This window comes from Rubrivirga marina (genome assembly GCF_002283365.1).
Lineage (GTDB): Bacteria > Bacteroidota > Rhodothermia > Rhodothermales > Rubricoccaceae > Rubrivirga > Rubrivirga marina.
Genome location: NZ_MQWD01000001.1, coordinates 2,445,612 through 2,543,838 on the forward strand (window position 1 = coordinate 2,445,612; position 98,227 = coordinate 2,543,838).

Genomic DNA, 98,227 nt, shown 5'->3' on the forward strand with positions numbered 1-98,227 from the left:
AGCCTGAGCTCGCCCGAGACGATCCTCGAGCGGTCGTTCGGCGAGGTGCTCAAGCCGGAGACGATCAACTACCGGAGCTTTAAGCCGGAGAAGGACGGCCTCTTCTGCGAGAAGATCTTCGGCCCGGTCAAGGACTGGGAGTGCCATTGCGGCAAGTACAAGCGGATCCGGTACAAGGGCATCATCTGCGACCGCTGCGGCGTCGAGGTGACCCAGAAGTCGGTCCGTCGTGAGCGGTTCGGGCACATCACGCTGTCCGTCCCGGTCGTCCACATCTGGTACTTCAAGAGCCTGCCGAACAAGATCGGCGCGCTCCTCGGGATGAAGTCGAAGGACCTCGACAAGGTCATCTACTACGAGGCCTACGTCGTCGTGAACCCGGGCGGGGCCCAGAACCTCGGCATCGACCGCGGGACGCTCCTGACGGAGAACGAGTACTTCGACGTCCTCTACCAGATCCGCGAGGACAACAACCGCCTCGCCGACGACGACCCGGAGAAGTTCGTGGCGATGATCGGCGGCGAGGCCGTCGAGGAGCTCCTCAAGCGGCTCGACCTCGACTCGCTCGCCGTCGAGCTCCGGTTCCAGGCCCGCACCGAGACGAGCCAGGCCCGCAAGGCCGAGGCCCTCAAGCGGCTCGGCATCGTCGAGGCGTTCCGCCAGGCGAACGCCCGGATGGAGAACAAGCCGGAGTGGATGGTCATGAAGGTGGTCCCGGTGATCCCGCCGGAGCTCCGCCCGCTCGTCCCGCTCGAGGGCGGCCGGTTCGCCACGTCGGACCTCAACGACCTCTACCGGCGCGTCATCATCCGGAACAACCGGCTCAAGCGCCTGATCGACATCAAGGCGCCGGAGGTCATCCTCCGCAACGAGAAGCGGATGCTCCAGGAGGCCGTCGACAGCCTCTTCGACAACTCGCGGAAGGCCAACGCCGTCCGCTCCGACTCGAACCGCGCGCTGAAGTCGCTGAGCGACATGCTCAAGGGCAAGCAGGGCCGGTTCCGCCAGAACCTCCTCGGCAAGCGCGTCGACTACTCGGGCCGGTCGGTCATCGTGGTCGGCCCGGAGCTGAGGCTCCACCAGTGCGGCCTGCCCAAGGAGATGGCCGTCGAGCTGTTCAAGCCGTTCATCATTCGGAAGCTCATCGAGCGCGGCATCGTCAAGACGGTCAAGAGCGCCAAGAAGGTGGTCGACCGCCGGACGGCCGACGTGTTCGACATCCTCGAGAAGGTGATCGACGGGCACCCGGTGCTCCTCAACCGCGCCCCGACGCTCCACCGGCTCGGCATCCAGGCGTTCCAGCCGGTCCTCATCGAGGGCAAGGCGATCCGCCTGCACCCGCTAGTGACGACGGCGTTCAACGCCGACTTCGACGGCGACCAGATGGCCGTCCACGTGCCGCTGTCGCATGACGCGGTGCTCGAGGCGAGCATCCTCATGCTGTCGTCGCACAACATCATGAGCCCGGCGCACGGCGGCCCGATCGCGGTCCCGTCGCAGGACATGGTCCTCGGCATGTACTACATGACGAAGGACCGGGCCGACGAGAAGGGCGAGGGCATGATGTTCGGCTCGACGCGCGAGGTTCGCCAGGCGTTCGACCAGGGCAAGGTCTCGCTCCACGCCCGGATCAAGCTCAAGCTCAACGAGCCGACGTTCGACGGGCAGCACCAGCCCGGCGAGACGATCGACACGGCCGTCGGCCGCGCGCTCTTCAACGACATCGTGCCGGCCGGCGTCGGGTACATCGACCAGGTCCTGACCAAGAAGAACCTCCGCAACATCATCGCGGGCGTCTTCAAGGCGACCGATTTCCCGCGGACGGCCAAGTTCCTCGACGAGATCAAGGACCTCGGCTTCGGTCAGGCCATGCTCGGCGGGCTGAGCTTCTCGCTGGCCGACATCGTCGTGCCGGACGCGAAGCAGACGCTCCTGAAGGAGGCCGAGGACCGCGTCGACGAGATCCGCTCGAACTACGAGATGGGCTTCATCACCGAGGCCGAGCGGTACAACCAGGTCATCGACGTCTGGACGTCGACGAACAACGACATCTCGGACGTCCTCTACACGTCGCTCCAGAACGACCAGGAGGGCTTCAACGCCATCTACATGATGGCGGACTCGGGCGCTCGTGGCTCGCGCGAGCAGATCCGCCAGCTCGGCGGGATGCGTGGCCTCATGGCCAAGCCGCAGAAGAGCCAGGCCGGCTCGGCGGGCGCGATCATCGAGAACCCGATCAAGTCCAACTTCAAGGAGGGCCTCTCGGTCGCCGAGTACTTCATCTCGACGCACGGCGCCCGAAAGGGCCTGGCCGACACGGCCCTCAAGACGGCCGACGCCGGCTACCTCACGCGCCGTCTCGTCGACGTGAGCCAGGACGTCTCGATCACGCAGCACGACTGCGGCACGCTCCGCGGCGTGCGGATGGAGGCGCTCAAGGACAACGAGGACATCGTCGAGTCGCTCCGCGACCGGATCGTGGGCCGCGTGTCGGTCCACGACGTCCGCGACCCCGAGTCGGGCGAGGTGATCCTCCGCCGGGACGACCAGATCACGGACGAGATCGCCGACCAGATCGAGGCGACCTCGATCGAGACGGTCGAGATCCGCTCCGTGCTCGCCTGCGAGTCCGACCGGGGCGTGTGCGCGCTCTGCTACGGGCGCGACCTCGCCAACGGCCGCCTCGTGCAGACCGGCGAGGCCGTCGGTGTCATCGCGGCGCAGTCGATCGGCGAGCCCGGCACGCAGCTCACGCTCCGGACCTTCCACATCGGTGGTACGGCCAGCCGCATCGCGGCCGAGTCGACCATCCAGACGAAGTTCGGCGGCAAGGTGGTCTTCGAGAACCTCCGGACGGTCACCGACGAGTCGGGCGAGACGGCCCGCACGATCGCCCTCGGGCGGTCGGGCGAGGTCCGCGTGCTCGACGAGGACGGCCGCCAGCGCATCGCCTACACGATCCCCTACGGCGCCGACGTCGCGGTCGTCGAGGGCCAGTCGGTCGAGAAGGGCGACGTCATTGCGAGCTGGGACCCGTACAACTCGGTCATCATCGCGGAGACGGCCGGCACGGTCCGCTTCCAGGATGTCATCGAAGGGACGACGTTCCGCGAGGAGTCGGACGAGCAGACCGGCTTCCGCGAGAAGGTCATCACCGAGACGCGCGAGCGCTCGCTCACGCCGGCGCTCGTCGTCGAGGGCGAGGGCGGCCGCGAGTACACGATGCCGGTCCGGGCCCGCCTCCAGGTGGACCAGGGCGACGAGATCACGGCGGGCACCATCCTCGCCAAGCTCCCGCGCCAGTCGGCCGGTACCCGCGACATCACGGGCGGTCTCCCGCGCGTCATCGAGCTGTTCGAAGCCCGCTCGCCGAGCGACCCGGCCGTGGTGTCGGAGATCGACGGCGTCGTGAGCTTCGGCGGCCGGAAGCGCGGCTCGCAGGAGGTCATCGTGACGTCCCGCGACGGCCTGACGGAGAAGACGTACCTCGTCTCGCTCTCGAAGCACCTCCTCGTCCACGAGAACGACTTCGTGCGCGCCGGTGAGGCGCTGTCCGACGGGCAGATCTCGCCGCAGGACATCCTCGCCATCCTCGGGCCCACGGCCGTCCAGGAGTACCTCGTCAACGAGGTCCAGGAGGTCTACCGGCTCCAGGGCGTGGGGATCAACGACAAGCACATCGAGGTCGTCGTCCGGCAGATGATGCAGAAGGTCCGGATCACGGACCCGGGCGACACGCCGTTCCTCGAGGACGACCTCGTCGACCGGCTCCAGCTCGAGAAGGTCAACGACGCGCTCTACGACAACTTCGTCGTCGTCGACGCGGGCGAGTCCGACCTCCAGATCGGGCAGACCATCACGCGCCGGCAGCTCCGCGACGCCAACTCGGCGATGAAGCGGGAGGACAAGCGCGAGGTCGAGGTCCGCGACGCCGAGCTCGCCGTCGCCGAGCCGGTCCTGCTGGGCATCACCCAGGCCGCGCTCAAGACCGACTCGTACCTCTCGGCCGCGTCCTTCCAGGAGACGACGAAGGTGCTCACCGAGGCCGCCATCGCGGCGAAGGTCGACAGCCTCCTCGGGCTCAAGGAGAACGTGCTCGTCGGGCACCTCGTCCCGGCCGGCACCGGGCTCCGCGACTACGCCGACATCGTCGTTGGGAGCCGCCAGGAGCTCGAGGCGCTGCAGGCCACGCAGGACGCGCTCGACCGCGGCCTCGCGACGGGCGACGGCGACATCCTCGGTGCCCCGGCCTCCCCGGCCGCGGACGACGAGACGCTCGCCGAGATCAACCGCCGCCTCGGGTAGCCCCACCTCAGGCGCCCCGTGCGCACGCTGAACCGGACGCCCCGGCTGCCCTCGCGGTGGCCGGGGCGTCGTGCGTTCGTCCGCCTCGCCGGCGGGTCGTATCGTCTGGGGCGCTCCCACCACGCTCATGCTCACCCGGTCCGTCCTCGTCCTTCTCCTGCTCGGACTCGGCGTGGCGGGGTGCGACGGCGCCAGGCCCGAGCCGCCCGACGAGACGGACGCGCTGCCCGCCGTCGTCTCACGGTTCGAGGTCGAGGTCGATCCGGCGGGGACGTCGCCGCTGACGGCCGAGGTGACGCTCGAGGCCGACGTGCCGGTGTCGATCGACGTGGTGGTCGAAGGGAAGGAGGGGGCGGCCACCGAGATCCGCCACCGGTTCGACGACCTCGGGACCGTCCACCGCATCCCCGTCCTCGGGCTCTACGCCAACACTACCACGGCCGTCACGCTCGTCCTCCGGGACGAGAGCGGCGCCGAGGTGGGCCGGGTCGAGCGGGACGTCGAGACGGGACGGGTCCCCGGCGGCCTCCCTGCGGTGACGGTGAACACGGCGGCCCCGGGCGCGGTCCGGCCGGGCCTCACGTTCGTCAGCTCGTTCGCGGGGGAGGGCGCGACGCCGCAGGCTCCGTTTGCCTACGACGCCGCCGGGACGATCCGCTGGGTGCTCGACTATTCGGGCCGTCCGCCGCTCACGACCCTGTTCTACGACAACGGGATCGACCGGCTGGCGAACGGGAATCTGTACTTCGGCGACGGCGCCACGGACCGGATCTACGAGGTCGATCTGTTCGGCCGGATCGTGCGCCAATGGGACCTCCCAGGCTTCGGGTTCCACCACCACGTGCTGGAGAAGCCCGACGGCAACTTCCTCGTCACGGTCAACCGCGACGGCGCGGCGACGGTCGAGGACGCCGTCGTCGAGGTCGACCGCGAGACCGGCCAGATCGTCCGCGACTGGGACCTCCGCCAGTCGCTGAATCAATACCGCCGGGCGTGGCCCACGGACCTCGCCGACCTCAACGTCGACTGGTTCCATGCCAACGCGCTCGTGTATGACGAGCGGGACGACACGATCCTCGTCTCGGGGCGCACGCAGGGCCTCGTCAAGCTCACCGCCGGCAACGAGGTCGTGTGGATCCTCGCGCCGCACCGGGACTGGGGGACAGCAGGCGACGGGACGGACCTCGCGACGAAGCTTCTCCAGCCGCTCGACGCGGCGGGCCAGCCGATCACCGACCCCGCCGTGCTCGACGGCGCGCAGCGGCACGTCGACTTCGACTGGGCGTGGTACCAGCACGCCCCGGAGATCCTCCCCGACGGGTCGATCCTCCTGTTCGACAACGGCGACAGCCGCGGGTACACGGGCCGAGGCCTTTATAGCCGCGCCGTCGTCTACCGCGTCCATGAGGCCGCGATGACAGTGCGCCAAGTCTGGGACTACGGTGAGGAGCGCGGGCCGCAGACGTACTCCCGCATCGTCTCCGACGTGGACTACCACGCGGACGAGGGGATCGTCGTGTTCGCGCCGGGCGCCATCGCACGCGGGGAGGCCAATCCCCATGGGCGCGTCGTCGAGGTGGACCGGGCGACGGGCGCGGTGCGGTCCGAGGCCGTCATTCGGGCGCCGACGACCCGGTTCGGAATCACGTTCCACCGCGTCGAGCGGATGCCCCTCTACCCGCCGGGTCTCCGGACGACCCGGCCCAACGCCTGAGGCAGGCGGACAGGCGTGCCCGCCTCGACCCGTTGCTGGGCCGAGGCGGACGGCCCGGACTCACTCGCCACGGCCGGTCTTAGCCTGGAGCGCGTCGATGGTCTCGGACGCCTCGGCCTTTGTGAGACCGTCGTACTGGTCGGGGTCCTCGCCGGCCTCCTGAGCGAGCGTGTGGAGGTAGGAGCGCTGCGCGCCGGTCATCGGCTCGTCGCCGGTGGTCCAGTCTTCGGGGTCCTTCTGGGCGTTGCCGGCGTCGGTCTGGTCTTGAGGGGTCGACATGGGATCGGTCGGAAGTGGACTCCCAACGTCGGATCGCGCGGTGCCGACGGTGCGTCGTCGGGACGTCCCCGGGGGCGGGGTCGGGCGAGGCCCTACCGCCGGCCGGCTACCTTCGCGGGCCCTGTCGGCCGGGACGCCGAGCCTGGCGCCTCCCTCCAGGAGTTCGGTCCAAACGCCGGTCTCCGCACTCATCCAGACTCGTGTCGACGCCCCCCCGGTTGGCCCGTGGTGCGGGCGGACTACCCGCCCGTGCCGTAGACGGCGGCCGCCTGGCGGTACATCGTCGCGTGGAGATCCGCGGTCCGGTGGGCCATCGTCTCGGGCGCCTGGCCGGGCTCGCGGCGCGCGGCGTAGCCGCCCGATAGGAGCAGACAGAGCGGGACGCCGGCGTCGCGGACGGTTTCGCACACGAGCCGGTCGCGGGCCGCCAGGCCGTCGCGCGTGAGCGTCAGCCGCCCGAACCGGTCGTCGGCCACGACGTCAACGCCTCCGAGATAGACGACGAGGTCTGGCGTAGCGTCCGCCAGCACCTCCGGGAGAAGGGTGGCGAGCACGTCGAGGTACTCGCCGTCGCCCGTCCCGTCCGGCAGCCCCACGTCGCGGGTCGAGGGCGGTTTTCGGAACGGGAAGTTGTTGGCCCCGTGGACGGAGACCGTGTAGACGCCGCCGGCCGGCCACGCGCGGTCGCCGCCGAACACGTGGGCCGTCCCGTTCCCCTGGTGGACGTCGAGGTCGAGCACGAGCGCCCGCCGGATCCACCCGGACCGCTGGAGGACGCGGAGCGCGACGGCGACGTCGTTGAGCACGCAGAACCCCTCCCCGTGGTCGGGCATCGCGTGGTGCGTCCCGCCGGCGAGGTTGCCCGCGACGCCGTCGAGCAGCGCCATCGACATCGCGTTGATCGTGCCCTGGACGGCCCGCCGGCTCCGCATCACGAGCGCCTCGCTCCACGGGAGCCCCATCCGCCGTTCTTCCTTCCGCGACAGCGTGCCCGTCGCGAGCGCGTCGAGGTAGCGCGTGGTGTGGACGAGCAGGAGGTCGCCCCAGTCGGCCTCGCGCGGGGCGACGACGTCTTCCGCCCGGATCACGCCCTCGGCGATCAGGAGGTCGTGGAGGGCCGAGAACTTGGCCATCGGGAACGCGTGCCGCGGCGGGAGCGGCACGACGTAGCCCGGGTGGTACGAGACGCGCATCGAGGCGGGGGGAGACCCGTCGCGGACGCGCGTCGCCCGCCCGGCGATCCGTCCCGACCTACTGCGCCTCGGGCTCCTCGCGCGGCGGCGCCATCAGGGTCTCGACGGCCTGCTCGAGCGAGAGCCCCGTCCGGCGGGCGACGATGAACTGGTCGAACGGCGTCGTCTCGTACGCCTCCTCGCGGACGTACTGGAGCGCGAACAAGAAGGTCTCGGGGTCGGTGTAGCCCGGGAGCTTCGTGATGAGCGCGCCGTCGGTATCGACGAACACGTTGGTCGGCGTGCCCGAGATGCCCATGGCGCCGCCGAGGTCGCGGCCGGTCACGCGCGCGTCGAAAAACTGGAGCGAGTCGGCGCCCTCGATGTCGAGGCGGACCGGGGCGAAGTTGCCGGTGAGGTACTCCTGGACGGCGTCGTCGGTGAAGACGTCGGCGTCGAACCGGGCGCAGAAGCCGCACCACGAGGCGTAGCCATAGACGAGGACGATCTTGTCGTCGGCCTGGGCCGTCGCGATGGCCTCCTCCATCGAGAGCCAGTCCGGCGCGTCCTCGGGGACGATGGACGCGTCGACCTGGGCCTGCCCGGCGAGCGGGAGCGCGAGGGCGAGCGCGAGGAGGATGGAGCGGATCATGTGGCGGGGAGGAGGCGGTCGAGGAGAGCGCGGAACGTCCGTCGGCCCTCGTTCCATGTGTAAGGGGCGAGCGCGGCGGGCGCGGCGGCGGCCCAGCGGGCGCGGCGGTCGGGGTCGAGGGCCTTGCGGAGCGCGTCGGCGACGGCCCCCGGATCGGAGGGGGCGGCGAGGACGCCGACGCCGCGGTCCACGACGGCCCGGATCTCGGGGAGCGGGCTGGCGAGGACCGGGACGCCGGCCGCAAGGTACTCGAACAGCTTGTTCGGCAAGCTCAGGCGGAGGCTCTCCGTGAGAGGTTCGATGAGGCACGCGCCGAGGTCGGCGCCCGGCGTGAGCGCCGCCAGCCGGTCGGGTGGGACGAACGGGTGGACCACGAGCCGGTCTCCAAGGGCTGCGCTCCACGTGCGGATCTCGGCCTCCAGCGCCCCCTCCCCGATGAGCACGAGGCGGATGCCCTCGACGGCCGCGGCCGCCTCGGTGAGCGCACGGAGACCCCGGCCGTCGCGGAAGAGGCCCTGGTAGAGCACGATCGTCCGGCCGTCGTCGGGGAGGTCCAGGTCGCGACGGAGAGCGTCGCGGTCGGCGCTGCCGGCCTCGGCGACATAGGGCGCGTTGTAGAGGACGGTCGGCCGAGCGATGCGATAGCGGTCGCGGAGCCGGTCGGCGATGGCGTCTCCCACCGTCAGGACCGCGTCGGCGCGGCCGATGGAACGGCGCTCTACGGCGCCCCACACCGCGCCGACGTAGGGGCGCCCGTGCGTCGAGTCGAGCGCCGTGTAGAGCTCGCGGCTGTCGTAGACGAGCCGTGCGCCGTGACGTCGGGACGCGGCCACGAGGGCAGGGAGGGTGTAGAGGTCGCTCGCGAGGTACAGCCCGGCCGGTCGCGCGAGCGCGGCCTCTCGAACGGCCCGGTGCGCGCGCCAGAACGCGAGCGGTCCACCGCCGGGCCGCACGCCGAGGACGGTGAGCGTGGCGCCGTCCGGGAGCGCCCGGGGAGCGCGCGGACCGGCCGTCTGCAGGACGGACACGGGCACCCCCGCCTCGGCGAGCACGCGGAGCTGGCGGAGCGCGCGCGACGAGCCCGTGACGTCGCCCACGAGGGCGAACACGGCGGTTCGAGGCGGCGGGGGCGGGGTCAGGGGATCGATGAAGTTGTGTGCCGGGGGGGCGCCGGGGGACGATTCCGGACGCCCAAACGTATGTTCAGTGCCCGACGCGGGGCCCGAAGTTTCGTCCTCGAGCCCAGGGTCGGCTCACCCACCCCGAACGTGACTCTGCGTCGTCTCCTGTTCGCGCTGGCCGCGGTGTCGGTCGGCGTGCTCCTCGGTCTCCCGGTCGTCCGGCTGCTCCAGCCGGACCCCGAGCCCGTGCCGCAGCAGGCGCCCGCGCCGTCGGCGCCGGCCCGGGTCGAGACGGTCCAGATCGGGGCCGACGGGCCGCCGCCGGCCGCGGAGATCGGCACGCCCGACCTCGCCGACATCAGCCAGCAGACGCAGGCGGTCGCCCGCGCCGTCGACCGGGCCGTCGTCTACATCGAGGTCGAGCTCGGGCCCGGCTACGCCCGCGGGCAGACCGAGGCCGGCAGCGGGATCATCATCTCGGACGCCGGCTACGTCCTCACCAACGCCCACGTCGTGGCCCGGGCCACCGAGGCCCTCGTCATCCTCCCCTCCGACAAGCGCGAGTACCGGGCCGAAGTCGTCGGGCGCGACCCGACGACGGACATCGCCGTGCTCCGGTTGTTCGAGGTCGGCGTGGACGACGAGGAGCCGCTCCCGGTCGCCTCGCTCGGCGACTCCGACGCCCTCGAGGTGGGGGAGTGGGTGCTCGCCGTCGGCAGCCCGTACCGGCTGATGAACACGGTCACCTCGGGCATCGTGTCGGCGCTGGGCCGCGGCGGGCTCAACGCGATCCCCAACGAGTTCGCCATCGAGGACTTTATCCAGACCGACGCGGCTATCAACCCGGGCAACTCGGGTGGGGCGCTCGTCAACCTCCAGGGCCAGGTCGTGGGCGTCGTGACGGCGAACGCTTCCGACAACGGCTACGCGGCCGGCTACGGGTTCGCGGTCCCGATCAACCTCGCGCGTGTCGTGGCCGAGAGCCTCATCCGGTACGGCGAGGTCCGACGGGGCTACCTCGGCGTCGAGGTGTTCCCTGTCGACCGGGCCGATGCACGCGAGGCCGGGATGCCGGACGTTCGCGGCGTGCTCGTCACGCGCGTGGTGTCGGGCGGCCCCGCGGCGCAGGCCGGCGTCCGCCCCGGCGACGTGCTCCTCGAGGTCGGCGGCCGGTCGGTCGACGCGCCGAACCAGTTCCAGAGCCGGCTGGCGATGTTCCAGCCGGGCGAGGGCGTCGAGCTCTCCGTCTGGCGCGGCGGCGAGGCCCGGGCTCTCGAGGCGACGCTCTCGGACCCGACCGACCCGTCGCTCGAAGATTGGTTCGCCGGGCCGTCGACGCCCGCGTCGCCCCAGACCGGCCCGCAGGAAGAAGAGGTCGCGCGGTCCGAGGCGCCCGACTGGGGCGTCCGCTTCCGCGACCTCACGCGTCCCGAGCGCCGCGCGTTCGAGAGCGGCGCCTTCGTCGAGTCGATCGAGCCCGGCAGCGCGGCCGAGCTCGACGGGCTCCCGCGGGGGACCGTCGTCGTGGCCGTCGAGAACCGCCCGGTGGCGACGGCCGAGGAGGCGCGCGTCGCGCTCGCCCGCCTCGCCCGCCAGGACCGCCCCGCGCTCTTGCGCGTCCGCCGCCCCGACGGCCGGACCGCGTTCTACGACCTGGCGTCGCCATTCGTCGATTGATGATTGGGTGATCGGGTGAGTGGGGAAGACGATGAGACGGAGCACGGGCGGCGAGCGGAGGCGCTCCGGGATCGGACGAAGGCGTACGCGTTGAGAGTCATCCGATTCTGCCGGTCGCTTCCTGACTCCGACGAGGGGCGTGTCATCCGTCGTCAGATGCTCCGGTCGGCGACCTCGGTGGCCGCGAACTACCGCGCCGCGTGCCGCGCCCGGAGCCATCGGGAGTTCGTCGCCAAGATCAGCGTCGTGCTCGAGGAGGCCGACGAGACCGAGTTCTGGATCGAACTAACGGTGGATGCCGGGCTGGCGGATGCGGAGCGCACACGGGACCTTCTCCGCGAGGCGAGCGAGTTGGTGGCGATCTTCGCAGCCTCCCGCCGGACGGCCAAGCGGCGATCCTGAGGGCGGCTCAATCTCCACTCACCCGCTCACCAATCCCCCAATGCGTTACCTCACCGCAGGAGAGTCCCACGGCGAGGCCCTCGTCGGCATCGTCGAGGGGATGCCGGCCGGCGTGCCCGTCACGCCCGCCGACATCGACGAGCACCTGAGCCGCCGCTGGCTCGGCTACGGCCGCGGCGGGCGCGCCAAGGTCGAACGCGACCAGGTCCGGGTGCTCGGCGGGATCCGGTTCTCGCACACGATGGGGAGCCCCGTCGCGCTGCTCCTCCCGAACGCGGCCTACGAGAAGGACCGGGCCGGCTGGCCCGAGACGATGGCCGTCATGGGCGACGGCGACGGCGTCGAGCGCGTGACGCTCCCGAGGCCCGGCCACGCCGACCTCGTCGGCGCGCAGAAGTACGGGTTCGACCGGCCGCCGCACGGGCCCGACGTCCGCCCGGTGATCGACCGGTCATCGGCGCGGGAGACGGCGATGCGGGTGGCGTGCTGCTCCGTCGCCCGGCAGATGCTCCGCGCGCTCGGGATCGAGGTCGGGAGCCACGTCGTCCGCCTCGGGGAGGTCGGCCTCGACGACCCGGCGGGCTGGGCCGAGGATCGGGACGCGCTGCTCGCCGAAGGCGGCGCGCGGGCGCTCTACGAGAAGGCCGACCAGTCGGAGGTCCGAATGCTGGGCGACGCGCTTTCCGAGCGGGCCATCGAGCACATCAAGGCCGCGAAAAAGGCGGGCGACACGCTGGGGGGCGTCTATGAGGTCGTCGCGACCGGCGTCCCCGTCGGCCTCGGGAGCTACGCACAGGGCGACCGGCGGCTCGACGGGCGGCTCGCGCAGGCGATCCTGTCCATCCAGGCGCAGAAAGCGGTGGAGGTCGGCGACGGGTGGCTGGCAGGGCGCCGACCCGGGTCCGAGGTCCACGACCCCATCACGCGCGACGGCGACCGCTGGGGCCGCGAGAGCAACCACGCCGGCGGCGTCGAGGGCGGCATCTCGAACGGCCAGCCGCTCGTCGTCCGCGGCACGATGAAGCCGATCCCGACCCTCATCAAGCCGCTCGGGACGGCCGACCTCGCGACGGGCGAGGCCCAGCCGACGCGCTACGAGCGGAGCGACGTGACGAGCGTGCCCGCCGCGAGCACGGTCGCCGAGGCGACGGTCGCGTGGGAGATCGCCGTGGCCCTCCTCGAGCGCTACGGCGGCGACACGTTCGGGGCCCTCCGCGAGCGCGTCGAGGCGGACCGGGAGCGCGGCTTCTGACCCTCCGGGCCGTCGGTTTGCGCAGGGACGGGGGACCGCTCCCGGCTCGCCCATGCTGACCGTCACGCCCAAAGGCGCGTTCTCCACGTCGTACGCCGTCGCCCTCGACGGCGAGCCCGTGGGCCAGTTGCGCCTGCGCCGTTTCCGCGAAAAGGCGACGGCCGTGCTCGACGGCGACCGGTTCACGATGGCCAACCAGCTCGTCGGGCGCCACTTCCTCCTCAAGGCGGGACGGCTGCGCGTCGCCCGTGCCGACAAGCGCGCGTTCCAGTACGCCGTCGATGTCCGCCTCGGGGACCGGGGCGCGCCGCTGGCGTTCGTCTCCGCCGGGGTGCTCGCGACGGGGCGGTTCGTCCTCACCGACGGGGGCGAGGTCGTCGGCGAGGTCGTTCGGGAGGGGCGCGGCGCGCGCGGCGCGTTCGACGTGGACCTGCCACCGCCGGTCGAGCTGTTCTTGGCGTGGATCGCGCTCGCGATGTGGCGCCGGGACCGGCGGCGACGGTCGGGGTAGGCGGTCGCCGTCCGGCACGGTCGGGCTCAGCCGACGTCCGGCGGGGTGGGAGGGGGGCTGGAGGCGCCGTCACCGCGGCGCTCGGCGTCGGCGAGACGGGCCGGGCGCGGCGGGTTCGAGCCGGCCGGCCACCCCTCGCGCTGGCGCGTCCGGTCGCCGTCGGTCTCCTCCGTCTGGTCGTGGAACAGCACCACCTGCGTCGGGAACGGGAGGTCGATGGCGCCCTCGGCCATGGCCTCCGTGATCCGGCCCAGCACGCGGTCGCGGACGGCGACGACGTTCGAGCGCTTGGGGTGGGTCCACCAGCGGATCCGGAGGTTGACCGACGAGCCGGCGAGGTCCCACGTGAGCACGTCCGGCGCGGGGTCCTCCAGGACGCCCTCGGCGCCGCGGAGCACGTCGAGCGCGATCTGCTTCGCCTTCCCGATGTCGTCGCCGTAGCCGATCCCGACGTCGTACTCGCTCCGGAGCAGGTTGTAGGCCGTGATGACCTGGACGGGCTCCGAGTAGATCTGGCTGTTCGGGATGATGACCCGGCGGCCGTCGTAGGTCCGGATGAACGTGGCCCGCGTCTCGATCGACTCGACGGTCCCGACGTAGTCCCCCGACACGATCTCGTCGCCGGCCTGGAACGGCTGGCGGAGGAGCAGGAGCACGCCCGCCAGGAGGTTCTGGAAGATGTCCTGGAACGCGAACCCGAGGACGAGCCCGCTCACGCCGAGCGCGCCGACGAGCCCGGCGATCGTGAAGCCGGGGAAGACCAGGACGAGCCCGATCAGGAGGCCGAGGAACAGGAGCCCGGCCGTCGCCAGCCGCCCGAGCACGATCCCGATGGGCGAGTCGACGGGCCCCGGCGTCACGCGGTGGATGATCCCGCGGACGCCTCGCGCCACCAGCCACAGCACGAGGAAGACGACGACGGCCACCGCCAGCGCCGGCAGGGCGGCCACGACGGCGTTCGCGTAGCCCTGGACCGTCCCGACGGCCTGCCCCGTCGCCTCGGCGAAGCCGGGCGCCACCGTGTCCGCCTCGGCGATCGCCTCGGCCGTGGTGACGACGGTGTCGCGCACGACGGAGCCGGAGAAGAGCGTGTCGGCCTGCATGGGCGAGCGGGAGGGGGAGAGGGGGACGCGGGACGGCCGCGGCGGGTTCGCCGGTTGCCACTGCCCTCACCCCGTGTCATCCTGAGGAGCAGGGCGACGAAGAATCTCGTGTCCGATCGCGTTTCGCTCACGACGAGGGATCCGGCCGAGTCGGACGAGATCCTTCGGTCTGCTTAGGGTGACAAGCGTTGAGGGAAGACTCCGCCCGCCTCGGGAGTGCGACCGAGGCGGGCGGGGGGACCGGATTGCGCGGAAAGCCCATCGGCACGGCGGATCGGCGGTCGGGCGGGCTCGGTAGCTTCTGAACCCTCCGTGTCTTCCGTGCCCATGCCCCACCGCCCCCAGACCGCGAACGAGACCCGCCAGGCCTTCCTCGACTTTTTCCGCGAGAAGGGCCACGAGATCGTCCCGAGCGCGCCGATCGTTCCCCAGAACGACCCGACGCTCCTGTTCATCAACGCGGGGATGAACCCGTTCAAGGACGTGTTCCTGGGCACGGGCTCGCGCCCGTACGACCGCGCGGCCGACACGCAGAAGTGCCTCCGGGTGAGTGGCAAGCACAACGACCTCGACGAGGTCGGGCTCGACACGTACCACCACACGTTCTTCGAGATGCTCGGCAACTGGAGCTTCGGGGACTACTTCAAGAAGGAGGCGATCGCGTGGGCCTGGGAGCTGCTGGTGGACCGCTGGGGCCTCGACCCGGAGCGGCTCTACGTCACGGTCCACGAGGGCGACGAGGTGCTCGGCCTCGGTCCCGACGAGGAGGCCGCCGCGCTGTGGGCCAGCGAGACGGGCATCGCGCCGGCCCACGTCCTCTACCAGCCGTCGAAGGACAACTTCTGGATGATGGGCGAGACCGGGCCATGTGGCCCGTGCTCCGAGATCCACGTCGACCTCCGCGACGACCACGCCCGTGCTATCACGCCGGGCCACACGCTCGTCAACGGCGACGACCCGCGGGTCATGGAGATCTGGAACCTCGTGTTCATCCAGTTCGACGCCGCCAAGGCCGTCGACGCGGAGGGCGAGGACGAGGGCCTCATCACGCTCACGCCGCTCGACGCGAAGCACATCGACACGGGGATGGGCTTCGAGCGGATGTGCGCCGTGCTCCAGGGCAAGCGCTCGAACTACGACACGGACCTGTTCGCGCCGCTCCTGGCGGCGATCTCGGAGCGCGCCGACCTCAAGCCGTACGACCGCTACGACGAGGCGGACGAGGAGGGCAAGCGGGTCCGCGTGGCGATGCGCGTCGTGGCCGACCACGTCCGGACGCTGGCCGTCGCGATCGCCGACGGGGCGCTGCCGGGCAACACGGGCCGCGGCTACGTCCTCCGGCGGATCCTCCGTCGGGCCGTCCGCTACGGCTACCAGGCCCTCGGCCTCCGCGAGCCGTTCCTGGCGTCGCTCCTCCCCGCGCTGGCGGACGAGATGGGCGAGGCGTTCCCGGAGCTCGTCGAGAGCCAGTCGACGGCGGCGAAGATCATCACGGCGGAGGAGACAGCGTTCTTTAAGACCTTGGTGGAGGGAATAGAGATGTTCGACCGCGCCGCCAAGGTCGCCGAGTACTATCACGAGAATCCAGAGAACGCTGAGTCGGAGAGCATGAGGCGGCCCGCTGAGGGGCAAGGGTTCAGCTGGGATCTTGTCCCAGATATCCCGGCGGTTTCAGCCATTGAGGTTGAGTTGAGACGCACCGGTGAGGCTCTGGAGGAAGCAGAAGAGCACTTCATTCGAAGCGCAGTCGATGGGGTATTCTCCGGTGATATAGCTTTCCTCCTCCACGACACGTACGGCTTCCCCATCGACCTCACGGCGGTGATGGCGCGCGAGCGCGGGCTGACGGTCGACGAGAAGCGGTTCACCGAACTGATGACGGAGCAGCGCGAGCGAGCCCGTGCCGCCGCCGGCTTCGCGATGGGCGAGACGGAAGAAGTCGACCTGTGGGACGCCACGGCCGACACGCCGAAGGAGGTCGCGTTCGTCGGCTACGACCGGCTCACGGTCGAGGGCGCCCGCGTCCTCAAGACGCGGACGGTGGGGGAGGGCGAGGACGCCCGCCACGAGCTCGTCCTCGACCAGACCCCGTTCTACGCCGAGTCCGGCGGCCAGATCGGCGACACCGGCACGCTCACCGTCGGCGACGACGAGATCGCGGTCCTCGACACGGTCAAGGGCGCCGACGGCGAGATCGTCCACCTCGTCGAGCGGCTGCCCGAGGCGGTCGACCTCGACGTGATGGCGGCCGTCGACGCCGACCGGCGCCAGCGGATCATGCGCCACCACACGGCGACGCACCTCCTCCACGCCGCGCTCCGCGAGACGCTCGGGACGCACGTCCAGCAGAAGGGCTCGCTCGTCGCGCCCGACCGGCTCCGGTTCGACTTTTCCCACTTCGAGCGGCTCACCGACGAGGAGCGGCGGACGGTCGAGGACCGCGTCAACGCGCTCGTCCTCCGCAACATCCCGAAGGACGAGGCCCGCGACGTCCCGCTCGACGAAGCCCGCGCGCGTGGCGCGATGGCCCTGTTCGGCGAGAAGTACGGCGAGCGCGTCCGCGTCATCACGTTCGGCCCCGACGTCTCGGTCGAGCTCTGCGGCGGCACGCACGTCGCGTCGACCGGCGAGATCGGCCTGTTCAAGCTGACGTCGGAGGGCTCGGTCGCCTCGGGCGTCCGGCGCGTCGAGGCCGTGGCCGGCGAGGCGGCGCTCGCGTGGCTCGACGCCGAGCTGGGCGAGCTGGAGGCCACGCGCGGCGCGTTCAACCAGCTCCCGGACGGGCTGCCCGCCGCCGTCGGCGGGCTGCAGGACGAGGTCAAGGCGCTCCAGGGCGAGCTCGCCGACCTCCGCCGCCAGCAGGCCGCCGCCGGGCTCGACCAGTTCCTCGCCGACGCCGAGCAGGTCGGCGACGCGCGCGTGGCGACGGGCGTCATCCCGGGCGCCGACATGGACACGCTCCGCGACCTCGCCGAGACGGCCCGGAACCGGATGACGGCCTCGGGCGGCGGCGGCGTCGCCGTGTTCGGCGCGGCCGAGGCCGGCAAGGCGACCCTCGCCGCGTCCGTCACCGACGACCTCGTGGCGCAGGGCGTCCAGGCCGGCACGCTCGTCGGCGCCCTCGCCAAGCGCGTCGGCGGCGGCGGCGGCGGCCGGCCCACGCTCGCGACCGCCGGCGGCAAGAACCCCGCCGGCCTCGCCGACGCCCTCGCGGCCGCGGCCGACGAGGTCCGCCAGCTCCTCGGCTGACTCCCCCCGCCTCGGCGTCGAGGCGGACGCACCCACGCGACACCCGACGTCCCCCCTCCTCGGATGGGGTGGGGGGACTCCTCGACCCCCGTCGTGCTCACTCATCTCGGGTCGGCTCGCCCCGGCCCCGAGGCCGAGGGAGTCAGGCCGTGGCGGCGGTCGCGTCGAGTTCGACCGGGTAGCCGGCTACGGGCGCGTCGATCCCCTTGAGCCGGAGCTCGCGCGGGGGGGCGAACGTGACGTCACTCACCGTGAGGGCGTGGACGGCCTCCGACACGAGGACGCCGCCGGGGGCGCACGCGCTCTCCAGCCGGGCCGCGAGGTTAACGCCCCGCCCGATGGCCGTGAACTCGACCAGTTCGTCCGACCCGAAGTTGCCGACCGTGACCTCCGACTGGTGGATCCCGATGCGGAGGTCGACGCGGTGGCCCAGCCCGCCGGCCTCCCACGAGCGGCGCAGCCGCGCCATCGCCCGCTGCATCTCGACGGCCATCGCGACGGCGCGGCGGGCCTGCTCGTCGGGCGGCATCGGGTCGGCCGCACCGAAGAGGACCATGATCCCGTCGCCCATGAACTTGTCGAGCGTGCCCCCGTGCGTGTCGATGAGGGCGACCATCTCGTTGAGGTACTCGTTGAGGAGGGCCGTCACGCGTCCGGGCGGCGTGGCCTCCGAGAGCCGGGTAAACCCGGCGAGGTCGGTGAACACGACGGTCACCGGCCGCCGCTCGGCCTCGACGCGGACGTCGCTCTCCTGGCGCAGAATCCGCTCGGCGACCTTCTTGGGGAAGTACTTCTGGAGCCGCGTGTTGAAGGTCGAGAGCTGCCCGTTGAGGCTCTCCACGCGGGCCTTCTCGTCGGCCAGCTCGCGCGTTCGCTCGGCGACGACGCCCTCGAGGTGCTCGGCGCGGGCGCGGAGTTGGGCCGTCCGCGCCTTGTAGCCGGCGAACGCGAGGCCGACGCCCGCGAGGAGGCAGAGCGCGGCGAACCAGCCGGTCTGCCACACGTGCGGCCGGAGCGTGAACGCGACCGTGGCGTCGGTGTCGCTCCACACGCCGTCGGCGTTGGCCGCTCGGACGCGGAAGACGTAGTCGCCGGGCGGGAGGTCGTTGTAGAAGGCCTGGCGGCGAGCGCCCGCCTCGGTCCACTCCTCGTCGTGCCCGTCGAGCCGGTACCGGTGTCGGACGCGCGTCGGGGTGACGAAGCTGAGCCCGGCGTAGGCGATCTCGAACTGAGAGACCCCGGGCCCGACCGTGACCGCGCCGCCCCCGAGGCGGACCGGGTCGCCGTCCACGCGCAGCCGCTCCACGACGACGGGGGGCGCGACCTCGTTCGTCCGGATCCGGCTCGGGTCGATGACGGCCACGCCGCCGTTCGTCGGCACGTAGAGGGCCCCGTCGGCGGCGCGGGCACCGGCCGGCTGGCTCCCGCCGTTGGCTTCGGCGCTCGGGAGCCCGTCGGCCCGCCCGTAGAGCGTCATGCGGACCGGCGCGCCCGTCCGGGCCGCCTCGGCGAGCGCGTCGGCCGGGGCGACGGACACGCCGCGGTTCGACGTCAGCCAGATCCGGCCCTGGCCGTCGTCGAGGACCTGCGGGATGATCTGCGAGGGGACGCCCTCCGCCGTCGTGAGCCGGTGGACCGCACCGTCGGCGACGTGGAGGAGCCCCGACCCATCGGTGCCGACCCACACGCCGTCGGGGCGTGGGAGGATGGAGAGCGCGTTGTCGGATTCGGTCCCCGCGACGGCCTCGACCGCGCGCCCGTCGTACCGGTGGAGGCCGGCGCCGTAGGTCCCGATCCAGAGCACGCCGTCCGCGGCGCCGAGCGCCGTCACGGGCGCCTCCGGCGCGCCGGGCGCGTCGAGGGGCACGACGGCCCCGTCGGCCCACCGCCCGGCTCCGGTGGCGGTCCCGACCCAGAGCGTCCCGGCGTCGTCCTCCTCGAGCGCGATGACGTAGGGGTCGGGGAGGCCCGCGCCCTCGGTCACACACCCGGCCACGCGCCCGCCGACGACGCGGCACAGCCCGGCGCCCTCCACGCCCGCCCAAACTGTCCCGTCGCGGGTGGCGTAGACCGCCGAGACGTCGTCGCCGGGCAACCCGTCCGCCGAGGTGACCGTCTGCACGACGCGCCCGCCGACGACGTGCGCGAGCCCGCCCGTCGTCCCGACCCAGACGCCGCGGTCGGGGTCGGCCGCGACGGCGTAGGCGCGGTCGGCGGGGAGGCCTTCGCGAGAGGTCACGGGCGTGAACTTGGCCGTCCGGAGGCGCGCGAGGCCGCCGCCGCCGGTCCCGATCCAGAGGCTGCCCTCCGGGTCCTGGAGCAGGGCGAGGACCGTGCCGAGGTCGGCCCCGGCGGCCTCGGCGATCGTCTCGACCTGGTCGCCGCGGGCGCGAAGGAGGCCGCCGCCGTCCGTCCCGATCCACAGGCTGCCGGCGTCGTCGAGCAGGAGCGCCTCGGTGGGCACGCCGGCCGCCGCTTCCGCCTCGGGCCGCGCGCGGAGCGTCCCGCTGTGGAGGTAGCCGAGCGGGTGGTCGCTGAGGGGTCCGATCCAGAGACCGCCCCGTGCGTCTTCTGCGAGCGCGCCGACGGGTTCCGCCGCCGCCCCCCCGAGGCCGTCGAACGCCTCGACGCGTCCGTTCGCAACGCGCGCCAGGCCGCCTCGCGTCCCGACCCAGAGGCCGCCTCGCCCGAGGAGGAGGGTGCGGACGTAGGCCGTCGGCAGGCCGTCGTCCTCGCCCAGGCACTGGAACCGGTCGGCGCCGGGCGCCAACTGGCAGAGCCCATCGAACGTGCCGGCCCAGACGGCACCGTCGGGGGCCACGGCGAGGGCGGCTACGGCCGGGCTCGGGAGGCCGGCGTCCGTGTCGAACGTCCGCACGCGGAGGTCGCGGTCGACGTGGGCGAGCCCGCCGCGACGCGTGCCGACCCAGAGCCCTCCATCGGCTGAGGGGGCGAGGGCTCGGACGTCGCCGTCGGGGAGCCCGCCTCGCCCGCGGCCGACGACCGTGAACGTCACGCCGTCGAAGCGGGCGAGGCCCTCCTGGGTCCCGAACCAGAGGTGCCCGTCGGCCGTCCGCGCGATGGCTTCGACGCGGCTCTGAGGCAGACCCTCCTCGGCGCCCCACGCTTCGGCGTGAAGCTGGGTGAGCGCGAGCCGCGGGTCGAGCGCCGCCTGCTCGGGACGACCGGTAGGGAGCCCAGCCGCCGTGGACTGGGCCACGGTCAGACCGGGCCAGACGACGCTCGCTACGAGCGCCCCGATCGCGCAGAGTAAACTGAGACGGGCCATCGACACGAGGCAAACGTACCCCGAGATCGGGGAGAGAGGCGCGTAGGACAAACGCGGACGACGGTACCGAGCCGGATCCTACGCGGATTGCGGATCGGGGAAAATGGGCGTTCCAAAGGGGATCGTCAGGTAAAACGACCCGTGGGACGGTCGATCATAGGGGGGTGCCGAGACCCGTCACGTCGCATGGCTTCACGGCGCGGCCGCTGGGTTTTAGTTTCCCTGATCGTCCCCTGGCACCTGATGACGACTCGTTCTCGCACCCTCGTCGCTCTCGCGATCGCCCTCGTCGCCGTCGCCGGCTGCGACAGCCTGACCGATACCGGCTCCGCCGGGCTGGCGGCGTCCTCAGCCCACGACTGGCAGTCCGAGGTGCTCGCTGCGGCGGAGGGCCTGGACCCGCTCGGGTCGATCGACCTCTTCGTGAGCTTCGCCCCGGGCACCGATCCCGAGGCCGAGTCCGACGCGATGTTCGACGGCCACGACGTCCGCCGACGGGGCTACGTCCAGGAGACGAACCCCGGCGTCGCGATCCAACTGTCGCTGGTCGACCTCAACACGATCCTCGGCATCCTCGGGCTCAACCCGCTCGTGATCGACGTCGAGGTCGACCTCCGCATTCCGCTGGAGGCCTTCCCGGGTACGTACGTCCCCCTCAGCGACCGGTACACCGGACGCGAGAGCGACGTCCTGATCGCGCAGACGACCATGCCGGGAGAGTTCGAGGGCCAGATGCTGCCGTGGAGCGTCCGCCAGGTCCGCGGCCACCTTTCCTCGACCGCCTCGGGCGACGGCGCCGGGACGGTCGACGTCGACGTGTACGTGATCGACTCGGGCGTCGACCATCCGGACGTGAACGTCGTCGAGAGCGTGTCCTTCCTCGACGAGGGCGCCGAGGCGGGCCCGACGACGCACGGCAACCACGTGGCCGGCATCATTGGCGGGACCGACGACGAGGGCGGGATGGTCGGCGTGGCGCCCGGCGTCCGGATCCACTCGCTGGACGTGTTCGACGCGTCGGGGACGACCTCGATGAGTCAGGTCATGCGGGCGGTGGACCACGTCACGGCGGCGAAGCGGGCCAACCCCGCGGCTCCGATTGTCGTCAACCTGAGCCTCGGGGCAGCGACCAGCACGACGGAGCTCAACGCGCTCGACCGGGCCATCCAGACATCGATCCGGGCGGGCGTCGTGTACGTCGTCTCGGCCGGCAACGACGGCGTGAACGCGGCCTACGTGTCTCCGGCGCGAGTGCCCGAGGTGATTACCGTCGGGGCCTACGACTCGCGGTGGCAGTTCGCGTCGGAGTTCTCGAACCACGGCCCGGTCGTGGACCTCCTGGCGCCGGGCGTCCGCGTCGTCTCCGGCGCTGACGGCGGGCGGTACGCCCGGCTGGACGGGACGTCGATGGCCGCGCCCCACGTGACGGGCGCCGCCGCGCTCAACCTCGCGCGGCGGCCGTCGGCCAAGCCGGGGCACGTCGAGACCCAGCTCTGGCGCCGCGGCCGGTCGCTGGGCCAGGGCGTGCCGCCGAACACGACGACGCGTTCCGTCTGGGTCGGCACGATGTAGCCGCGGCGTTTTCCCGTCCCTTTCGCCAGTCGTTCGACCGGAGCGGGGCGGGAGTAGTGAGGTTGACGGTCGATCCCACCGCCGTCCCATGACCCGCCTTCTCGCGCTCGCCGCCCTCTTCGCTGTCCTCCCGGCCGCCTCGCAGGACGCCCTCCTCATCGAGGACGTCCCCACCGTCTCCGCCGGCATGGGCACCGCCGACGGCCCGTTCACGCTCCTCTCGCTTCGCGACGGCTCCGTCGTCGTCCCCTACGACGCCGCGACGCGCGCCGACTCGGCGTCGGCGGCCTGGGACCTCGGTCTCCGCGGCACGGAGGTCATTCTCAACGGCGGGGCCAGCGGCCCAGGCGGGATCGAGGGCGCGCTCGTCGCCGAGCCCTTCGAGTCGGTCCTCGGCGTTCCCAGCGACGTGGTGGCCGACGGCGCAGGCGAGTGCCCGCGTGGCGCCGCGCGCGTCGTGTGCCACGGCTCGGGCAACGGCTGGTACCTCTACGCCGACAACGGCGTCGAGCCGCTCGCCGACCGCACGCTCGTGATCCGCCGCGCCGACGGGACGGCCGCGAAGGTCCGGTTCGTGAGCTACGAGCTCGGCGACGCCGTCGGCGACGTCCGGCCGCGCTACGTGACGCTGGAGGTCGCCCCGCTCGTGGCCGAGTAGGCCCGCCTCGGCGCCGAGGCGGGCGGCCTCGCGTTCCGGGACTCTTCACTCGACGCGCCGGACGCCGCTTGGGGCGGTGTGTAGATTGGCCGCCCCCACGGAGGGGTGCCAGAGTGGTCGAATGGGGCGGTCTCGAAAACCGTTGTGCCCTCACGGGTACCGTGGGTTCGAATCCCACCCCCTCCGCTTCGCGCTCCGCTGGCCAGTTCGGCCGGCGGGGCGCGTTCCGTTTGGGGAGGCCTGCCGGGGCGATCGATGAATTTCGCGGGGCGCGGGGGCGACGGGTCCGGACGGCGTACATAGCGCGCGGATGGTCCCACGTTTGCGAGAGGAGAGGTGGGCCTGTCGCGAGCGGCCGTCCGTCAGCCACCGCCCACCCTGCCCCCACACCCTTGGCAACTCTCGTCGGCAGCACGCCCGCCGTCCACCCCACGACCCCGTCGCCGCGCCGCGGCGACATGATGGGGCTCGTCTTCTTTGTCGTCCTCGTTGTCCTCGGCCTGGTGGCCGTCGCGATCTCGTTCATGAGGCTCTGACCGACCAGGGGCTGGTCTCCGACGTTCGACTGGCCGGGCTCGCGCCCCGTCGGCTTCTCCGGTCGGCGGGGCGCTCGCACGTGGGGAGGTCATCTAAAGGGGCGTTCGGGACGAGAAGCGGCGGTGGACGTCTCGCGTTGCCGGTACTTTTTCCCGCCCCGTCTCGTTCGCCGTCGCATGTACCGAGTCCTGATCCTACTTCTCAGCGTCGCCGCACTCCCGGCCGTCGCCCAACCGCGGGCGAGCGACCTGGTCGAGTGGCGCGTCCGCGCCGACCGGACGGCGCCGGGTGCCGAGGCCCGCGTCGTGCTGGACGCCACGATCGCGCCCGGGTGGCGGCTCTACGCGCTCGACTCGCCCGTCGGCATCCCCCTGACGATCGCGTTCGACGCGCTGCCGTCGGGGGTTCGGGCCGGGCGGGTGGCCCAGGCCGAGGCGCGTGAGGGCTACGATGCGGTATTCGAATCGAAGTACCCGTACTTCGCCGGGACGGGCCGCGTGGTCCAGCGGCTCCACGTGGGCGAGGGCGTCGCGGCCGGGACGCACGAGGTGGCCGGGGCCGTCCGCTTCGCCGTCTGCGACGACCAGATCTGCCTGCCGCCGACGCGGAGGGCGTTCCGCGTGCCGCTCGTGGTCGAGTGAGCGGGTCCCGGCTCGTCCTCGGTCTCGCGGTCCTCCTCGTCGGGTGCCAGACGAACGCCCCGTGGCCCGTCGTCGAGACGCCCGCGGCTCCAGCCGCGCCGCTCCTCGTCGACGCTGGCCAGTTGATGGCCGACGTGACGGCACTGGCGGATGACGCGTACGAGGGACGCCGTGCCGGGACCGAGGGCGGCTACCGCGCGGCCGACTACGTCGAGCGACGGTTCCGAGAGGTCGGGCTCGAGGGCGCGTTCGAAGGACAGTTCCGCCAGCCCGTCGTGCTCCCCCAGGGAGGCGAGGGCGTCAACGTCGTCGGGCAGATTTCGGGGACCGTCTTCCCTCAGCAGGCCCTCCTCGTGACGGCCCACTTCGACCACCTCGGCGTCCGCGCCGGCCAGGTCTACAACGGGGCCGACGACAACGCCTCGGGCGTGGCAACGCTGCTGGCGGTCGCCGAGGCGTTCCGAGCCGATCCGCCCGAGCACACAGTCGTGGTCGCCGCGCTCGACGCCGAAGAGATGGGCCTCGTCGGCGCGCAGGCCCTCGCCGAGGCACCGCCGGTCCCACTCGGCGCCGTCCTCGCCGTCGTCAACCTCGACATGGTCTCGCGCGGGCCGCTGTGGGTCGCTGGGGTCGCCCACTACCCGCACCTCGGCGCGCTCCTCCGCGACGCCGGGCTCGACCTCCGTTTCGGTCACGACACTGGGCAGGGGACGGACAACTGGACCGGCGCCTCCGACCACGCCGTGTTCCACCGCCTCGGCGTCCCGTTCGTCTACTTCGGCGTCGAGGACCACGCCGACTACCACGAGCCGACGGACGACGCAGCCCGGATCGACCCCGCGACGTTCGGGAGGGCCGCCGACGCGATCCTCCGCGCGGCCCGCGTGCTCGACGGGAGTCACGCCGAACTCGTCGCCGGGCGCTAGACCGCAGCGGCCCGTGGCCGACTCGGTCCGCCGCGGCGTCGAGGCGGAGGGCGGATCAGGGCGCCGTGGTGGAGGGAAGCCGTTCCGACGGGCGTGGCTGATTGAGGCGGTGCGGCACTGGACGAGGAGTCTTCAAACGCCTCGGTCCCCATGCGCCCGCTCTGCCTGTTCCTCGCCGCGTTCGTCGCCCTCGCGGGCTGTGACTCCGTGGGGCCCGGCATCCCAGTGACGCCCGAGGCGGACGCCGACGCTTGGGACGAGATGCTGGTCGCCGTCAACGACCTCCGAGCCGAAGGCGCGACCTGTGGCGGCGAGTGGATGGCGCCGGTCCCGCCGCTCGTGTGGGACGCCCGGTTGGAGGCCGCGGCCCATCGGCACTCCGACGACATGGCGGCTCACGACCGGTTCTCGCACCGCGGCAGCGACGGGCTCAGCACCGGCGAGCGCGTCCGGCGGGCCGGATACGACTGGCGCGTCGTCGGCGAGAACATCGCGCGCTACCAGCGGTCGGTCCCCGAGGTCCTGGAGGACTGGGTCGAGAGCCCGGACCACTGCCGCCAGCTGCTCAGCCCGCGGTTCTTCGAGATTGGCGCGGCCGAGGTCGAGGGGTACTGGACGCAGGTCTTCGGCGTGCCCCGGTGAGGAGCGGGCCGGGGCTGCAATCCGCCCCCACCGCTAGAGCCCGTGCCGTTGGCGGACGGCGGCCGTCAACGGGGAGAGGTCGATCGGGGGGCGAGACGTCGGCCCGAACGGGTCGTCGATGACGGAGGTGGGGTCGACGAGGCGCCGGAGCACGGCGGTGACGCTCGCGGCGAGGACGTCGGGCAGGTAGCCCCCTTCGAGCGTCACGACGAGCCGGCCGTCGGCCTCGGCGTCGGCGACCTCTTGGATCACGCCGACCGTGTCGACGAGCCCGGCGACGCTCATGTTGAGCCCCGCCAACGGGTCGAGGCGGTGCGGGTCGGCGCCGAAGGAGAGGACGACGAGGTTGGGTCGGAACCGAGCCGCGAGCGGGGGGAGGAGGTCGCGGTAGAGCCCCGCGACCTCGTCGCCGGCCCCCGCTGGCAGGGGGAGGTTCACGGTGGCGCCCTCGCCCGCCTCGGCGCCGGTCTCCTCGAGGCGGCCGGTGCCGGGGTAGATCTCGGCCTGGTGCGACGACACGAAGAGCACGGACGGGTCGTCGTAGAAGCACTCCTGCGTTCCGTTCCCGTGGTGGACGTCGAGGTCGATCACGAGCACGCGGTCGGCCCCGTGCTCCATCTGGGCGTGGCGCGCGGCGATCGCCGCGTTGGCGAGCAGGCAGAACCCCATCGCCTGCGCCGGCCGCGCGTGGTGGCCCGGCGGCCGGGCGAGGGCGAACGCGTTGTCGGCGCCGCCGGCCATCACGGCGTCGACCAGCGCGAGCAGGTTGCCCACCGACTGGCGGACGACCTCGAACGAGTCCGGCGTCGCGTACGTGTCGATGTCGAGGTCGCCGCCGCCGCTCTCGCAGAAGGCCTCCACGAGGTCGAGGTACTCGGGGAAGTGAATCCGCTCGAGCGCCTTGCGTGGGGCCGGCGCGGCGTCGAGGCGCGGCAGGGCCGCCAGGGCCGGGTCCGCCTCGATGGCGTCGCGGACGGCCTCCAGCCGAGCCGGGCGCTCGGGGTGGCCGGGCTGGGCGTGCCGCGCGTGCTCGTCGAGGAACGTGGTCGCCGTCACGGGGCGACCGGCTTGGGGAGGCACACGTAGGCCCGCTCGCGGCGCGCTTCGAGAGCGCCGGCCGTCGGCGCGTCCGCGGCCTGACTCAATTCGCGGACCGTCCCGTCGCGCTGCAAGATGCAGATGCTCTCGCTCGCCGCGTCGTACGCCGCCAGGCGAGCGGTGCCAGTGGCCACGTAGAGGTCGGCGTCGCGGGGGGCGTCGTCGCGGGACGAGAGGCCTTCGGCGACGAGCCAGGCGGCCGTCCGTGCTCGCCAGTCTTCGACCTGGGCGTCCGTCGGGGGCGCGTCGAGCGGTGTGGTGCGAAAGAGGTCGCGATCCAAAAACCGCCGCGCGAGATCGGCCAGGACGTGGTCGTGGGACTCGGTCCAGCGCTTGATGCTGTACAGGACGTCGGGGTCGTCGAGGGCCGTGTAGGCGTCGAGGAGCGCGTCGTGGTGGTCGGCGTCGGGGTCGATGTCGTCGGCCGTGGCCTCCTCGGCGAGGAAGAAGGCGAGGCTGGGGGCTGTGTGTTCCAGGGCCGGGTCGGTGCCCCACCGTTCGCGGGCCCGCGCGAACGTCGCGCGGAGGACGTGGTCGGCGGCGAGGACCGTCTTGTGGAGGTATACCTGCCAGTACATCAGCCGTCGGCTCAGGAGCACGTTCTCGACAGCGTAGGCGCCCTTGGCCTCGATCACGATCCGCCCCTTGTGCACCCGCATCGTCTTGATGATCCGGTCGACGCCGACGACGCCCTCGGCTACGCCCGTGTAGAACGAGTCCCGCCGGAGGTAGTCGAGCCGGTCCATGTCGAGTTGGCTCGCGACGAGGCTGTGGAAAAACGGCCGCGCGTACGTCCCGTCGAAGATGGCGAGCGCCATCGCGAGGCGCCCGCCGAGGCGGCGGTCGAGCCGGGCCATGAGCGCCCGGCTCATCCGCTCGTGGTGGAACCGGCGCCCGCTCGGCCCCGGCCGCAGGAGCTGGTGCTCGAGCGTGTGCGAGAACGGCCCGTGCCCGATGTCGTGCAACAACGCCGCAGCGCGGGCCCCGTCGATCTCGTCGACGTCCATCAGCGTCCCCTTCTCGCGGATCGTGTCGAGCGCCTCGCCCATGAGCGCCATCGCCCCGATCCCGTGCTCGAACCGCGTGTGGACGGCACCCGGGAAGACGAGAAACCCGAGCCCCAACTGCCGAATCCGCCGGAGCCGCTGGACCTCCGGCGTCTCGACGAGCTCCAGCACGAGCCCCTTCGGGACGGAGACGAACCCGTGGACGGGGTCATTGAACAGAGTGAACCGACTCGACACGGAGGGCTTGCAGGGGAGAGGGGAGGCGGTCTACCCTCCCGGCCCGCCGAGGTGCCCATGTCGCGTTTGCTCCCCTGTTGTGTCGACGTGCCGTCCGCGGAGGGCCTGGTGCGGTACGGGCTCGACGAGCTCCTCCGCGGTCTCGGCCTCGCGCCCGAGTGGACGCACAGGGACTCGGCCCGCCTCGGCGTGTCGACGGAGGAGGGGAGGGGGGACGGGCTCTGGCTACGGATCACCCCGCAGGCGCTCGCGGATCTGGCGACACCTCGGCTCCGCACATCCGCCGAGGCGGGCCGGGTCAAGATCGACGGGGAGGCGTGGCCGGTGCCGGTCGGGCCGAGCGGGCCCACCGACGCGCTCGGCGACCTCGTCGCCGGCGCGGCGTGGTGGCTGGCGGGGCTCCAGGAGCGAGCCGTGTCGGAGCGCGACCGGCATGGGCGGTTCCCGTACGCCCGATCCCTCCAGGCCGCGCTCGGCGCCGCGCCCGGCGGCCCGCTCCGCCCGGCCGTCGACGTGTACCGCCGGCGGCTTGCGGCAGCGCTCCGCGAGGCCGGCATCGACGTGCCCGGGCGGACGTGGGACGGGGCCCCGTGGGCTGTCGCGCTCACCCACGACCTCGACGCACTCCGCACGCGGCGGCTTCGGGCGTTGGTCGGCGGGCTCCTGCGCGGCGACGTCCGCGGCGCCCTCCGCCAGGCGCTCGGCCCCGACCGTCGGTGGACGACGACCGAGGCGCTGGCGGACCTGGGGCAGCGGCATGAGGCCCCGGCGACGTGGTTCGTCAAGCCGGGCCAGTGGACACCGGAGGACCTCCCGGTTGATCTCACGGCGCGGGCCGACCGCCTCCGCACGCTCGTCGCAGACGGAGAGATCGGCTGGCACCCCGGCTACGGCGTCCACGACCACCCCGCCCGCTGGAACGCCGAGGCGGAGCGGTTCGAGTCCGCGATCGGCACGCCGCCGCGTCTCGCGCGGACGCACTTTCTCCGCTGGTCGGAGCCCGAAACGCCGCGCGCCCTCGCCGGCCGCGGCGTCCGGATCGACAGCACGCTCGGGTTCGCCGAGCACGAGGGGTTCCGCCGCGGCACGTGTCACCCGTTCCGCCTCTACGACCTCGACGCCGACCGCCCGTCGGACCTGTGGGAGGTCCCGCTCGCGGTCATGGACACGACGCTCACCGACTACCGCGGGCTCGACCCTGAGGCGGGCGCCGAGGCGATCCGGTCCATCTTCGAGGCGGCCCGCCGGCGCGGCGGTATCGCCGTCGTGCTGTGGCACAACCAGATCGGGGGGGACGACGCGGCGTGGGACAGGTGGGTGGACACCCTCGACCGCGAACTCGGACGGGCCCGCGACGAGGGCGCCCGCCTCGGTCCGCTCGCAGGCCTCCTGAGCGCCTGGCAGGGCGATGCGAATCAAAAACGCGTGTAGAGGCCACGCGGCTGGCGCTTGGCACAGCGTTCTCATGAGAGACGGGCACGGACCCCCGTGACGAGCTTGCGTCCGCGCAGCCAGCGGGGATCTCACCTCTCTGCCGCCTGTTCTCGGTCGCCCCCCTCCCGCCCATGAGCTCATTGCGTCCGCTCGCTTCCGACACGCTGGACCGCCGCCTGCTCGACGTGCTCCCCGTCGGCGTCGCCATCTACGAGCTCGACGACCCGGGCGACCCGGCGACGCTCCGCATCCGGTATGCGAACCCGGCCAGTGCGACGGTGGCGGGTGTCGACTTGCGCGCCCGCACCGGCGAGCGGCTCGCGGAGGTGGCCCCGGTCGCGACCGAGGCCGGCTTGCTCCGGCTCTACGCCGACGTTCTCCGGTCGGGCCAACCGCGCGATCTGGGGGCAGAGGGCGACCCGACCGGGAGCGGCGCCGCGGTCCGCGCGATCCCGCTCGACGACGGGGCTCTCGCCGTCGTGTCGGAGAGCGCCAGCGAGGGCGCGCAGGCGCTCCAGGACGCGCAGGCCGACCTCGCGCGGGAGGAGAACCGCTCGCGGACCCTCCTCGACGCCATCGGTGACGTGGTCCTCGTGTACCCGATCGGGCCGGAGGGGCCAGGGACGTTCCTCGTCTTCAACGACGCCGCCGTCAACCGCTACGGCTACTCGCCCGACGAGCTCCGCGCGATGACGGTCCACGACCTCATCGACTCGGACCGCTTCGACGCCGAGGGGGCGCTCACGGAACTCCGCCGGACGCGGCGGGCCACGTTCGACTCGGTCCACCGCACGAAGTCCGGCGACCGGCTCTACATGTCCACGCACGCGCGGCTGGTCGAGCTCGCCGGGAAGCTGTGCGTCGTCGCCCTCTGCCGCGACGACGCCGACCGCCGCCAGTTCCGCCGCTCGATCGCGCGGTCGAACCGCCAGCTCGAGGCGTCCGTCGCCCAGCGCACCCGCCAGCTCGAGGCGTTCTCCGAGGACCTCAAGATCCTCCACGCCATCACGACGGCCGAGCACGACTCGCCGGCCGACCGGTTCGACGCCTACCTCCGCGCCGGCTGTGAGATGTTCGACCTGCCCGTCGGCATCCTCTCCGCGACGCCGGTCGACGAGGTCACGGGCGAGAGGATGTACCGCCTGGAGGCCGTCGTCTCGCCTGACCCCGGATTCCACCCCGGGCTGACCGTCCCCCTCAGCGAGGCATTCTGCGACGCCGTCGTCGACCTGGGCCACACCGTCACCTACGGCGACGCGCAGGAGCAGGCGCCGGACCACCCGGCCTGCGTGGCCCGCGGCCTCCGCGCGTTCATCGGCACGCCGGTGACCGTCGACGGCGCGCTGTTCGGGACGCTCAACTTCGTGTCGCCGGAGCCGCGACCGGAGGGGTTCTCCGACGTCGAGCGCGACCTCATCGAGGTCATGGCCCAGGCCGTCGGTCGCCGGATCGAGGCCGACCGGGCCGAGGCGGCGGAGGCCGCGAGCCGCGAGCGCTACCGCGCCATCGTGGAGACCGTCGACGCCGGCGTGATCGTCGTCGACACGAACTTCGAGGTGGTCATGTCGAACCCGTCGGCCCGCGAGTTCCTCGGCCTCGACGTGGCCCACGACGCGGAGACCGACGACCTGCCCGACCGCTGGCCCGTCCTCGACGCCGACGGGACCCCCCTCACGCCGGCCGACCTCCCCGAACGGGAGGTGCTCCGGACCGGCGAGCCCGTGCGCGGCCTGGTCCAGGGCATCGTGCCGCCCGGCAAGCCGGTCCGCTGGTACCGCGTCAACGCGACGCCGCTCGACCACGACGGGGACGGGACGCCCGAGGCGGTCGTCGTCTCGTTCCACGACGTCACGGACCTCCGGGCGACGGCCCTCGCCGCCGAGCGGTCCGAGGACCTCCTCCGCGCCGTGCTCTCGGCATCGGCCGAGGGCGTCATGGCCTACCGCGCCGTCCGCGACGGCGACGGGGCCGTCGAGGACTTCGAGTGGCTCCTCGTCACCGACCGGGCCGCCGAGATCGTGGGGCGCGACGCCGACGACCTCGTCGGCCGCCAGCTCCTCGAGGAGTTCCCCGAGGTGGCCGAGACCGACGTGTTCGAGGCGTATATCCGCGTCGTGGACGAGGGCGAGCGCTTCGAGGGCCCGACGCCCGACGTCGAGGTGCTCGACCGGCCGTGGTGGATCCGGGCCGTCCCGCTCCGCGCCGTCGACGGGCTGGCCATGCGGTTCGTGCCCCTGGACGAGGCCGGCTCGTGAGCCGTCCCGCGCTGATCGTGTTCGCGAAGGTGCCGGAGCCCGGGCGCGTCAAGACGCGGCTGTGCCCGCCCCTCACGCCCGAGGAGGCCGCCGGCCTCTACGAGGCGTTCCTCCGCGACGCGCTCGACCGCTACGCCCGCCTCGGCGCCGAGGCGGCCGGGCCCGCCGTCCGGCTGTACCTGGCTGGGCCCGACGACCTGGACGGCGTGCCGTCTGGCGTCGGCACGTTCCGCCAGCGAGGCGACGGGCTCGGCGAGCGGATGCTCCGCGCCTTCGTCGAGACGTTCGCCGCTGGCCACGACCGCGCCGTTGTCGTCGGGACCGACCACCCGACGCTCCCGGTCGACTTGTTCGGCATCGCCTTCGAGTGCCTCGACGACCCGCTCACGGCCGTCCTCGGCCCGAGCGACGACGGCGGCTACTACCTGCTCGGGCTCAACGACATCGTCCCGGACCTGTTCGACATGGACTACAGCCACCCCGACGTGTTCGAGGACACGCTGGAGCGCGTGATGGAGTCCGATCTCACGCCGGTCGTCCTCCCAGCCCACTACGACGTGGACGACGGGCCGGCGCTGGCGCGGCTGGTGGAGGAGTGGCGCGATGGGGCGGAGGTCGGGGAGCGCACCGACGGGGTGCTCCGATCCCTGACCGAGGGGGGACGGCTCGGGGCGTAGCTTCCGGCGACCCGTTCCCCCGGAAGCGACTTCCCCTTATGCAGACTCAGACGACGGCCCGGCCGAACGGCGCCAACGGTGCTGGCAACACGCTCGCCACGGGCGGCGGCGCCTTCAAGACGCTCGAGCAGTTCATCATCGAGCGGGAGCAGGACGCGCCGGGCTCGAAGGGCCAGTTCTCGCGCCTCCTCCGCGACATCGCCGTGGCCGCCAAGATCGTCGACCGCGACGTTCGGAAGGCCGGGCTCGTGGACCTCTTCGGCGAGACGGGGGAGATCAACGTGCAGGACGAGGAGCAGAAAAAGCTCGACCTGCTCGCCCACGAGGAGTTCGTCCGTGCGCTCCGCCGCGGCGGCGAGGTCTGCCTGATCGGCTCCGAGGAGCACGCCGAGGCGATCCCGCTCCTCTTCGACGACTGCCAGGGCAAGTACGTCGTCCTGTTCGACCCGCTCGACGGCTCGTCGAACATCGACGTCAACGTGTCGATCGGCACCATCTTCTCGATCTACCGCGTGCCGGACGACCACGTCGGGCGCGTGACGATGGAGAGCGCGCTCCAGTGCGGGCGGAAGCAGGTGGCCGCGGGCTACGTCGTCTACGGCTCGTCCACGATCCTCGTCTACACGACCGGCAACGGCGTCAACGGATTCACGCTCGACCCGTCGATCGGGGAGTTCTTGCTGTCGCATGCCAACATCCGGACGCCCAACCGCGGTCGGATCTACTCGATCAACGAGGGCAACTACAACTCGTGGGACGACGGCCTCAAGCGCTACATCAAGTGGATGCAGCAGGAGGACCCCGACGACCCGGACCGGCCCTACACGACGCGCTACATCGGCTCGTTCGTGGCCGACTTCCACCGCAACCTGATGAAGGGCGGTGTCTACATCTACCCGTCGAACACGCGGGACCCCAACGGGAAGCTGCGGCTGATGTACGAGGCCAACCCGATGGCCTTCATCGTGGAGCAGGCCGGCGGCCGGGCCGAGACGGGCTCGGGCCCGATCCTCGACGTCGAACCCCAGGCGCTCCACGACCGGACGCCGGTCTACATCGGGAGCCCGTCGATGGTCGAGGACGCCATCGCGTTCCTCTCCGGCGAGCGGACCGCGTGAGTGCGTCGAGGGAGGCGCCCTCAGGAAAGCCTCAACAGGCGGTGGGATCGTCGCGCCAGTGTGACCGTTGGCGGCGTCCATTCTCCCTACCGCCCATGCGCTTCTCGCTCCTCGCTCTCGCCGCTCTCCTTTTCGCCGCCGCGCCGCGCGCCCAAGTCTACCAGGGCCTCGTCGAGCTCGGCGGCTCGGCCTCGTTCCAGTCCACCGAGGGCAACACGGTCTTCCGGCTCGCGCCGGCCCTCGGGTACTTCTTTACTGACGCGCTCGAAGCCGGCGTCCGGCTCAATTACGTCAAGTTCGAGAACGTCGACGGGAACGGGACGCTCTTCGTGTTCGGGGCCTACCACTTCGGCCGGCCCGGCGCGACGACGGTCCCGTTCCTGGAGGCCAACCTCGGGACGAGCATCACTGACGACTCGGACCTTGTGTTCGGCGGGCGCGGCGGGGCCAAGTTCTTCTTCCTCCCCGGCGGCGCCCTCACGGCCGACGGGTTCGTCTACACGACGGGCGACGTGACGACGGTCGGCGCCGAGGCTGGCGTCTCGATCTTCCTGTAGCCCCGCCCGCGGGCGCCTGGCCACGGGCGCCCGAAATGACACCGCCCGCCTCGGCACGTTGACCGAGGCGGGCGGTGTGGTGGAACGCGAGGTGAGCTAGAAGCCGAGGGCGACGCCGCCCATGATGGTCAGGGCATCTGGACCATCGCCGATCGTGTATCGGGCCTGGGCAAACGGCTGACCAAACCCTGTCGGGTTGAAGAGGACGCCTCCAAGGACGTTGAGGCCGAGGTCTGTATCGCTCGTCCCTCCCGCATCGACATATCCGACAGCGAGGCCAGCCCCTGCGTAGGGCGCGACCATCGCGCCGTTGAACTGGGCCACAGCGTTGAGGTCGAGTTGGAGAACCGTAACGTCGTCCACGTCAACAAACTGATACTCGATCGCAGGCTGGGCGGTGAGTGAGATCGGAACGTTGAGCGGGAATCCGAAGCGGGCTCCGACGCCGAGCACGACGTTTTCTGAATCGAGGTTGTACCCGAGGTAGGGCATGAAGGCGCCCTGGGCCTGAGCAGGAGCGAACGCGGCGGTGAGGCCGAGAAGGGCGAGGGCGAGAGCGAACGTGCGCATGGAGGGGGGAGGTGGGGGGCTGAGAGGAGAACCGGAAACGGGTCAGGAAACCGTCACCGGCGGCGGGGAGGCCGGAGCGCTTCCGCGGCCGCTTCAACGACCGGCGCCCCGGTCCGTTCGGGCCGGGGCGCCGGGAAATCAAACCTTGTCTGGGACCTAGGCCTCCACGAGCTCGGCCTCCTCGGGCTGGCGCTCGCCGTCGGCCTGGGCGCGGCTGCCGACCGGGATCCGGCGCGGCTGCTTCGCCTCGCTCTTGCCGATGCGGACGGCCAGCACGCCGTCGTCGTACGTCGCCTCGATGGCCTCGGGGTCGACGTCGGTGCCGAGGCTGACCGAGCGGAAGAACCGGCCGTGCGCGCGCTCGACGCGGTGGACGCGGCCCTCGGAGCGCTCGGCCGTCCGGTGCCGCTCGCCGCTGATCTTGAGCGTGCCGTCGTCGAACGTCACGTCGAGCGAGTCGCGGTCGATGCCCGGGAGGTCGAGCAGGAGCCGGTACGCGTCGTCGGTCTCGACGACGTCGGCGCGGGGGCTCCAGACGGTCCGCTGGTCGGCCTCGCGACCGCCGGTGAACACGTCGTCGAAGAGGCGGTCCATCTCCCGGCGCAGGACGGCGAAGTCGCGACCGGGACGGATCGGGAGAGTCGTCATGGGAGTGGGGGAGAGTGGGACAAAAGGACACCCGCTCGGGTGCGAGGATCGACCCTGCAGACCTCGTGCCACCTCCGTTATTGGAAAAAATGTCAGTCGGCCGCTTGTCACTGTGACAGTCGGACCCCCGCTGCCGCCGCCGGGTACCGACCGCGCGCCCTCCGCCCGACCGTGACGCCCGACCTCCCGCCCGTCCCCGACGCCGCCCCACCGTTCGGTCGCCCTCAGCCGCTCGACCTTACGTTTGAGGGCTTTCCTGTTGAGGGCTACGAGGCGCTGGCGGCCCTCCGGGACGACCCCCACATCGGCACGTACCGCGACCTCAAGGACGTCCTCGACCGCGCCGTCACGGCGCCGTTCAAGCGCTACCGCGACGACCTCGCCGTCAACTGGGTGATCCCGAACGCGCTCCCGTTCGAAACCGAGCGGAACGTGTTCTCGCGGATCCTGAAGAACGACTTTGGCAGGGGCGGCTCGCACAGCCACCTCTGGATGAGCTTCTACCGCCCGCCCCGGAAGCGGCTCAGCGACGTGCAGCTCAGCCACGCCGTCCACCCCGACGCCTTCCGGTGGGGGATCTACGTCGGCGACTACGCCAAGGGCATCTTCCCGGCCGCTCGCCAGCGGCTGGTCGAGGACGAGGGCCGGTCGCTCCCGCTCCTCAACGCCCTCATCGACCGCGGCTACCGCCTCGCGTTCGCACCCCACGTGACGAAGCCGGAGGGCCACCCCGAGTTCACCGAGCCACTCGACGCGATCCCCGAGGACCTCGGCCGGGCGAAGGGCATCTGGCTGATGCGGCGGATTTCGCGTGAGGAGGCCGAGGCGCTCGGCCCCGACCTCGTCGGCGCGGCCATCGACGCGCAGGAGGAGCTCTGGCCGCTGTACCGGTTTCTCGTCGAGGCGCCCGCGCTCGCCGAGGAGACGGCACTCCGACGGGGGAGGCCGTAGGGGAGAGGTGAGGTCGCTCCCTCCACCTCGGTGCTGAGGCGGGGCCGGTCAGTCCGCTCCTGCGATCTTCCATCTCCTCTCCCCGCGTTCCCCCATGCTCCAGGTCTCTCGCGCTGGCTCCATCCTCACGCTCACGCTCGACCGGCCGGAGGTCCGCAACGCCCTCTCGGCTGAGCTGGTCGGGCGGCTGACCGACGCCCTCGTCGAGGCGGGGGGAGACGACAGCGTGCGCGTCGTGGTGTTGACCGGGACCGGCCGGGCGTTCTCGGCCGGCGCCGACCTCGCCGCTCTCCAGGCCCTGAGCACCGCCAGTGCCGAGGCCAACCTCACCGACTCGGAGACGCTGGCTCGGCTTTTCGAGACGATCTACACCCTCCCGAAGCCGGTCGTCGCGAAGGTCCAGGGCCACGCGATCGCGGGCGGGTGCGGGCTGGCGGCCGTCTGCGACATCTCGATCGCGGCTGACGGCGTCAAGCTCGGGTTCACGGAGACGCGGATCGGGTTCGTCCCGGCCATCGTGTCGGTCTTTCTGGTTCGCAAGCTGGGTGAGGCCGATGCTCGCAACCTGTTGCTGCGGGGGCACTTGATCGACGCCGATGAGGCCGAGCGGATCGGGCTCGTCACCCGCGCCGTCGCCCCCGACGACCTCGACGAAGCGACCGATGCGCTCTGCCTCGAACTCGCGACCGAGACGAGCGCGAGCGCCATCGCTCTCACCAAACGCCTCCTCGCCGACGTGCCGTCGCTCGGCATCGCCGAAGGCCTGAGCTACGCGGCCCGCCTCAACGCGCTCGCCCGCGCCACCGACGACTGCAGGGCGGGCGTCGCCGCGTTCCTCGACAAGGAGGACCCTCCGTGGAAGCGGGGGCAGAGCGCGTAGCGCCTCGCGTCGCTCCCTCCGCCTCGGCGTCGAGGCGGGCACGCTCGTTCCGATCCGTCACCCCTCCTCCGCGCCTCTTCTCCTCCGCACCTCCCGTCTCGCCCTAGCTTTCCCGCCGCACCACGCTCCCCCCGATGGCAACGTACAAGGAGGCCGGCGTCGACATCGACGCGGGCGAAGAGGCGGTCCGCCGGATCAAGGGCCACGTCCGCGGCACGTTCACGCCCGGCGTGCTGACCGACATCGGCGCGTTCGGCGGGTTCTTCGCCCTCGACCAGAGCCAGTACCGCGACCCCGTCCTCGTCTCGTCGATGGACGGCGTGGGGACGAAGCTGAAAGTGGCCCAGCGCGTCGACAAGCACGACACGGTCGGCGAGGACCTCGTCAACCACTGCGTCAACGACATCGCCGTCTGCGGCGCGCGGCCCCTCTTCTTTCTCGACTACTTCGCCGCGGGCCAGCTCCGGCCCGACGTCGTGGAGGCCGTCGTGAAGGGGTTCGCGAAGGCGTGCACCGAGAACGGCTGCGCGCTCATCGGCGGCGAGACGGCCGAGATGCCCGACCTCTACGCCCGCGGCGAGTACGACCTCGCGGGGACCATCGTCGGGGTCGTCGAGCGCGACGGGATCGTGGACGGCTCCGCGATCGAGGAGGGCGACCTGCTCCTCGGCCTTCCGTCGACTGGCCTCCACACGAACGGCTACACGCTCGCGCGGAAGGTCCTGTTCGACCGGTTCGTGGCCGGCGACACGCCCGACGTCCTCAAGGGCGAGACGATCGGCGACGCCCTCCTCCGCGTCCACAAGAGCTACCTCGACGCGATCCAGGCACTCATCGCTGAGGGCCTCGCGCACGGGTTCGCGCACGTGACCGGCGGCGGCCTCGTCGGCAACACGTCGCGGATCCTCCCCGACGGCCTCGGGCTCGACGTGGTGTGGGACGCCTGGGCCCGCCCGCCGCTCTTCCGGCTGATCCAGGAGGTCGGCGACGTGCCGGAGGACGACATGCGGCGGACGTTCAACCTGGGCGTCGGGCTCGTGGTCGTCGTCCCGGAGGCCGCGCGCGAGCGCGCGCTGACGGTCCTCGGCGCGCTCGGCGAGCCGGCGTTCGAGGTCGGCCGCGTGGTCCGAGAGGGGTAGGGGAGACCCCGCTGCCTCCGAACCCCGCCCGCCGAACCACGTCCCACCGACATGACACCGACACGCATCGCGGTCCTCGGCGCCGGGAGCTGGGGCACGGCCCTCGCCGTGAGCCTCGCCCGTGGGGGCCACGCCGTCACGCTCTGGGCGCGGCGGGAGGACGCCGCCGCGGCCATCCGGGACACCCGCAGGAACGCGCCCTACCTCCCCGAGGCCGAGGTCCCCGCGTCCGTCGCCGTCACCTCCGACCTCGGCGCTGCCGTCAACGGGGCCGACGTGTGGCTCGTCGCCGTGCCCAGCCAGTCGGTCCGCGACGTGATGGCGCCGCTCGCGGACTGCGTGGCCGACCGACTCGTCGTCGTGTCCGTGGCCAAGGGAATCGAGACGGACACGCTGCTGACGACGAGCGGCGTGCTGCGGGAGGTTCTGCCCACGGCGGATCCGGACCGCGTCGGGGTGCTGTACGGACCGAGCCACGCCGAGGAAGTCGCCCTCGAAAAACCGACCAGCGTCGTCGCCGCATTCTCGGATGGCCGGATCGCATCCCTTGTCCAGCAAGTGTTTATGCGTCCGGCGCTTCGGGTCTACACGAACACCGACCTGGTCGGCGTCGAGGTAGGCGGGTCGGTCAAGAACGTGATGGCCGTGGCGGCGGGGATGGCCGACGGGCTCGGGTTGGGCGACAACGCGAAGGCCGCGCTCGTCACGCGCGGGCTGGCCGAAATCACCCGCCTCGGGCTCGCCCTCGGCGCGGACGCCCACACGTTCGCCGGCCTCGCCGGGCTGGGCGACCTCGTGGTCACGTGCTTCAGTCGGCACAGCCGCAACCGCGCCTTTGGGGAGCGCGTCGGGCGCGGCGAGACGCGTGCGGAGGCGCTCGGGCACTCGACGATGGTCGTCGAAGGCGTCCGGACGACGGAGTCCGTCCGCCAGCTGGCCGATCGGACCGGCGTCGAGATGCCGATCACCGAGGCCGTCCACGCCATCCTGTTCGACGGGCTCGACCCGGCCGCGGCCGTCGGCCAGCTCATGGAGCGCGACCCGAAGCTCGAGGCAGCCCACTTCGACACGCCCGCCTTCGACGGCACCGAGGCGTGAGGCGGGTGGCGCGAGGCGGAAGGTCTCGCGTCGCACCCTCGCGCCTCGATCCTCACGCCTCCACCCTCATGACACACGACGACGTCAAACGGCTCGCGGCGCTCGGGGAGGGGCAGCACATCGAGTTCAAGAACCGCGTCCCGCGTCCGGAGCGGATCGCCCGCGAAGTCATCGCGCTGGCCAACACGGACGGCGGGAAGGTGCTGGTGGGCGTCGACGACGACGGGACAGTGTTGGGCGTGAAGGACGCCCAGGAGGAGTTTTACGCGCTCCGGACCGCGCTCGACGACCGAATCCTGCCGCCCGTCGATCTCCGGTTCGAGCCTGTCCGCGTCAGCCGGACGCGCGAGGTCCTCGTCGTTCACGTGCCCGCCTCGGCGGACCGACCGCACGTGCTGAAGCCCGACCGGCGGCCGGACGGGACGCTCCCCAAGCAGCGCGCGTTCGTGCGCGTGGCCGACCAGTCGGTCGAGGCGAGCCGCGAGGCCGTCGCCCTCATGAAGGCTGAGGGCCGGGGGGACACCGTGACGTTCACGTTCGGGGACGCCGAGCGGAAGCTGCTCCAGTACCTCGAGCGCCACGAGCGGATCACGGTCCGCGAATACGCCCGGATGAACCGGCTGCCCCCGTGGAAGGCGTCCAAAGCCCTCGTCACGCTGGCGCGGGCGGGCATCGTGGCGCTCCACCCGCGTGAGGGCGGCGACGACTACTTCACGGCCGCGCTGACCGGCGAGTGAGTCCGGTGGGTGTCATGGGCTCTGTCTTGTGATCCGGAACGGGGCCGAACGCGAGGGCCGGGGCTGGCTCGCGAGGAGCGCGACGCGGCGAGAGGGATTCGGAACCGCGTGCAGGCCGATCTGGATTCGCGAGACTCGGCCTAGTACTCATGGACTAGGTGAGCCGTCCCGGTGCTTCATCGAAAGGAAGAAAGTGGCCCGTCTCGTTTCGATACGACCCCATTTGGTTGATGCCGTGTTGGATTCTGTCCGGCAGCGGGTTGGGACTCCAAACAGGGGTGTGTGGTATGGGTTAGGAGGTCCTGCAGGCCCTAAGTGATGTTTTTTTATGGGAGTCTGAGGTCCTGTGGAAGCGTTTGCGCACCTGGCGGCACGCGCTTGGCAAAGGGGTCAGCACCCACGGGCCCTTGCCCGACACCCCACACCCCCAGCCTCATGCTCCACCGAATCCTGGCCATCACCGCGATGGCGCTCGTCGCCCTTCCGGCCACTGCCCAGACTGCGACGCAAGACGTCACCGTCGTCGTTCCCGAAGTCGAGTCGATCGCGGTCGGCGCCGGCGCCGTCACGCTCACGTTCACGACGCCGACCGCCGGTAGCGCCTTCTCCGACGCCACGCAGACGAGCTCGTACAACATCACCGTCAACACGGAGGACAACAAGATCACGGGTCTGCTCGACAGCGACTTCGCGACGGGCATCACGCTCTCCGTCAAGCTCGCCGCCCCGTCGGGCGCCTCGAGCGAGGACTACGTCGACCTCTCGACCACGGCCGCCGACCTCGTCACGGACGTCGCGACCGTCAACGCGACGGGCCTCAGCATTGACTACACGGCCTCGGCCACGTCGGAGGCGCTCCCGAACGGCCCTGGCGAGACCAACACGGTGACGTTCACGATCACCGACCAGTAGCCGCTCCCCGCGTCGCTCGCCGGCCTGGCCCGGTCCATGCGTACGCTCGCGCTCTTGCTCCTCGTCGGCCTCGGGCTCGCCCCCGAGGCCGGCGCGCAGGCCCTGGCCGTCTCGCCCTCCGGCGTTGACATCCAGGTCCCGTTCACGGGCGTCGGGTTCGGGACCGGCGTCGACACCGGCTCGCTCCTCCGCTGGCGAGGCCTGCTGTTCAGCCAGACCAAGGTCACGGTCGAGACCGTCACCCCCGCGCAGGCCTACGGGCTGAGCGTCCAGGCGACGAGCCCGTACCTCGGCCGGTCGGCCGGGCGGGTCGTGCTCCAAGACGGCGCGCCGGCCCGAGACCTCGTCACGGACATTCCCGGGACCATCCTCTTCCTGTTCCTCGAGGGGCGGGCGACCCTCCGCTACGAGGCGACGGTCACGGGGATGCCCGCCAGTGGGAGCGACGACCACACCGTCGTCTACACCATCACGCAGCAATGACGCTCCGACTCGCCGTCGTCGCCGCGCTGGCGGCGCTCCTCGCCGCCCCCGCCGCCGCCCAGATCGTCGTCTACGGCGCGCTCTCGCGCGACCGCGACGTGACGCCGGGCCAGGCCTACGAGGAGGTCGTCCGACTCCACAACCCGACCGACCAGCCGCAGCAGGCCCGGCTGTTCCTCACCGACTACCGGTTCGCGGCCGACGGCTCGAACGTGTACCCCGACCCCGGCACCTCAGAGCGCTCGAACGCGCGCTGGATCACGTTCGCCCCGCCCGTGCTCACGCTGCCGGCCGGCGAGACCGTCCCCGTCACCCTCACCGTCGCCGTCCCGGCCGACCTGCCCGCCTCGGGCTCGTACTGGTCCATGCTGATGGTCGAGCCGATCGCCCGCGGGTCCGCCGAGTCGACGCTCGAGCCGGAGGAGGGCGAGCAGGTCCGGTACGGCGTGTTCGAGCGGGTCCGCTACGGCGTCCAGATCGCCAGCCACGTCGGGGAGGCCGAGGCCGTCGCCGAGGTGGTCGACGTCGCGCTCCTCGACCGGGCCGAGGGCGGGCGGATCCTCGCCGCGGCCGTCACGAACCCGGGCGAGCGGATGATCGACGGCCCGGTCTACGTCGACGTGTTCGATGCCGACGGCGTCGCGGTCGGCCGGATCGAGGGCTCGTCGGCCCGGATCTACCCGGGCACGTCGTTCCGTCACCGCGTCGACCTCAGCGCCCTCGACCCCGGCGTCTACGAGGCGCTGTTGGTGATCGACGGCGGGGAAGCCGGCGTGTTCGGGGCGCAGTACACGCTCGAGCTCTAAGGCGTGGCCCGCGCGCTCCTGGCAGTCCTGTTGGCGCTCGCGACCGGGTCCCCTCGGGCGCAGGCCCCGTCGCGGCCCGCCGACCTGGTAGCCCTGGCCGCCTCGGCGAGCCCGGCCGTGACGCCCGCGACCGACGCCCCGCTCCGCGTCCGGACGCCGGGACCCGACACGCTCCTCGTCGCTCCGGGCGGGACAGTCGGTTTCGGGATCCGCATCGACGAGACCTCCGGCCGCTCGCGGGCCGTCCACCTCGACGCGACGCCCCTCGGTGGGTGGCGGACCCTCATCACGCGTCCCACGCTCGACCTCACGGCCCGGGGCTCGACGCTCCAACTCGTCAGCCTCCGCGCCCCGATGGACGCCGAGGCGGGGTTCTACCCGATCGACGTGTGGGTCCGGGCCGACGGCCACACCCCGACGCGCGTGCGGAAGGTCGTGGAGGTGTCCGTGCGGGAGGCGATCGCCGTGATGGTGACCGGCGGCCCCCGCTACGTCCCGGCCGGCGAGCCGTACTCGGCGACGGTACTCGTGTCGAACGGCGGCAACGCGCCCGCGCTCGTCGCGCTCGCGCTCCGGTCCACCGAGCGCCACGCGGTCGACCCCGCTGAGACGGCCGTCGAGGTCCCCCCGGCCACGACCGTGGAGGTCCCCGTCGTCGTGCAGACGGCCGTGCGGCCCACCGCGACGACCGACCGGCTCCTCGTGGAGGCGCGGCTTTCGGGCCGCCCCGGGCTCGCGGCGCGTGGGCAGACCACCGTGGAAGTCATCCCGCGAACGGGGTCGGCGGCCCCGGACCACACGTGGCCGCTCGTCGGCGCGATCTCGGCCGTCGGGCGTGATGGGGCGTCGGTCCCACTCGTGGGGCTGGCGGGGCGTGTCCCGCTCGACCCGGCCGGCCGCCACCAGGCCTCGCTCGTGCTCGCGGGCATCGGCCAGCGGTCCGAGTCGGTGTACGCCGGGACGCCGGAGTGGTGGGCGGAGTACCGCGGGCCGGGCGTCGAGGCACGGGCCGGGACCGGGTCGTACATGCTTTCGCCCGCGACGGCGTCGTCGACGTACGGCGCGGGCGCGCGCGTCCAGCTCGAGCACCGGGGCGTGATCGCCGCCGCCCACGTGCGCCAACCCTTGACCCGCACCGCCCAGGTGCCGAACACGGACGTCGGTGCGACGGTAGGCGCGCGCGGCCGGCTAGGCGAGGCGACCCTCAACGCGCTCATGGGCGTCGGCGAGCTCGGCGGTCGCGTCGTGACCGCCCGGGTCCAGTCGGAGGCGCTGCCGCGGCTCGACCTGGACACCGAGGCCGGGCTCGCGCTCGACCGGATGCGCCCCGTCTACTCTCTCCGCGCCTCCGCCGACGTCGGGCGCCTCGCGCTTGGGGCTACGGCTCGCCGGCGCGACCAGAGCCAGCCCGGCCGCTTTACCTCGCACACGGCGCACACGCTCCAGGGGCGGATGGCCCTCGCTCCGCGTTCCTTCATCCGCGTGAGCTGGCGGGCTGCGTCGCAGGACGCCGGGCGGGGCGACATCCTCCGGCCGTCGTCGGAGGATCTCCTCGACGCGATGGTGGAGGGCACGACGGACCTCGGCGGTGTGACGCTGACCGGCGGCCTCGGCGCTGCCCGTGAGCACCGCGTCCGCCTCGGCCTGTTCGACCGGACGCAGACCGCCGCGCGCGGCCAGTTGGGCCTGGCGTGGCGGGGCGCGCGCCTCCGCCTCGACGGCGACCTCGGACGAGTCACGTTCGCCGACGCGGACGGGGCGACCCCGGGGTGGACGGCCCGACTGTCCACCGGCTACAACGGGTCCTGGGGCCACGTCAGCGGGCACGTCGAGGGCGCGGAAGGCGGCTCGATGTGGGACACGTACGCGTCGCGCCGGTGGCTCGGCGGCGTGTCGGGCGCCGTCCGCCTCGGCGAGTGGCTGCGGCTGCAGGCCGGGCTCGACGTCGGGGAGTACCGCGTCGACACGCCCGAGCAGGCGCTCCGCGACGCGACGGCCTCCGGCCGGCTCGACGCGACGGTCCAACTCCCGGCCGACCGCGAGCTGTCGCTCGGCGCCAGCGTCTACCGCGCCGGCGACTACCGGGCCGACCACGCGCACCTGACGCTCCGCGTCCCGGTCCGCGTGCCGCTTCCGTATCGGGCCGAGGTCGCCCGGGTCCGCGGTCGGTTCGTCGACGCGGGGACAGGGCGCGGCGTGTCCGGGCTCGTCGTGTTCTTCGGCTCGGACCGCGTCGTGACGGACCGCGACGGCGCGTTCAGCTTCGACGCGACGCCGGCCGGCGGCTACCTCTTTGTCGACCGGTCGACGCTCGGGGCCGATCAGGTGCCCCTGACGGCGCTCCCTTTGCAACTCCGGCCCGGCGAGCCGGTCGAGATCGAGATCGGCCGTCGCGTCTCGATCCGCGGCGCGCTCCGGCGGGTCCGGGTCCTCGGCACCGGCGCGCGCACCGACACGACGGACGCCGCCGGGGTGCCCCACGTCGTCGTCGAGGCGGAGGGGACCGGCCAGCGGCATCGCGTCGTCACCGACGCCGAGGGGCGCTTCGACTTCCTCGACCTCCCAGCCGGGGTGTACACGCTCCGCGTCGTCCACGGCCGAATGCCGGAGGGGCACCGTCTGGAGCGCGAGACGTGGCCGCTTCACGTCACGGAGCCGGTCGATCTGTTGTGGCGCGTCGTCCCCGAGCGCCGCGAAATCCGCATCCTGCGCGGCGGAACGATCCGGGCGGAGGCCGCCCCCGCGTCCCGGCCGCTCTTGACCGTCCGGCCTCAACCCGCCGACCCGGTCGCAGCCGCCTCGGCGCCGTCGTCGAGCGAGCCGGGCGCGCGCTCTGACGCCGGGGCCAGCCCGGTGGCCGCTCGCCTCTCTGTGCGGGAGCAACCGGAAGGCCCCACGCCCCAGCCGATCGCGCCCCCGCCGGCGCACTCTGTCGACGCCGACTCCGCGCAGGGCGCCCGTCCCCAGGTCCTTACCGAGCGGGCGAGCGTCGTGACGGCGGAGGCCGGGCTCCCCGTCCCCGCCGAGGGCGCGACCCGGCGGTCCCGTGACGGAGCCTTCCGTACGGTCGGTGCGAGCGCACCGCCGAGCGCGCGTCGCCGAAAGGCGGCCGGCCTCCCTGGGCGTTCGTCGTCGGTCTCGAAGGGCTCGCCGGTCCGCGTCCTCGCGCCGGCGATCGTCGGGCGCGGGCTCCATTGTCTCGCTGGCGGGCCGGAGTGGCCAGGGGCGCCTGCGAGCGCGCGCGACGCTCGTCTCGCGAAGGCCCGGTCGCCGGTGCCGGCTGCGGATGGGACGGACTGCGCCCGGATGTCCCGCTCGCCGTTTCGGATGCCGGCGCCGGTTCAGCAGCCCGTCGTCTCGTGTCGCGCGACGCGGCGGAGGACCACCCCGGGGGAGGCCTCGCTCGAGACGTAGAGCGTGGTCACGGTGACGTTGTAGTGCCACGACTCGTCGAGGACGAGGTCGAGGCGCCCGTCGCTGTCGAGGTCGCCGGCCCAGAGGAGGCGGGGGTGGCCGCCGTCCCGATTCGGCACGCGGGTGACCGGCTGGGTGCTTCCGTTGGGGGTCGTGAGCGAGATCTGCCACTGGCGAATGAAGCCACCCTCACTCGAGTCGGCGACGACGGTGAGCGTGTAGGTCGCGCCGTCGAGTGAGAGCGGATAGGCGCCCGACTCCCGGAGGTACGTCGTCTCGCTGTCCGCGACCACCGAGACCGGACCGTTCGGAAGCGGCCCGGCCTCACGACGGACGAACAGGGTCGAGGGGTCCTCGACTCCCCCGAACTCGTCGACGACCGATGCCGGCGTCGTTACGCGGCGGCCCGTGAAGGGTCCGGTGTCGGGGTCGATGACCTCGTCTCGGGCGGCCTCGACGCGGAGTTGGACGGACCGGAGCTCGGCGCCCGGCCCCGTCGTGTCGACGGCCTGCCACGTCTCGCCGTCGCGGGCGGGGGCCTCGGCGCCGTGGTAGACACCGAGGACCGTGAACACCTCGTAGCCTCCGAGGACCGTGGTGTCGAACCCCGTGTCGAACGCGGTCCGCGTGTCTGGCCGGAGCGGATCGGAGGTCGGGGGCGGTGCGGGAGGGACGGCGTACGGGTCCGGATCGGTCGCCGTGTCGGGGGCGAGGCGGCAACCGGCTAGGACCACCAGCGCACCGAGGCCGAGGAGGAGACGGAGCATCGGCGGAGGTGTGACGCGGGGTGTCAGGGGGCGACGCTACTTTAGCGGCCGTCCCCCTGAGTTCCAAAAGATGCCCGTCGTCGACACGATCCCGCTCCACGAGACGGCCCGCGAGCGGTACCTCACCTACGCCCTCTCCGTCATCACCAGCCGGGCGCTGCCGGACGTCCGCGACGGCCTCAAGCCGGTCCAGCGGCGGATCCTGTACGCCATGTACACGAACCTCCGGCTCGGGCCGGAGTCGCGCCATCGGAAGTCCGCCACGATCGTCGGTGAGACGATGGGCAAGTACCACCCCCACGGCGACACGGCCATCTACGACGCGATGGTCCGGATGGCGCAGGACTGGTCGCTGCGGGCGCCCCTCGTCGACGGCCAGGGCAACTTCGGCTCGCTCGACGGCGACTCGCCCGCGGCCATGCGCTACACCGAGGCCCGGCTCCGGGCGCTCGGGGCCGAGCTCCTCCGCGAGATCAAGCAGGACACGGTCGCCTTCCGGCCGACCTACGACGGCCAGCTGTTCGAGCCCGTCGTCCTCCCGTCGCCCGTCCCCAACTTCCTCATCAACGGGGCCACCGGCATCGCGGTCGGGATGGCGACGAACGTGCCGCCGCACAACCTCGGCGAGGTCGTCGACGCGTGCCTCTCGCTCATCAAGAGCCCGAACGCCCGCCTCGACACGCTCCTGAGGGACGTCCAGGGCCCCGACTTCCCGACGGGCGGGCGGATCCTCAACACGCCCGAGGAGATCGCCGCGATCTACGAGACCGGCGAGGGCCCGATCGACCTCCGCGGCGAGTACGAGACGGAGGGGAAGACGACGGTCATCGTCACGTCGATCCCCTACGCGGTCACGAAGGCCGACCTGATCGAGAAGATCGCTGACCACATCCGGGCCGGGAAGGTGCCCCAGATCGTCGACGTCCGCGACGAGTCGACGGAGGACGTCCGGATCGTGCTGGAGATCAAGCGCGGGGCCTCGGCCGAGGCGGCCATGGCGTACCTCTTCAAGCACACGCCGCTCCAGAGCCGGTTCCACGTCAACCTCACGGCGCTCGTCCCGACCGACAACCCGGAGGTCGCGGCGCCGCAGAAGGTCGATCTGAAAACGGCGCTCCGGCACTTCCTCGACTTCCGGCTCGAGGTCGTGACGCGACGGCTGGAGCACGAGCTCCGCGCCCTCGAGAAGCGGATCCACATCCTCAAGGGCTTCGCCATCATCTTCGACGCGCTCGACGAGGCCATCAAGCTCATCCGGTCGTCGAAGAACAAGGCCGACGCGAACGGCCGCCTCCGCCACCGCTTCCGCCTCGACGAGGAGCAGGCCGACGCCGTCCTCGAGATCAAGCTGTACCGGCTAGCGCAGATGGAGATCGACGCCATCCTGAAGGAGCTCCGCGAGAAGGAGAAGCGGGCCAAGGCGATCCGCGCGCTCCTCAAGGACGAGGACGGCCGCTGGAAGATCGTCCGCGCCGAGCTCCGCGAGATCAAGAAGCAGTACGCCGACGACCGGCGGACCGCGATCTCCGGGCCGGACGCCGTGGTCGAGTACGCCGCCGAGGACTACATCATCAAGGAGGACGTCTACGTCATCGTGACGAAGGACGGCTGGGTCAAGCGCCAGCGGTCCTACACCGACCTCGACGCGATCCGCGTGCGCGAGGGCGACCGCGTGCTCTACGCCCTCGCGGCCTCGACGCGCGCCACGATCGGGTTCTTCTCGTCGGCCGGCCGCTGCTACACGATCCGCGTGGACGACCTCCCGCAGACGACGGGCTACGGCGACCCGGTCCAGAAGTACTTCGACTTCGCCGACCGCGAGACGGTCGTGGGCGTGGCGAGCTTCGACGCGCGCGTGATGCCGGTCGGGGTGCCCGAGGTGAACGGGGTCCCGCAGCCGGAGCTGTTCCAGGGCGACGGCGCGCCGCCGTCCGAGGACGTGACGGTCGGGCCGTACCTCGTGGCCGTGTCGACCGACGGGCTGGCGGTCCGGCTCGAGACCGAGTCGTTCGTCGAGCCGTCGAACAAGAACGGCCGGGTCGTGATGCGCCTCGCGAATGGCCAGCGGGTCGTCAACGCCGAGGTCTGCTCGGGGTCGGAGAACGTGTGCCTCGCCTCGAAGCAGGGCCGCGCGCTGATCTTCCCGGTCCCGCAGGTGCCCGTGTTCAAGAGCGCGGCGAAGGGCGTCATCGCGATGCGCCTGGAGGCCCGGGATGACCGCGTCCTCGGCATGGCCGTCTCGGACGCCGCCCGCCGCGGGCTGGAGGTCGAGACGAGCCGCGGGCGAGAGGAGACCGTCCGGACGACGAAGTTCGACGTGACGAACCGGGGCAACAAGGGCGCGACGATCATCAGTCGGGGCACGCTCAAGGCGGCCACGCCGGACCCCGTCGAGCTCCACCTGCCGGGCCGCGAGTCGTAGGCACCCCGCCCGCCTCGGTGACGACGCCGAGGCGGGCAAAGAGCCGGCGAAGCGGGGCGCGGCGTGGACGATCGGGCCGAGCCGGATCCGAGGTGGGCCTATTTTCGTCGTCACGACAGACAGTTCCACCGCCCCCTTCTGATGGCCTACCCGACGACCCCCTCCGACAGCCCCTCGACGTCCACCCACGGCGCGCCCCCGACCGACGCGCCCTCGACCGGGAAATGCCCGTTCGGTTACACGCCCGGCTCGGGCCGTTCGAACCGCGACTGGTGGCCGAACCGGCTCGACCTCTCGGTCCTCCACCAGAACAGCCCGCTCGGCAACCCGCTCAGCGAGGACTTCGACTACACGTCGGCCTTCCTGAGCCTCGACTACGACGCCCTCAAGCAGGACCTCCGGGACCTGATGACGGACTCGCAGGAGTGGTGGCCCGCCGACTACGGCCACTACGGGCCGTTCTTTATCCGGATGGCGTGGCACGCCGCCGGGACGTACCGCGTCGGCGACGGTCGCGGCGGCTCGTCGAGCGGGACCCAGCGGTTCGCCCCGCTCAACTCGTGGCCCGACAACGCCAACCTCGACAAGGCCCGCCGCCTGCTCTGGCCGATCAAGCAGAAGTATGGCAACGCCATCTCCTGGGCCGACCTCCTCGTCCTGACGGGCAACGTCGCGCTGGAGTCGATGGGCTTCGAGACGGCCGGCTTCGGTGGCGGCCGGGAGGACGTGTTCGAGCCCGAGGCCGACGTCTACTGGGGCACCGAGGAGGAGTGGCTCGCCACCTCCGACAAGCCCAACAGCCGGTACAAGGAGGGCCGCGCGCTCGACAACCCGCTGGCGGCGGTCCAGATGGGCCTCATCTACGTCAACCCCGAGGGCCCCGACGGCGAGCCCGACCCCGCGCGGTCGGCCCACGACATCCGCGAGACGTTCGGGCGGATGGCCATGAACGACGAGGAGACCGTCGCGCTCGTGGCCGGCGGTCACACGTTCGGCAAGAGCCACGGCGCCGGCGACGCGTCGCTCATCGGGGCCGAGCCCGAGGGCGCCGAGATCCACGAGCAGGGGCTCGGCTGGACGAGCGGGTTCGAGAGCGGGAAGGCCGGCCACACCATCACGAGCGGCATCGAGGGCCCGTGGACGCCCACGCCCATCACGTGGGACATGACCTACTGGGACATGCTCCTCGACAACGAGTACGAGCTCGTCAAGAGCCCGGCCGGCGCGTGGCAGTGGGAGCCCACCGACCTCGACGAGAGCAACACGGCGCCCGACGCCCACGACGCCTCGAAGCGCGTCCCGACCATGATGACGACGGCCGACATCGCCCTCAAGGTGGACCCGGCCTACCAGGAGATCTCCGAGCGCTTCCGCGCCAACCCCGACGCCTTCGCCGACGCCTTCGCCCGCGCCTGGTTCAAGCTGACGCACCGCGACATGGGACCGAAGGCGCGGTACCTCGGCCCGGAGGTCCCCGAGGAGGACTTCATCTGGCAGGACCCGCTCCCGGCCGTCGACCACCCGCTCGTCGACGCCGACGACGTGGACGACCTCAAGACGGCGATCCTCGCGACCGACCTCTCGGTCTCGGACCTCGTGTTCGTGGCGTGGGCCTCGGCCGCCTCGTTCCGCAACTCCGACAAGCGCGGCGGCGCGAACGGCGCGCGGATTCGCTTGGAGCCGCAGCGGAGTTGGGAGGCCAACGACCCCGAGCGCCTCGGGCGCGTGCTCGACGCCCTCGAAGAGATCCAGGGCAACTTCAACGACGCCCAGAGCGACGGCAAGCGGATCTCGCTGGCGGACCTCATCGTGCTCGGCGGGGCCGCCGCCGTCGAGAAGGCCGCGCGCGACGCCGGCCACGACCTCTCGGTCCCGTTCACGCCGGGCCGCGCCGACGCGACGCCCGAGCAGACCGACGCCGAGTCGTTCGAGCCGCTCGAGCCCAAGGCCGACGGGTTCCGCAACTACCTCCACGGGGACGTCGCCGTCCCGACCGAGGCGCTCCTCGTGGACCGGGCCCAACTCCTCGCGCTCTCGGCGCCCGAGATGACCGTCCTCGTCGGCGGCCTCCGCGCGCTCGACGCGAACTACCAGGGCACCAAGCACGGGGTCCTCACGGACCGCCCGGGCCAGCTCACGAACGACGTCTTCCGCAACCTGCTCGACATGAGCACGGAGTGGGTCCCGACGTCCGACGACGCCCTCGAGTTCGAGGGCCGCGACCGGAGCACGGGCGAGACCAGGTGGACCGCCACGCGCGTCGACCTCGTGTTCGGGTCGAACTCGCAGCTCCGCGCGCTCGCCGAGGTCTACGCCCAGGACGACATGGCGGGGACGTTCGCCCGCGACTTCGTGACGGCGTGGACGAAGGTGATGAACGCCGACCGGTTCGACCGGGCCTAGCCCGGCGCCTCCGCGGCAGGATGCGCGTGCCCGCCTCCGGCTCCGCTCAGGAGAGCCGCCGAGGCGGGCACGCGTACGTCTTGGACAGACTCGGAACGGAGCGCAGCGTGGCGCTCCCGCCCGCCTCGACGTCGAGGCGGGCGGAGTCGGTCAGGCGTCGGCCTCGACCTCGTCGCGGTCGAGCTCGGCGCCGACCTCGTTCGAGAAGTGGCGCGTGCAGGCGTCGCCGTCGAGCACGAACGCGTTGACGATACGAAACGTCCCGCGCTCGCCGGTCACCGCGTACATCGCGAACGCGCTGTCGCCGGTCGTCTGCTGGTACACGACCTCGACGCCCTCGATCTCGCCGTGGAAGTCGAAAAAGTCCGTGAACCGCTGGCGGACGGCTTCGGCCCCCTCGGCGGCCCACTCGAACGAGACGAGGGCCGCGTCGTCAGCGTAGAGGGCGAGGACGGCGTCGAGGTCGGCCGCGGCGACGGCGGCGACGTGCTGCTGGAGAAAGTCGGAGGCGGACATGGCAGGGGAGGAGAGGGGCTCGGCTCGAACCCGGCCGGTCCCGCGTCGGTCCCGAGGCGGGCCGACTCGGGGATCTCCCCGCCTCGGGCTAGCCGTCGCGGTAGTCGGCCGGGCGGAGGGCGCCGCTCGCGTCGCGGACGTGCGTCTCGGTGCCCGGCACGACGTCCGTGTTGTGGGCCGCCGCGCACCGCCAGCCGTCGGCGTGGCGGCGCATGACGAACGAGAACACGGTGTGCCGCGCGCCCGGCCGGTCGACGCCGCCGCCCGGGCTCTGCCCGTCGAGCCGGACGCGCGCCTGGACGAGGGCGACCGTCTCGGCGAGTCGCTTCTCTTCGGTCCGGCCGACGGAGAGCGTCGAGTCGGGGAAGATCTCGGCGAGGCCGTAGGCGTGGGCCCGGCGGATGGCCTCGCGGTCGTGCCACCAGAGCCCGACGACGTTGACGAACGCGGCGTCGGGCTCGAACAGGTCGGCGAGGGCGTCGGCGTCACGGGCGGTCCAGGCGTTGGCGAAGGCGGCCGGCATGGCGCCGGGCTCGGGGAGGGCAGGCATGGCAGAAAGGCGTCTCTGGAGGCGCGAACGCGCTAGGTTCGGGCCGGTCTCCTCCGTCCCATGCCCTCGCTCCTCCGCCGGCTCCGCTCGGCGTTCGCCGTCCACCCCAACGGCCCGACGCCCGTCACCGACGCGGTCGCGGGCGACCTCGCAGCGCTGTCGCGGCGGCGGGCCCGCGTCGTGGCCTGGGTCGGGGTCGTCTCCGCGTTCCCGGCCCTCTACATCGACCACTGGGTGCCGTACGAGGCGGGGCTCTGGGCCGAGGATCCGACCTACCACGTCGGGATCCTCGTCTGGCGTTTCGCCACGATCGTGACGCTCGGGGCGTTCCTCTGGATCGACCGCCGGACGCCGGCGGGGCGAGCGCCGGACACGAGGCTCGCCAGCGGGTTCGGCGTGCTCGGCATCGCGCTGACGGCTTGGTTCGGCGTGTGGTTCGTGCAGAATGGGCCGTCCTACCCGATGTTCTCGTTCCTGCTCCTGATGCTGGCGTTCTTGCTCCACCCGCCGTCGCGGTGGATGGTCGGAGCCTACGCGCTCGCGGCTCCCGCTGCGCTGGCCGGGGCGTTGGTCCACGGGACCCCGCCACCCGTCGTCGTCGAGTGGGTCGCGCCCTACGTCCTGACGGTGGTCCTCGTGATCATGGTGGACCGCGTCCTCTATCGGCGGGTGTACCAGGGGTTCGAGTCGGAGCGGCGGCTCGGGCGCGCGAACGCGGAGCTCCAGGCCACGCTCCAGACGCTCCACGAGACGCAGGCCCGCCTCGTCGAGGCCGAGCGCCAAGCCGAGCGGACGAGGATCAGCCGCGACCTCCACGACTCGGTCGGCGCGCAGCTGTCGTCGCTGCTGGCCGGCGTCGAGCTGGCCAAGCTGGCCCGCCGATCCTCCGATGACGACGCCCCACCCGTCACGCTCGAGGAGGTCGAGGCCGACGCCCGCGAGGCGCTCCAGCAGCTCCGCGAGACCGTCTGGGCGCTCCACACGGCCGAGATCACGGTCGAGGGGCTGGCGGCCCAGCTCCGGCGGTTCGCCGAGGCGCGGGCGCGGCGGGCCGGGATGCACGCGGCCGTCCACGCCGAGGGCGACCGGTACGCGGCGCTCCCGGCGGCCCACGCGCTCCAGCTCTACCGGATCGGGCAGGAGGCCGTTCAGAACGCGGTCAAGCACAGCGGCGGGACGGCCGTGTCGGTCCGCGTGGTCGTCTGCGGGGGGCGGGTCGATCTCGTGGTCACCGACGACGGGACATTCCGGACGCCCGTGCCCGTCGCCGGCGACGGCGCACCGTCCGGCTTCGGGATGTCGACGATGCGCGACCGGGCCGCCGGCCTCGGCGGGTCCCTCGACCTGGACACCGAGGCGGGCACGACCGTCACGGCGTCGGTGCCGCTGGACCCGGAGCCGGTGGGCTAGCCCGCCAGTCGGGAGAGCGCGTCCCACACGGCGGCGCCGACCGTGGGGGCGCGCGCGGCGGCGGGTGGGTCGGCCTCGTGGGGGCGGCGGACGTGGCTGCGGGTGAGCCAGCGGCCCGTCCGCTCGCCGTACTCGGGCGCGGTCGCGAGCACGAACGGGCACCGCGCGCCGACCGACGGCGGGAGGTAGAGGAGAGAGAAGAGCTGCGCGAACAGGCCGCTCAGGCCGCCTAGCCCCATGAAGATGCCCGTCCTCACGACGCCCGGATGGCAGGCGTTGGCCGTGACGCCGGTGCCGTCGAGGCGCCGCGCGAGCTCCAGCGTCCAGACGGTCGCGGCCAGCTTCGAGCGGCCGTACGCCTTGATGGGGGAGTAGCGCCCGTCCGCGTAGCGGAACGTCTCGGCGAGGGCGTCGGGGGTGGCGGACGAGAACCGGCGGCTCTGGGCCTCGCTCGACACCGTGACGACGCGCGCGCCGCCGTACGTCTCCGCCGTCCGGAGGAGGAGCGGGTGGAGCGCCTCGGTGAGGACGAACGGGGCGAGCGCGTTCAGCGCCATCGTCAACTCGACGCCTCCCTCCGTCATCCGGCGTTCGGGCTGGAGCGTCCCGGCGTTGTGGATGAGGACGTCGAGCCGGCCGGCCGCCTCGGCGACGCGCCGGGCCAGGTCGCGCGCGCCGTCGGGCGTCGAGAGGTCGCCCCGAAACGCGGCGTGCGGACCGTCGACGGCGAGGGTGGCACGGGCTCGGGCGAGCTTGTCGGGGTCGCGGCCGTGGAGGAGCACGCGCCAGCCGTCGGCGGCGAGCTGTTTCGCGAGGGCCAGGCCCAGGCCGCCGTTCGATCCCGTAACGAGGGCGGTCGGTCGGCCGTCCGGACCGGACGGGGAGTGGGTGGGGGCGGACTCCATGGCGGCGAGGGTGGGGCCGGGGCTACGCCTCCGGGGTGGTCGAATCTCCCATCGAGGCGGGAAGGGTGGCCCTCGATCCACTGTCGGTGCGGTGTCACCGGGCCCCGCGTACCTTCGGCCAAAGACGTCCCCCCAACGTTGATATGGCAGAGGTCAAGACTTACACCGGCGCCGACATCCAGGTCCTCGAAGGCCTGGAGCCCGTCCGGAAGCGCCCCGGCATGTACATCGGCGGCACCGGCAAGTCCGGGCTCCACCACCTCGTGTGGGAGATCGTCGACAACGCGGTCGACGAGGCCACGAACGGGTACGCCACGCAGATCGAGGTCACGCTCCACAAGGACGGCTCGACGGTGACCGTCAGTGACAACGGCCGCGGGATCCCGGTCGACAAGCACCCGACCAAGAAGGTGCCGGCGCTCCAGGTGATCCTCACCACGCTCCACGCGGGCGGCAAGTTCGACGGGTCGAGCTACGTGACCTCGGGCGGGCTCCACGGCGTCGGCTCGTCGGTCGTCAACGCGCTCTCGTCCGAGCTCGTGGCGCAGGTCAAGCGGGACGGGGCGCTCTACGAGCAGCGCTACGCCCGCGGCGTCCCGACGACGAAGCTCAAGAAGCTCCGCTCGAACGTCCGCGGGACGGGCACAACGATCACGTTCACGCCGGACGAGGAGATCTTCGACAAGACGGACCTCGATGCGGACACGATCAAGGAGAACCTCGAGGTCAAGACGTACCTCAACGGCGCCCTCCGGATCGTGTTCAAGAACGAGGCGACCGGTGAGCGCGTCGAGTTCCACCACGAGGGCGGCATCGTCGAGTACCTCGACCACCTCGTGGCGGAGGCGGAGACCCGGCGGATCCATCCGGACCCGTTCGTGGTCCGCCAGGACGAGTTGGAGGACGGGCTCCGGACCGAGCTCTGCATGGTCTGGACCGAGGCCCCGCGCGAGTCGATCACCAGCTTCGTCAACGGCATCCCGACGCGCGACGGCGGGACGCACGAGCAGGGGCTCAAGGACGGCGTCACGAAGGCGATCCGGAACTACATCGACACGCACGACCTCGGCCAGAAGAAGCTCGAGATCACGGCCGACGACATCCGCGAGGGCCTCGTCGCCGTCGTCAACCTGTACCACGTCGACCCGCAGTTCCAGGGGCAGACAAAGGAGAAGCTGAACAACCCGGAGGCCCGCTCGGCCGTGTCGGGCGCGTTCCGGACCGAGTTCGAGCAGTACCTCAACGCGCACCCGTCGACGGCCGAGGCCATCGTCGCACGGATCATCCAGGCGGCGAAGGCGCGGCAGGCGAGCCGCGCGGCCGCCAAGAACGTCCGCCGCAAGAGCGCCGTCAGCCACCGGCTCAACCTGCCCGGCAAGCTGGCCGACTGCTCGAGCACGGACCCCGAGGAGTCCGAGCTGTTCATCGTCGAGGGCGACTCGGCCGGCGGCTCGGCGAAGCAGGGCCGGAACCGGAAGACACAGGCGATCCTCCCGCTGCGAGGCAAGGTCCTCAACGCCGAGCAGGCGACGAAGTCGAAGGTGTTGGGCAACAAGGAGCTCTCGAACATCGTGGACGCCCTCGGCTGCGGGCTCGGCGAGGACCTCGACCTCTCGAACCTCCGCTACGGCAAGGTCATCCTCCTGATGGACGCCGACGCCGACGGCCTCCACATCGCGACCCTCCTCCTCACGTTCCTCTACCGCTACATGAAGCCGCTCATCGACGGCGGCTACGTGTACGTCGCCCAGCCGCCGCTCTTCCGCGTCGACGCGGCGAAGGAGACGTACTGGGCGCTCGACGAGGCGGACCGGGAAAAGATCATCCGGCGGATCAAGAAGAAGAGCCCGCGCGCCAACGTCGAGGTCCAGCGGTTCAAGGGGCTCGGCGAGATGATGCCCCAGACGCTCAACGAGACGACGCTCGACCCGGACAAGCGCCGGCTCCTCCAGGTCTCGATCCCGGAGGGCTCGCTCCTCGAGACCGAGAGCGCCATCACGGACCTCATGGGCCGCGACGCCAGCGCCCGGTTCGAGTTCATCATGGCCAACGCCGCCCACGTCGACGACCTCGATGTGTAGGGTGTCCAGGCCCGCCTCGGCGACCGTCCCGACCGACCCGTCGAGGCGGACCGCCCCGTGACCCGACTCGACCGGCTCGGACTGTCGCTGCTCGCGGGCGGGATCGGCCTCGGCGTCGTGAACGTCGTGACGTGGGCGCTGGGGCGGGGGATGGGCGCGTGGCGGCCGCCGCTGTCGGGGGCGTTGATGGCCGCGGGCCTCGTCCTCCTGGCCGTCGGCGTGTCGCGGGGGATCCGCCAGCAGCGGGAGGAGGACTGAGCCGCCGACGGCGGGCGCCCCGGTCACCCCATCGCCTGGATCGCGACCACGGCGCCGTAGAGGATCGACCCGCCGATGACGGCGCCGAAATAGACGACGAGGGCGAGGACCATCGAGAACGCGGAGAGCGCGGCCGTCGACAGGCGGCGGTCGAAGAAGCCCCGTGCGCTCCAGGCGGCGTACCCGACGTAGAGCAGGAGCCCGGCCGACCCGATCCACTGGTTGCCGAGCGCCGCCGAGAGCGGCGTGAACACGAGCATCGACGGGAGGACGACGGCGACCTCGATGTACGCGCCGAGGACCGCGCACTCGGCCAGGGTCCGGCCGCGGTCGCCCAGGAGCCAGCGGCACGCGAGCGCGAACGGGAGGATCATGAAGACCGCGAAGTACGCGCCGTAGGTGTAGAACAGGTGGAACGCCTCGATCACGCCGTCGAGATACGCGTCCATAAAGGCCGCCAACTCGGCGTCGTCGACGGGGCGAGCGGCGAGTTGGCGCTCGAACTGGTCCATCATCATCCCGTCCACCCGGTCTCCGATGACGGAGAGGAGCAGCGCGTACACGGCGTACACCACGAACAGGAGCGTGATGGGGTGGGTGTACGTCTGGCGCCGGCCCTCGACGAACGCGTCGGCCACGGCACCCGGCCGGCGGACCACGTCGAGGAGCGTCCGGAAGAGGCCGCGGTCGAGGTTGAGCCGGCGCTTGCGGAAGTCGCGCCAGAGCGAGCGGAATGTGAGCCGGTCGGCGACGGACTCGTGCTGGCCGCAGGCGTGGCAGTACGCGCCGACGAGCGGCGTGGCGCACTGGAGGCAGATGGCCGCGGGGGCGCCGTCGCCACGTACGAGCACGTCGGGGGCGAGGGCGGGCAGGACGTCGGGCACGGGTGTGCGGGGCGTGTGCGACGCGAAGATCGCCGCCCGGGGGGAGAGCGTCAAGGACGGGTGAAGAGGCGCGGCCCCGCGCCCACCCGCCTCGGCGCGTCGCCGAGGCGGGCACACGCTCACGCGGATTTCGGGGGGCGGTGGCACGGCGGGCGCTAGTTTCAGCGTTGACCGAAACCGACGCCCCCAGCCGCACCGCGCACCGACCGCTCGTGGACCAGAGCCGCATCCGCAACTTCTGCATCATCGCCCACATCGACCACGGCAAGTCGACGCTGGCGGACCGCCTCCTCGAGGCGACCGGCACGCTGACCAGCCGCGAGATGCAGGCCCAGGTCCTCGACTCGATGGACCTCGAGCGCGAGCGCGGCATCACGATCAAGAGCCACGCCATCCGGATGCCGTACACGGCGCCCGACGGGGAGAAGTACGTGCTCAACCTGATCGACACGCCCGGTCACGTCGACTTCACCTACGAGGTGTCGCGCGCGCTGAACGCCTGCGAGGGGGCCATCCTGGTCGTCGACGCGGCACAGGGGATCGAGGCGCAGACGATCTCGAACCTCTACCTCGCCATCGGCCAGGACCTCGAGATCATCCCGGTCCTCAACAAGGTCGACCTCCCGAGCGCGCAGCCGGAGCTGGTAGCCCAGTCGATCACCGACCTCATCGGCGGCGACCCCGACGACGTGCTCCACGTGAGCGCCAAGACGGGCGTCGGCGTCGACAAGGTGCTGGAGCGCATCGTCGAGCGCGTGCCGCCGCCGACGGGCGACCCCAAGGCGCCGCTCCAGGCGCTCATCTTCGACTCGACGTTCGACACGTACCGCGGCTCCGTCGTCTACGTCCGCGTCAAGGAGGGGACGCTCCGCAAGGGCGACGCGATCGAGTTCATGGCGACCCACGCCCGCTACAACGCGGAGGAGATCGGGCACCTCAAGCTCAAGATGGCGCCCGTCCAGGAGCTCGGGCCCGGCGAGGTCGGCTACGTCATCGGCTCCGTCAAGGACGTGGCCGACACGCGCGTCGGTGACACCGTGACGCACCAGCGTCGGGGGGCGAGCGAGCAGCTCCCGGGCTACCGCGACGTCAAGCCGATGGTGTTCTCGGGCATCTACCCGACCGACTCGAACGACTTCGAGGACCTCCGCGCCGCGCTCGAAAAGCTCCAGCTCAACGACGCCGCGCTCACGTACGAGCCCGAGACGAGCGCCGCGCTCGGCTTCGGGTTCCGCGTGGGCTTCCTGGGGATGCTCCACATGGAGGTGGTCCAGGAGCGGCTCGACCGCGAGTTCGGCCTCGACATCGTGACGACGATGCCGAACGTGCGGTACACCGTCGAGCTGACCGACGACAACCACACCGAGGTCGAGAACCCGTCCGACATGCCGGACCCGGGCTCGATCAAGGAGATCCGCGAGCCCTACGTCAAGGCCGAGATCATCACGCCGACCGAGTACGTCGGCGCGTTGATGGGGCTGTGCCAGGACCGCCGCGGGACCTACGTCACGCAGGAGTACCTCACGACCGACCGCGTGAACCTGAAGTACGAGCTGCCCCTCGCGGAGATCGTGTTCGACTTCTACGACAAGCTGAAGTCGCTGAGCCGCGGCTACGCGTCGTTCGACTACGAGTTCATCGAGGAGCGGGCCTCGAAGCTGGTCAAGCTCGACGTGATGCTCAACGGCGACACGGTCGACGCGCTCTCGACGATCGTCCACCGCGAGAAGGCGTACGACATGGGGCGGAAGCTGTCCCAGAAGCTCCGCGAGCTCATCCCGCGCCAGCTGTTCGACGTCGCCATCCAGGCGGCCCTCGGCAACAAGGTCATCGCGCGCGAGACGGTCAAGGCGCTCCGCAAGGACGTGACCGCCAAGTGCTACGGCGGCGACATCTCCCGCAAGCGGAAGCTCCTCGAGAAGCAGAAGGAGGGGAAAAAGCGGATGAAGCAGGTCGGCGCCGTGGAAGTGCCTCAGGAGGCGTTCCTCGCCGTCCTCTCGATGGAGTAGGGGGGAGGGACATGGGGACTCGGCAAATGGCACGTGGCAGATGGTGCGTCTCGGCGGGGCGGTGGCTCTTCCTCTGCGTCGTGGCCATGTCCCAGTTCCTCACGCCCCACGCCCAGGCGCAGAACGTGGTGCAGCTCCTCCGCGAGCAGCGGCGGGCGGCGCGGGCGGCGGAGGTCGTGGCCGAGCGCGGGGCGCGGCTGGCGGCGAGGCCCCTCGCCGAGCTCGGCGAGGTCGACCGGTGGACGCGGGCGTTCCTGGCCGTCGAGGCCGCGCGTCAGGCCGAGCGCGACAGCGTCCGCCGCGCCGAGGACGCCAAGGCCGACAGCCTCATCCGCCTCGCGCAGATGGCGTCGCTGCGGTGGCGGAAGGTCGAGCCTGGCGCGCAGCAGAGCTTCGTCGAGCAGTTCGGCGAGACGTACTGGCAGGCGGCGATCCCCGGCCCCCGGCTCCTCGTCGACACGGCGGCGACGGACCTCCTGCGGGGTCGCCTCCAGGCCGCCTTCGGCGACCCGACGCGCAACGGCGACGCCCGCGAGCGCCACGGCTACGGCGGCTCCGAGTTCGTCCAGTTCGAGTACTGGTTCGTCGTCAACGACTCGATCCCGCTCCTCGCGCTCGACGTCGACGGGCCGTTCGGGCACGGGCTCTTGGTGGCCAGCGACGAGCGCTACGCGGGGCTCCTCCGCCCGATCAAGGCCGACCTCTCGGCCCGCCTCGAGGCCGCCCGCCGGCCCGACCCGTGGCTCGACTACTACCACTCGTACGAGCGCCAGGCGTGGTACCGGACCGGCTACAACGGCGTCGAGCGGTTCACCGTCGAGGTCCGCCCGCCTCGGTGGAGCCGCCAGCCGCCTACCGACCGCTGGATCATCCACCGCTAGCGCGTAGGCGTGGGGCCGCCCGGCGCGTCGCCCGCAACTCCGCCCGCGCCCCCCGTACTGCGCCCCGCGCCTAGCTTCCCGGTTTCCCCCCAGCCCGTGCCGACGCCCGACCGCTCCCGTTCGTCCCGCAGCGCCCGACGCTCCGAGCGGCCCCCCAAGCCGACGTTCCGCGAGAACGTGTGGTACTGGGTCAAGGCCATCGCGGCCATCCTCCTCATCCGGGCGTTCATCGGCGAGCCGTACCGGATCCCGTCGGAGTCCATGGAGGACACGCTCCTCGTGGGCGACTTCCTCATCGTCTCGAAGCTCCACTGGGGGCCGCGGACGCCCGAGACGATCGGGATCCCGGTGACGCAGATTTACCTGCCGGGCCTCCGCTTCCCGCAGGTCCGGCTGCCGGGCTTTACCGAGCCCGACCGCGGCGACGTCGTCGTGTTCAACTACCCGGCCTCGGTCGACGTCGAGCGGGGGACGATCCCGTCGACCGTCCCGATCGAGCGACGGGCGCCCTACATCAAGCGGCTCATGGCGCTCCCGGGCGACACCCTCGCGGTGTTCGACAAGGTCCTCCACGTCAACGGGACGCCGATGCCGCTGGCGCCCACCATGAAGCAGCGCTGGACGGCGTACGCGCGGGGCGACACGCGGCCCAACGTCCGCCAGCTCGAGGAGATGGGGATCGACCTGCTCGTCGGCAGCGACCGGCAGGCGGAGGGCGGGGGGCGCGCGTTCGACGTGTTCGCCACGCCGCCCGAGGTCGAGGCCCTCACGGCCGACCCCCTCGTCGACCGCGTCGAGCCGTTCATCCTCCGCGAGGACGTCGTGGACCAGACCTACGGCGCGAACCCCGACCACGTCCCGCCGCGCGTGGTCCCGGCCGCCGGCATGACCATCCGGCTCGACGACACGACGCTCCCGATCTACGGCGAGGCGATCGCGCGCCACGAGGGCCGCCGCCTGGAGCGCGGGCCCGACGGCGGCGTTCTCCTAGACGGTGCCCCGGCCGACACCTACACGTTCGAGCAGGACTACTACATGGCGATGGGCGACGCGCGAGACAACTCGGTCGACAGCCGGTACTGGGGCTTCGTGCCGCACTCGCACCTCATCGGGAAGGCCGTGTTCACGTTCCTCTCCTTCAAGGGCGAGTTCCCGTTCGTGCGGCCGTCGCGGTTCTTCCGGCCGATCCCGTAGTGGAGCCGCCGTCCGACGACGCGCCCCGGCCCCCCGAGGCGGACGGCCTCGGGGAGACGACCGGCACGGCCGAGCCGTTGGAGGCGCCCATGGACGCCGCCGCCCCGACCGTCGAGACCGCCCCGTCGCCGACGAGCGCCGCGTCGCTCGGCGGCTGGGTCCGCGTGGTCGGGGGCGCCGTCCTCTTCGCGCTCGTCCTCCGCGTGCTCGGGTTCGCGGCCTACCGGATCCCGTCGACGTCGATGGAGGACACGCTCCTCGTGGGCGACTTCGTGCTGATCTCGAAGGTCCACTACGGCCCGCGCGTGCTCGGCGAGCGGCTCCCGGGCCTCGACGACCCCGACCGCGGCGACGTCATGGTGTTCAACTACCCGCCGAGCCTCGACCCGGAGATCGGGCGGCGGACGCCCTACATCAAGCGCGTCGTGGGACTCCCGGGCGACACGCTCTCGATCCGCGGGAAGACGCCCTACGTAGGCGGCGAGGCCGTGCCGACGCCGCGCCGTGGCCGGCGCCTCTGGGCCTTCGAGGGGCGGATCCCGCCGGCCGACTCGTTGGAGGCGCTCGGGCTGGGAGGCCGCGTTCAGCGGGCGGGGCCGGGCCGGTGGGTGGCCTCGGCGACCGAGCGCCAAGCCGAGCGGCTCGGGTTCTCGGAGGGCGTCGAGTCGCTCCAGCCGTACGTCCGCCCGGGCGGCGACGGGAGCGCGGCGTTCCCGGCCGCCAACCGGTTCAGCCTCGACGAGTACGGCCCGGTCGTGGTGCCCGCGCGGGGCGCGACGGTCCGCCTCGACGACGCCTCGTGGCCGGTCGTGCGGACGGTCATCGAGCGGTTCGAGGGCCACACCGTCGAGCGGACGGCGACGGGGTTTTTGATCGACGGCCGCCCGGCGGAGACGTACACGTTCGGGCAGGACTACTACTTCGTCCTCGGCGACAGCCGCGACGACTCGGCCGACAGCCGGACGTGGGGGTTCGTCCCGTTCGACCACGTCATCGGGAAGGCCGTCGGGGTGTACTTCTCGTGGGACGACGAGGCGGGGCGCCCGCGGTGGGAGCGGATCGGGCGCGGGGTGGGGGAGTAGGTCCAGGCGCCCCGCGCCGGCTCGTGGTCGCTCACGGGATGGAGCGAGTCACTACATTCGGTGACTGTCGTCAGATCTGGTGACGGATCACTAGACGTAGTGACCTGCCCCGCCGCCGAATTGCTGCTTATATGGCCTCTCCTCACATAAAGTATCTAGCACTCGTTGCCGCGATGATGTTCGCGGTTTTTGTCAGCTGTGCCTCGCCGGACGATCAGGTGCCAGCCCCGAAAGCGCCGATGTCCGAGCCTTCCGAAACGGAAACCTCTGCGGCGGAGGTGGGGCACTCGGCCTTCGCTGAACCTGAACGTCTGTGCCTCGCATTGGAGGACGAGGGGCTTCCACCTGCGCTCTCGCCTACTTGGAAGCGGTTTGAGGGCGACACCAAGTATTCCTGCGTCGCGGACGACCTCGAAGTGACGCCGGGCGGCTACAACTACGTCGGTGACGTCCCGAACGTGATTGAGTACTACGCCGAGTCTGACACGGCAGACCGCGTGGACCTGTTCAGTTTGACGGCGAGCATCTTCAACGAGCAACAGGCAGGCCCGGTAGTGTCTCGCTTTCAGGAGTTGACCCAGACCCTCTTCGAGCGGCTCAATCTCCCGATGCCTGACGGACTCTCCGCCGCGATTGATCGGGGCCAGTCCGACACCTTCAACATGGAGTATGGGACGGTGGCGCTTACCCGCGAGTCTTACAACATGGGGCACGGGCTGGTGGTAAGAGTTGATAGGGCGGAGTAGTCCCTAAAAGCGCTAACGGTCCTCGGTCCACCGCCGCCCAAAGCGTCGGCGCATGACCGCGCCCGAGACCCCGACCCCGCCCGCCTCGGGCCCGAGGCGGAGGGATTGGGCGGGAGATTTCGTCAAGCCGAACTCTCTCGGCCCACCGTCGCTCGCTGCACATCGGCAACCGAACGCGACGGCAGGTCGTTGCAATGAACGGCACCTCCCGCTCTCATGGACCGCCAGCAGATCGTTACCCGCGACCCCGAGGTCATGAACGGCGCCCTCGTCTTCGCCGGGACCCGCGTGCCCGTCGAGATCCTGATCCAGCATCTCGCGGCCGGCGACAGCATCGACAAGTTCCTGGATGACTTCCCCTCGGTCAGCCGTGAGCAGACGGTCGGCTACCTCGAGATGACGCTGCACGAGGCCGAGGCGGCGTGAGAGCGCTGTTGGACGAGAACATACCGAGGGCGCTTATCCGGTTGTTCGCGCCCGAGGTCGACGCGTGGACGGTCCCGCAGTGCGGCTGGAGCGGGCTGACGAACGGGAGGCTACTCACCACCGCGTCGGCGGAGTTCGATGTGTTCATCACGACGGACCAGGGTATCCCGCACCAACAGAACCTGAGCCGGTACGAGATCGGGATCGTGCTGATGGAGGCCAGAAGCAACCGCTTCGAGGATCTCGCGCCGCTAGTGCCGGAGGTGAAAGCACGGGTCGGGTCGGTCGCTCCGGGCACCGTGCTCCGCGTGGCCGTGTAGCCCGCTGCCCCTCTGTCCGGCGTCGCCCGTAGCTTCGGCGCATGACCGCGCCCGAGACCCCGACCCCGCCCGCCTCGTCGCCGAGGCGGTGGGACTGGCGGCGCGGCGTGAAGTGGTTCGGCGCCGAGTTCCTGGTCGTCGTGACCGGCGTCCTCGTCGCGCTCGGCGTCGGCGCGTGGTGGCAGGGGCGCCAGGACGCCGAGACCGAGCGGGCCTACCTCCGCCAGCTCGCCGCCGACCTCCGCGAGACCGAGGCCGCCGCGACCCAGGCCGACGCCTACCTCCGCCCGGTGGACCGCGCCGGCAGCCTCCTCTGGCTCGCCTTCTACGAGGCCCCGCCGCCGCCGCGCGACTCGCTCCTCGCCTGGGCGGAGCGCTCGCTCTGGACCTCGTCGGTCCGCCCCGTCCTCGGCACGGCCGAGGCGCTCGTGGCCACCGGCGACCTCGCCCTCATCCGCGACGACTCGCTCCGCACGGCCGTCACGGCCTACCTCGAGACCACGCGCGGCCGGCTCTACGACCACGAGCAGTTCGACCGCGTCTGGGCCGGCGCCGAGCGCCGGATGCGCCGCCACATCGACCCCACGGAGAGCGCGCTGACGCTCTACGAACCGGCCGTGCTCGACACGTTCCTCACCCAGATGGGCGTCCCCGAGGCCGACCTCGCCGGCCTCGACGTCCCGTTCCCATTCGACGCTGCCGCGTTCCTCGGCGACGGCGAGGCGCTGCAGGACGCCTTCGAACTGGCCAACGCCAAGCGGAACCTCCTGACCGTCCGCCGCGCGATGCGGGACGATGCCCGGAGCCTCCGCCAGCGCGTCGAGGCGGAGCTGGGGGAGTGACTCCGGAGCCGGCGCTGAACCACCCGCTGGCGGTATCGTAAACGGCATCGGTGCCTCCGTCCCAACGTCTCATGACGCCCTCCATCCCCAAGAGCAAGATCGTCGCAGCCATTCAGAGCCTGCCGGAGGACGCGACCGTCGAAGACGCCATCGAGCGGTTGCTCTTCCTCAGTCGGATTGAGGAGGGACTGAACCAGGCGGCGCGGGGTGAGACGATCCCTCACGAGGAGGTCCGACGCCGGCTCGAGGCGAAGATGGGGGCATGGCGGACGTAGTCTGGACTCCGAGGGCATATGCAGACCTGGAGGCGATCGGCGACTACCACGCCCTGACGTCGCCGGGCTATGCGGAAGCCCTCGTCCGAAGACTCCTGCGTGCGACGGACCGGCTTGGGACATTTCCCGAGTCCGGCCGCGTCGTGCCTGAGATCGGTGACGACAGCATGCGCGAGGTGATCCATCGCAACTACCGCATCGTCTACATGATGTTGTCGGACGAGGAGCGGGTCGAGGTTCTGACCGTGTTCCACGCGTCGCGCCAGTTCGGATCGGCGTCGGGCGACGCCGATCCGTAAGCCAGCGCGTCGAGTGCCCGTGCGTCAGACCATCCCGACCCGCTTGCGCCAGACCCACTCGACGGTCAGCAGCGCGAGGGCCACGACAAGGAGCCACCAGAAGTCGAGGAGCGGCGTCTCGTCTTCGCGCACGAGCGGGCGGTCTTCGAGGGCGCCCGCTTCGCGGAGGCCGCGGACGAACTGGCCGAGCGAGTCGAGCCCGACGACGGCGCCGCCGGAGCGGAGCGCGACCTGCCGCATGAGCGCCGGGTCGGCCCCCGGCTCGCGGAACTCGGCCGCCAGCCTCCCGACGCCGAACGTGCCGCGGTCGCTCCCGAGGCGGGCGCCGCCGCGGGTGGCCTCGGCCGTGAACGCGTACGAGCCGGGCGGGCGGACGCCGAGGTCGGCGACGTAGCGGCCGTTGCCGAGCGGGCGCATCGTCGCGCGCTCGACGCCGCCGCTCGGCGTGCGGACGGTCAGCTCGAGGCGGGCGTCGTCGATGGGCGCGAGGGCCTCGCCGTAGACCTGGCCCGTGAACGTGACCCGGTCGCGCTCGCCGAAGAGCGCCCGGTCGGGGCGGACGCGGACGGGCCGGCGGTCGCGCGTGGCCGTCGTCCAGCGGACGAGCCGGTCGACGAGGCCGGCGTAGGCCCCGCGGAGGTCGTCGAGGTCGTCGGGGAGCGTCCGCCAGCGCCACGAGCCGGCGCCGAGGAGGGCCGCCGAGCGGACGTCGCCGTTCTGGCGGAGCGCGAGGAGCGGCGCGTCGAGCACGGTCCCGCCGCGGCGGACGGTCGCGAGCACGCGGCCGCCGGGCTGGAGCGCCCAGCGCGTCGGCGAGGCGGCGATGGGGGGGAGGGCGCCGAGGCGGTCGGGCGGCACGCCGAGCCCGTCGAGGACTGGGTGCGCCTCGCCGGCGGCCGTCGGGGCGAGCTGGACCTCGACGCCGCCGCCGCGGACGGCGTCGGGCGCGACCGGCAGCACGTCGCCGAACGTCCGCCCGAGGCGGGCGAGGTCGGTCCCGGTCGTCATGACAAAAAGAGCCGGGAGGCCGCCCGCGACGGCCTCGGCGAGCCGCTGGGCCTGGCCGGGGTCGGCGGCGGCGCCCGGGTAGCCGGCGAGCACGAGGAGGTCGTAGCCGCCGAGCGCGTCGGGAAGCGCGCCCTCGTAGAACTGGCCCGGCGACCGCTGCGTGCGGACCGTGAGGTCCACGGAGTCGTCGGCGTCGAGGACGGCGCGGAGGGCGGCGAGGTCGGGGCTCGGCCCTGCGGACACCATCAGGACGCGGCGGTCGTCGTCGAGCACGCGGACCGTGAGCGTCCGGCTGTTGTTGCGCGTCGTCGCCTCGCCCGCCAGCGGCCCGACGGTCACGGTGTAGCGGTACACGCCGGGCGCCGTCGGCGTGATCGTGAGGTCGGCCGTCGCCTCGGCGCCGTCGCCCGGCACGGTGATCGTCTCGCGCGTGATGATGCGGCCATTCGAGGCGACGGTCACCGCCGCCGACTCGCCGCTGAAGCCGGTCGCCCGGACGCCGGCCTGGATCGGGAGCGGGCTCCCCACGCGCGCCACGTCGTTCGTCACGGCCCGCTCCAGCCGCACGTCGCGCGACGAGAGGCTGTCGCCGGCGACGGCCGTGTAGATCGGGACGGAGAACCGCTCGGCGAGGTACGCCGGGTTGCGCCCGTCGGTCACGCGCCCGTCAGAGACCAGGACGACGCCACGGAGGTTGCGCCCGGCGAAGTCCGTCTCGACGCGGGCGAGGGCGGCGGCGAGGTCGGTCCGCTCGCCGGCGAAGGCGAGGCTGTCGCCGGGCAGGTCCGTGCCGGCCGGCGCGGCGTCGCCCGAGAACCGGTAGAACCGGAGCGCCGCGTCGTCGGGGAGGCCGTCGACGGCCTGGCGGACGGCCGCGGCGGGCGGGCCGGCCCCGAGGCGGAGGCTCTCGCTGTCGTCGACGAGGACGGCCAGCAGCGGCGGCTCGCCGGTCCGCGTGATGCGCCGCCACACGGGGTCGAACAGGAGGACGAGCACCAAAAAGAGCGCGGCGAACCGGAGGGCGGCCAGACCGACGCGGCGCCCGCCCGAGACGGTCGGCGTGCTCCGCCCATAGCTCCACCACGCGAACGCCGCGGCCACGACGGCGCTGACGGCCAGCACGACGGGCGAGACGGCGAAGGTGAGATCCACAGTGTGAGCGAGAGGAGGCGAGCGAAACGGAGAGAGGCGGTCGTCAGTGCGCCGGTCGGCCAGTCGTCGGTACGTCGGCCCTCAGCGTGCCGGTGGGTCCGCCTCGGCGTCGAGGCGGGTGGGGTCGGCTCAACGGCGCACCGACGACTGGCGCACGGAACACCGACCTACCGGGCGAGGGCCGAGCCGTCGAACGCGCCGGGGAGGAGCGCCGCCGGTGTCGTGATCTCGGGCTCGTCGGCGCCCCGCCAGATGACGACGGCGCAGTCGGGGGCGAGCTCGGCGATGACCTGCCGGCAGCCGCCGCAGGGCGTCCCCCCGGGCGCCTTGGCGCAGGCCACGTAGAGCCGGCGGATCGGCCCGAGCCCGGCCGCGCGCGCGCCGACGAGCGCCGTCCGCTCCGCGCAGAGCCCGCGCGTCCAGTCGCCGGCGACCTCGACGTTGGCGCCGAGCACGACGCGCCCGGCCTCGTCCTCGACGGCCGCGCCGACGGGGAAGTTCGAGGCGGGCACCGCGGCCCGGCTCGCGGCGTCGAGAGCGAGGGCCACGCCGGCCGCCGCGTCGGGCGGCGGCCCCACATCGAGCGTCAGCCCGACCGGCTCGCCGACGACCGGCAGTGCGACCGCCTCGGCGACGGCGAGGTCGGGGTCGTCGAGGCGCCACGTGCCGCCCGCGGCATCGGTGATTTCGCCGAGCGCCGCGGGGCCGAACGGCCGGCTCTGCGCGACGGCGATGGCAGTCTGGCCGGCGAGGGCCGCGAGCGACAGCGCGCCCTGCAGCGCCGTGATCGTGAGGGGGAACGAGGCGTTCTCGGTCCGCGGCGCGGCTACCCATCGGCCGTCGTCGAGGAGGACGGCGGCACCGGCCGGCGCACCGGAGTAGGGCACGTACGAGCGGGCGGCGGCGGCCTGGGCGTGGGCGCGGAGGCGGTCGGGCATGGGGCGGGGGAGGGGCGCCCAGTCTACGCCCGGCGCTGTGTGGGGATCGGCGTCGTACGCCTCCTCGATACCGGGGCATCATCACCCGAACGGGCGAGGTACCTTTCTTCTCCCGCCGGAGTGGCGAAACCGGTAGACGCAGCAGACTTAAAATCTGCCGATGCCATGCATCGTACGGGTTCGAGTCCCGTCTCCGGCACCCCGCTCCCCGAGACAGGGGAGGCAATAGGAGATGCCCTCTCCCCGGCCAGGCCACCGAGAAACAGCGGTCTAGATCCGGAGGCGGGAGGAAGCCTATGTGCAGAACGGGAGCGGGTGCCCAGCCACGTCAAGGGTGTGGCTAGGTTTACATGATTCCGTATGCGCGAGTAGGCCCTGGCCGAGGCGCGTGATTCCTGCGGCCCCCGAACGCCCCCCATCCCACCATGACTCGATTCGCTACGCTCTTGCTGGCGCTGCTCGCCGTACCGGCGGCGCTCGCCCAGAACCCGACCGTCACGCTCGGCGCCAGCCCGACCTCGATCAGCGAGGCCGGCGGCCAGTCGACGCTGAGGGCCACGCTCTCGGCCACGACCGACGAGGTCACGACCGTGACCATCGCCGTCGCCGGCGACTCCGACGCCTACTCGCTCGGCTCGAGCACGATCACGATCCCGGCCAACCAGACGACCGGGACGACGACGCTCACCGGCACCTCGGACAACGACTTCGAGGACGAGACGATCTCCATCTTCATCACGAACGTCGTCGGCGACGACGGCGACACGTCCGACGACCCCGACGAGGACGGGGACCAGCAGGTCGACGTCACGATCGAGGACGACGACATCCCGACCGTCCGCCTCCTCGTCAACAGCAACACGCTGACCGAGGGCGAGTCGACGATCGTCCGCGCCCGGCTGCCCGGCAGCGCCACGGCCGACGGCGACATCACGGTCACGCTGGGGTACAGCGGCGGCGCCGGCGAGTTCGTCTCGCCGACCACGCTCGTCATCCCCGACGGCCAGACCAGTGGCACCGTCACCTTCGAGGCGATCGACGACACCGACTTCGAGAGCCCCGTCACGGTTACGATCTCGATCGACGCCGTCGCCGGCAACGCGACCGAGGAGGGGACGCAGACGCAGACCATCACGATCAACGACAACGACGCGTCGCCGCCGACGGTCACGCTCACGTCGAACCGGAACCAGGTCTCTGAGAACGGCGGGACGGCGACGCTCACCGTCCGGATCTCCGAGCTCGTCAGCACGGCGACGGTCGTCACGCTCAGCACGGAGGGCGACGCCGACGCCTTCGAGCTCGCCGACACCCAGCTCACGATCCCCGCCGGCCAGCGGACGGCGACCACGACGTTCACCGGCACGCAGGACGACGACTTCGACGACGACGAGGTCCAGGTCGACATCTCGAACGTGTCCGGCGGCGGCGGCGCCATCGAGAGCGGCTCGCAGCTCCTCCAGATCACCGTGACCGACGACGACACGCCGGCGGTCACGCTGGCGCTCGGCGCGGCGAGCATCACCGAGGGCGACTCGACGACGGTCACGGTCTCGCTCCCGTCCGGCACCCTCGCCAACGGCCCTGTCCGCGTCCAACTCGGCTACGCCTACGACGACGGCGATGAGGACCCCTCCGACAACCCGAACGAGGTGACCGGCCCGGCGCAGATCACGATCCCGAACGGTGCGAACTCGGCCTTCGCCTACATCGTCGCCGTCGACGACACGGACGACGAGGTTCAGGGCGAGCTCACGGTCTCGATCACGGGCGTCACCGGCAACGGCATCGAGGACGAGGAGCAAGGGGAGGAGACCCTCGCGATCCTCGATAACGACGACCTCCCCGAGGTCACCTTCGACGCCGACCCGAACGTGATCGCCGAGAGCAACGGGGTCTCGCGCCTCGTCATGACGCTCTCGAACGCGAGCGACCGGCGGGTGGGTGTCGTCCTGTCGTACATCGGCTCGGCCTCGCGAGGCAGCGACTACACCGCGCCGGACACGGTCTTCGTCCAGCCCGGCCAGCTTACGGGCGTCGGCCAGCTCCGCTCGGTCGGCGGCGACGACAAGAACGAGCAGATCTACGTCGAGGTGGCCGAGGTCATCAACGGCGTCGAGGCCGGCGGCAACGGCGGCCAGCAGGAGTTCATCACCCTCAACCCGGACCTCAACCAGGTCACGGCCTCGTTCGCCGTCGCCGAGCTCGAGGCGTCGGAGGGCGATGGGTCGATCCAGATCCGCGTGAACCTCGCGCCGGCCGCCGAGGCGAACTCGTCGGTCCGCGTGACGCTCGACGCCGACGCCTCGACGGGCTCGGCCGCCGATCTCGGTGGCACGACGAGCCAGACGGCGACCTTCGCCACCGGTGAGACGACGGCCACGGTCTCGTTCCCGATCGCGGACGACGCCATCCTCGAGGGCGACGAGACGTTCGTGTTCACGCTCACGAACGGGTCGAACGTGGTCCCCGACGGCAGCACCCTGACGCTCACGCTGGAGGACAACGACACCGACACGGAGCTCCTCATCAGCGAGTTCGACGGGATCGTCGCCGGCGCCGACCCCGAGTTCGTCGAGCTAGTCGCGGCCGGCGCCGGCGCCCTCGCCGACGGCCTCTCGCTCGTGTTCTACGACTCGGACTCGACGGCGGTCGTGGTCAACGACCTCGACGGGCTCGTGACCGACGACAACGGCTTCCTCGTCGTCACCGGCGACGACGAGGGGATCGCCATTCCGGACGACTTCCTCGGCGTCGCCGTCTTCCGCGGCAACGGGCCCACGCTCGGCTCGACGTTCGATCCGGAAAACGACGCCGTCGTCGACGCCGTGTTCATCGACGAGCAGGCCGCGGCCGACGAGCAGGGCCAGCTCGCGCGCGACGGCTCGCTCCAACTCCAGGACCGCGGCGGCTTCGCCTTCGTGGTCCCGCCGACGCCGGGTGAGGAGAACGAGTTCGGCGCCGGGGTCTCCATCGACCCCGAGGGGCCGATTTCGGAGGCCCTCGTCGGCGACGTGTTCCCGAACCCGTCGGCCGGCCGCGCCGCGGTCGAGTTCGCCGTCGAGGCGGGCCAGCACGTGACCGTCGAGGTGTTCGACGCGCTCGGGCGCTCGGTCCTCACGGCGTTCGACGGCGACGCGCGCCCCGGTACGGCCGTCCGCGTCGAGCTCACGGGCCGCGCGCTCACGCCGGGCGTCTACGTCGTCCGCGTGGCGGGCGAGTCGTTCGCCGAGACGCGCCAGCTGACGGTGACGCGCTAGCGCCCCCGGCCTTCAGCGGAACGCCCCGCCTGCGGAATTCGCAGGCGGGGCGTTCTCGTTCGGGCGGTCCGCCTCGGTCTCGAGGCGGAGGGGGCCGGCGCCGCGCGTCGAGCGGGGAGGAGAGCCGGCCCGCGCCGCGAACGGCTCGGGGTCAGATGGCGAGCCGGATGACGGGCGTGGCGGAGGCCTCGACGGTCGAGCTAGGGGCGGCGTCGCCGTAGTGCGTCCGGTTGATCTCGCGGATCGTCCGGGCGGCCTCGGCGATCGTCTCGTCGCGGCGGTCGGTCCGCTGGCGGACGCGGTCGTTGGCCCGGAGGACGGCGTCCTCGAGGTACCGCTTGTGCTTGTCGACGTAGTCCTCGGGCGAGGCGAACAGGACGAGCCCGCGGCGTGCCGCCGTCGACCCGGACACGCGGACGGCGCCGACGCGGGCGTTCCGCTTGCGGGGGTAGCTCGTCAGGGCCCACTCGTGGTGGAACGCCTCGACCCAGGCCTCGTCCGGCGGGTCCGACAGGCGGAGGACGATCGAGGTGATGGTGTCGCCGGCCTGGGACGTGGAGACGGCGTCTTCGTAGAGGCCGACGATGCGGATCTCGGGAGGCATGGGCTGGATGTGGTGGGAGGTGCCCCAAGGTCCGTCCATGCCGTGCCCCCTGTGAAGGGGAGACGCTTCGGATGCGGCCCCTCAGGCCGATCCTCAGAAAACCCTCAGCCGAATCCCACCCCCAGAGACCTACCCGCGGACGCCGCCAGAGCGGATCGGTCGGTCGACGGCCGGGAGAGGCGTGGGGGCGACGGCCGTGAGCGCGCCGTCCGCGTCGGCGAGGTAGACCGTGACGTAGCCCCACCGCGTGGCTCGCCCCGCGGCCTCGGCGGCCTCGGGCCCGACGAAGGCGATGGGCGTGCCGAGGTCGGCGGGGAGGTCGAGCGCGGCGAGCGTGTCGGCGGCGACGCGGAGCGCGTGCGGCGGCGCCACGTCGGGGTCGCCCGGCTCGCTCACGTCGACCACGACGCCGCCGGCCGCGGCCAGCGCGCCGAGCGTCTCGGCACCCTGCCACGAGACGGTCTGGGCGAGGTCGGCCTCGGCGAGGACCGGGCTCGCGAGCGCGAACAGGTCGTCGCCCGAGTGCGGCGTCGCGCGGGCGCGGACGGCCCCCTCGCCGTCGACGACGACGGCCAGCGGGACGCCGGCGTAGCCGAAGGCCTCGGCGGCCTCGTCCTCGGCCCCGTCGACCGTCACGGCGACGACCGCGGCGCCGGCCGCCTCGAGGTCCAAAAGCGCGTCGGCGAGGGCGGCCCAGGCCTCGGCATCGCCCGCCTCGGCGAACTGGAGGACGACCGGGCGGCCCGTGAGGGAGGCGAGGTCGACGGGCCCGTCGGCCGTGGGGAGCGTGACGTGCGGCGCGGGCTCCCAGGCGGGGGCGACGGCCGCGCGGGTGGCGTCGTGCGCCGGCTCAGTCCCACACGCGGCAAGAGAGAGGACGGCGAGGAGGAGGAGCGGGCGGCGCGTCACGTTCTAGTTGGCAGCGGCTTCGCGGAGGGCCGCGAGGCGGATCGCCCCGTGGCTCTTGACGTCGACGGCCTCGCCGTCTTTGATGAGGATCGCCTGGGGCGTCTCGTGCTTCACGCCGAGCTGCTCGGCGAGGTAGCCCGAGACGTCGCGGGCGTACTGGACCACGACCGCGTAGAGCGGCGGGTCGTCGTCGCCTTCGAGGCCGACGAACTCCATCTGACCGCGCGCCGAGATCGGGCACGCGATGGAGTGTTTGAGGAGGTACACCGGCTTCTCGTGCGACGCCTCGAGCATCGCGTCGGCGTCGGCGGTGGTGACGAGCTCTTGGACCTGGGCCATCGGAATCTGCGTTGCGAGTGGGCCGTACCTTTCCGACGTCGCCCTTCGACGCCTGCCGACCCACACGCGGAAGGTACGGCGGTCCGGCGCCTGTGGCCGCCCCCATCCCCGGGGAAATCCCCCATAACGTCGTTTTTATGCCCGTCGCCCCCCCCGAGCTCACCGGGGCCGAAGACGTCCGCTGGGACCTCTCCGACCTGTACCCCTCCGACGACGCCCTCCGGGCCGACCTCGACGCCGCTGAGGCCGAGGCGCGCGACCTCGCCGCGCGCTACCGCGGCCGCCTCGCGGAGCTCGACGCGAGCCAGCTCGCGACGGCGCTCGCCGAGCTGGCCGACGTCCACGACCGGTCGGGGAAGGCCTACACGTACGCCTACCTCGCCTGGAGCACCCACACCGAGGCGCACGAGGCCGGCGCGCGGCTCCAGCGCGTCCGCGAGGCCTACACCCGGATCGGGCAGGACCTCCTGTTCGTCGACGTCGAGTGGGCGCGGATGGACCCCGACCGGGCCCGCCAGCTCACCGAGGCGCCCGAGCTCGCGCCCTACCGGCACTACCTCGAGCTGAAGACGGAGGCCCGCGACCACGTCCTCTCCGAGCCCGAGGAGCGGATCCTCTCGGAGAAGGCCGTGACGGGGTGGAGCGCCTGGAACCGGTTCTTCGACGAGACGCTCGGCGCCGCCCGGTTCGACGTCCGCGGCGAGAGCCTCCCGCTCCAGCAGGCGACGGCGAAGCTCCACGACGCCGACCGCGCGCTCCGCCGCGACGTGCACGAGTCCGTTACCTCCGGCCTCGTGAGGCTGAACCGACCCCTCACCTACGTCTTCAACACGGTCCTCGCCGATACGGCCTCGTCGGACCGGCTCCGCGGCTACGAGTCGTGGATCGCGTCGCGGAACGAGGCCAACGAGATCGACGGGGCCTCGGTCGACGCGCTCGTCGAGGCCGTCACGGGCCGCTACGACCTCGTCGCGCGGTTCTACCGGCTCAAGCGACGGCTCCTCGGCCTCGACGAGATGTTCGACTACGACCGCTACGCGCCGACGGGAGAGGCGACGACGTTCGTGACGTGGGACCGGGCCCGCGAGATGGTGACCGAGGCGTACACCGACTTCGACGCCGAGATGGGCCGCATCGTCGGCCGCTTTTTCGAGGACCGGTGGGTCGACGCGCCGCCCGAGGCGGGCAAGCGGGGCGGGGCCTTCAGCCACGGGGCCGTGCCGAGCGCCCACCCGTACATCCTGATGAACTACACCGGCCAGCTCCGCGACGTCCAGACACTGGCCCACGAGCTCGGCCACGGCGTCCACCAGTTCCTTGCACGTGACCAGGGCGTCTACCACGCCGACACGCCGCTCACGACGGCTGAGACGGCGTCGGTCTTCGGCGAGATGCTCACGTTCCAGCGGACGCTCGCCGCGCTCGACTCCGACGCCGACCGCCTCGCGCTCCTCGTCGAGAAGATCGACGACACGATGGCGACCGTCTTCCGGCAGGTGACGATGAACCGGTTCGAGGCGGCCATCCACCACCACCGCCGCGAGCGCGGCGAGCTCTCGCCCGACGCGTTCGCCGACCACTGGATGCGCACGCAGACGGCGATGTACGGCGACAGCGTGACGCTCACCGAGGGCTACCGCTGGTGGTGGAGCTACATCCCGCACTTCGTCCACACGCCGGGCTACGTCTACGCCTACGCCTTCGGCGAGCTGCTCGTGCTGGCGCTCTACCAGAAGTACCAGTCCGAGGGCGCCGGCTTCGCGCCGAAGTACCGCCAGCTCCTGGCCTCCGGCGGATCCGACTGGCCGCACGTCCTGGTCGGCCGTCTCGGAATCGACCTGGAGGACCCCGGGTTCTGGGACCGCGGCCTCGACGCCATCGAGACGCTCGTCGCCGAGGCCGAGGCGCTCGCCGACCGCGTCGCCCGCGACGCGGCCTAGACGCGGTCGACCGACTCGTGCTCATCAGCGAGGCCGTCCCGGCGGCCCGCCGAGATATCCACATCCCCCGCGGAAACGGGGTGTGGGCACTATGTTTGGGACGGGCGTCCGTCCCCCCTCATGCCCTCGTTTACCTACGTCGCCCGTCGGCCCGGGCCCTTCTCGGCCCTCGTCCAGGCCGCTGAGATCGGCGGGCTCCGGCTCGACCCGCACCCGCCGGCCCGCGCGCTCGATCGGTACTACGACACCGACGACGGCGAGCTGCTCCGCCGCGGCCTCGCCCTCCGGGTCCGCGAGCGGGCAGGGCACGTGGTCGCGGCGCTCCGCCGGGTGGAAGGGGAGGGGACGCTCTCGACCGACTTGGATCTGCCCGAGGCACCCGGCGACGGCGTGCTTCGCCTCCCGTCGAGCGCCCTCGCCGACACGGTCCGGGCGGCCGTCGGCGACGACGCGCTCCGCTCGCTCCTCACGCTCCGCCAGTACCGGACGCCCCGCGTGGCGTACGATGGCGAGGTGCCCGTCGGCGTGATCTCGTTCGACGTGGTGGTGTACGAGGTGCCCGGCGCGCGCGTGGTCTCGAACGAGGTGGAAGTCGAGCCGGCCGAGGGCGCCGACCCGCTGACCTGGCTGGCGCCCGTGTTCGAGGCCCGGGGGTTGGAACGGGCCGCCCGCTCGAAGATGGCGCGAGGGGTGATCCAGGTGCCCCGCTCGCTGGCCGAGCCCGTCCTCCTGCTCCCCGACGAGCGCCGGGGCCTCGAGGACGCGATGGGCGCCGCGGACGTCAGCCTTCGACGTCGCGCGCACGTCGTGCTGCTCGACGCCCGGGGCTTCCGGCCCGACACGATCGCCTCGCAAACGGGCCTCAGCATGACGGCCGTCCGCCACTGGCGGGAGCGCTTCCGCGCCGTGCGCATGGGGGTCCTCGACCCCGAGACGGCGGCCCCCGCTCGGGGCCCGCTCTGGGCCCCCGCGCCGGGCCCGCCCGCGCTGCCGCGCATCCCGGCTCCGCCCGCCTCGGTGGAGGAGTCGGCTCCGCCAGCGCCCGAGGCGGAGCGGGTGCCAGACATGGAGGACGCGTCCGATCCGGTTCCCCCCCGCGAGGTGTCCCGGGCTGCACCGACGGGAGGGCCAGAGGGGGATGGCCTCTCGCTCGGTTCGCTCGACACCCTGGAGGACGGCGACATGGCCGACCTGCTCGACCTGTTCACCCCCTCCGCGCCCGACACCCCGCTCCTCGACGACCGCGTCGACGTCGACGACGAGGAGGCCGAGCCGCCGGAAAGCGGCGGTCCCGATATCGAGGCGCCTCCCCCCGCAGCGCCTCCCCTCCCGGCGCCGCGCCGCAATCCGTACCCGGTGGTTCTCGGGCCCGTGGCCGCTCCGGCGCGGAAGCGGGACCCGTTCGCGGAGGTCGACCTCCGTGCCCTCCGTCGGGCTCGTCGAGCGGACGAACCGCCGGCCTCGGCAGGGGCGACCCCGGCGGGTCCCGCTGCTCCGAGGGCGGCCCTGCCTGCTCGCCCCGTGTTGTCGGGCGACACGCCGCTCTTGGTCGCCTCCGAGGCGGTGGTGTCGCACGCCGTCGCCGCGTTCGACGACCAGGCGAGCCAGTTCCTCCGCTTGCGCGTTCCCTCCGAGGCCCGTCGGCTCCTCGTCGCCGCGCACGGCCTTCGGCTGGCGGTCGAGACGTTCGAGGCGGCCCTTCCGGAACGGGCCGCTCGCCGGCTCGTGACGGCGCTTCGCCCGCTCGTCGCCGTGCTCGACGAGGCGCTCGAGGCGGCCCGCGCCGCCGCAGTCCGGGGGGGCGATCCCGACCTCGTCCGTTCGGCCGCGGCCGCCCTCGCCGCCGCCGCTGGCCGGCTCGACGGGACGCACGAGGGCTGGGGCGACCGGGCGCGGCGGCTCGTCGCACGCCTCGCCGCCCAGGCCGCGGATGGGGCCCTGCGCAGCGACGACGCCCCCCTCGCCGACGACTTCGTGGGCGCGCCCGGCGACGCGCCGTCAGCGACCCGGCTGCGGCACGTCCTCGGCTCCGCCGTGTGGGTCCGGTTCGAGGCCGTCCGCGCCTTCGAGGACGACCTCGATCTGCCCACGCCCGCACTCGCGTCCCATCTCGCCGTTGCCCTCAGCGGACTCCGGTACGTCCTTGGTCTGGTGGAGCCGAAAGGCGACGCGGCGGACGAGATCTCGGCGGCTCTGGCGACCGCCGAGCAGACCGTGGTCGACGCCCGGCAGCGCGCCGAGGTGGGCGACGACCGGGCTCTCGACGTCCTCACAGGGGTGTGGGGTGCCGCGACGGGACAGGCCTTCCGATCGCGTCTCGCCGCCGTCGTCTCCGCGGTGTAACGACGTTTTTGAGTCCGAATCGCCATGCCGCAATGCGGCGGTGTGGAGCCGGCGTCAATCGTGTCGACGGGCGTTCAGTCTTCAACGAGACCCGACATGAGGTGAGCCGCTGCGGGGTTTATTGGACCCAGGCGCCCCGGGAAATCCCCCGTGCAGGCCGGCCCTAGCCATCTGCCGCATGACACCGCTCGCTTATCTGCGCACGTACCGTCCCGACCGCTCCGTCCTCACGGGCGAGGGGTACAACCAGGGCACGGTGCGCGTCGGGAAAGGCGACGTCGTCGGGGTGGTGATGATGGAGTTGGGAGGGCCGCTCCAGCCGGACGAAGTGGTCCCGTTCCTCGAGAGCCGCCTGCTCGACCCGGTCGAGGTCGACCTCCGCGTGCCGAAGGCACTTCGCCCGCGCGTGGCCCACTACATCGCCCGTCGGCGGGGCCGCGAGCTCCGCCGGTCGTTCGAGATGATCGGTGGGTGCAGCCCACTGCGGCGCCACGTCTCGGAGCAGGCCGCCGCGCTCCAGCGCCGCCTCAACGACCGGTTCGGCGCGGCGACCGACGCCACGTTCCGCACGTACGTAGCCATGCGGCACGGCGACCCGTCGATGGAGACGGCCCGGCGCCGGATGGTGGAGGACGGCGTGACGAAGGTGATTCTCCTGCCGCTCCAGCCGCACTACTCGGCCTCGATGGCCGGCTCGGCGCTCTCGTACTGGCAGGCCCACGGGACGGTCTCCGCGCCGACGGCCCTCGTCTCGGAGTACGCCACGCACCCTAAGCTCGTCCGCGCGCTCAACGAGCGGATCGACGAGGGGCTCCAGCGCTTCCCGCGCGAGGTCCGCGACCGCGTCCAGATCCTGTTTGCGGCCCACGGCGCGCTCCGGCGGCACCTCCAGAAGCTCGACGACCCGTACTGCTGCCACGTCCAGGCGACGGTCCGCGCCGTCCTCGACGTGCGGAGCGACGGCCGGGGCTCGGCCGTCGCGTTCCTCCCGCCGCTCGGGGCCGGCCGCGCGCTCGGCGCTCGCCTCGGCGACACCATCGCCGACCTCGCCGACGACGGCGCCTCGGCGCTCCTCGTCGTCCCGATCTCGTTCCTCTCGGAGCGCGTCGACACGGCGTTCGACCTCGACGTGACGGCGCGGGGCCTCGCCTCGAGCGAGGGGATCTCGCACTTCGAGGTCACGAACGGGCTCAACTGCCACCCGCTCCTCATCGACACCCTCGCGGAGTGCGTCGGCACACACGTGGAGCCCGACGCGCTCGCGGGCGGCGACGGCGTCGTCGAGGCCGACGACCTCCCGGAGATCGTGACGACCGGCACCGCCGTGCGCGCCCGCGTCCCGGCCTGCCCGGTCTGCGAGCGCTCCGTCGCGACGCGGACGTGGCGTCCGGAGGGGCCCGCTTACGGCCCATCGCCGGTCGAGGGCGACGTGACGGACCAGCGTTCGGCAGCGTAGATCGTGGGGCCGTCGGATCACTTGCTGCGGACGCTGGCGGCCGTTCCGCCTGGCATCCGTGTGGTCGACGTGGCCTGCGGACCGGGCCGGCACCTGGACCCGCTCGCCCGCCTCGGCTTCGACGTGTGGGGCTCCGCCGAGGACGCCGGTGACGTGGAGGCCGCCCGGCGCCGGCTCGCCGAGACGCTTGGAGAGGACGAGTCCGCCCGCCGCGTGACGCGGGGTGCCCCGGACGCGCTCGGTTACCCCGCCGCCTGGGCCGACTGGATGGTGCTCGCGGGGATCGCCGACCTCGACGCCGCGCTCACCGAGGCGGCCCGAGTCCTCAAGCCCGGCGCGTGGGTCTGGGTCGAAACCGACGCGGCCGACGGCCTTTGGGAGGCCGCCGACAGCGCGGGGTTGGTCATTGCGGAGGCACCCGCCGAAGAGGACGGCGTGACGCACGCCATCTTCCGCCGGCCAGGCGACGTCGGCTAGCCCGCCGACGGGGTCCGCTTCCAGAGGGGACCGTAGCGGCGCCACGCCAGGACGCTCGCTGCGGCGATCAGGGCGAGCGGCCACAGTGGGAGCACGCCCAGGACGACAGCCAGCAGCCCGTGCCAGCCGAGCGCGATGGCGTCCACCACGCGGGCGACGACGCCCGGCGCGGGGGGAGGCGCCGGGACCGTCGCGGGGCCGACGAACGTGGCGCGGATCGTGGCGAGGGCGACTTGTCCGCGGAGCGACCGCGCGACAGACTCCATCGACTCGATGTCGGCGCGGACGCGGTCGAGGCGCTCCTGGACCGACAGCATCTCGTTGATGGAGCCGGCCTCGGCGAGGAAGGCGACGTAGCGGGCCTCGGCGGCACGCTGGGCCCGCAGCCGGGCCTCGACATCGACGATCTGGCCCGTCACGTCGTCGACGGAGACCGACCGCGACTCCACCGTGCCGAGGGCCGCGAGGGCGTCGAGCGCCGCGTCGAACCGGTCGGAGGGCACGCGGAGGGTGAGGGTCGATTGGGCCTGGCCGTCGTCGTAGGCCGAGCCGTTCTCGCCCGCGATGAGGCCGCCGTAGCGGCCGGCGACGGCGCGGGCCTCACGGAGCGTCTCGTCGAAAGCCTCAGTCGTGACGCGGAGGTCAGCCGATCGGCGGAGGAGGCGGGAGGTCAGCGCGGCGTCCTGGGCGACCGCGTCGGGTGAAATGGCGGGGCGGTCGGCCAGCGGCGGCGCGGGCTCGACAGCGGCCCCGGCCGCCTCGGTGGCCATTTCGGCCCGGGCAGGCGCCGAGGCGGACACGGCCGCGAGCGGCTCGGCAGCGAGGTCGTCGGCCTCGATGGATTCGACGGGGGCGTCCCACGGCGGGGCGGAGTCGGCGATGGATTCGGCCGGCGCGTCGCCGGCCTGGCAGCCGACGAGGGCCGTCAAGAGGATGAGAGAGCGCATGGGAGGGGTGGGTGAGTCCCCGGTGGGTGAGCCGTCCCAACGGCGGCGCTTCTGTCTTCGTATTGCCTTCACGTGCAGAGCCGGGTGCCGGACGGCCGAACGCATGCGCGAGAGGGCGTCGGGGGGATGGAGAGAGTGCGGACCACGGGCGTCCTTCGAAGAGCAGAATTCGGGCTTGGAAGTGTGAGGAACAGTGGCCTATGATTCTGAGACTTCGCGCAGGTCGTCCCCCGAGTCCACCCTCGCGACCGATGGAACTCGACGCCTCTGCCCCGTACGCCTTCGACGTCCGCCCCGACACCGCCGATTTCAGGGACCAGCTCTTCGCCCCGACGTTGGTGGAGGTCCTCCCGGAGATCCGTCCGGCCCGGTACCGGCGGTACGAGATCCCCATCCTCGATCAGGGCGAAGAGGGGGCGTGCACGGGGTTCGCGCTCGCCACCGTCGCTCACTACCTCTTGCACCGGCGGCGTGGGGACAAAGCCCCGCCCTTCCCCGAGGAGGACTACGTCAGCCCTCACATGTTCTACGAACTCGCCAAACGCTACGACGAGTGGGAGGGGGACGACTACGAGGGGTCGAGCGCCCGGGGCGCGATGAAAGCGTGGCACAAGCACGGCGTCTGCTGTCAGGAGAAGTGGCCGAGCCCGGGCGAGGCCGATTCCTACGATCGTCGCCTGACGGCCGAGAGGGCGCTCGACGCCCTGGAGCGGCCCCTCGGGGCGTACTACCGCGTCAACCACCGGGACCTCATCGCCCTCCACAGCGCGATCACCGAGGTCGGCGTCCTCTACGCGACCGGGCACGTGCACACCGGCTGGCAGGAGCCCGGCGCCGACGGGGCCATCGCGTTCACCGACCGGACCCGGATGCTCGGCGGGCACGCCTTCGTCATCGTCGGGTATGACGCGTCGGGGCTGTGGATCCAGAACTCGTGGGGGGTGGACTGGGGCGACGACGGGCTCGGCCACCTCTCCTACGACGACTGGCTCCGGAACGGGTTCGACGTCTGGGTCGCCCGCCTCGGTGCGCCCGTGGCGTACCACGATCCGACGACGACGGCCATCAGCTTCTCGGCGAAGGCTCAGAAGTCCGAGGTCTACGCCTTCCAGAGCCTCCGCCCCCACATCATCAGCGTCGGCAACGAGGGGCGGCTACGGGCTCACGGAACGTTCGGGACCGACCTCGACGACGTCCGTGACATCGTTGGGAACGACCTCGCGCGGACGGTCGAGCCGTGGGCGACGAAGCGGGTCATGCTCTACGCGCACGGCGGGCTCGTGCCGGAGAAGGCAGCCGTCCAGCGGGTGGCCGACTATCGCGAGACGCTGTTGCACCGGCAGATCTACCCGCTCGCGTTCATCTGGAAGACCGACTACTGGTCGACGCTCCGGAACGTGCTCGAGGACGCGCTCCGGCGGCGGCGGGCCGAGGGCTTCCTCGACGACGCCCGGGACTTCATGCTCGACCGCCTCGACGACGCGCTCGAACCGCTCGCGCGCACGCTGACGGGCAAGCAGTCCTGGGACGAGATGAAGGAGAACGCCCTCAAAAGCACCCGCGCCAGCGGGGGAGGGGCGGCCCACACCCTCGATGCCCTCGCCCCCATTCTCGAGGCCGACGGCGCCGAACTCCACCTCGTCGCGCACAGTGCGGGGAGCATCTTCATGGCTCCCATCGTGGAGGCGATGGCGGCGCGTGGTCAGCCGATCGCGTCGTGCACGCTGTGGGCACCCGCATGCACGCTCGCGCTCTTCCGGGAGTGCTACCAGCCCGCCATCGAGAGCGGCGCGATCGAGCGGTTCACCCTCTTTACCCTGACCGACGACGCCGAGAATGACGATCACTGCGCGCGGGTCTACAACAAGTCGCTGCTGTACCTGGTCTCGAACGCCTTCGAGGACAGGTACCGGATTCCTCTCCTTCGTCCGCGCGGCGAGCCGCTCCTCGGGTTGGCGTCGAGCCTCGACCAGGCCTTGAAGGACGACGCGGGCCTTCGAGCCCTGTTCGAGCGGAAGGCCGTTGACTGGGTCCAGGCGCCCAACGGGAGCCCAAAGGGGGCGCCGCTGGCCTCCCGCGCCAACCGCCACGGCGACTTCGACGACGACGAGCACACGCTCCAGGCGACGCTCTCTCGCATCCTCGGGCAACAGAGCACGACGACGGAGTTCTCGTTCCACCGCTCCAGTAGCGGGCTCCGCGACCGTCGGGAAGCGCTGAACCGGACCGTGGCCCCACGCCCCCGCTGACGGGGACGCGGGGCACTCCCGTCAGCGGGGGCTTAGCGCGACGTGCCCTTGCGCCGGGCGCCGCGCGTCTTCCGCTTCGATCGGCGTTCCTTGGCCTTGCTCCGTTTGTCGTCCTTGGCCTCGCCGTCGGGCTTGCCGCCCGGCAGCTCGACGAACGCGAGGTCGACGCGGCGCGTCTCGGGGTCGGCCGCCTCGATCTTGACGCGGCACGCCTGCCCGACGCGGATCCGGTGGCCCGAGCCCTTGCTGAAGAGGGTGTACCGCCGCTCGTCGTACTCCCAGTACCCGTCCATCTCGCGAACGTGGCATAGACCCTCGACGAGCAACTTCGTCATCTGGACGAACACGCCGAACTTCGTCACGCCCACGACGACCCCCTCGAACTCCTCGCCGAGGTGGAGGGCGGCGTACTCGACCTGCTTGAGCTTGATCGACTCCCGCTCGGCCTCGGTCGCCTCGCGCTCGCGCTCGGAGCAGTGCTCCGACATCTCGGCGAGCGCCTCCTCGGTCGGGATCGCGCCCGGCTGCTGGTCCTGCATCCGCTTCAAGATCCGGTGCGCGATGAGGTCCGGGTAGCGGCGGATCGGGCTGGTGAAGTGTCCGTAGTGGTCGAACCCGAGCCCGTAGTGGCCGATGTTGTCCGGCGAGTAGATCGCCTTCGACATCGACCGGATGGCGGCCTGCTCGATGACGGGCGCCTCGGGCGTCCCCTTCACTTCGTGGAGCAGGTCGTTGAGCGTCGACCGCTGGACGAGCCCGTCTTTGTGCGGGAGCGTGTGGCCGAACGTCTTGACGTAGTCGGCGAGGGCCTTGATCCGCTCGCGGTCGGGCTGGTCGTGGATCCGGTAGACGAACGGGACCTCGCGGCTGGAGGCCTCCTCGGCCACGGCCCGGTTGGCGAGGAGCATGAACTCCTCGATGAGGCGGTTGGCCGCCTGACGCTCCTTCTCGACCACGTCGGCCGGCTTGCCCTCGGCGTCGAGGAGCACCTTGACCTCGGGCACGTCGAAGTCGATGGCGCCCTCGGCCATCCGCTTTTTGGTGAGCGTCTCGGCGAGCTCGCCGGCGCGGCGGACATCCTCCGCCAGCGGGTGGTCCTCGCCGTCGAGGACGGCCTGCGCCTGATCGTACGTGAACCGCTGCTTCGAGTGGATCACGGTCTCGCGGATCTCCCACGAGTGGACGTTCCCGCCGCCGTCGACGGTCATGATGCACGAGTAGGCCAGCTTGTCCTCGCGCGGGCGGAGCGAGCAGACGCCGTTCGAGAGCGCCTCGGGCAGCATCGGGATGACGCGGTCGACGAGGTAGGTGCTCGTGGCGCGGTCGTAGGCCTCGCGGTCGATGATCCCGCCCTGCGGCACGTAGTGACTCACGTCGGCGATGTGGACGCCGACCTCGTACATCCCGCTCCCGAGGTCGGTCACGTGGATGGCGTCGTCGAAGTCCTTGGCGTCGTCGGGGTCGATCGTGAAGACGTTGGCGTCGCGGAGGTCGAGCCGGCGGGCGACCTCTTGCTTGGTGATGCCGGGCTGGATCCCTTCGGCCTCGGCCTCGACCTTCTTGGGGAAGTCCGACGGCGCCCCGTGGGCGAGCGCGAGCGCGAGGACGTCGACGCCGGGCGCGTCGGCGCGGCCGAGGACCTGGAGGACGCGGCCCTCCGGCGCCGCCTTCGGGTCCTGGAACGCGTCGATCGACACGACGACCTTGTCGCCGGGCTCGGCGCCGTTCCAGTTCTCCTTCAGCACGAACACGTCGTGCGTGATCCGCTGGTCGTCGGGGACGACCCAGCCGGACTTGCCCGTCGTCGAGAACGTCCCGACGGTCTTGGGCGAGCCGCGCTCGAGGACTTCGAGCACCTCGGCCTCGCGCTTCTGGTCGGCCGGCCGGTTCTTCTTCTGTGCCGCCAGCGCCACGCGCACGCGGTCGCCGTGGAGCGCCGTGCCCATCCGGGCCTGGCGGACGAAGAACTCGGTCCCGTCGTCCTGGGCCACGAACCCGAAGCCCTGCGACGTGACCGACAGCCGGCCGACGGCCTCGTGGTCGTTGCTCCGGTGCTGCACGCGCCCGCCCTTCTGGACGGTCACCTGGTTCGTGTCGCGGAGGTGGTCGAAGGCGTCCAGCAGGGCCTGGTAGCGGCCCTGGTTCTTGATGCCGATCGCCCGGGAGATCTCCTTGGCCCGGTACGCGCGGTCGGCGTGGGACTCCAGGAAGGACAGGATCTTCGGGGTGAGGGCGTCGACGTCTCGGCGGTCAGCCATGCGGGAAAGGGGATGGGAGGGGGGCGACGGGCGGTGTGGTACCGGGAGGCCCCGGGTCGGGTCCGTAAGGGCCTGCGAATCCTGCGCGTCCGGAGACCTCGGGCCGGCTCGTGTCGTTTCTTTCCCCTATGCGCACGCTTCTCTCTCTGCTCGTCGCGCTCACCGCGGCCGTCGCTGGCGCCCAAACGCCGGTCGGCGCGGGACCGCCGGCCGCGGGCGCCCCGTCCGACCCGAGCCCGCACTCCGAGGCCCGCCTCGTCGCCGACGTGTCCCGCATCGCGCCGGGCGACGCGTTCGACGTGGCCCTCGAGGTAGACGTCGAGGAGGGCTGGCACATCTACTGGCTCAACCCCGGCGACAGCGGCCAGCCGGTCTCGATCGAGTGGACGCTCCCCGAGAGCGCCCAGGCCGGGCCGCTCCGCTTCCCGCCCCCCAACCGGTACGTCGACGCGGGCCTCGTGACGTACGCCCACGACGGGACGCCGTCGTTCCTCACCCGCATCCAGGTCCCCGCCGACGCCGCCGAGGCGGTCCGGCTCGAGGCCGCCGCGCGCTGGCTCATCTGCGCCGACGTCTGCCTGCCCGCCCGCGCGGATCTCTCGCTAACGATCCCGGTCGCCGCTGAGACGCGGCCGACGGGCGCGCTCGACGCCGCCCGCGCCGCCCTGCCCGCCTCGGCCGACGGATGGACCGCCTCCGCCGCCGTCGCGGATGTCGGATACGTGCTCACGCTCGACCCGCCAGATGGCGTGTCGCTGGAGGGCGCGACGTTTTACGTCGACGAGAGTGGGGTGCTGGATCACGCCGCCGAGCAGCGCTTCGAGCAGGAGGGCGGGGCGTGGGTCGTCCGTCTCATGTCCTCGGACTACGCGACGGGGCCGGCGCAGGAGCTGAGTGGCGTGCTCGTGGCGGGCGAGACGGCCGTCGAGTTGGCGGTGCCGGTCAGCGGGGCGCCGGCGGTGGCGTCCGCGAGTGGGGGGGAGGCCGCCGCGTTCGGGTTCTGGGGCGCGCTCGCGTTCGCGTTCCTCGGCGGCGTCGTCCTCAACCTGATGCCGTGCGTGTTCCCGATCCTCAGCATCAAGATCCTCGGGTTCGTGCGGGGCCGCGAGCAGAGCGCGGCCGAGCTGCGCACGCACGGGCTCGCGTTCGGCGCGGGCGTCGTCCTGTCGTTCCTCGCACTCGCGGGCGTCCTCCTCGCGCTCAAGGCGACGGGCGACGGCGCGGGCTGGGGCTTCCAGCTCCGCTACCCGGCCGTCGTCGCCGGGCTGGCGGCGCTGATGACGGTCCTCGCGCTCAACCTGCTCGGCGTGTTCGAGATCGGGCAGACGGCGGCGTCTGTGGGCGGCCGGCTCGACCGGCATGAGGGGCTGAGCGGGGCGTTCCTGTCGGGCGTGTTGGCCGTCATCGTGGCCTCGCCGTGCACGGCGCCGTTCATGGCCGGGGCGCTCGGGTTCGCCGTCGTCCAACCCGCGCCCGTCGCCCTCGCCATCTTCGGGGCGCTTGGCGTGGGGATGGCGCTTCCCTATGTCCTGCTGTCGTTTAAGCCGGGGTGGCTGGAGCGACTCCCGAGGCCGGGTCGGTGGATGGAGACGCTCAAGCAGGTCCTGGCCTTCCCGCTCCTCGCGACGGCCGTGTGGCTCGTCTGGCTATTCGGGAGCCTCCTCGACGTCGACGCGGCGGCCCTGCTCCTGATGGCGCTCGTGACGCTCGGGCTGGCGGCGTGGGCGTGGGGCCGGTGGTCGCGGCCGGGGCTCTCCCGTCGGGGCCGGTTGATGGGGCGGACGGCGGGCGGACTGGCGGCCGTGGCCGCCGTCGCGCTCGTGGCCACGGCGTTCGCGCCCGAGCAGGAGGCGTGGGTCGACTTCGACGCCGCCGAGGTCGACGCGCTCGTGGACGCCGGCCATCCCGTGTTCGTCGACGTGACCGCGACGTGGTGCCTCTCGTGCCAAGTCAACAAGCAGACCTCGCTGACCTCGGACGCCGTCCGCGAGGCGTTCGACGCGGCCGGCGTCACGACCGTCCGCGCCGACTGGACGGACCAGGACCCAGCGATTACCGCGTTCCTCGACCGGTTCGGCCGAAACGGCGTCCCGCTCTACGTGTTCTATCCGGGCGGCGGGGCCGAGCCCGTGTTGCTGCCGGAGGTCCTCACGCCCGGCATCGTCCTCGACGCGATCGCTGCCGCCTCGCCCCAGACCGCCTCTCGCTAGCCCGACCCGCCATGCGCACACTCCCGCTCGCCCTCGCCCTCGTCCTCGCCGCCTGCGCCTCCGAGCCCGCCGACGCGCCGACCGAGGCGGCCTCGACGCCCGTGCCGACCGAGTCGACGGAGGCCGCCAACGTCGCGCCGACGCCGGGCGCGATGGCCCCGGACTTCACGCTCGTCGACACGAACGGCGAGGAGCACACGCTCTCCGCGTACCGCGGGCAGCCGGTCGTGCTGGAGTGGCTCAACTACGACTGCCCGTACGTCGGGAAGCACTACGGCGGCGGCAACATGCAGGCGCTCCAAGAGCAGGCCACGGCCGACGGCGTCGTCTGGCTGTCCGTCGTGTCGTCGGCGCCGGGCGAGCAGGGCTACTTCGAGCCGGCCGAGATGAACGCGCGCACGGAGGAGGAGGGAGGACGGCAGGCGGCCGTCCTGCTCGACCCGACCGGCGAGGTCGGGCGGAGCTACGACGCGAAGACGTCGCCCCACATGTTCGTGATCGACGCCGACGGTCAGGTCGTCTACAACGGCGCCATCGACGACCGCCCGACCTCCGACCTCGCCGACCTCGAGGGGGCGACGAACTACGTCGTTCCGGCGATCGCCGCTGCGCAAGCCGGCGAGCCGGTCGACCCGGCCACGACGCAACCCTACGGCTGCTCCGTCAAGTACGCCGACGGGGCGTAGGACCGCGTCGAGGCGGACCGAGCGGCGGGATCAGGGGGCGCCGCGGCGGGTTCGCGCCGGATGAGCTCGCCCCTGACCCGTGCCCGACACGCCCTTCGCGCGTCCCGTGCGGAGCCCCTCGATTCTGAGAACGTCCGCTCGACGCTGGACCGCGCCGAGAGCGGGGCGCCGGCGGCCGGCCACGCCGTCCGCGACTTGTTCTCGACGGACGAGATCTTCCAGCGGATCGTGGCGACGGCCGACGAGGAGTTCGTCCGCTCGAACCGGCTCCTGTTCTTCTCCGGACTAGCGGCGGGCCTCAGCATCGGGCTCTCGTTCGTGGCACGGGCCGCGCTGTCGGCCGCCTCGGGTGACCCGAGTGGCCTCGTCGGCGGGATCCTCTACCCGATCGGGTTCCTCCTCATCGTGCTCGGGCGGTATCAGCTGTTCACCGAGAACACCCTGACGCCGGTGACGCTCGTGCTGACGCGGATCGCGAGCCTCCCGCAGCTGCTCCGGGTCTGGGGCGTGGTGCTGGCGGCGAACGTCATCGGCGCCGCGCTCGTCGGCCTCGTGCTCGCGTGGACGGGCGTGCTGGACGCCGACACGTTCGCCGTGGCGGTCGAGATCGCGGAGCATGGGCTCGAGGTCGCGGCCGGGCCCCTCTTCTGGAAGGGCGTCTTCGCTGGCTGGCTCGTGGCGTCGATGGTGTGGCTCAACCACGCCGCGCGCGACAGCGTCACGCGCTTCTTGATCGTGTTCGCCGTGATGTACCTCGTCCCGGCGGCCGACCTGTTTCACTGCATCATCGGCGCCTGCGAGGTCCTGTTCCTGACGTTCCAGGGCCTCGCCACACTGCCCGAGGCGGCCCGGTTCTTCGGCGTCGTCGTGGCCGGCAACACCGTCGGCGGGGTCCTCCTCGTCGCGCTCCTCAACTACTCCCAGACGCGCCAGCAGCGGTTCCCGCACCGCGACTGCGACGCGATGGCGCTCACGTGGCGCGAGTGGATGTTCGGGATCGGGCGTGGAAAGGCCGCTCGGGAGGCGGCGAGCGAAAACGCGCCGCTCACCCGCGACGAGTCGATCGAGGGGGCCGAGACCGGGAGCATGCTCGACCAGCCGGTCCAGCGTCCCGCTCGGGTAGAGCCGGAGGTCGAGCCCGAAGAGGCCTAGCGGGCCGGGACCACCTGGTAGTACGAGCCGCCGACGCGAACGTACGTGTGGCGCGGCGTCGAGATCGTCCGCTGCACGACGCGGGCCGGGGCGGCCGCGTGCGGGATCCGGACGGTCCGGTTGGCGCGGAGGCCGCGGTAGCGGCGGGCGAGCCGGCCGCGCTCCGGCGGGCGCCGCGCGTAGGTCGTGATCCGGACGGCCTCCCCGTTGTGAGCGGGGACCACGAACGTCGAGCGGAGGCTCGGGCGGTAGACGTCGGGGGCGTCCTGGGCCTGGGATGGGGCGGCGAACGCGAGGGCGAGGAGCCCGAAGGCAGCGAGGCGCATGAGAGGGAGGGAGAGACGAGACGGTCTGTACCAAGCTCGGCCCCCGGGGAACGCCGTTAGACCACACTTGGGCGAATGGGAACGCCTTCGTTCCCGAGGCCGCAATTGATATCCGGTGCGCGACGTGCCCTCGCCGCCGGGCCTCCGCATCGGTGGAGCTTCGGCCCGCCCCGACGCGCTGCCGAGGCGGTCCGGGTCGCGCCCTAGCGCCCGTGGAGGAGGATCACGGCGGCGACGGTGAGCAGACCGAGAAGGAGGCTGGGCATAGGTTTCGTGTCGAGGCACGCATGGTATCCATGCACTGCCGCCGCGGCGACCGTTCGCATCCGGCTTGAGCGGTCTACCTACACGTCTGTGAACGACGGGCCTGCGTGAGCAACGGCCCGAACGAGAAACGCCCTCCCCGGAGTCGGGAAGGGCGTTTCTCAGGGAGCGGAACACGAGACTCGAACTCGCGACCTCCACCATGGCAAGGTGGCGCTCTACCAGCTGAGCTAGTTCCGCTGGGCGCTCTCTTGCGAGCGGATTCCCAAACTACGGGAGCCCCCGCGCCCTGTCAACGCGCCGGGCCCGCTCTTCATCTCGTCTCAGCGAGTCACCAGGAGAGGCCGCACGCCGCCCAGGCCGCCGCTCACACGGACGACGTAGACGCCGGCCGGAGCCCGCCGAGGTCGACCTCCCCCTCGAACGTCCCGACGGGGCCACCTCTCCGTCGGGGCCACTCTCCGTGTCATGGCCCGTGCTCGTCCCTTCGCCCGTCCCGAGGCCCGTCCAGTCAGGGGAGGGGACGTGTTGTAGGGCCTGGCCGGAGGCGGTCGAGGCCAGCGTCGGCAGAAGACCGAGACGAGCAAGGCGCACGGAGTCGCGGCGAGAGCGTGCCCGACGATACGACCTTGCCCCTATGGACCCGATCCGACCCTGGACCCGCCTCGCCTCCAAGACACTCGTCGACCGCTGGTGGATGACGCTCCGCGAGGACCGCGTCCAACTCCCCGACGGCCCCGTCCTCGAGGAGTACCACGTTGCCGAGTACCCCGACTGGACGTGCGCGCTCGCCCTCACCGACGACGGGCAGGCCGTCCTCGTCGAGCAGTACCGCTACGGAATCGACCGCGTGATCCTCGAGCTACCGGCCGGCGCCGTCGACCCCGGCGAGGAGCCGGCCGAGGCCGTCCGGCGGGAGCTCCGCGAGGAGACGGGCTACGAGGGCCGCGAGTGGGTCCGCCTCGGGAAGCTGGCGGTCGAGCCCGGCCGCCACACGAACTACGGGCACATCTTCGTCGCGCAGGGCTGCCACGCCGCCGCGGCGCCCGACCTCGACGTGAGCGAAGACCTCCGCGTCCGCCTCGTTCCGGCCTCGTCGCTCCCCGACCTCGTCGAGGCAGGCCGGATCGCGCACGGCGTCCACGCGGCGGCCGTGTTCTGGGCCCACGCGAAGGGGCTCCTCGATGAACCCCACCCGGGCGGCGGCGTTTAGGGCGTCCACTCTCACAGCGCCCATCCCGATCCCATGCAGCAAGAGCAAAAGACCCTCCTCGTCAGCGTCAACGTCGAAGAGCACGACGGCGAGGACCAGCACATGTCCGAGATTGGGCGCCAGATCGGGCAGGGGTGGAAAGTGATCCAGGCCATCCCCGTGTCAGGCGGAGAAGCCGGCCCCGGCGGCGCGAGCGAGGACTACATGCGCTACCAGGTCACGGTTGAGCGCGAGATCGACTCCGACAACGTCGTCCAGGGTGTGGATGCGACCAAGGCGTCCCGGCTCAAGGACGCCGGTCAGGTCTCCGGCGCGTTCGACGAGGGGATTCCAGAGGGCGAGGAGGAGTGAGGCGGCGGGTGCGAGCGCGCTTCCGCTCGCGCCGTGCCCCTCATCCTTCGCCTCTCCGTTCCGCCCGGTAGCCCGCCTCGGTGAGCGCCTCGACGGCGCGGTCCGCGTCGGCGGCCGTCTCGAACCCAAACCGGAACGTCCCGACCTCGCCCGCGCGGACGCGCAGGAGCTCGGCGTCCTTGAGGTTCAAGCCGGCCGCGGCGACCGTGCCCGTGAGGCCGTGCAAGAACCCCGGCCGGTCGTCGGCCCACACGACGACGTCGGCGAGCGGGGCGAGAAAGCCCTTCGACGACGACGGAAGTGCCGCGCGCGTCTGCCCGGCGTGTTCGAACGCACTCGCGAGCGCCGTGGGATCGTCGAGGATCGACCGGCGGAGGGCGCCGACCCGGTCTCCGAAAGATGCGAGGACGTCGGCGACGGCGGTGCGGTTGTCGCGGAGGATCGGGCCCCACATCGAGAACGGCGAGCCGGCGATCCGCGTCATGTCGCGGAAGCCGCCCGCGGCCAACCCAAGCGCGTCGGCGCCGGTCTCGGCGGCGGTCTCGACGAGCGCGACCGCGAGCAGTTGCGGGAGGTGGCTGATCGTTGCCGCGACGAGATCGTGCCGGTCCGCGTCGAGGACGACGGGTCGGGCGCCGGCCGTCTCGACCATCCACAGCGCCTCGGGCGCTGACTCGGCGAGATCGCCGAGGCCGGGGGAGGGGCAGAGCGCCCAGACGGCGTTCTCGAACAGGAGCGGGTCGGCGTGCTCCGGCCCGCCGACGGCCGCGCCCGCCATCGGGTGCCCCCCGACGAACCGGACGGTCTGGGGCAGCACGCGGGCTGCGTCGAGGACGGCCCCTTTGACCGATCCGACGTCCGTGACCAGCGCGCCGGGGCGGACGTGCGCGGCGGCGAGCTCCATCAGAGCGGGGAGCGCGTCGAGCGGCGTCGCCAGCACGGCGAGGTCGGCGGAGGCGAGAACCTCGGCGGTCGAGCCCGTGCCCGTGAGCGCGCCGAGGCGGAGGGCCTCGGCGGCGTGGGCCGCGTCGGCGTCGGCTCCGAGGACGGCGGTCTCGGGGGCCCGGCGGCGGAGAGCGAGGCCGAGCGAGGCCCCGATGAGGCCGGTGCCGACGATGGCGACTGTCTGGGGACCCGGAGGCACGGCGGAGCGGTTGGCGGCCCGCAACCTACCGCCCGCCGATGCTCTTCCCGATCAGCGACGACGACCGCCACCTCGACGGCCCGGCTTGGGCCACGATCGTGCTCCTCGTCGCCAACGTGCTCGTGTTCGCCTACCAACTGAGCGAGCCGGCGTTCACGTACGGCTGGAGCGTCGTGCCGGAGGAGATCACGACGGGGCAGGACCTCGTCAACTCCCGCCCGATCCCGGAGGAGGACCCGAACGTCCAGATCACGTCGGCGCAGGACATCCCGCAGCGGCCCGGGCCGGGACCGGCGCCGCTCGTCTACCTCACGGTCCTCTCGGCGATGTTCATGCACGGCGGGTTCGGCCACATCGCCGGCAACTTGCTTTACCGCTGGATCTTCGGCGACAACGTGGAGCACCGATTCGGAACCGCGCGGTTCGTCCTGTTCTACCTCACCAGCGGGATCGTGGCGACGATCGCGCAGATCCTCCTCGACCCCGACGGGCTGGTCCCGAACCTGGGCGCGAGTGGGGCGATCGCGGGCGTTCTCGGGGCGTACCTCGTGCTCTTCCCGCGCAATCGCGTGAACGCCGTGTTCATTTTCCGGGTCGTCACGGTCCCGGCGGTGGTCGTGCTCGGGTTGTGGATCGTGCTCCAGTTCGTCAACCAGTGGGGGGCGCTGGCGGTGACGGAGGAGACCGGGGGCGTCGCGTATGGGGCCCACATCGGCGGTTTCCTCACCGGAATGGCCCTCGCCCTCGTGCTGCGAGCCACAGGGACGAAGGAGCAGCGAAGCCGTCTGACCCGGTCGATGGCTTCGGACCCCCGCAATCGGACGTGGTGGTAGGGAGCGGGCACGTTCCTTGCCTCGGATCCGTTTGGATCTGTGTCGCGTTGTCCCGATATTCCGAGAGGTCTCCCTCCGCCGATGGCTCCTTTCTACTCTCTTCGCCGCCTCGTCGCGGTCGCCCTGCTCGCGGCGGCCGTCGTCGCCGTCCCGGCGCGTGCCGCCGTGGTTGACGGCGGCGAGCTTACACTCGTCCACACCGACGACACGCCGCAGCCGTTCCGGCTGTCGGTCCCGAGCCCGAACCCGTTCACGTCATCGACGCGGCTCACGCTGACGGTCGAGCAAGCCACGTCGCTCTCGGTCGCCGTTCACGACGCGCTCGGCCGCCGCGTCGCGCTCCTCCACGACGGCTATGTCCAGGCCGGGACCTACACGCTCCGCGTCGATGCGGGCGACCTCCCGCCGGGCCTCTATCTCGTCCGCGCTACCGACGGCCGCGGCCAGACGGCCACCCGCTCGGTCTCGCTCGCACGCTAGCGCCCGAGCAGTCTGTGCAGGACGTAAGCGCCGGTCCCCGAGGTGGGGCCGGCGCTTTTTGTATGGGTACGTCCGGGCGCCGCGGAGGGGAGGAACCCCCGGATCGCGGGGGTGCTTGAAGGGCCTCCCTTCTGACCCACCACCTCATGGCTGAAACCAACGGCAGCAGCGGTGCATCGACCGCGATCGTTGCCATCGTCGCGCTCGTCCTCGTCGGCATCCTCGTTTGGTTCTTCTTCCTCCGCGGCGGCGCGGCTCCTGCCGACGGCGGCGGAGCCGACATCGACGTGACCATCGAGAACCCGCTTCCGGACACCGAGTAGCGACCGCGTCTGTTTGCCCGGACGCTCCGACCGACACTCATCCGGTCGGGGCGTGTACGGGGAGCCCATCCCTCCAAGACCATGCCCGACGCCCTCGACCGTGCCCCCGACGCCCGCCCGCCCGCCGACGCTCCGCCCCGCGAGGACGACGTCGACGACACGATCGACCCCGACAGCGAGGTCGACGAGGCCCTGTACGAGACCTTCCCCGCGAGCGACTCGCCCGGCTACACCGGCGGGTCCGTGACGCCCGGCGACTACGAAGACGACGAAGAGGAGTAGCCGCGCCTCAACTGAAACCGCCCGCCTCGGCATGGTCACCGAGGCGGGCGGGGAGCAGGGGAGAGGGCCGGAGCCTAGTCGTCCGTGGCGGGCGCCTCGGCTTCGGGCTCCTCCTCGGCCTCCGCGTCAGAGGCCGCCTTCTTCTTGCGGGCCTTCTTCGTCTTGAACGAGAGCTCCTCCTCGTCCTTCTTGTGATCGACGGTGATCTTGGCCCCCTCCTGGAGGTCGTTCGTCAAGATCGCCTCGGCCATCGGGTCCTCGACGTACTTCTGGATCGCGCGCCGTAGCGGACGGGCGCCGAACTGGGGGTCGAACCCCTTCTCGACGAGGAATTCCTTGGCCGCCTGCGTGAGCTCGATCCCGATGCCCAGGTCCTCGACGCGCGCGAAGAGGTCCGTCTGCATCACGTCGATGATCTCGAGGATGTGGGACTTCTCGAGCGGGTGGAAGACGATGACGTCGTCAATCCGGTTGAGGAACTCCGGGTTGAACACCTTCTTGAGGGCGTCCTCCACGGTCGACTTCATCTTCGAGTAGTCGAAGGTGTCCTCCGTGAGCGAGAAGCCGATGCCCTTGCCGAGGTTCTTGATGTCCCGCGCCCCGATGTTCGAGGTCATGATGATGATCGTGTTCCGGAAGTCCACGCGGCGGCCGAGGCCGTCGGTCAGGATCCCGTCGTCGAGCACCTGGAGCAGGATGTTGAACACGTCGGGGTGCGCCTTCTCGATCTCGTCGAGCAGGACCACCGAGTAGGGTTTACGGCGGACCTTCTCGGTCAGCTGGCCGCCCTCCTCGTAGCCGACGTAGCCGGGAGGCGCGCCGACGAGGCGCGACACGGAGAACTTCTCCATGTACTCCGACATGTCGATCCGGATGAGCGCGTCCTGGCTGTCGAAGAGGTACTCCGTCAGCCGCTTGGCCAGCTCCGTCTTGCCGACGCCGGTCGGGCCGAGGAAGATGAACGAGCCGATGGGCCGCTTCGGGTCCTTGAGCCCGGCGCGGGTCCGACGGATCGAGCGGGCCAGCTTGAGGATCGGCTCGTCCTGCCCGACCACAGAGCCCTTCAGCTCGGTCTCCATGTTGAGGAGCTTGGCGCCCTCGGTCGTCTGGACGCGGTCGACGGGCACGCCCGTCATCATGGCGACGACGGCCGAGATGTCGCGCTCGGTCACGGGGTACGTCTCGTCCTCGGACTGGCGGTCCCACTCGTCCTTGACGTTCTGGAGCTCCTCTTGGAGCTTCTTCTCCTTGTCGCGGAGTTGGGCAGCCTTCTCGAAGTTCTGGCTCTTGACGACCTCGTTCTTCTCCTCCTTGACCGCCTCGATCTGCTCCTCGAGCTCGACGACCTCCGGGGGCACCTTGATGTTGGCGAGGTGGACGCGAGCGCCGGCCTCGTCGAGGACGTCGATCGCCTTGTCCGGGAGGTGCCGGTCGGTGATGTACCGCTCCGAGAGCTTGACGATGAGCTCGATGGTGCCCTCGTCGTACTCGACGTTGTGGTGCTCCTCGTACTTCGGCTGGATCTGGGTGAGGATCTCGACGGCCTCCTCGGGGGTGGCCGGGTCGACGATGATCTTCTGGAAGCGCCGGTCGAGCGCGCCGTCCTTCTCGATGAACTGGCGGTACTCGTCGAGCGTCGTCGCGCCGACGCACTGGATCTCGCCGCGCGCGAGCGCCGGCTTGAACATGTTCGAGGCGTCGAGCGAGCCCGAGGCGCCGCCAGCGCCGACGAGCGTGTGGAGCTCGTCGATGAACAGGATGACGTCCTGGTTCTTCTCGAGCTCCGTCATGACGGCCTTCATCCGCTCCTCGAACTGGCCGCGGTACTTCGTGCCGGCCACGAGGGCGGCGAGGTCGAGCGTCACGATCCGCTTGTCGTAGAGGACGCGGCTGACCTTCCGCTGGACGATCCGGAGCGCGAGGCCCTCGGCGATCGCCGTCTTACCGACGCCGGGCTCGCCGATGAGGACCGGGTTGTTCTTCTTGCGCCGCGACAGCACCTGCGCGACGCGCTCGATCTCGACCTCGCGGCCGACGATCGGGTCGAGCTTGCCCTCTTCGGCGAGGCTCGTGAGGTCCCGGCCGAAGTTGTCGAGGACCGGGGTCTTGGACTTTTCTGCCATCTCTCGTTTGCTGCTGCTGGACGAGCGGGAGCGCCCGCGGCCGGAGCCCGAGCCGGGCTCATCGGTCGCTGCGCGGGGGGAGGCCTTCCCGCTCAGGATGGAGTCGAGCTCGGCGCGGACGGCGTCGTAGCTCACCGAGAACGCCTGCTGTAGGATCTGCGCGGCGACGTTTTCGTCGTCGCGCAAGAGCGACAGCAGGAGGTGCTCGGTCCCGATGACGTCGCTCTTGTAGAGCTTCGCCTCGAGGTACGTGATCTTGAGGACCTTCTCGGCCTGCTTCGTCAGCGGGATGTTGCCGACGGTGAGCGTCCCGCCCGTGCTCCGGACGGTGTCCTCGACGGCCTTCTTCAGCTTGAAGAGGTCGCACCCGAGGTTGCGGAGGATCTTGACGGCGATCCCCTCGCCCTCCCGGATGATGCCGAGGAGCAGGTGCTCGGTCCCGATGTAGTCGTGCCCGAGGCGGATCGCCTCCTCGCGGGAGTACGAGATCACGTCGCGGACGCGGTTGGAGAAGTTGCCTTCCATAGTGAAGGTGGTGGCGCCGGAGCGCGTGGGGTCGCCGGCCTCGGGCGCTCCGTCGAGCGGGTCGCCGAGGCGGGCGGCCTGGCTAGGCAGCGAACGAGCTGCCGCAGCCGCAGGTCTGGGTCGCGTTGGGGTTCTCGAAGATGAACCCGCGCGCGTCGAGGCCGTCGTGGTAGTCGACGGTCGTGCCCATGAGGTAGAGCCCGTGGCGCTTGTCCATGAACACGGTGATGGGGCCCGCCTCGTGCTCGGCGTCGAGCTCGAACGCGAGGTCGTGGTCGCGCCGCTTGTCGAAGCCGAGGACGTAGCTCATCCCCGAACACCCGCCGCCCTTGACGCCGACGCGGAGGCCGAACTGGTCCGGGATCTGCTTGTTGGCGACGATCCGTCGGACCTCCGCGGCGGCGCGGTCGCTGAGGCGGACCGGGGCGGGGAGAGCGGGGGC

83 protein-coding genes and 3 tRNA genes (1 of these 86 running past the window's edge) are annotated in these 98,227 nt (G+C 72.0%); 59 read left to right on the plus strand and 27 right to left on the minus strand.

Features of this window, described 5'->3' with window-relative positions:
* A protein-coding gene (gene rpoC / locus BSZ37_RS10020; protein ID WP_095510416.1) for a DNA-directed RNA polymerase subunit beta' crosses the window boundary here: on the plus strand, positions 1-4,305 show its 3' portion. 63 nt of this gene lie to the left of the window's left edge; only the last 4,305 of its 4,368 coding nucleotides appear in the window; the start codon falls outside the window, past its left edge; the stop codon is at positions 4,303-4,305.
* A 127-nt stretch (positions 4,306-4,432) separates the two neighbouring features.
* The gene (locus BSZ37_RS10025; protein ID WP_095510417.1) at positions 4,433-6,019 is read left to right on the plus strand and encodes an aryl-sulfate sulfotransferase; all 1,587 of its coding nucleotides are present in this window, start codon (positions 4,433-4,435) and stop codon (positions 6,017-6,019) included.
* Between the two features lie 60 nt (positions 6,020-6,079).
* Here the strand turns inward: BSZ37_RS10025 and BSZ37_RS10030 are convergent, their stop codons facing one another.
* The 4 genes from BSZ37_RS10030 to BSZ37_RS10045 form a co-directional block, all read right to left on the minus strand.
* A complete protein-coding gene (locus tag BSZ37_RS10030) occupies positions 6,080-6,298 on the minus strand; it encodes a DUF3072 domain-containing protein (RefSeq protein WP_095510418.1) in 219 nt (72 codons plus the stop codon).
* Positions 6,299-6,537: 239 nt separating this feature from the next.
* The gene (locus BSZ37_RS10035) at positions 6,538-7,491 is read right to left on the minus strand and encodes a histone deacetylase family protein (RefSeq protein ID WP_095510419.1); all 954 of its coding nucleotides are present in this window, start codon (positions 7,489-7,491) and stop codon (positions 6,538-6,540) included.
* A 58-nt stretch (positions 7,492-7,549) separates the two neighbouring features.
* Entirely contained in the window at positions 7,550-8,122 is a 573-nt protein-coding gene (locus BSZ37_RS10040) for a thioredoxin family protein (protein WP_179299557.1), read from the minus strand.
* A complete protein-coding gene (locus BSZ37_RS10045; protein ID WP_095510421.1) occupies positions 8,119-9,231 on the minus strand; it encodes a glycosyltransferase in 1,113 nt (370 codons plus the stop codon). Before BSZ37_RS10045 ends, BSZ37_RS10040 begins: the two co-directional genes overlap by 4 nt.
* Before the next feature lie 159 nt (positions 9,232-9,390).
* Here BSZ37_RS10045 and BSZ37_RS10050 point away from each other — a divergent pair, with 159 nt between their 5' ends.
* The 4 genes from BSZ37_RS10050 to BSZ37_RS10065 are packed head-to-tail and all read left to right on the plus strand — an operon-like array spanning position 9,391 to position 13,085.
* Entirely contained in the window at positions 9,391-10,920 is a 1,530-nt protein-coding gene (locus BSZ37_RS10050; protein WP_179299558.1) for a trypsin-like peptidase domain-containing protein, read from the plus strand.
* A 15-nt stretch (positions 10,921-10,935) separates the two neighbouring features.
* The gene (locus BSZ37_RS10055) at positions 10,936-11,322 is read left to right on the plus strand and encodes a four helix bundle protein (RefSeq protein ID WP_095510423.1); all 387 of its coding nucleotides are present in this window, start codon (positions 10,936-10,938) and stop codon (positions 11,320-11,322) included.
* Positions 11,323-11,362: 40 nt separating this feature from the next.
* The gene (aroC, locus tag BSZ37_RS10060) at positions 11,363-12,574 is read left to right on the plus strand and encodes a chorismate synthase (protein ID WP_095510424.1); all 1,212 of its coding nucleotides are present in this window, start codon (positions 11,363-11,365) and stop codon (positions 12,572-12,574) included.
* Between the two features lie 52 nt (positions 12,575-12,626).
* Positions 12,627-13,085, plus strand: coding sequence for a hypothetical protein (locus BSZ37_RS10065; protein WP_095510425.1), 459 nt, complete (start codon positions 12,627-12,629; stop codon positions 13,083-13,085).
* A gap of 26 nt (positions 13,086-13,111) precedes the next feature.
* Here BSZ37_RS10065 and BSZ37_RS10070 read toward each other — a convergent pair whose 3' ends face one another.
* The gene (locus tag BSZ37_RS10070; RefSeq protein ID WP_095510426.1) at positions 13,112-14,188 is read right to left on the minus strand and encodes a mechanosensitive ion channel family protein; all 1,077 of its coding nucleotides are present in this window, start codon (positions 14,186-14,188) and stop codon (positions 13,112-13,114) included.
* Between the two features lie 312 nt (positions 14,189-14,500).
* On the opposite strand from BSZ37_RS10070, the gene alaS reads away from it, so the two are divergent.
* Positions 14,501-17,437, plus strand: coding sequence for an alanine--tRNA ligase (gene alaS / locus BSZ37_RS10075; protein WP_179299559.1), 2,937 nt, complete (start codon positions 14,501-14,503; stop codon positions 17,435-17,437).
* A gap of 142 nt (positions 17,438-17,579) precedes the next feature.
* Here alaS and BSZ37_RS10080 read toward each other — a convergent pair whose 3' ends face one another.
* The gene (locus tag BSZ37_RS10080; RefSeq protein WP_143537620.1) at positions 17,580-20,777 is read right to left on the minus strand and encodes a two-component regulator propeller domain-containing protein; all 3,198 of its coding nucleotides are present in this window, start codon (positions 20,775-20,777) and stop codon (positions 17,580-17,582) included.
* Between the two features lie 192 nt (positions 20,778-20,969).
* Between BSZ37_RS10080 and BSZ37_RS10085 the strand changes: the two genes are divergently transcribed.
* The 7 genes from BSZ37_RS10085 (at position 20,970) to BSZ37_RS10110 (ending at position 25,702) form a co-directional block, all read left to right on the plus strand.
* Positions 20,970-22,298 (plus strand): S8 family serine peptidase, encoded by a 1,329-nt coding sequence (locus tag BSZ37_RS10085; protein ID WP_095510429.1) that lies wholly within the window; start codon positions 20,970-20,972, stop codon positions 22,296-22,298.
* A gap of 88 nt (positions 22,299-22,386) precedes the next feature.
* Positions 22,387-22,956, plus strand: coding sequence for an HmuY family protein (locus BSZ37_RS10090; RefSeq protein ID WP_095510430.1), 570 nt, complete (start codon positions 22,387-22,389; stop codon positions 22,954-22,956).
* Between the two features lie 99 nt (positions 22,957-23,055).
* Positions 23,056-23,142, plus strand: a tRNA-Ser gene (locus tag BSZ37_RS10095).
* A 206-nt stretch (positions 23,143-23,348) separates the two neighbouring features.
* Positions 23,349-23,492: a hypothetical protein gene (locus BSZ37_RS21985; protein WP_179299560.1), complete on the plus strand. Its 144-nt coding sequence runs from the start codon at positions 23,349-23,351 to the stop codon at positions 23,490-23,492.
* Positions 23,493-23,669: 177 nt separating this feature from the next.
* A complete protein-coding gene (locus BSZ37_RS10100) occupies positions 23,670-24,134 on the plus strand; it encodes a protein-disulfide reductase DsbD domain-containing protein (protein WP_095510431.1) in 465 nt (154 codons plus the stop codon).
* The gene (locus BSZ37_RS10105) at positions 24,131-25,060 is read left to right on the plus strand and encodes a M20/M25/M40 family metallo-hydrolase (RefSeq protein WP_095510432.1); all 930 of its coding nucleotides are present in this window, start codon (positions 24,131-24,133) and stop codon (positions 25,058-25,060) included. Before BSZ37_RS10100 ends, BSZ37_RS10105 begins: the two co-directional genes overlap by 4 nt.
* 150 nt (positions 25,061-25,210) lie before the next feature.
* The gene (locus BSZ37_RS10110) at positions 25,211-25,702 is read left to right on the plus strand and encodes a CAP domain-containing protein (RefSeq protein ID WP_095510433.1); all 492 of its coding nucleotides are present in this window, start codon (positions 25,211-25,213) and stop codon (positions 25,700-25,702) included.
* A 33-nt stretch (positions 25,703-25,735) separates the two neighbouring features.
* Here BSZ37_RS10110 and BSZ37_RS10115 read toward each other — a convergent pair whose 3' ends face one another.
* On the minus strand, positions 25,736-26,758 hold the full coding sequence (locus BSZ37_RS10115; RefSeq protein ID WP_179299561.1) for a histone deacetylase family protein: 1,023 nt from the start codon (positions 26,756-26,758) through the stop codon (positions 25,736-25,738).
* Positions 26,755-28,044, minus strand: coding sequence for an HD domain-containing protein (locus BSZ37_RS10120; protein ID WP_095510434.1), 1,290 nt, complete (start codon positions 28,042-28,044; stop codon positions 26,755-26,757). Before BSZ37_RS10120 ends, BSZ37_RS10115 begins: the two co-directional genes overlap by 4 nt.
* Positions 28,045-28,101: 57 nt before the next feature.
* Between BSZ37_RS10120 and BSZ37_RS10125 the strand changes: the two genes are divergently transcribed.
* The 5 genes from BSZ37_RS10125 (at position 28,102) to BSZ37_RS10145 (ending at position 34,085) form a co-directional block, all read left to right on the plus strand.
* Positions 28,102-29,475: a polysaccharide deacetylase family protein gene (locus tag BSZ37_RS10125; RefSeq protein ID WP_143537621.1), complete on the plus strand. Its 1,374-nt coding sequence runs from the start codon at positions 28,102-28,104 to the stop codon at positions 29,473-29,475.
* Between the two features lie 134 nt (positions 29,476-29,609).
* Positions 29,610-31,733 carry a PAS domain-containing protein gene (locus tag BSZ37_RS10130; RefSeq protein ID WP_095510436.1) on the plus strand — a complete coding sequence of 708 codons (2,124 nt, stop codon included), beginning with the start codon at positions 29,610-29,612 and terminating at the stop codon, positions 31,731-31,733.
* Positions 31,730-32,410, plus strand: coding sequence for a TIGR04282 family arsenosugar biosynthesis glycosyltransferase (locus BSZ37_RS10135; RefSeq protein WP_179299562.1), 681 nt, complete (start codon positions 31,730-31,732; stop codon positions 32,408-32,410). Before BSZ37_RS10130 ends, BSZ37_RS10135 begins: the two co-directional genes overlap by 4 nt.
* Before the next feature lie 38 nt (positions 32,411-32,448).
* Entirely contained in the window at positions 32,449-33,528 is a 1,080-nt protein-coding gene (gene fbp, locus BSZ37_RS10140) for a class 1 fructose-bisphosphatase (RefSeq protein ID WP_095510438.1), read from the plus strand.
* Between the two features lie 95 nt (positions 33,529-33,623).
* Complete coding sequence (locus BSZ37_RS10145; protein WP_095510439.1) at positions 33,624-34,085, plus strand: porin family protein; 462 nt, start codon at positions 33,624-33,626, stop codon at positions 34,083-34,085.
* Positions 34,086-34,181: 96 nt separating this feature from the next.
* Here the strand turns inward: BSZ37_RS10145 and BSZ37_RS10150 are convergent, their stop codons facing one another.
* Together BSZ37_RS10150 and BSZ37_RS10155 are read right to left on the minus strand one after the other, a co-directional pair.
* Positions 34,182-34,655 (minus strand): hypothetical protein, encoded by a 474-nt coding sequence (locus BSZ37_RS10150; protein WP_095510440.1) that lies wholly within the window; start codon positions 34,653-34,655, stop codon positions 34,182-34,184.
* A gap of 156 nt (positions 34,656-34,811) precedes the next feature.
* Positions 34,812-35,303: an Hsp20/alpha crystallin family protein gene (locus BSZ37_RS10155; RefSeq protein ID WP_095510441.1), complete on the minus strand. Its 492-nt coding sequence runs from the start codon at positions 35,301-35,303 to the stop codon at positions 34,812-34,814.
* Between the two features lie 171 nt (positions 35,304-35,474).
* Between BSZ37_RS10155 and BSZ37_RS10160 the strand changes: the two genes are divergently transcribed.
* From BSZ37_RS10160 to BSZ37_RS10200, 9 genes are all read left to right on the plus strand, one after another.
* The gene (locus BSZ37_RS10160) at positions 35,475-36,254 is read left to right on the plus strand and encodes a hypothetical protein (protein WP_095510442.1); all 780 of its coding nucleotides are present in this window, start codon (positions 35,475-35,477) and stop codon (positions 36,252-36,254) included.
* A 94-nt stretch (positions 36,255-36,348) separates the two neighbouring features.
* Positions 36,349-37,134: an enoyl-CoA hydratase/isomerase family protein gene (locus BSZ37_RS10165; RefSeq protein ID WP_095510443.1), complete on the plus strand. Its 786-nt coding sequence runs from the start codon at positions 36,349-36,351 to the stop codon at positions 37,132-37,134.
* Between the two features lie 134 nt (positions 37,135-37,268).
* Positions 37,269-38,273, plus strand: a complete 1,005-nt coding sequence (gene purM, locus BSZ37_RS10170) for a phosphoribosylformylglycinamidine cyclo-ligase (RefSeq protein ID WP_095510444.1) — start codon at positions 37,269-37,271, stop codon at positions 38,271-38,273.
* Between the two features lie 51 nt (positions 38,274-38,324).
* On the plus strand, positions 38,325-39,371 hold the full coding sequence (locus BSZ37_RS10175) for an NAD(P)H-dependent glycerol-3-phosphate dehydrogenase (protein ID WP_095510445.1): 1,047 nt from the start codon (positions 38,325-38,327) through the stop codon (positions 39,369-39,371).
* 68 nt (positions 39,372-39,439) lie between these two features.
* Positions 39,440-40,108 carry an AlbA family DNA-binding domain-containing protein gene (locus BSZ37_RS10180; protein WP_095510446.1) on the plus strand — a complete coding sequence of 223 codons (669 nt, stop codon included), beginning with the start codon at positions 39,440-39,442 and terminating at the stop codon, positions 40,106-40,108.
* Positions 40,109-40,543: 435 nt separating this feature from the next.
* Entirely contained in the window at positions 40,544-41,020 is a 477-nt protein-coding gene (locus tag BSZ37_RS10185; RefSeq protein ID WP_095510447.1) for a hypothetical protein, read from the plus strand.
* A gap of 36 nt (positions 41,021-41,056) precedes the next feature.
* Positions 41,057-41,503: a hypothetical protein gene (locus tag BSZ37_RS10190; RefSeq protein WP_095510448.1), complete on the plus strand. Its 447-nt coding sequence runs from the start codon at positions 41,057-41,059 to the stop codon at positions 41,501-41,503.
* Positions 41,500-42,309, plus strand: coding sequence for a hypothetical protein (locus BSZ37_RS10195; RefSeq protein ID WP_095510449.1), 810 nt, complete (start codon positions 41,500-41,502; stop codon positions 42,307-42,309). The genes BSZ37_RS10190 and BSZ37_RS10195 overlap by 4 nt, the downstream gene beginning before the upstream one ends.
* Before the next feature lie 3 nt (positions 42,310-42,312).
* A complete protein-coding gene (locus tag BSZ37_RS10200; RefSeq protein ID WP_095510450.1) occupies positions 42,313-45,723 on the plus strand; it encodes a carboxypeptidase regulatory-like domain-containing protein in 3,411 nt (1,136 codons plus the stop codon).
* On the opposite strand, the gene BSZ37_RS10205 is transcribed toward BSZ37_RS10200, so the two are convergent.
* Complete coding sequence (locus BSZ37_RS10205) at positions 45,651-46,490, minus strand: hypothetical protein (protein ID WP_095510451.1); 840 nt, start codon at positions 46,488-46,490, stop codon at positions 45,651-45,653. The two genes, BSZ37_RS10200 and BSZ37_RS10205, sit on opposite strands and share 73 nt — an antisense overlap.
* A gap of 70 nt (positions 46,491-46,560) precedes the next feature.
* Between BSZ37_RS10205 and BSZ37_RS10210 the strand changes: the two genes are divergently transcribed.
* Entirely contained in the window at positions 46,561-48,912 is a 2,352-nt protein-coding gene (locus tag BSZ37_RS10210; RefSeq protein WP_095510452.1) for a DNA gyrase/topoisomerase IV subunit A, read from the plus strand.
* 141 nt (positions 48,913-49,053) lie between these two features.
* Positions 49,054-51,315: a catalase/peroxidase HPI gene (katG, locus tag BSZ37_RS10215; RefSeq protein WP_095510453.1), complete on the plus strand. Its 2,262-nt coding sequence runs from the start codon at positions 49,054-49,056 to the stop codon at positions 51,313-51,315.
* A gap of 150 nt (positions 51,316-51,465) precedes the next feature.
* On the opposite strand, the gene BSZ37_RS10220 is transcribed toward katG, so the two are convergent.
* Positions 51,466-51,831, minus strand: coding sequence for a nuclear transport factor 2 family protein (locus BSZ37_RS10220; RefSeq protein WP_095510454.1), 366 nt, complete (start codon positions 51,829-51,831; stop codon positions 51,466-51,468).
* An 88-nt stretch (positions 51,832-51,919) separates the two neighbouring features.
* Entirely contained in the window at positions 51,920-52,381 is a 462-nt protein-coding gene (locus tag BSZ37_RS10225) for a YybH family protein (protein WP_095510455.1), read from the minus strand.
* 60 nt (positions 52,382-52,441) lie between these two features.
* Between BSZ37_RS10225 and BSZ37_RS10230 the strand changes: the two genes are divergently transcribed.
* The gene (locus BSZ37_RS10230) at positions 52,442-53,791 is read left to right on the plus strand and encodes a sensor histidine kinase (protein ID WP_095510456.1); all 1,350 of its coding nucleotides are present in this window, start codon (positions 52,442-52,444) and stop codon (positions 53,789-53,791) included.
* On the opposite strand, the gene BSZ37_RS10235 is transcribed toward BSZ37_RS10230, so the two are convergent.
* Entirely contained in the window at positions 53,788-54,696 is a 909-nt protein-coding gene (locus tag BSZ37_RS10235) for an SDR family NAD(P)-dependent oxidoreductase (protein ID WP_095510457.1), read from the minus strand. The genes BSZ37_RS10230 and BSZ37_RS10235 overlap by 4 nt on opposite strands.
* A 143-nt stretch (positions 54,697-54,839) precedes the next feature.
* Here BSZ37_RS10235 and BSZ37_RS10240 point away from each other — a divergent pair, with 143 nt between their 5' ends.
* Complete coding sequence (locus tag BSZ37_RS10240; protein ID WP_095510458.1) at positions 54,840-56,777, plus strand: DNA gyrase/topoisomerase IV subunit B; 1,938 nt, start codon at positions 54,840-54,842, stop codon at positions 56,775-56,777.
* Positions 56,778-56,834: 57 nt separating this feature from the next.
* Positions 56,835-57,035 carry a hypothetical protein gene (locus BSZ37_RS10245; protein ID WP_095510459.1) on the plus strand — a complete coding sequence of 67 codons (201 nt, stop codon included), beginning with the start codon at positions 56,835-56,837 and terminating at the stop codon, positions 57,033-57,035.
* A gap of 23 nt (positions 57,036-57,058) precedes the next feature.
* Here the strand turns inward: BSZ37_RS10245 and BSZ37_RS10250 are convergent, their stop codons facing one another.
* Positions 57,059-57,919, minus strand: coding sequence for a DUF3667 domain-containing protein (locus BSZ37_RS10250; RefSeq protein ID WP_179299563.1), 861 nt, complete (start codon positions 57,917-57,919; stop codon positions 57,059-57,061).
* A gap of 212 nt (positions 57,920-58,131) precedes the next feature.
* On the opposite strand from BSZ37_RS10250, the gene lepA reads away from it, so the two are divergent.
* The 10 genes from lepA (at position 58,132) to BSZ37_RS10300 (ending at position 65,993) form a co-directional block, all read left to right on the plus strand.
* Positions 58,132-59,928 (plus strand): translation elongation factor 4, encoded by a 1,797-nt coding sequence (lepA, locus tag BSZ37_RS10255; RefSeq protein WP_095512362.1) that lies wholly within the window; start codon positions 58,132-58,134, stop codon positions 59,926-59,928.
* A gap of 86 nt (positions 59,929-60,014) precedes the next feature.
* Positions 60,015-60,809: a hypothetical protein gene (locus tag BSZ37_RS10260; RefSeq protein ID WP_095510461.1), complete on the plus strand. Its 795-nt coding sequence runs from the start codon at positions 60,015-60,017 to the stop codon at positions 60,807-60,809.
* 96 nt (positions 60,810-60,905) lie between these two features.
* On the plus strand, positions 60,906-62,003 hold the full coding sequence (gene lepB / locus BSZ37_RS10265; protein ID WP_179299564.1) for a signal peptidase I: 1,098 nt from the start codon (positions 60,906-60,908) through the stop codon (positions 62,001-62,003).
* Positions 62,003-63,085, plus strand: a complete 1,083-nt coding sequence (lepB, locus tag BSZ37_RS10270) for a signal peptidase I (protein ID WP_095510463.1) — start codon at positions 62,003-62,005, stop codon at positions 63,083-63,085. The genes lepB (BSZ37_RS10265) and lepB (BSZ37_RS10270) overlap by 1 nt, the downstream gene beginning before the upstream one ends.
* Before the next feature lie 131 nt (positions 63,086-63,216).
* Complete coding sequence (locus tag BSZ37_RS10275; RefSeq protein ID WP_143537622.1) at positions 63,217-63,831, plus strand: DUF6030 family protein; 615 nt, start codon at positions 63,217-63,219, stop codon at positions 63,829-63,831.
* A gap of 216 nt (positions 63,832-64,047) precedes the next feature.
* Positions 64,048-64,257, plus strand: coding sequence for a DUF433 domain-containing protein (locus BSZ37_RS10280; protein WP_095510465.1), 210 nt, complete (start codon positions 64,048-64,050; stop codon positions 64,255-64,257).
* Complete coding sequence (locus BSZ37_RS10285) at positions 64,254-64,577, plus strand: DUF5615 family PIN-like protein (protein ID WP_095510466.1); 324 nt, start codon at positions 64,254-64,256, stop codon at positions 64,575-64,577. The genes BSZ37_RS10280 and BSZ37_RS10285 overlap by 4 nt, the downstream gene beginning before the upstream one ends.
* A 41-nt stretch (positions 64,578-64,618) precedes the next feature.
* Entirely contained in the window at positions 64,619-65,419 is an 801-nt protein-coding gene (locus BSZ37_RS10290) for a hypothetical protein (RefSeq protein ID WP_095510467.1), read from the plus strand.
* A 71-nt stretch (positions 65,420-65,490) separates the two neighbouring features.
* Entirely contained in the window at positions 65,491-65,694 is a 204-nt protein-coding gene (locus BSZ37_RS10295) for a hypothetical protein (protein ID WP_095510468.1), read from the plus strand.
* Positions 65,682-65,993, plus strand: a complete 312-nt coding sequence (locus tag BSZ37_RS10300) for a type II toxin-antitoxin system RelE/ParE family toxin (protein ID WP_095510469.1) — start codon at positions 65,682-65,684, stop codon at positions 65,991-65,993. Before BSZ37_RS10295 ends, BSZ37_RS10300 begins: the two co-directional genes overlap by 13 nt.
* 24 nt (positions 65,994-66,017) lie before the next feature.
* Here the strand turns inward: BSZ37_RS10300 and BSZ37_RS10305 are convergent, their stop codons facing one another.
* Together BSZ37_RS10305 and BSZ37_RS10310 are read right to left on the minus strand one after the other, a co-directional pair.
* Positions 66,018-68,153: a hypothetical protein gene (locus BSZ37_RS10305; RefSeq protein WP_095510470.1), complete on the minus strand. Its 2,136-nt coding sequence runs from the start codon at positions 68,151-68,153 to the stop codon at positions 66,018-66,020.
* A gap of 167 nt (positions 68,154-68,320) precedes the next feature.
* Positions 68,321-69,091: a cytidine deaminase gene (locus BSZ37_RS10310; RefSeq protein ID WP_095510471.1), complete on the minus strand. Its 771-nt coding sequence runs from the start codon at positions 69,089-69,091 to the stop codon at positions 68,321-68,323.
* 114 nt (positions 69,092-69,205) lie between these two features.
* Here BSZ37_RS10310 and BSZ37_RS10315 point away from each other — a divergent pair.
* Together BSZ37_RS10315 and BSZ37_RS10320 are read left to right on the plus strand one after the other, a co-directional pair.
* A tRNA-Leu gene (locus BSZ37_RS10315) sits at positions 69,206-69,290 on the plus strand.
* A gap of 226 nt (positions 69,291-69,516) precedes the next feature.
* Positions 69,517-72,351: a Calx-beta domain-containing protein gene (locus BSZ37_RS10320; RefSeq protein ID WP_095510472.1), complete on the plus strand. Its 2,835-nt coding sequence runs from the start codon at positions 69,517-69,519 to the stop codon at positions 72,349-72,351.
* A 151-nt stretch (positions 72,352-72,502) separates the two neighbouring features.
* On the opposite strand, the gene BSZ37_RS10325 is transcribed toward BSZ37_RS10320, so the two are convergent.
* The 3 genes from BSZ37_RS10325 to ytxJ all read right to left on the minus strand — a co-directional run bounded on the left by BSZ37_RS10325 (position 72,503) and on the right by ytxJ (position 74,203).
* Positions 72,503-72,955 carry a hypothetical protein gene (locus BSZ37_RS10325; RefSeq protein WP_095510473.1) on the minus strand — a complete coding sequence of 151 codons (453 nt, stop codon included), beginning with the start codon at positions 72,953-72,955 and terminating at the stop codon, positions 72,503-72,505.
* A gap of 129 nt (positions 72,956-73,084) precedes the next feature.
* Positions 73,085-73,864 (minus strand): redoxin domain-containing protein, encoded by a 780-nt coding sequence (locus tag BSZ37_RS10330; protein ID WP_095510474.1) that lies wholly within the window; start codon positions 73,862-73,864, stop codon positions 73,085-73,087.
* 3 nt (positions 73,865-73,867) lie between these two features.
* Positions 73,868-74,203, minus strand: a complete 336-nt coding sequence (gene ytxJ, locus BSZ37_RS10335; protein ID WP_095510475.1) for a bacillithiol system redox-active protein YtxJ — start codon at positions 74,201-74,203, stop codon at positions 73,868-73,870.
* A 137-nt stretch (positions 74,204-74,340) separates the two neighbouring features.
* Between ytxJ and BSZ37_RS10340 the strand changes: the two genes are divergently transcribed.
* From BSZ37_RS10340 to BSZ37_RS10355, 4 genes are all read left to right on the plus strand, one after another.
* Positions 74,341-76,143 (plus strand): M3 family oligoendopeptidase, encoded by a 1,803-nt coding sequence (locus BSZ37_RS10340; protein ID WP_095510476.1) that lies wholly within the window; start codon positions 74,341-74,343, stop codon positions 76,141-76,143.
* Positions 76,144-76,263: 120 nt separating this feature from the next.
* On the plus strand, positions 76,264-78,486 hold the full coding sequence (locus BSZ37_RS10345) for a CYTH domain-containing protein (protein WP_095510477.1): 2,223 nt from the start codon (positions 76,264-76,266) through the stop codon (positions 78,484-78,486).
* A gap of 178 nt (positions 78,487-78,664) precedes the next feature.
* On the plus strand, positions 78,665-79,942 hold the full coding sequence (hemH, locus tag BSZ37_RS10350; RefSeq protein WP_095510478.1) for a ferrochelatase: 1,278 nt from the start codon (positions 78,665-78,667) through the stop codon (positions 79,940-79,942).
* A gap of 21 nt (positions 79,943-79,963) precedes the next feature.
* Entirely contained in the window at positions 79,964-80,419 is a 456-nt protein-coding gene (locus BSZ37_RS10355; RefSeq protein WP_179299565.1) for a class I SAM-dependent methyltransferase, read from the plus strand.
* Here BSZ37_RS10355 and BSZ37_RS10360 read toward each other — a convergent pair.
* Positions 80,416-81,366: a DUF4349 domain-containing protein gene (locus tag BSZ37_RS10360; RefSeq protein WP_179299566.1), complete on the minus strand. Its 951-nt coding sequence runs from the start codon at positions 81,364-81,366 to the stop codon at positions 80,416-80,418. The genes BSZ37_RS10355 and BSZ37_RS10360 overlap by 4 nt on opposite strands.
* Before the next feature lie 251 nt (positions 81,367-81,617).
* On the opposite strand from BSZ37_RS10360, the gene BSZ37_RS10365 reads away from it, so the two are divergent.
* Positions 81,618-83,615, plus strand: a complete 1,998-nt coding sequence (locus BSZ37_RS10365) for a C1 family peptidase (protein WP_095510481.1) — start codon at positions 81,618-81,620, stop codon at positions 83,613-83,615.
* A gap of 32 nt (positions 83,616-83,647) precedes the next feature.
* On the opposite strand, the gene rnr is transcribed toward BSZ37_RS10365, so the two are convergent.
* Entirely contained in the window at positions 83,648-85,873 is a 2,226-nt protein-coding gene (gene rnr / locus BSZ37_RS10370; protein WP_095510482.1) for a ribonuclease R, read from the minus strand.
* Between the two features lie 128 nt (positions 85,874-86,001).
* On the opposite strand from rnr, the gene BSZ37_RS10375 reads away from it, so the two are divergent.
* From BSZ37_RS10375 to BSZ37_RS10385, 3 genes are read left to right on the plus strand one after another with little or no spacing between them, the layout of a single operon-like run.
* Positions 86,002-88,083: a protein-disulfide reductase DsbD family protein gene (locus BSZ37_RS10375; RefSeq protein ID WP_095510483.1), complete on the plus strand. Its 2,082-nt coding sequence runs from the start codon at positions 86,002-86,004 to the stop codon at positions 88,081-88,083.
* A gap of 11 nt (positions 88,084-88,094) precedes the next feature.
* Positions 88,095-88,769, plus strand: coding sequence for a thioredoxin family protein (locus BSZ37_RS10380; RefSeq protein WP_095510484.1), 675 nt, complete (start codon positions 88,095-88,097; stop codon positions 88,767-88,769).
* A 60-nt stretch (positions 88,770-88,829) separates the two neighbouring features.
* Positions 88,830-89,921, plus strand: coding sequence for a formate/nitrite transporter family protein (locus BSZ37_RS10385; RefSeq protein WP_095510485.1), 1,092 nt, complete (start codon positions 88,830-88,832; stop codon positions 89,919-89,921).
* On the opposite strand, the gene BSZ37_RS10390 is transcribed toward BSZ37_RS10385, so the two are convergent.
* Positions 89,918-90,247 (minus strand): hypothetical protein, encoded by a 330-nt coding sequence (locus BSZ37_RS10390; RefSeq protein ID WP_095510486.1) that lies wholly within the window; start codon positions 90,245-90,247, stop codon positions 89,918-89,920. The genes BSZ37_RS10385 and BSZ37_RS10390 overlap by 4 nt on opposite strands.
* A gap of 431 nt (positions 90,248-90,678) precedes the next feature.
* Positions 90,679-90,751, minus strand: a tRNA-Gly gene (locus BSZ37_RS10395).
* A 397-nt stretch (positions 90,752-91,148) separates the two neighbouring features.
* Between BSZ37_RS10395 and BSZ37_RS10400 the strand changes: the two genes are divergently transcribed.
* Positions 91,149-91,724 carry an NUDIX hydrolase gene (locus BSZ37_RS10400; protein WP_095510487.1) on the plus strand — a complete coding sequence of 192 codons (576 nt, stop codon included), beginning with the start codon at positions 91,149-91,151 and terminating at the stop codon, positions 91,722-91,724.
* Between the two features lie 33 nt (positions 91,725-91,757).
* Positions 91,758-92,075, plus strand: coding sequence for a hypothetical protein (locus tag BSZ37_RS10405; RefSeq protein WP_095510488.1), 318 nt, complete (start codon positions 91,758-91,760; stop codon positions 92,073-92,075).
* Positions 92,076-92,115: 40 nt separating this feature from the next.
* Here the strand turns inward: BSZ37_RS10405 and BSZ37_RS10410 are convergent, their stop codons facing one another.
* On the minus strand, positions 92,116-93,219 hold the full coding sequence (locus BSZ37_RS10410) for a prephenate dehydrogenase/arogenate dehydrogenase family protein (protein WP_095510489.1): 1,104 nt from the start codon (positions 93,217-93,219) through the stop codon (positions 92,116-92,118).
* 38 nt (positions 93,220-93,257) lie between these two features.
* On the opposite strand from BSZ37_RS10410, the gene BSZ37_RS10415 reads away from it, so the two are divergent.
* From BSZ37_RS10415 to BSZ37_RS21995, 4 genes are all read left to right on the plus strand, one after another.
* Entirely contained in the window at positions 93,258-94,052 is a 795-nt protein-coding gene (locus tag BSZ37_RS10415; protein WP_095510490.1) for a rhomboid family intramembrane serine protease, read from the plus strand.
* Positions 94,053-94,133: 81 nt separating this feature from the next.
* Entirely contained in the window at positions 94,134-94,532 is a 399-nt protein-coding gene (locus BSZ37_RS10420; RefSeq protein ID WP_095510491.1) for a T9SS type A sorting domain-containing protein, read from the plus strand.
* A 146-nt stretch (positions 94,533-94,678) separates the two neighbouring features.
* Positions 94,679-94,855 (plus strand): hypothetical protein, encoded by a 177-nt coding sequence (locus tag BSZ37_RS21990; protein ID WP_179299567.1) that lies wholly within the window; start codon positions 94,679-94,681, stop codon positions 94,853-94,855.
* An 81-nt stretch (positions 94,856-94,936) separates the two neighbouring features.
* Entirely contained in the window at positions 94,937-95,137 is a 201-nt protein-coding gene (locus tag BSZ37_RS21995; RefSeq protein ID WP_095510492.1) for a hypothetical protein, read from the plus strand.
* Between the two features lie 74 nt (positions 95,138-95,211).
* Here BSZ37_RS21995 and BSZ37_RS10430 read toward each other — a convergent pair whose 3' ends face one another.
* Both BSZ37_RS10430 and BSZ37_RS10435 read right to left on the minus strand, forming a co-directional pair.
* Positions 95,212-97,785 (minus strand): ATP-dependent Clp protease ATP-binding subunit, encoded by a 2,574-nt coding sequence (locus BSZ37_RS10430; RefSeq protein ID WP_095510493.1) that lies wholly within the window; start codon positions 97,783-97,785, stop codon positions 95,212-95,214.
* 82 nt (positions 97,786-97,867) lie between these two features.
* Positions 97,868-98,227: HesB/IscA family protein (locus BSZ37_RS10435; RefSeq protein WP_095512363.1), on the minus strand; the 360-nt coding region annotated here is incomplete at its 5' end.

Excerpts from the sequence above, each read along its gene's own strand:
- BSZ37_RS10025 (WP_095510417.1), top strand. The coding sequence starts at position 4,433 with ATGCTCACCCGGTCCGTCCTCGTCCTTCTCCTGCTCGGACTCGGCGTG.
- BSZ37_RS10030 (WP_095510418.1), bottom strand. The coding sequence starts at position 6,298 with ATGTCGACCCCTCAAGACCAGACCGACGCCGGCAACGCCCAGAAGGAC.
- BSZ37_RS10035 (WP_095510419.1), bottom strand. The coding sequence starts at position 7,491 with ATGCGCGTCTCGTACCACCCGGGCTACGTCGTGCCGCTCCCGCCGCGG.
- BSZ37_RS10040 (WP_179299557.1), bottom strand. The coding sequence starts at position 8,122 with ATGATCCGCTCCATCCTCCTCGCGCTCGCCCTCGCGCTCCCGCTCGCC.
- aroC (WP_095510424.1), top strand. The coding sequence starts at position 11,363 with ATGCGTTACCTCACCGCAGGAGAGTCCCACGGCGAGGCCCTCGTCGGC.
- BSZ37_RS10065 (WP_095510425.1), top strand. The coding sequence starts at position 12,627 with ATGCTGACCGTCACGCCCAAAGGCGCGTTCTCCACGTCGTACGCCGTC.
- BSZ37_RS10070 (WP_095510426.1), bottom strand. The coding sequence starts at position 14,188 with ATGCAGGCCGACACGCTCTTCTCCGGCTCCGTCGTGCGCGACACCGTC.
- BSZ37_RS10085 (WP_095510429.1), top strand. The coding sequence starts at position 20,970 with ATGACGACTCGTTCTCGCACCCTCGTCGCTCTCGCGATCGCCCTCGTC.
- BSZ37_RS10090 (WP_095510430.1), top strand. The coding sequence starts at position 22,387 with ATGACCCGCCTTCTCGCGCTCGCCGCCCTCTTCGCTGTCCTCCCGGCC.
- BSZ37_RS10100 (WP_095510431.1), top strand. The coding sequence starts at position 23,670 with ATGTACCGAGTCCTGATCCTACTTCTCAGCGTCGCCGCACTCCCGGCC.
- BSZ37_RS10110 (WP_095510433.1), top strand. The coding sequence starts at position 25,211 with ATGCGCCCGCTCTGCCTGTTCCTCGCCGCGTTCGTCGCCCTCGCGGGC.
- BSZ37_RS10125 (WP_143537621.1), top strand. The coding sequence starts at position 28,102 with ATGTCGCGTTTGCTCCCCTGTTGTGTCGACGTGCCGTCCGCGGAGGGC.
- BSZ37_RS10130 (WP_095510436.1), top strand. The coding sequence starts at position 29,610 with ATGAGCTCATTGCGTCCGCTCGCTTCCGACACGCTGGACCGCCGCCTG.
- fbp (WP_095510438.1), top strand. The coding sequence starts at position 32,449 with ATGCAGACTCAGACGACGGCCCGGCCGAACGGCGCCAACGGTGCTGGC.
- BSZ37_RS10145 (WP_095510439.1), top strand. The coding sequence starts at position 33,624 with ATGCGCTTCTCGCTCCTCGCTCTCGCCGCTCTCCTTTTCGCCGCCGCG.
- BSZ37_RS10150 (WP_095510440.1), bottom strand. The coding sequence starts at position 34,655 with ATGCGCACGTTCGCTCTCGCCCTCGCCCTTCTCGGCCTCACCGCCGCG.
- BSZ37_RS10155 (WP_095510441.1), bottom strand. The coding sequence starts at position 35,303 with ATGACGACTCTCCCGATCCGTCCCGGTCGCGACTTCGCCGTCCTGCGC.
- BSZ37_RS10165 (WP_095510443.1), top strand. The coding sequence starts at position 36,349 with ATGCTCCAGGTCTCTCGCGCTGGCTCCATCCTCACGCTCACGCTCGAC.
- purM (WP_095510444.1), top strand. The coding sequence starts at position 37,269 with ATGGCAACGTACAAGGAGGCCGGCGTCGACATCGACGCGGGCGAAGAG.
- BSZ37_RS10175 (WP_095510445.1), top strand. The coding sequence starts at position 38,325 with ATGACACCGACACGCATCGCGGTCCTCGGCGCCGGGAGCTGGGGCACG.
- BSZ37_RS10180 (WP_095510446.1), top strand. The coding sequence starts at position 39,440 with ATGACACACGACGACGTCAAACGGCTCGCGGCGCTCGGGGAGGGGCAG.
- BSZ37_RS10185 (WP_095510447.1), top strand. The coding sequence starts at position 40,544 with ATGCTCCACCGAATCCTGGCCATCACCGCGATGGCGCTCGTCGCCCTT.
- BSZ37_RS10190 (WP_095510448.1), top strand. The coding sequence starts at position 41,057 with ATGCGTACGCTCGCGCTCTTGCTCCTCGTCGGCCTCGGGCTCGCCCCC.
- BSZ37_RS10195 (WP_095510449.1), top strand. The coding sequence starts at position 41,500 with ATGACGCTCCGACTCGCCGTCGTCGCCGCGCTGGCGGCGCTCCTCGCC.
- BSZ37_RS10205 (WP_095510451.1), bottom strand. The coding sequence starts at position 46,490 with ATGCTCCGTCTCCTCCTCGGCCTCGGTGCGCTGGTGGTCCTAGCCGGT.
- BSZ37_RS10210 (WP_095510452.1), top strand. The coding sequence starts at position 46,561 with ATGCCCGTCGTCGACACGATCCCGCTCCACGAGACGGCCCGCGAGCGG.
- katG (WP_095510453.1), top strand. The coding sequence starts at position 49,054 with ATGGCCTACCCGACGACCCCCTCCGACAGCCCCTCGACGTCCACCCAC.
- BSZ37_RS10220 (WP_095510454.1), bottom strand. The coding sequence starts at position 51,831 with ATGTCCGCCTCCGACTTTCTCCAGCAGCACGTCGCCGCCGTCGCCGCG.
- BSZ37_RS10225 (WP_095510455.1), bottom strand. The coding sequence starts at position 52,381 with ATGCCTGCCCTCCCCGAGCCCGGCGCCATGCCGGCCGCCTTCGCCAAC.
- BSZ37_RS10230 (WP_095510456.1), top strand. The coding sequence starts at position 52,442 with ATGCCCTCGCTCCTCCGCCGGCTCCGCTCGGCGTTCGCCGTCCACCCC.
- BSZ37_RS10235 (WP_095510457.1), bottom strand. The coding sequence starts at position 54,696 with ATGGAGTCCGCCCCCACCCACTCCCCGTCCGGTCCGGACGGCCGACCG.
- BSZ37_RS10240 (WP_095510458.1), top strand. The coding sequence starts at position 54,840 with ATGGCAGAGGTCAAGACTTACACCGGCGCCGACATCCAGGTCCTCGAA.
- BSZ37_RS10260 (WP_095510461.1), top strand. The coding sequence starts at position 60,015 with ATGTCCCAGTTCCTCACGCCCCACGCCCAGGCGCAGAACGTGGTGCAG.
- BSZ37_RS10275 (WP_143537622.1), top strand. The coding sequence starts at position 63,217 with ATGGCCTCTCCTCACATAAAGTATCTAGCACTCGTTGCCGCGATGATG.
- BSZ37_RS10280 (WP_095510465.1), top strand. The coding sequence starts at position 64,048 with ATGGACCGCCAGCAGATCGTTACCCGCGACCCCGAGGTCATGAACGGC.
- BSZ37_RS10290 (WP_095510467.1), top strand. The coding sequence starts at position 64,619 with ATGACCGCGCCCGAGACCCCGACCCCGCCCGCCTCGTCGCCGAGGCGG.
- BSZ37_RS10295 (WP_095510468.1), top strand. The coding sequence starts at position 65,491 with ATGACGCCCTCCATCCCCAAGAGCAAGATCGTCGCAGCCATTCAGAGC.
- BSZ37_RS10300 (WP_095510469.1), top strand. The coding sequence starts at position 65,682 with ATGGCGGACGTAGTCTGGACTCCGAGGGCATATGCAGACCTGGAGGCG.
- BSZ37_RS10310 (WP_095510471.1), bottom strand. The coding sequence starts at position 69,091 with ATGCCCGACCGCCTCCGCGCCCACGCCCAGGCCGCCGCCGCCCGCTCG.
- BSZ37_RS10320 (WP_095510472.1), top strand. The coding sequence starts at position 69,517 with ATGACTCGATTCGCTACGCTCTTGCTGGCGCTGCTCGCCGTACCGGCG.
- BSZ37_RS10325 (WP_095510473.1), bottom strand. The coding sequence starts at position 72,955 with ATGCCTCCCGAGATCCGCATCGTCGGCCTCTACGAAGACGCCGTCTCC.
- ytxJ (WP_095510475.1), bottom strand. The coding sequence starts at position 74,203 with ATGGCCCAGGTCCAAGAGCTCGTCACCACCGCCGACGCCGACGCGATG.
- BSZ37_RS10340 (WP_095510476.1), top strand. The coding sequence starts at position 74,341 with ATGCCCGTCGCCCCCCCCGAGCTCACCGGGGCCGAAGACGTCCGCTGG.
- BSZ37_RS10345 (WP_095510477.1), top strand. The coding sequence starts at position 76,264 with ATGCCCTCGTTTACCTACGTCGCCCGTCGGCCCGGGCCCTTCTCGGCC.
- hemH (WP_095510478.1), top strand. The coding sequence starts at position 78,665 with ATGACACCGCTCGCTTATCTGCGCACGTACCGTCCCGACCGCTCCGTC.
- BSZ37_RS10360 (WP_179299566.1), bottom strand. The coding sequence starts at position 81,366 with ATGCGCTCTCTCATCCTCTTGACGGCCCTCGTCGGCTGCCAGGCCGGC.
- BSZ37_RS10365 (WP_095510481.1), top strand. The coding sequence starts at position 81,618 with ATGGAACTCGACGCCTCTGCCCCGTACGCCTTCGACGTCCGCCCCGAC.
- rnr (WP_095510482.1), bottom strand. The coding sequence starts at position 85,873 with ATGGCTGACCGCCGAGACGTCGACGCCCTCACCCCGAAGATCCTGTCC.
- BSZ37_RS10375 (WP_095510483.1), top strand. The coding sequence starts at position 86,002 with ATGCGCACGCTTCTCTCTCTGCTCGTCGCGCTCACCGCGGCCGTCGCT.
- BSZ37_RS10380 (WP_095510484.1), top strand. The coding sequence starts at position 88,095 with ATGCGCACACTCCCGCTCGCCCTCGCCCTCGTCCTCGCCGCCTGCGCC.
- BSZ37_RS10385 (WP_095510485.1), top strand. The coding sequence starts at position 88,830 with ATGAGCTCGCCCCTGACCCGTGCCCGACACGCCCTTCGCGCGTCCCGT.
- BSZ37_RS10390 (WP_095510486.1), bottom strand. The coding sequence starts at position 90,247 with ATGCGCCTCGCTGCCTTCGGGCTCCTCGCCCTCGCGTTCGCCGCCCCA.
- BSZ37_RS10400 (WP_095510487.1), top strand. The coding sequence starts at position 91,149 with ATGGACCCGATCCGACCCTGGACCCGCCTCGCCTCCAAGACACTCGTC.
- BSZ37_RS10405 (WP_095510488.1), top strand. The coding sequence starts at position 91,758 with ATGCAGCAAGAGCAAAAGACCCTCCTCGTCAGCGTCAACGTCGAAGAG.
- BSZ37_RS10415 (WP_095510490.1), top strand. The coding sequence starts at position 93,258 with ATGCTCTTCCCGATCAGCGACGACGACCGCCACCTCGACGGCCCGGCT.
- BSZ37_RS10420 (WP_095510491.1), top strand. The coding sequence starts at position 94,134 with ATGGCTCCTTTCTACTCTCTTCGCCGCCTCGTCGCGGTCGCCCTGCTC.
- BSZ37_RS21990 (WP_179299567.1), top strand. The coding sequence starts at position 94,679 with ATGGCTGAAACCAACGGCAGCAGCGGTGCATCGACCGCGATCGTTGCC.
- BSZ37_RS21995 (WP_095510492.1), top strand. The coding sequence starts at position 94,937 with ATGCCCGACGCCCTCGACCGTGCCCCCGACGCCCGCCCGCCCGCCGAC.
- BSZ37_RS10430 (WP_095510493.1), bottom strand. The coding sequence starts at position 97,785 with ATGGAAGGCAACTTCTCCAACCGCGTCCGCGACGTGATCTCGTACTCC.